Origin of the sequence: Streptomyces sp. NPDC053069 (genome assembly GCF_044546895.1) — a bacterium.
In the GTDB taxonomy this organism is placed as follows: domain Bacteria; phylum Actinomycetota; class Actinomycetes; order Streptomycetales; family Streptomycetaceae; genus Streptomyces.
The window spans coordinates 56,727-169,738 of record NZ_JBITZN010000009.1 but is presented as its reverse complement, the minus strand read 5'-3'; the positions used below and the strand labels follow the sequence as shown (position 1 = coordinate 169,738).

General features: G+C 70.9%; 100 protein-coding genes and 5 tRNA genes (2 of these 105 cut by a window edge). 34 read left to right on the top strand and 71 right to left on the bottom strand.

What is annotated here, in order from left to right:
• The 6 genes from rplS to ACIGXP_RS22430 all read right to left on the bottom strand — a co-directional run.
• Positions 1-164, bottom strand: partial view of a 50S ribosomal protein L19 gene (gene rplS, locus ACIGXP_RS22455; protein WP_055704359.1) — the 5' end (the start) only. It extends 187 nt beyond the left edge of the window; 164 of the gene's 351 nt are visible here — the first part of the coding sequence; the start codon lies at positions 162-164; the stop codon falls past the left edge of the window.
• A 135-nt stretch (positions 165-299) separates the two neighbouring features.
• The gene (trmD, locus tag ACIGXP_RS22450; protein WP_399770790.1) at positions 300-1,133 is read right to left on the bottom strand and encodes a tRNA (guanosine(37)-N1)-methyltransferase TrmD; all 834 of its coding nucleotides are present in this window, start codon (positions 1,131-1,133) and stop codon (positions 300-302) included.
• Positions 1,133-1,687 carry a ribosome maturation factor RimM gene (rimM, locus tag ACIGXP_RS22445; RefSeq protein ID WP_363218173.1) on the bottom strand — a complete coding sequence of 185 codons (555 nt, stop codon included), beginning with the start codon at positions 1,685-1,687 and terminating at the stop codon, positions 1,133-1,135. Before rimM ends, trmD begins: the two co-directional genes overlap by 1 nt.
• Positions 1,688-1,789: 102 nt before the next feature.
• Complete coding sequence (locus ACIGXP_RS22440) at positions 1,790-2,029, bottom strand: RNA-binding protein (protein WP_003973401.1); 240 nt, start codon at positions 2,027-2,029, stop codon at positions 1,790-1,792.
• Between the two features lie 5 nt (positions 2,030-2,034).
• Complete coding sequence (gene rpsP / locus ACIGXP_RS22435; protein ID WP_030785131.1) at positions 2,035-2,454, bottom strand: 30S ribosomal protein S16; 420 nt, start codon at positions 2,452-2,454, stop codon at positions 2,035-2,037.
• Between the two features lie 299 nt (positions 2,455-2,753).
• Positions 2,754-3,350 carry a hypothetical protein gene (locus ACIGXP_RS22430; protein ID WP_363218174.1) on the bottom strand — a complete coding sequence of 199 codons (597 nt, stop codon included), beginning with the start codon at positions 3,348-3,350 and terminating at the stop codon, positions 2,754-2,756.
• A gap of 523 nt (positions 3,351-3,873) precedes the next feature.
• On the opposite strand from ACIGXP_RS22430, the gene ACIGXP_RS22425 reads away from it, so the two are divergent.
• On the top strand, positions 3,874-4,791 hold the full coding sequence (locus tag ACIGXP_RS22425) for an SAM-dependent methyltransferase (protein ID WP_363218175.1): 918 nt from the start codon (positions 3,874-3,876) through the stop codon (positions 4,789-4,791).
• Here the strand turns inward: ACIGXP_RS22425 and ftsH are convergent.
• The 6 genes from ftsH to ACIGXP_RS22395 all read right to left on the bottom strand — a co-directional run bounded on the left by ftsH (position 4,788) and on the right by ACIGXP_RS22395 (position 14,438).
• Positions 4,788-6,731, bottom strand: a complete 1,944-nt coding sequence (gene ftsH / locus ACIGXP_RS22420; protein ID WP_399770785.1) for an ATP-dependent zinc metalloprotease FtsH — start codon at positions 6,729-6,731, stop codon at positions 4,788-4,790. The two genes, ACIGXP_RS22425 and ftsH, sit on opposite strands and share 4 nt — an antisense overlap.
• A gap of 61 nt (positions 6,732-6,792) precedes the next feature.
• Entirely contained in the window at positions 6,793-8,343 is a 1,551-nt protein-coding gene (gene ffh, locus ACIGXP_RS22415; RefSeq protein WP_399770783.1) for a signal recognition particle protein, read from the bottom strand.
• Between the two features lie 123 nt (positions 8,344-8,466).
• A complete protein-coding gene (locus ACIGXP_RS22410; RefSeq protein WP_399770781.1) occupies positions 8,467-10,911 on the bottom strand; it encodes a [protein-PII] uridylyltransferase in 2,445 nt (814 codons plus the stop codon).
• 28 nt (positions 10,912-10,939) lie between these two features.
• Positions 10,940-11,278 carry a P-II family nitrogen regulator gene (locus ACIGXP_RS22405; RefSeq protein WP_030990174.1) on the bottom strand — a complete coding sequence of 113 codons (339 nt, stop codon included), beginning with the start codon at positions 11,276-11,278 and terminating at the stop codon, positions 10,940-10,942.
• A complete protein-coding gene (locus ACIGXP_RS22400) occupies positions 11,275-12,618 on the bottom strand; it encodes an ammonium transporter (protein ID WP_399770777.1) in 1,344 nt (447 codons plus the stop codon). Before ACIGXP_RS22400 ends, ACIGXP_RS22405 begins: the two co-directional genes overlap by 4 nt.
• A 341-nt stretch (positions 12,619-12,959) precedes the next feature.
• Positions 12,960-14,438 (bottom strand): hypothetical protein, encoded by a 1,479-nt coding sequence (locus ACIGXP_RS22395; RefSeq protein ID WP_399770775.1) that lies wholly within the window; start codon positions 14,436-14,438, stop codon positions 12,960-12,962.
• A gap of 491 nt (positions 14,439-14,929) precedes the next feature.
• Here ACIGXP_RS22395 and ACIGXP_RS22390 point away from each other — a divergent pair, with 491 nt between their 5' ends.
• The gene (locus ACIGXP_RS22390; protein WP_363215785.1) at positions 14,930-15,592 is read left to right on the top strand and encodes a bifunctional DNA primase/polymerase; all 663 of its coding nucleotides are present in this window, start codon (positions 14,930-14,932) and stop codon (positions 15,590-15,592) included.
• 81 nt (positions 15,593-15,673) lie between these two features.
• On the opposite strand, the gene ftsY is transcribed toward ACIGXP_RS22390, so the two are convergent.
• Positions 15,674-16,888 carry a signal recognition particle-docking protein FtsY gene (ftsY, locus tag ACIGXP_RS22385; RefSeq protein ID WP_399770771.1) on the bottom strand — a complete coding sequence of 405 codons (1,215 nt, stop codon included), beginning with the start codon at positions 16,886-16,888 and terminating at the stop codon, positions 15,674-15,676.
• A gap of 169 nt (positions 16,889-17,057) precedes the next feature.
• Here ftsY and ACIGXP_RS22380 point away from each other — a divergent pair, with 169 nt between their 5' ends.
• Both ACIGXP_RS22380 and ACIGXP_RS22375 read left to right on the top strand, forming a co-directional pair.
• Positions 17,058-18,509, top strand: coding sequence for a cytosine permease (locus ACIGXP_RS22380; protein ID WP_399770767.1), 1,452 nt, complete (start codon positions 17,058-17,060; stop codon positions 18,507-18,509).
• Positions 18,510-18,608: 99 nt separating this feature from the next.
• Positions 18,609-19,580 (top strand): LLM class flavin-dependent oxidoreductase, encoded by a 972-nt coding sequence (locus ACIGXP_RS22375; protein WP_399770765.1) that lies wholly within the window; start codon positions 18,609-18,611, stop codon positions 19,578-19,580.
• 295 nt (positions 19,581-19,875) lie between these two features.
• On the opposite strand, the gene ACIGXP_RS22370 is transcribed toward ACIGXP_RS22375, so the two are convergent.
• From ACIGXP_RS22370 to ACIGXP_RS22355, 4 genes are all read right to left on the bottom strand, one after another.
• Complete coding sequence (locus ACIGXP_RS22370; RefSeq protein WP_399770764.1) at positions 19,876-21,294, bottom strand: sugar porter family MFS transporter; 1,419 nt, start codon at positions 21,292-21,294, stop codon at positions 19,876-19,878.
• A 201-nt stretch (positions 21,295-21,495) separates the two neighbouring features.
• Entirely contained in the window at positions 21,496-25,221 is a 3,726-nt protein-coding gene (locus ACIGXP_RS22365) for an AAA family ATPase (protein WP_399770761.1), read from the bottom strand.
• 245 nt (positions 25,222-25,466) lie between these two features.
• On the bottom strand, positions 25,467-25,670 hold the full coding sequence (locus ACIGXP_RS22360; RefSeq protein ID WP_392319897.1) for a hypothetical protein: 204 nt from the start codon (positions 25,668-25,670) through the stop codon (positions 25,467-25,469).
• A 384-nt stretch (positions 25,671-26,054) separates the two neighbouring features.
• Entirely contained in the window at positions 26,055-26,336 is a 282-nt protein-coding gene (locus tag ACIGXP_RS22355) for an acylphosphatase (protein WP_363215778.1), read from the bottom strand.
• Between the two features lie 201 nt (positions 26,337-26,537).
• Between ACIGXP_RS22355 and ACIGXP_RS22350 the strand changes: the two genes are divergently transcribed.
• The gene (locus ACIGXP_RS22350) at positions 26,538-27,707 is read left to right on the top strand and encodes a CAP domain-containing protein (protein ID WP_399770758.1); all 1,170 of its coding nucleotides are present in this window, start codon (positions 26,538-26,540) and stop codon (positions 27,705-27,707) included.
• Between the two features lie 537 nt (positions 27,708-28,244).
• Here the strand turns inward: ACIGXP_RS22350 and ACIGXP_RS22345 are convergent.
• Positions 28,245-28,829, bottom strand: coding sequence for a flavodoxin family protein (locus ACIGXP_RS22345; RefSeq protein ID WP_363215775.1), 585 nt, complete (start codon positions 28,827-28,829; stop codon positions 28,245-28,247).
• Between the two features lie 118 nt (positions 28,830-28,947).
• Between ACIGXP_RS22345 and ACIGXP_RS22340 the strand changes: the two genes are divergently transcribed.
• Entirely contained in the window at positions 28,948-29,358 is a 411-nt protein-coding gene (locus ACIGXP_RS22340) for a winged helix-turn-helix transcriptional regulator (protein ID WP_399770756.1), read from the top strand.
• On the opposite strand, the gene mutM is transcribed toward ACIGXP_RS22340, so the two are convergent.
• The 8 genes from mutM to recG form a co-directional block, all read right to left on the bottom strand.
• Positions 29,331-30,191, bottom strand: a complete 861-nt coding sequence (gene mutM / locus ACIGXP_RS22335; RefSeq protein ID WP_363215772.1) for a bifunctional DNA-formamidopyrimidine glycosylase/DNA-(apurinic or apyrimidinic site) lyase — start codon at positions 30,189-30,191, stop codon at positions 29,331-29,333. The two genes, ACIGXP_RS22340 and mutM, sit on opposite strands and share 28 nt — an antisense overlap.
• Before the next feature lie 82 nt (positions 30,192-30,273).
• Positions 30,274-31,131 (bottom strand): ribonuclease III, encoded by an 858-nt coding sequence (gene rnc / locus ACIGXP_RS22330; protein WP_363215771.1) that lies wholly within the window; start codon positions 31,129-31,131, stop codon positions 30,274-30,276.
• Between the two features lie 8 nt (positions 31,132-31,139).
• Positions 31,140-31,313 carry a 50S ribosomal protein L32 gene (gene rpmF, locus ACIGXP_RS22325; RefSeq protein ID WP_003951102.1) on the bottom strand — a complete coding sequence of 58 codons (174 nt, stop codon included), beginning with the start codon at positions 31,311-31,313 and terminating at the stop codon, positions 31,140-31,142.
• A gap of 2 nt (positions 31,314-31,315) precedes the next feature.
• Positions 31,316-31,969: a YceD family protein gene (locus tag ACIGXP_RS22320; protein WP_363215769.1), complete on the bottom strand. Its 654-nt coding sequence runs from the start codon at positions 31,967-31,969 to the stop codon at positions 31,316-31,318.
• A 128-nt stretch (positions 31,970-32,097) separates the two neighbouring features.
• Entirely contained in the window at positions 32,098-33,171 is a 1,074-nt protein-coding gene (locus ACIGXP_RS22315) for a cell division initiation protein (protein ID WP_399770753.1), read from the bottom strand.
• Positions 33,172-33,228: 57 nt separating this feature from the next.
• Entirely contained in the window at positions 33,229-33,708 is a 480-nt protein-coding gene (coaD, locus tag ACIGXP_RS22310) for a pantetheine-phosphate adenylyltransferase (RefSeq protein WP_067041222.1), read from the bottom strand.
• A 26-nt stretch (positions 33,709-33,734) separates the two neighbouring features.
• A complete protein-coding gene (gene rsmD / locus ACIGXP_RS22305; protein ID WP_363215767.1) occupies positions 33,735-34,322 on the bottom strand; it encodes a 16S rRNA (guanine(966)-N(2))-methyltransferase RsmD in 588 nt (195 codons plus the stop codon).
• Between the two features lie 82 nt (positions 34,323-34,404).
• Positions 34,405-36,630 carry an ATP-dependent DNA helicase RecG gene (recG, locus tag ACIGXP_RS22300; RefSeq protein WP_399770750.1) on the bottom strand — a complete coding sequence of 742 codons (2,226 nt, stop codon included), beginning with the start codon at positions 36,628-36,630 and terminating at the stop codon, positions 34,405-34,407.
• A 167-nt stretch (positions 36,631-36,797) separates the two neighbouring features.
• Between recG and ACIGXP_RS22295 the strand changes: the two genes are divergently transcribed.
• Together ACIGXP_RS22295 and ACIGXP_RS22290 are read left to right on the top strand one after the other, a co-directional pair.
• Positions 36,798-38,645 carry an HSP90 family protein gene (locus tag ACIGXP_RS22295; RefSeq protein WP_399770747.1) on the top strand — a complete coding sequence of 616 codons (1,848 nt, stop codon included), beginning with the start codon at positions 36,798-36,800 and terminating at the stop codon, positions 38,643-38,645.
• Entirely contained in the window at positions 38,638-41,799 is a 3,162-nt protein-coding gene (locus ACIGXP_RS22290) for a tetratricopeptide repeat protein (protein ID WP_399770745.1), read from the top strand. Before ACIGXP_RS22295 ends, ACIGXP_RS22290 begins: the two co-directional genes overlap by 8 nt.
• Before the next feature lie 7 nt (positions 41,800-41,806).
• On the opposite strand, the gene ACIGXP_RS22285 is transcribed toward ACIGXP_RS22290, so the two are convergent.
• Complete coding sequence (locus ACIGXP_RS22285; RefSeq protein ID WP_399770742.1) at positions 41,807-43,585, bottom strand: DAK2 domain-containing protein; 1,779 nt, start codon at positions 43,583-43,585, stop codon at positions 41,807-41,809.
• A gap of 254 nt (positions 43,586-43,839) precedes the next feature.
• Here ACIGXP_RS22285 and rpmB point away from each other — a divergent pair, with 254 nt between their 5' ends.
• Entirely contained in the window at positions 43,840-44,025 is a 186-nt protein-coding gene (rpmB, locus tag ACIGXP_RS22280) for a 50S ribosomal protein L28 (protein WP_009190838.1), read from the top strand.
• A gap of 94 nt (positions 44,026-44,119) precedes the next feature.
• On the opposite strand, the gene thiD is transcribed toward rpmB, so the two are convergent.
• Both thiD and ACIGXP_RS22270 read right to left on the bottom strand, forming a co-directional pair.
• On the bottom strand, positions 44,120-44,908 hold the full coding sequence (gene thiD / locus ACIGXP_RS22275) for a bifunctional hydroxymethylpyrimidine kinase/phosphomethylpyrimidine kinase (RefSeq protein WP_399770740.1): 789 nt from the start codon (positions 44,906-44,908) through the stop codon (positions 44,120-44,122).
• Positions 44,905-45,870 carry a thiamine-phosphate kinase gene (locus ACIGXP_RS22270; protein ID WP_360091099.1) on the bottom strand — a complete coding sequence of 322 codons (966 nt, stop codon included), beginning with the start codon at positions 45,868-45,870 and terminating at the stop codon, positions 44,905-44,907. Before ACIGXP_RS22270 ends, thiD begins: the two co-directional genes overlap by 4 nt.
• 246 nt (positions 45,871-46,116) lie before the next feature.
• Between ACIGXP_RS22270 and ACIGXP_RS22265 the strand changes: the two genes are divergently transcribed.
• Positions 46,117-46,350: an Lrp/AsnC family transcriptional regulator gene (locus ACIGXP_RS22265; RefSeq protein WP_003993216.1), complete on the top strand. Its 234-nt coding sequence runs from the start codon at positions 46,117-46,119 to the stop codon at positions 46,348-46,350.
• Positions 46,351-46,370: 20 nt separating this feature from the next.
• A complete protein-coding gene (locus tag ACIGXP_RS22260; protein WP_399770736.1) occupies positions 46,371-46,889 on the top strand; it encodes a DUF3515 domain-containing protein in 519 nt (172 codons plus the stop codon).
• A 12-nt stretch (positions 46,890-46,901) separates the two neighbouring features.
• Here ACIGXP_RS22260 and ACIGXP_RS22255 read toward each other — a convergent pair whose 3' ends face one another.
• From ACIGXP_RS22255 to ACIGXP_RS22245, 3 genes are all read right to left on the bottom strand, one after another.
• Entirely contained in the window at positions 46,902-48,059 is a 1,158-nt protein-coding gene (locus ACIGXP_RS22255) for a D-alanine--D-alanine ligase family protein (protein ID WP_363215759.1), read from the bottom strand.
• 81 nt (positions 48,060-48,140) lie between these two features.
• A complete protein-coding gene (locus ACIGXP_RS22250; protein ID WP_363215757.1) occupies positions 48,141-49,151 on the bottom strand; it encodes an NAD(P)H-dependent glycerol-3-phosphate dehydrogenase in 1,011 nt (336 codons plus the stop codon).
• A complete protein-coding gene (locus ACIGXP_RS22245; protein WP_363215756.1) occupies positions 49,148-49,918 on the bottom strand; it encodes a lysophospholipid acyltransferase family protein in 771 nt (256 codons plus the stop codon). Before ACIGXP_RS22245 ends, ACIGXP_RS22250 begins: the two co-directional genes overlap by 4 nt.
• 154 nt (positions 49,919-50,072) lie before the next feature.
• Here ACIGXP_RS22245 and cofC point away from each other — a divergent pair, with 154 nt between their 5' ends.
• Positions 50,073-50,711: a 2-phospho-L-lactate guanylyltransferase gene (cofC, locus tag ACIGXP_RS22240; protein ID WP_399770731.1), complete on the top strand. Its 639-nt coding sequence runs from the start codon at positions 50,073-50,075 to the stop codon at positions 50,709-50,711.
• Between the two features lie 145 nt (positions 50,712-50,856).
• Positions 50,857-51,060 carry a hypothetical protein gene (locus ACIGXP_RS22235; RefSeq protein ID WP_399770728.1) on the top strand — a complete coding sequence of 68 codons (204 nt, stop codon included), beginning with the start codon at positions 50,857-50,859 and terminating at the stop codon, positions 51,058-51,060.
• An 82-nt stretch (positions 51,061-51,142) separates the two neighbouring features.
• On the opposite strand, the gene ACIGXP_RS22230 is transcribed toward ACIGXP_RS22235, so the two are convergent.
• The 4 genes from ACIGXP_RS22230 to leuC all read right to left on the bottom strand — a co-directional run bounded on the left by ACIGXP_RS22230 (position 51,143) and on the right by leuC (position 54,462).
• Entirely contained in the window at positions 51,143-51,793 is a 651-nt protein-coding gene (locus ACIGXP_RS22230) for an HU family DNA-binding protein (protein ID WP_363215753.1), read from the bottom strand.
• A gap of 136 nt (positions 51,794-51,929) precedes the next feature.
• Positions 51,930-52,160, bottom strand: a complete 231-nt coding sequence (locus ACIGXP_RS22225; RefSeq protein ID WP_363215752.1) for a hypothetical protein — start codon at positions 52,158-52,160, stop codon at positions 51,930-51,932.
• A 271-nt stretch (positions 52,161-52,431) separates the two neighbouring features.
• Positions 52,432-53,025 carry a 3-isopropylmalate dehydratase small subunit gene (gene leuD / locus ACIGXP_RS22220; protein ID WP_399770725.1) on the bottom strand — a complete coding sequence of 198 codons (594 nt, stop codon included), beginning with the start codon at positions 53,023-53,025 and terminating at the stop codon, positions 52,432-52,434.
• A 6-nt stretch (positions 53,026-53,031) separates the two neighbouring features.
• Positions 53,032-54,462, bottom strand: coding sequence for a 3-isopropylmalate dehydratase large subunit (gene leuC, locus ACIGXP_RS22215; RefSeq protein ID WP_363215751.1), 1,431 nt, complete (start codon positions 54,460-54,462; stop codon positions 53,032-53,034).
• A 196-nt stretch (positions 54,463-54,658) separates the two neighbouring features.
• On the opposite strand from leuC, the gene ndgR reads away from it, so the two are divergent.
• Complete coding sequence (gene ndgR, locus ACIGXP_RS22210) at positions 54,659-55,375, top strand: IclR family transcriptional regulator NdgR (protein ID WP_023546516.1); 717 nt, start codon at positions 54,659-54,661, stop codon at positions 55,373-55,375.
• Between the two features lie 78 nt (positions 55,376-55,453).
• On the opposite strand, the gene ACIGXP_RS22205 is transcribed toward ndgR, so the two are convergent.
• Entirely contained in the window at positions 55,454-55,963 is a 510-nt protein-coding gene (locus tag ACIGXP_RS22205) for a DUF4188 domain-containing protein (RefSeq protein ID WP_363215750.1), read from the bottom strand.
• Between the two features lie 82 nt (positions 55,964-56,045).
• Here ACIGXP_RS22205 and ACIGXP_RS22200 point away from each other — a divergent pair, with 82 nt between their 5' ends.
• Positions 56,046-56,690 (top strand): MerR family transcriptional regulator, encoded by a 645-nt coding sequence (locus tag ACIGXP_RS22200; RefSeq protein ID WP_399770720.1) that lies wholly within the window; start codon positions 56,046-56,048, stop codon positions 56,688-56,690.
• Positions 56,691-56,742: 52 nt separating this feature from the next.
• Here ACIGXP_RS22200 and ACIGXP_RS22195 read toward each other — a convergent pair.
• From ACIGXP_RS22195 to ACIGXP_RS22170, 6 genes are all read right to left on the bottom strand, one after another.
• Positions 56,743-56,815 (bottom strand) — tRNA-Glu (locus ACIGXP_RS22195).
• 28 nt (positions 56,816-56,843) lie between these two features.
• A tRNA-Gln gene (locus ACIGXP_RS22190) sits at positions 56,844-56,915 on the bottom strand.
• Between the two features lie 21 nt (positions 56,916-56,936).
• A tRNA-Glu gene (locus ACIGXP_RS22185) sits at positions 56,937-57,009 on the bottom strand.
• Between the two features lie 30 nt (positions 57,010-57,039).
• A tRNA-Glu gene (locus tag ACIGXP_RS22180) sits at positions 57,040-57,112 on the bottom strand.
• A gap of 21 nt (positions 57,113-57,133) precedes the next feature.
• Positions 57,134-57,205, bottom strand: a tRNA-Gln gene (locus ACIGXP_RS22175).
• A 90-nt stretch (positions 57,206-57,295) separates the two neighbouring features.
• On the bottom strand, positions 57,296-58,027 hold the full coding sequence (locus ACIGXP_RS22170) for an HAD family hydrolase (protein WP_399770717.1): 732 nt from the start codon (positions 58,025-58,027) through the stop codon (positions 57,296-57,298).
• Positions 58,028-58,068: 41 nt separating this feature from the next.
• Here ACIGXP_RS22170 and ACIGXP_RS22165 point away from each other — a divergent pair, with 41 nt between their 5' ends.
• Complete coding sequence (locus tag ACIGXP_RS22165) at positions 58,069-58,353, top strand: hypothetical protein (RefSeq protein WP_363215747.1); 285 nt, start codon at positions 58,069-58,071, stop codon at positions 58,351-58,353.
• 60 nt (positions 58,354-58,413) lie between these two features.
• Here ACIGXP_RS22165 and gltX read toward each other — a convergent pair whose 3' ends face one another.
• From gltX to ACIGXP_RS22150, 3 genes are all read right to left on the bottom strand, one after another.
• A complete protein-coding gene (gltX, locus tag ACIGXP_RS22160; protein WP_399770714.1) occupies positions 58,414-59,898 on the bottom strand; it encodes a glutamate--tRNA ligase in 1,485 nt (494 codons plus the stop codon).
• Positions 59,891-60,676 carry a fumarylacetoacetate hydrolase family protein gene (locus ACIGXP_RS22155; protein ID WP_363215745.1) on the bottom strand — a complete coding sequence of 262 codons (786 nt, stop codon included), beginning with the start codon at positions 60,674-60,676 and terminating at the stop codon, positions 59,891-59,893. Before ACIGXP_RS22155 ends, gltX begins: the two co-directional genes overlap by 8 nt.
• A 211-nt stretch (positions 60,677-60,887) precedes the next feature.
• Positions 60,888-61,082 (bottom strand): hypothetical protein, encoded by a 195-nt coding sequence (locus ACIGXP_RS22150; protein ID WP_363215744.1) that lies wholly within the window; start codon positions 61,080-61,082, stop codon positions 60,888-60,890.
• A gap of 570 nt (positions 61,083-61,652) precedes the next feature.
• Here ACIGXP_RS22150 and ACIGXP_RS22145 point away from each other — a divergent pair.
• From ACIGXP_RS22145 to ACIGXP_RS22100, 10 genes are all read left to right on the top strand, one after another.
• The gene (locus ACIGXP_RS22145) at positions 61,653-65,456 is read left to right on the top strand and encodes a nitrate- and nitrite sensing domain-containing protein (protein ID WP_399770711.1); all 3,804 of its coding nucleotides are present in this window, start codon (positions 61,653-61,655) and stop codon (positions 65,454-65,456) included.
• 9 nt (positions 65,457-65,465) lie between these two features.
• Positions 65,466-65,879: a roadblock/LC7 domain-containing protein gene (locus ACIGXP_RS22140; protein ID WP_037654657.1), complete on the top strand. Its 414-nt coding sequence runs from the start codon at positions 65,466-65,468 to the stop codon at positions 65,877-65,879.
• 111 nt (positions 65,880-65,990) lie between these two features.
• The gene (locus ACIGXP_RS22135; protein WP_009190816.1) at positions 65,991-66,389 is read left to right on the top strand and encodes a DUF742 domain-containing protein; all 399 of its coding nucleotides are present in this window, start codon (positions 65,991-65,993) and stop codon (positions 66,387-66,389) included.
• Complete coding sequence (locus ACIGXP_RS22130) at positions 66,370-66,945, top strand: ATP/GTP-binding protein (RefSeq protein WP_184970470.1); 576 nt, start codon at positions 66,370-66,372, stop codon at positions 66,943-66,945. Before ACIGXP_RS22135 ends, ACIGXP_RS22130 begins: the two co-directional genes overlap by 20 nt.
• Positions 66,946-67,338: 393 nt before the next feature.
• Positions 67,339-70,560 carry a nitrate- and nitrite sensing domain-containing protein gene (locus tag ACIGXP_RS22125; RefSeq protein WP_399770708.1) on the top strand — a complete coding sequence of 1,074 codons (3,222 nt, stop codon included), beginning with the start codon at positions 67,339-67,341 and terminating at the stop codon, positions 70,558-70,560.
• A 10-nt stretch (positions 70,561-70,570) separates the two neighbouring features.
• Entirely contained in the window at positions 70,571-70,984 is a 414-nt protein-coding gene (locus tag ACIGXP_RS22120; RefSeq protein ID WP_004983065.1) for a roadblock/LC7 domain-containing protein, read from the top strand.
• 97 nt (positions 70,985-71,081) lie between these two features.
• The gene (locus ACIGXP_RS22115; protein WP_351240156.1) at positions 71,082-71,657 is read left to right on the top strand and encodes a DUF742 domain-containing protein; all 576 of its coding nucleotides are present in this window, start codon (positions 71,082-71,084) and stop codon (positions 71,655-71,657) included.
• Positions 71,638-72,219 (top strand): ATP/GTP-binding protein, encoded by a 582-nt coding sequence (locus ACIGXP_RS22110; protein ID WP_031224757.1) that lies wholly within the window; start codon positions 71,638-71,640, stop codon positions 72,217-72,219. Before ACIGXP_RS22115 ends, ACIGXP_RS22110 begins: the two co-directional genes overlap by 20 nt.
• 82 nt (positions 72,220-72,301) lie before the next feature.
• Positions 72,302-72,688, top strand: a complete 387-nt coding sequence (locus ACIGXP_RS22105) for a hypothetical protein (RefSeq protein ID WP_399770703.1) — start codon at positions 72,302-72,304, stop codon at positions 72,686-72,688.
• A 43-nt stretch (positions 72,689-72,731) separates the two neighbouring features.
• Positions 72,732-75,818 (top strand): NACHT domain-containing protein, encoded by a 3,087-nt coding sequence (locus tag ACIGXP_RS22100; RefSeq protein ID WP_399770700.1) that lies wholly within the window; start codon positions 72,732-72,734, stop codon positions 75,816-75,818.
• Positions 75,819-75,876: 58 nt separating this feature from the next.
• Here ACIGXP_RS22100 and ACIGXP_RS22095 read toward each other — a convergent pair whose 3' ends face one another.
• Positions 75,877-76,068 (bottom strand): acyl-CoA carboxylase subunit epsilon, encoded by a 192-nt coding sequence (locus ACIGXP_RS22095; protein ID WP_363218427.1) that lies wholly within the window; start codon positions 76,066-76,068, stop codon positions 75,877-75,879.
• Between the two features lie 57 nt (positions 76,069-76,125).
• On the bottom strand, positions 76,126-77,721 hold the full coding sequence (locus tag ACIGXP_RS22090) for an acyl-CoA carboxylase subunit beta (protein WP_399770696.1): 1,596 nt from the start codon (positions 77,719-77,721) through the stop codon (positions 76,126-76,128).
• 354 nt (positions 77,722-78,075) lie between these two features.
• Between ACIGXP_RS22090 and ACIGXP_RS22085 the strand changes: the two genes are divergently transcribed.
• Entirely contained in the window at positions 78,076-78,684 is a 609-nt protein-coding gene (locus tag ACIGXP_RS22085) for a YceI family protein (protein ID WP_399770694.1), read from the top strand.
• Between the two features lie 259 nt (positions 78,685-78,943).
• Positions 78,944-79,219 (top strand): hypothetical protein, encoded by a 276-nt coding sequence (locus ACIGXP_RS22080; RefSeq protein ID WP_363218424.1) that lies wholly within the window; start codon positions 78,944-78,946, stop codon positions 79,217-79,219.
• Between the two features lie 264 nt (positions 79,220-79,483).
• Here the strand turns inward: ACIGXP_RS22080 and ACIGXP_RS22075 are convergent, their stop codons facing one another.
• The gene (locus ACIGXP_RS22075) at positions 79,484-79,813 is read right to left on the bottom strand and encodes an ATP-binding protein (RefSeq protein WP_399770691.1); all 330 of its coding nucleotides are present in this window, start codon (positions 79,811-79,813) and stop codon (positions 79,484-79,486) included.
• A 7-nt stretch (positions 79,814-79,820) separates the two neighbouring features.
• Between ACIGXP_RS22075 and ACIGXP_RS22070 the strand changes: the two genes are divergently transcribed.
• On the top strand, positions 79,821-79,988 hold the full coding sequence (locus tag ACIGXP_RS22070; RefSeq protein ID WP_399770688.1) for a DUF397 domain-containing protein: 168 nt from the start codon (positions 79,821-79,823) through the stop codon (positions 79,986-79,988).
• Between the two features lie 185 nt (positions 79,989-80,173).
• On the opposite strand, the gene ACIGXP_RS22065 is transcribed toward ACIGXP_RS22070, so the two are convergent.
• Both ACIGXP_RS22065 and ACIGXP_RS22060 read right to left on the bottom strand, forming a co-directional pair.
• Positions 80,174-81,532: a hypothetical protein gene (locus ACIGXP_RS22065; RefSeq protein WP_399770686.1), complete on the bottom strand. Its 1,359-nt coding sequence runs from the start codon at positions 81,530-81,532 to the stop codon at positions 80,174-80,176.
• 47 nt (positions 81,533-81,579) lie between these two features.
• Positions 81,580-84,594 (bottom strand): glycoside hydrolase family 3 protein, encoded by a 3,015-nt coding sequence (locus ACIGXP_RS22060; protein WP_399770683.1) that lies wholly within the window; start codon positions 84,592-84,594, stop codon positions 81,580-81,582.
• 159 nt (positions 84,595-84,753) lie between these two features.
• Here ACIGXP_RS22060 and ACIGXP_RS22055 point away from each other — a divergent pair, with 159 nt between their 5' ends.
• The gene (locus ACIGXP_RS22055; protein ID WP_399770680.1) at positions 84,754-85,356 is read left to right on the top strand and encodes a GPP34 family phosphoprotein; all 603 of its coding nucleotides are present in this window, start codon (positions 84,754-84,756) and stop codon (positions 85,354-85,356) included.
• A gap of 82 nt (positions 85,357-85,438) precedes the next feature.
• On the opposite strand, the gene ACIGXP_RS22050 is transcribed toward ACIGXP_RS22055, so the two are convergent.
• The 7 genes from ACIGXP_RS22050 to ureA form a co-directional block, all read right to left on the bottom strand.
• Entirely contained in the window at positions 85,439-85,864 is a 426-nt protein-coding gene (locus tag ACIGXP_RS22050; protein ID WP_399770677.1) for a VOC family protein, read from the bottom strand.
• Positions 85,865-85,877: 13 nt separating this feature from the next.
• Positions 85,878-87,488 carry a citramalate synthase gene (gene cimA, locus ACIGXP_RS22045; RefSeq protein ID WP_363218416.1) on the bottom strand — a complete coding sequence of 537 codons (1,611 nt, stop codon included), beginning with the start codon at positions 87,486-87,488 and terminating at the stop codon, positions 85,878-85,880.
• Positions 87,489-87,773: 285 nt separating this feature from the next.
• Positions 87,774-89,075: an MFS transporter gene (locus tag ACIGXP_RS22040; RefSeq protein WP_363218415.1), complete on the bottom strand. Its 1,302-nt coding sequence runs from the start codon at positions 89,073-89,075 to the stop codon at positions 87,774-87,776.
• A 38-nt stretch (positions 89,076-89,113) separates the two neighbouring features.
• A complete protein-coding gene (locus ACIGXP_RS22035) occupies positions 89,114-89,725 on the bottom strand; it encodes a TetR/AcrR family transcriptional regulator (protein WP_399770675.1) in 612 nt (203 codons plus the stop codon).
• Positions 89,726-89,744: 19 nt separating this feature from the next.
• Positions 89,745-90,782, bottom strand: coding sequence for an agmatine/peptidylarginine deiminase (locus ACIGXP_RS22030; RefSeq protein ID WP_399770673.1), 1,038 nt, complete (start codon positions 90,780-90,782; stop codon positions 89,745-89,747).
• An 8-nt stretch (positions 90,783-90,790) separates the two neighbouring features.
• On the bottom strand, positions 90,791-92,515 hold the full coding sequence (locus ACIGXP_RS22025; RefSeq protein WP_399770671.1) for an urease subunit alpha: 1,725 nt from the start codon (positions 92,513-92,515) through the stop codon (positions 90,791-90,793).
• On the bottom strand, positions 92,512-93,210 hold the full coding sequence (ureA, locus tag ACIGXP_RS22020; protein ID WP_399770668.1) for an urease subunit gamma: 699 nt from the start codon (positions 93,208-93,210) through the stop codon (positions 92,512-92,514). The genes ACIGXP_RS22025 and ureA overlap by 4 nt, the downstream gene beginning before the upstream one ends.
• Positions 93,211-93,353: 143 nt before the next feature.
• Here ureA and ACIGXP_RS22015 point away from each other — a divergent pair, with 143 nt between their 5' ends.
• Positions 93,354-94,850, top strand: coding sequence for a cytosine permease (locus ACIGXP_RS22015; RefSeq protein ID WP_399770666.1), 1,497 nt, complete (start codon positions 93,354-93,356; stop codon positions 94,848-94,850).
• Here ACIGXP_RS22015 and ACIGXP_RS22010 read toward each other — a convergent pair.
• The 4 genes from ACIGXP_RS22010 to ACIGXP_RS21995 all read right to left on the bottom strand — a co-directional run bounded on the left by ACIGXP_RS22010 (position 94,847) and on the right by ACIGXP_RS21995 (position 98,579).
• Positions 94,847-95,935: a branched-chain amino acid aminotransferase gene (locus ACIGXP_RS22010; RefSeq protein WP_399770664.1), complete on the bottom strand. Its 1,089-nt coding sequence runs from the start codon at positions 95,933-95,935 to the stop codon at positions 94,847-94,849. The genes ACIGXP_RS22015 and ACIGXP_RS22010 overlap by 4 nt on opposite strands.
• Before the next feature lie 241 nt (positions 95,936-96,176).
• Entirely contained in the window at positions 96,177-97,220 is a 1,044-nt protein-coding gene (locus tag ACIGXP_RS22005; protein ID WP_399770662.1) for a 3-isopropylmalate dehydrogenase, read from the bottom strand.
• A gap of 97 nt (positions 97,221-97,317) precedes the next feature.
• Positions 97,318-97,449 carry a hypothetical protein gene (locus ACIGXP_RS22000; protein ID WP_107100810.1) on the bottom strand — a complete coding sequence of 44 codons (132 nt, stop codon included), beginning with the start codon at positions 97,447-97,449 and terminating at the stop codon, positions 97,318-97,320.
• Between the two features lie 221 nt (positions 97,450-97,670).
• Positions 97,671-98,579 (bottom strand): LysR family transcriptional regulator, encoded by a 909-nt coding sequence (locus ACIGXP_RS21995; RefSeq protein WP_399770659.1) that lies wholly within the window; start codon positions 98,577-98,579, stop codon positions 97,671-97,673.
• A gap of 102 nt (positions 98,580-98,681) precedes the next feature.
• Here ACIGXP_RS21995 and ACIGXP_RS21990 point away from each other — a divergent pair, with 102 nt between their 5' ends.
• On the top strand, positions 98,682-99,674 hold the full coding sequence (locus ACIGXP_RS21990) for a zinc-binding dehydrogenase (protein WP_399770656.1): 993 nt from the start codon (positions 98,682-98,684) through the stop codon (positions 99,672-99,674).
• A gap of 7 nt (positions 99,675-99,681) precedes the next feature.
• Here the strand turns inward: ACIGXP_RS21990 and ACIGXP_RS21985 are convergent, their stop codons facing one another.
• From ACIGXP_RS21985 to ACIGXP_RS21975, 3 genes are all read right to left on the bottom strand, one after another.
• Positions 99,682-100,224, bottom strand: coding sequence for a GNAT family N-acetyltransferase (locus ACIGXP_RS21985; RefSeq protein ID WP_399770654.1), 543 nt, complete (start codon positions 100,222-100,224; stop codon positions 99,682-99,684).
• 101 nt (positions 100,225-100,325) lie between these two features.
• A complete protein-coding gene (gene pruA, locus ACIGXP_RS21980; RefSeq protein ID WP_363218404.1) occupies positions 100,326-101,957 on the bottom strand; it encodes an L-glutamate gamma-semialdehyde dehydrogenase in 1,632 nt (543 codons plus the stop codon).
• 48 nt (positions 101,958-102,005) lie between these two features.
• Positions 102,006-102,932: a proline dehydrogenase family protein gene (locus ACIGXP_RS21975; RefSeq protein ID WP_399770650.1), complete on the bottom strand. Its 927-nt coding sequence runs from the start codon at positions 102,930-102,932 to the stop codon at positions 102,006-102,008.
• A 164-nt stretch (positions 102,933-103,096) separates the two neighbouring features.
• On the opposite strand from ACIGXP_RS21975, the gene ACIGXP_RS21970 reads away from it, so the two are divergent.
• A complete protein-coding gene (locus tag ACIGXP_RS21970) occupies positions 103,097-104,329 on the top strand; it encodes a PucR family transcriptional regulator (protein WP_399770648.1) in 1,233 nt (410 codons plus the stop codon).
• Between the two features lie 30 nt (positions 104,330-104,359).
• On the opposite strand, the gene ACIGXP_RS21965 is transcribed toward ACIGXP_RS21970, so the two are convergent.
• Both ACIGXP_RS21965 and ACIGXP_RS21960 read right to left on the bottom strand, forming a co-directional pair.
• A complete protein-coding gene (locus ACIGXP_RS21965; RefSeq protein WP_399770645.1) occupies positions 104,360-106,033 on the bottom strand; it encodes an FAD-dependent monooxygenase in 1,674 nt (557 codons plus the stop codon).
• Positions 106,034-106,190: 157 nt separating this feature from the next.
• On the bottom strand, positions 106,191-106,775 hold the full coding sequence (locus ACIGXP_RS21960) for a TetR/AcrR family transcriptional regulator (RefSeq protein ID WP_399770642.1): 585 nt from the start codon (positions 106,773-106,775) through the stop codon (positions 106,191-106,193).
• A 97-nt stretch (positions 106,776-106,872) separates the two neighbouring features.
• On the opposite strand from ACIGXP_RS21960, the gene ACIGXP_RS21955 reads away from it, so the two are divergent.
• On the top strand, positions 106,873-108,411 hold the full coding sequence (locus ACIGXP_RS21955; protein ID WP_399770640.1) for an MFS transporter: 1,539 nt from the start codon (positions 106,873-106,875) through the stop codon (positions 108,409-108,411).
• Positions 108,412-108,472: 61 nt separating this feature from the next.
• Here ACIGXP_RS21955 and serA read toward each other — a convergent pair whose 3' ends face one another.
• The 4 genes from serA to ACIGXP_RS21935 all read right to left on the bottom strand — a co-directional run.
• The gene (gene serA / locus ACIGXP_RS21950; protein ID WP_363220290.1) at positions 108,473-110,062 is read right to left on the bottom strand and encodes a phosphoglycerate dehydrogenase; all 1,590 of its coding nucleotides are present in this window, start codon (positions 110,060-110,062) and stop codon (positions 108,473-108,475) included.
• 252 nt (positions 110,063-110,314) lie between these two features.
• A complete protein-coding gene (gene ilvC / locus ACIGXP_RS21945; protein WP_363220291.1) occupies positions 110,315-111,313 on the bottom strand; it encodes a ketol-acid reductoisomerase in 999 nt (332 codons plus the stop codon).
• A 110-nt stretch (positions 111,314-111,423) separates the two neighbouring features.
• Complete coding sequence (gene ilvN, locus ACIGXP_RS21940; RefSeq protein ID WP_225837846.1) at positions 111,424-111,948, bottom strand: acetolactate synthase small subunit; 525 nt, start codon at positions 111,946-111,948, stop codon at positions 111,424-111,426.
• Between the two features lie 21 nt (positions 111,949-111,969).
• Positions 111,970-113,012 carry the 3' portion of an acetolactate synthase large subunit gene (locus ACIGXP_RS21935; RefSeq protein WP_399770635.1) on the bottom strand. The gene runs 805 nt beyond the window's last position, so 1,043 of the gene's 1,848 nt are visible here — the last part of the coding sequence; its start codon lies beyond the right edge, outside the window; its stop codon occupies positions 111,970-111,972.

Genomic DNA, 113,012 nt, shown 5'->3' with positions numbered 1-113,012 from the left:
ACACCGGAGCCCTGGCGACGGATCACAACGCCCTTGAACTGCTGCACACGGGAGCGGTTGCCCTCGATGACGCGGACGTGGACGTTGACGGTGTCACCCGGGCGGAAGGCCGGGATGTCGCTGCGCAGCGACGCGGCGTCGACGGAGTCGAGCAGGTGAGACATTTCGTCTGCTTTCTTCGCTGATGCCACAGGTCATCAACGGAAACTAGGTGTACAGGAAGTCTGCCGTGCGGGTCGGGGCGGGCGTCGTCTCCCCCTGTGGCAGGGGCGCACGCCGGACGGGCGCACAACAGCGGTCTATTCTTCCACGCCCTCGGCCCGGCGCCAAAATCGGCCGTACGGCTCCCCGTCCGGGTCGGGCTCCCAGCCCAGGATGGAGAGCATCTCGCGGTCCTTCTTGTCGAAGGCCTTCGGGTCGCAGCGTTCGATCAGGTCGGGCCGGTTGGCGGTCGTACGCCGCAGCGCCTCGTCGCGGCGCCAGCGGGCGATCTTCCCGTGGTGGCCGCTGAGCAGCACGTCCGGGATGTCCCGGCCGCGCCAGACGGGCGGCTTGGTGTAGACGGGGCCTTCCAGGAGGCTCGCCATCGCGCCGGGCGCGAACGAGTCGTCGCGGTGGGACTCGGCGTTGCCGAGGACCCCGGGCAGCAGCCGGGCGACGGCTTCCGTGATGACGAGGACGGCCGCCTCGCCACCGGCGAGCACGTAGTCACCGATGGAGACCTCGTGCACGGGCATGCGGGTCGCGTACTCATCGATCACGCGCCGGTCGATTCCCTCGTAGCGGGCCGGCGTGAAGATCAGCCAGGGGCGCTCGGCGAGTTCGACGGCCAGTTCCTGGGTGAAGGGGCGCCCGCTGGGGGTGGGGACGATCAGCGCGGGGGCGCGGTCGCCGGAGTCGTAGCCGTCGGCGAGGACCGTGTCCAGGGCGTCGCCCCAGGGGTCGGTCTTCATGACCATGCCGGGTCCGCCGCCGTACGGGGTGTCGTCCACCGTGTTGTGGCGGTCGTACGTCCAGTTCCGCAGGTCGTGCACGTGGACGTTCAGCTGCCCACGCGCGCGTGCCTTGCCGACGAGGGAGACGTTCAGGGGTTCCAGGTACTCGGGGAAGATCGTGACGACGTCGAGGCGCATTACGACTCTTCTCCGGAGGCTTCCCGGGCGGACGCGATCTCGGCGCGGTCGTCGATCAGGCCCGGCGGCGGGGCGACTACGGCCTTCTGCTCGTCCAGGTCGATCTCGGTGACGATCTCCTCCACGAAGGGGATCATGACCTCGGACCCGTCCGGGCGCTCCACGATGAACAGGTCCTGCGAGGGCAGGTGCGAGATCTCGGTGATCCGGCCGACCTCCACGCCGTCCTCGGTGACCACGTCGAGGTCGATGAGCTGGTGGTCGTAGTACTCGTCCTCGCCCTCGGGCAGCTCCTCCGGGTCGACCTCGGCGATCAGGAGGGTGTTGCGCAGGGCCTCGGCCGCGGTGCGGTCGGCGACGCCCTCGAAGCGCAGGAGGAGACGGCCGCTGTGGACACGTCCCGTCTCGATGGTCAGCGGTCCCGCGGAGGCGGGATCCGTGGCGAGTACGGCGCCGGGCGCGAGCCTGAGTTCCGGCTCGTCGGTACGTACCTCGACGGTGACCTCGCCCTTGATGCCATGGGCACGGCCGATCCGTGCGACTACCAGCTGCACGTGTCCAATTCTCCTGTCATCTCCTGCCGGCGTCCTCTCATACGACTGCGGGCCGGGGACGGCCAGTGGCCCTCCCCGGCCCGAGCCGGTTGCGATGAAGCGTCAGCGGACGTGATCCACGTCGACCAGGTCGACGCGGACACCGCGACCGCCGATGGCGCCCACGACGGTGCGCAGGGCGCGCGCGGTGCGGCCGTTGCGGCCGATCACCTTGCCGAGGTCGTCCGGGTGTACCCGGACCTCCAGCACGCGCCCGCGGCGCAGGTTGCGCGAGGCGACCTGCACATCGTCAGGGTTGTCGACGATGCCCTTCACGAGGTGCTCAAGCGCCTCTTCGAGCATGCTGCTCAGGCCTCGGTCGACTCGGACTCGGCAGCGGCCTCGTCCTTCTTCTCAGCCTTCTTCTTCTGGGTGATCGCCTCACCCTTGCCCTCGTCGTCACCGCCGAGAGCCTCGAACGACGGACGGGCCGGCTTCGGCTCGGCGACGAGCAGCGGCGCGGGAGCCGGCTCGCCCTTGAACTTCTGCCAGTCGCCGGTCTTCTTCAGGATGGCGAGCACGGGCTCGGTCGGCTGCGCGCCGACACCCAGCCAGTACGCCACGCGCTCGGCGTCCACCTCGATGACCGACGGGTTGTAGGTCGGGTGGTACTTGCCGATCTCCTCGATGGCCCGGCCGTCACGGCGGGTACGGGAGTCGGCGACGACGATGCGGTAGTGAGGCGAACGGATCTTGCCCAGACGCTTCAGCTTGATCTTGACTGCCACGGGAGTGGGTTCTCCTGGATTTGACGTGGTTGGGCACGGCGAGCTGCCGCGTGGGGTTGCGGTACCCGAATGCCCGATGGACGCGTCAGCCGGAGGAGAGAGGGGTCCTGTGCGGCTGTCGAGTACAGCTAGCCATTGTGCCACACCCTGTGGGTCGCTTCGGGCCGAGGGTGAGTGAGTGCGCGTGGGCATGCCGGAGAGGCACCCGGCGTGGAGGTGAGGTCACGTCGGGTGCGCTGCCCGGTCGCAGGCGGGACCACTTCCGGCACCCACGAGATGCCGGTATGCGCGGCCCGCGATCATGCCGCCCCCGCGACCTCCGGGATTCTGAACGGCTTGCCGCAGCCGCCGCAGACGATGGGGGCCTGGGCCAGGACCGAGGGGACCACGCGGACGTTGCGGCCGCAGTCGCAGACCGCCTTGACGCGGACGCCGCCGCCGGAGGAGCCGTGCCGGGCGGCCGGACCGCGGAAGGTGCGGGAGGTGTCCGAGGAGGTGGCCGCCGTGTGGGCCCGCAGCGCGCGTTGCAGCCGCTCGATGGTCGGGCGGTAGCGCCGCTTGGCCTCGGGGTTGAGCGTGACCAGGGAGAAGCCGCTGCTCGGGTGCGGCTCCTCGGGGTGGTCGAGGCCCATTTCCTCGGCGATCGCGAGGAAACGGCGGTTGTGGTAGCGGCCGGCGCGGGAGGTGTCGCGGATCCCACGGGCGGCTGCGATGCCGTGGACTGCCTCATGAAGCAGTCGCTCGAAGGAGAGTTCGTGACCGCACGCGGACGACGACTCCCCGATCAGGGACTCTGGCGCGGCGAGGTCCGGCAGCTCGGGGTGGTACCGCTGAATGTCGGCCCACGCCTGTGCCAGCTCTGCGGCGAGAACAGGTGGTGTCTGTGTCGTGCTCACGTAATGACAACGAGCGGGAGCTCGAATGTGTTCCTATTCCGGGTCATCTCAAATAATTTGCACGTACCCGTCAGTTGGCACTGATGCGTCCGGACGAGGGCGGGTGCGCAGATCTGCGGAGAAGCCGCACAGCTCCTACCAAGCTGGTGCGTAGTCCGCCGTACGACCCGGCATGTACGGCCCGGTGCCGCTGTGGTCGGCGGTTGCGCAAGAGACGTTTCGGCCGCTCTCCTCGCGATGCCTCACTTCGGTCAGCGTCTGTGACGGCCGTGACGTTACCGCTCGCCGTCCGGCGCCCCGGCACCGGTCGGTACCCCGGAAGCGGACACCGTATGGCCTTGCGGATGACGGGGATGTGAAATCTCGCCACACCCGCGTCCGGAGTCCAAGCGGGAGCCCACGCCCCCTGGACGGGTCGGCGAGCCGGGAGTTACCTGACATACGTGGGAAGTGCGCGCGCACGGCACGGGGGCCACGCAACCGGGCACAGCGGCGAACTGTCGGCGGATTGGGGCGCTTACCTATGACACCTACGCTCGTGCGGCAGCACGCGTTGCACGCGGATTCCGCACCCCGCGTGGATCTGTGCGCACGCGCGCGTGACTGGTCCGAGATCCAGGAGCGGATGCTGGTGCCGCTCTACGAAGCCGTCTACGAACGACTCGAAGTGGGTCCCGCCACCCGGCTGCTGGGCCTGCGCTGCGGTTCCGGGCTCGCGCTGCTGCTGGCGGCGGGCAGAGCTGCCACGGTCACGGGGGTCGACACCTCCTCCCCCGAACGGCTCGCCCTCGCCCGCGAACGGCTGCTGCCGCAAGCCCCGCGGGACGGCAACGGCGACATGGCCGTGCACGGCGGAAGCAGCCGCCCACGCGCGCGTACGCAGGCGCGGCTCGTCGACGGCCCGCCCCGTGACGCGGCCGGCGCTCAGACGGCCACGTACGGCCTGGTGACCGTCTTCGAGCCGATCGGCTGTCTCGCCGGCGACTCCGAGGGGCTCGGCGAGCTGCTCGCAGAGGCGCTGCCGCTGGCCGCGCCCGGCGCCGCCGTGGTGCTGACCGGGTGGGGCCCTCCGGAGCGCTGCGCCACCTCCTCGGTGCTGCGGGTGGCGACGAAACTGGCCGATCCGCTGCGCAGCGCGCGCAGCTGGCGGCCCGCCCGGCGGGACGACCTGGAGGAGGTCGCCCAGCGGGCGGGGCTGAAGCCCGACGGCTCGGGGCGGGTGGCCTGCCCGTTCGGGTACGCCGACGTCGACAGCGCGGTACGCGGGCTGCTGTCGACCGGCCTGTTCGACGCGGCGATCGCGGCCACCGACGCCAAGCAGGTCGACAAGGAGCTGACGGAGGCCCTGCATCCGCACCGGCGCCCGGACGGGACCGTCTGGATGCCGAACGTCTTCCGCTACCTCGTCGCCCGGGTGCCCCAGGACGCCCGGGTGCCCTAGGGGGTGTCGCTCTCCTTGGCCAGGCGCGGGATCCCCGCGATCCGGTACGCGTCCGCCTCCTCCAGCGTCTCGCTCGCCAGCAGCGCCTCGGCGAGAGCGTCCAACTGGCCGCGGTGGTCGCGGAGCTTGCGGCAGGCCTCCTCGTAGCACTCGTCGACGATCCGGCGCATCTCGGCGTCGATCACGTCGAGGGTCTGCGGGGCGGCGGCGAGGCCGTAGGCCTGCTGGGCGTCGTTGGGAAGGGCGGAGAGGCGGCCGACCTCCCGGCTCATGCCCCAGCGGGACACCATCCCGCGCGCGATGTTGGTGACCTGTTCCAGGTCGCTCTCGGAACCTGTGGTGATCACGCCGTAGACGACCTGCTCGGCCGCCATGCCGCCGAGGGCGCCGATGATCCGGCCGCGCAGATACTCCTCGGTGTACGCGTACTTGTCGGCGTCCGGTGTGGAGAGGGTGACGCCGAGCGCGCGGCCGCGGGGCACGATGGTGATCTTGCGGACCGGGTCGGCGCCCGGCTGGAGCATGCCGAGCAGGGCGTGCCCGCTCTCGTGGTAGGCGGTGCGCCGGCGTTCCTCCTCGGGCATCACCAGCGGGCGTTCCGCGCCGAGCTGGACCTTCTCCAGTGCGTCGGAGAGGTCGGACTGGGTCACGTGCGCCTGTTTCCGCTTCACCGCGAGCAGCGCGGCCTCGTTGGCGAGGTTGGCCAGATCGGCGCCGGTCATGCCCGGGGTCGTACGGGCGACCTGGGCGAGGTCGACGTTCCCGGCGAGCGGGATGTCACGGGTGTGGATCTCCAGGATGGCCTCGCGGCCGCCGCGGTCCGGGGGCGAGACCTGGACCACCCGGTCGAAGCGGCCGGGGCGGGTCAGCGCCGGGTCGAGGATGTCGGCGCGGTTGGTGGCGGCGATGACGATGACGCCCTCCGAGCCGGAGAAGCCGTCCATCTCGGTGAGGATCTGGTTGAGGGTCTGCTCGCGCTCGTCGTGCCCGCCCATCGAGGCGCCGCCGCCGCGGGCCCGCCCGATGGTGTCGATCTCGTCGATGAAGATGATCGACGGGGCGACCTTGCGGGCCTCCGCGAACAGCTCCCGCACACGCGAGGCGCCCACGCCCACGATCATCTCGATGAACTCGGACGCGGACGCGGAGAAGAACGGCACACCCGCCTCGCCGGCCACCGCCCGCGCGAGCAGTGTCTTGCCGGTGCCGGGCGGGCCGGCCAGCAGCACCCCGCGGGGCATCTTGGCGCCCATACGGCGGTAGGCGTCGGGGTTCTTCAGGAAGTCGACGACGTCGTTCAGCTCGCCCTCGACCTCGTCGATGCCGGCCACGTCCTCGAAGGTGGTGCGCTTCTCGCCCGGCACCAGCTCGACCGGCTTCGGCGGTGCCTTGCGGCCCAGCATGCCGCCCGCGCCGCCGAGGCCCGCACTCATCCGCCGCGCGATGAAGATCCACAGGGCGACGATCACCAGCATCGGCGCCAGCGAGATCAGCAGGTTGGACAGGAAGCTGCGGTGCTGGACGACCGGCTCGGCGGTGACCGTCACCTTGTGCTTGGTCAGGTTCGCCCAGAGGTCGTCGTGCGCGAACGACGGGCGCTCGGTGTTGAACTTGGTGTAGTTCCCGCCGCCCTCGGGCTTCTTCTGCTGCTTGCGCAGCTGGCCCTGGATCGAGTCGCCCTTGGCGTAGATCTTGGCGACATTGCCGTCGTTGACCTGCTTGCTGAACTCGGTGTACGAGATCGTCGGCTCGTTGGCCTGGTCGAAGTAGGACAACACCAGGTTGGCGATCAGGTACACGACCAGCGCGGTGACGACCAGCCGCCACCAGCCCCCGCGCATCCGGCGCCCGCCGGGCGGCTGCTGCGGCGGCTCGTCCGGGGCGCCCTCGGTACGCCAGGGCTGGTCGGGTGACTTGCGTGGCGGCGCGGGGTTGGTCATATGCGGACGGTACGGCACTGACCAGACCCCGGCACGCGCAGAGGTGAACTCAGGGGCGGAGTCAGCCCATGAACTTCTTGAACTCGTCCGGCAGCTCGAAGTCCTGGCCGCCCTGCTGCGGCAGCCCGAAGGCGTTGCCGCCCTCCGCCGCGGCGGCCCGGCGGGCGGCCTCCTCCAGCTCCTGCTGCTTGCGCTTCATCGGGTTGCCGGAGCGCTGCTTGCCCTTGGCCTTCTTCTGCTGCTTCTTCTGCCGGCCCGGGCCGCCGCCCATGCCCGGGATCCCCGGCATGCCCGGCATGCCGCCGCCCTGGGCCATGCGCGACATCATCTTGCGGGCGTCGAAGAACCGCTCGACCAGGTTCTTCACCGCGCTGACCTCGACACCGGAACCCTTGGCGATACGGGCGCGGCGGGAGCCGTTGATGATCGTCGGGTCCTGGCGCTCGGCCGGGGTCATCGACTTGATGATCGCGCCCACGCGGTCGACTTCCCGCTCGTCGATGTTCTGGATCTGGTCCTTGATCTGGCCCATGCCCGGGAGCATGCCGAGCAGCTTGGAGATGGAGCCCATCTTGCGGACCTGCTCCATCTGGGCCAGGAAGTCGTCCAGGGTGAAGTCCTGGCCCTTCTTGGACGCCAGCTTCGAGGCCATCTTGGCGGCCTCTTCCTGGCTGAAGGTCTTCTCCGCCTGCTCGATCAGGGTGAGCAGGTCACCCAGGTCGAGGATGCGGGAGGCCATCCGGTCCGGGTGGAAGGCGTCGAAGTCGTCCAGCTTCTCGCCGTTCGACGCGAACATGATCGGCTTGCCGGTGATCTGCCGGATCGACAGGGCGGCACCACCGCGGGCGTCACCGTCGAGCTTGGAGAGCACCACGCCGTCGAAGCCGACGCCGTCGCGGAAGGCCTCGGCGGTGTTGACGGCGTCCTGACCGATCATCGCGTCGACGACGAACAGGATCTCGTCCGGGGAGACCGCGTCGCGGATGTCCGCGGCCTGCTGCATCATCTCGGCGTCGATACCGAGGCGGCCGGCGGTGTCCACGATCACGATGTCGTGGACCTTGGACTTCGCGAAGTCGATGGACTCCTTGGCGACCTTCACCGGGTCGCCGACGCCGTTGCCCGGCTCGGGCGCGTAGACGGCGACGCCCGCGCGCTCGGCGACGACGCTGAGCTGGTTGACGGCGTTCGGGCGCTGGAGGTCGGCGGCGACCAGCAGCGGGGAGTGGCCCTGCTCCTTCAGCCAGCGGCCGAGCTTGCCCGCGAGGGTGGTCTTACCGGCACCCTGCAGACCCGCCAGCATGATCACGGTGGGGGGCTGCTTGGCGAAGCGGAGACGCCGGGTCTCGCCGCCGAGGATGGTCACCAGCTCGTCGTTGACGATCTTCAGGACCTGCTGGGCCGGGTTCAGCGCGCGCGAGACCTCGGCGCCGAGTGCACGCTCCTTGACGTTCTTGATGAACGTCCGGACGACAGGAAGGGCGACGTCCGCTTCCAGGAGCGCGATGCGGATCTCGCGTGCGGTGGCGTCGATGTCCGCCTCGCTCAAACGCCCCTTGCCGCGCAGATTCTTGAAGGTCGCTGAGAGGCGGTCGGAGAGAGTATCGAACACGGCGGCGTCGGTCCTCGGAGTCGGGGGCAGTCTGAGCGTCTTCCAGGGTATCCGGCCCCGCAAGCTCTTCGTCCTCGCGCGCCCGCATCGAGTGAGTGCGCGGGGACAACCGACCCTACGGGGTCACGCCCGCAGGGTCTCCTCCAGCACTCTCGCCGTCGACGCCGCGTCCTCCGCCGGCAGTGGCGCACCCGTGCCGGTGGTGACGTAGAACGCATCGACGGCGTTGGAGCCCAGCGTGCTCACATGCATGCTCCGCACCCGTACCCCCGCCTTCTCCAACGCCATGCCGATGCGGTGCAGCAGCCCCGGGGCGTCCTGGGCGCGGACCTCGATCACCGTGGCGTGGCGGGAGGCGGCCGGGGCCACCGTCACGCGGGGCGGCGGGGCGACCCAGCCGCGCCGACGGGGGTAGGCCGCGTCCCGTTCGGCGAGGCGGCCGGCGATGTCCAGGGTGCCGTCGAGGGCGCGGACGAGGTCGGCGCGCAGCCGGGTGGCCTGCGGCAGTGAGCCGTACTCGGCGGCGACCCGCCAGTTGAGCAGCAGGACCGAGCCGTCTTCGACGTCGTCGGGCAGCCTCACGGCGCGGAGTTCCGCCGTACGGACCGTGAGGCGGTGGACCGCGAGGACGCCGGCGACCGCCGGGAGCACGGCGGGCTGGTCGGGTACGGCGATGAGCAGCTCGACGCCGAGGGGCTCGCCGGAGCCGCCCTCCTCAGCGACCGGTTCCGGCTGGGCGCGCAGCGCGAGGACCGGGCCTCCCGTGCGGTACGCCTCGATCGCCAGCCGCTCCTGCTCGACCGTGGGCGCGGCGGGCTCCGGCTCGTCGGGGGCGTCCCCGGCGAGCACGGCACCGACGCGGCGGACCAGGTCGGCGACGAGGGAGCCGCGCCAGGAGGACCAGGCCGCCGGTCCGGTGGCGAGGGCGTCGGCCTCCGTCAGCGCGTGCAGCAGCTCCAGGGTGCTCTGGGTGCCGACCGCCTCGGCGACCGAGCGGACCGTCGCCGGGTCGTCCAGGTCGCGGCGGGTGGCCGTCTCGATCAGCAGCAGGTGGTGGCGGACCAGGAGGGACAGCACGGCCACGTCCGCGCGGTCGAAGCCGATCCGTGCGGCCACGTCCTTGGCGATGATCTCGCCGGCCACCGAATGGTCGCCCGGCCAGCCCTTGCCGATGTCGTGCAGCAGGGCGGCGACCAGGAGCAGGTCGGGGCGGCTGACGCGGCGGGTCAGTTCCGAGGCGCGGACGGCCGTTTCGATCAGGTGCCGGTCGACCGTCCAGATGTGGACGGCATTGCGCTGCGGGCGGAAGCGGACCCGCTCCCAGTCCGGCAGCAGGCGGCTGATCAGGCCCTCCGCCTCCAGCGCCTCCCAGACGTCCACCGTCGGGCGTCCGGAGCCGAGCAGCGTCACCAGCTGCTCGCGGGCCTCGGCGGGCCAGGGCGTCGGCAGGGGGCGCGCGGTGGCGGCCATGCGTCGTACGGCGTGCAGGGAGAGCGGGAGGCCGGCCTGCGCGGCGGCGGCCGCGGCGCGCAGGGGGAGCACGGGATCGCGCTCCGGGCGCGCGGCACGGGCGAGCACCACCTCGCCGTCCTGCTCCACCACGCCCTCGGCCAGCGGGGAGCGCTCCGCGACCGGCTTGCCGCCGCCCAGCATGGCGCGCAGGCGCGGGCGGACGGCGCGTGAACGCAACACGCGCCCGACCTCGCGCCAGGTGACGTCACTGGCGTACGAGATGACCCCCGCCGCCTCGTAGACCTGCCGCAGCAGCGTGTCCGCGTCCAGCAGCCCCAGCTCGGCCGCCACCTGGTCCTGCTCCTGCAGCGCGAGCCGGTCGGTCGCGCGCCCGGTGGCCAGATGCAGCGCGTCCCGTACGTCGAGCAGGCGCCGGCGGGCGTCCGCGAGGCCCTCGCGCGGGGCGTCGGCGAGCCAGGAGGCGGCGACGGCACGCAGCGCGGTGGCGTCCCTCAGGCCGCCGCGGGCCTCCTTGAGGTCGGGTTCGAGCAGGTACCGCAGCTCGCCCTGGCGTTCGGCGCGCTCGGCGCACAGTTCCCGGAGTTCGGGGAGGCGTTTGGGGGCCTGGTTGCGCCAGTCGGCGAGGACGGCCGTACGCAGCCCGGCGGTGAGGCCGGCGTCGCCGGCGAGATGACGGGCGTCCAGGAGGCCCAGTTGGACCTTCACGTCCTCGCCCGCGGTCTTGCGGGCCTCCGCGGGGGTGCGCACGGAGTGGTCGAGGGCGAGGCCGAGGTCCCAGACGGGGTACCAGAGGCGGTCGGCCAGGGCGGCGACCGCGCCCGGGTCGGAGCCGTCGTGCAGCAGCAGGAGGTCGAGGTCGCTGCGCGGGGACAGCTCGCCGCGGCCATAGCCGCCCACGGCGACGAGGGAGACCCCGTGCACCCCGTCCGCCGCCGCGGCGAACAGCCCGGCGAGCCAGTCGTCGGTCAGCCCCGCGAGGGCGGCACGGCGCGGCGGCCCGGACCGCGCCCCCTCGGTGAGGAGGCGCAGCCGGGCCGCCGCGTAACCGCTGGGTCCCGAGTCCTCTGCTTCAGTTCGCACGTCCGTTCCCGTCACCCAGCGACTCCGTTTCTCAGAGGTGTCCTCAGAGCGCGTCCGGACCGCGCTCGCCGGTGCGGACCCGTACGGCGGTCTCGACCGGCAGCGACCAGACCTTGCCGTCACCGATCTTGCCGGTGCGGGCCGCCTTGACGATGACCTCGATCAGCTGTTCGGCGTCGTCGTCCTCGGCCAGCACCTCGATGCGGATCTTGGGGACCAGGTCGACGGTGTACTCGGCACCGCGGTAGACCTCGGTGTGGCCCCGCTGACGACCGTAACCGCTGGCCTCGGTGACCGTCAGGCCGTGGACGCCGAAGGCCTGAAGGGCTTCCTTGATCTCGTCGAGCCGGTGGGGCTTGACGACGGCGGTGATGAGCTTCATGCGTCCACCTTCTTGGTCTGCGCGGCGGCCAGGGCCGGGGAGTGGGCGGCGGAGCCGATGACACCGCCGCCGGCGCCGCTGAAGTCGTAGGCGGTCTCGGCGTGCTCGGCCTGGTCGATGCCGGAGATCTCCTCGTCCTCGGTGACCCGCATGCCGATCGTCTTGTCCAGCAGGAAGGCGAGGACCGCGGAGACGATCAGGGAGTAGGCGAGGACCGCGCCGACACCGGCGCACTGCTTCCACAGCTGGGTCCAGGTGTGGTCGCCGTAGAAGACACCCGTGGCGGTGGACTGGCCCTTGCCGGTGGCGAAGAAGCCGATGAGCAGGGAGCCGATGATGCCGCCGACCATGTGGACGCCGACGACGTCGAGGGAGTCGTCGTAGCCGAACTTGAACTTCAGGCCCACCGCCGCGGCGCAGGCGACACCGGCGATGGCGCCGACGGCGATCGCGCCGAGCGGGGAGACCGCGCCACCGGACGGGGTGATCGCGACCAGACCGGCGACCGCGCCGGAGGCGGCGCCCAGCGTGGTGAACGCGCCGTGCCGGATCTTCTCGTAGGCGAGCCAGGCCAGCATGGCGGCGCCGGTGGCGACCTGCGTGTTGACGAACATCAGCGCGCCGACGCCGTCGTCGTTGCCGAGCCAGGAGCCCGCGTTGAAGCCGAACCAGCCGAACCACAGCAGGCCCGCGCCGAGCATGACCAGCGGGAGGCTGTGCGGGCGCATCGGGTCCTTCTTGAAGCCGACGCGCTTGCCGATGACGAGGATGACACCGAGGGCGGCAGCACCCGCGTTGATGTGGACCGCCGTACCACCCGCGAAGTCGATCACGCCGAGCTTGAAGGCCCAGCCGTCGGCGCCCCAGACCCAGTGGGCGACCGGGACGTAGACGATCGTGGCCCACAGGGCGATGAACAGCGACCAGGCCGAGAACTTCACCCGGTCCGCGAGGGCGCCGCTTATCAGGGCCGGGGTGATGATGGCGAACATCATCTGGAAGACCATGAAGACGAACACCGGGATGGTGTAGCCGGGCCACAGCTCCGTCAGCCCGATGTTGCCGAGGCCGAACCAGTCGGAGTTCCAGCCGATGAGGCTGTTGTGCTCCCCGAAGGCGAGGGAGAAGCCGTAGAGCACCCAGAGAATGGTGACGATGCCCATGCTGATGAAGCTCATCATCAGCATGTTGAGGGTGCTCTTGACGCGGACCATGCCTCCGTAGAAGAAGGCCAGGCCCGGGGTCATGACCAGCACCAGGGCGGAACAGATGAGCATGAAGCCTGTGTTCGCGGCAGACAGCTTGGGTGCCTCCGCGGCAAGCGTGATGGCTGGGGCCATCGGCGTCTCCTCGTCGGTTGGTACGGCCCCGTGCGGGCGGTGCCTGAGCGGTCCGGCGGGTCGGGGGGTGTAGGCCGGTTATGCGCCAAGAGATTGGCGCAGCGCGGTTTCGGTGGAAGCCCCTCGTTGTTTCGCCGGGGTGACAAGGGCGCCCTGCTTGTTACGCCTGGATGAACCGCCGGATTCCGGGCTCGTCGATCGTTATCGTGGCGCAACCTCCCGGAGGATCCTGCCGGAGACGCAAGCCGGCCGCGGCGGGCCTCTCCGATGACCTGGCGCGGGGGAGCCGAGTCGGGCAGTTCGGGAGGACCGGCCGCGGCCGGGGCACGGTGCCGGAGGTGTCAGACCGCTTCGGCGGTCTCCGGCAGGTCGACGGCGAGCTGGTCGGTGAGGTCGACGACGGCGGCGAGATCGCCGTAGTCCTGTACGGCCGTGTCGACCGTCTTTCGGATACGAGTGTTCACACGCTCGGAGCGGACCTTCTTGGCGATCTCCATGGCTCGGGAGGCATAGGCCGTGCTCTGTTCCGGTTCGCGCTGGAGCAGGTGCACGGTGGCCATGCCGATCAGGTTGAGCGCATACGACCGCTGGTGCTCGCTGTCCTTGGCGAACAGTTCCACCGCGCGCTGCATGAGCGGCTCGGCCAGGGAGGCGTAGGCGGGGCTGCGCCCGGCGACGTAGGCGAGGTCGCGGAAGGAGTGGGAGTTCTCGCCGTACAGCTCGGCCTCGGAGAAGAAGCGGATCCAGTCGGGGTCCGGCTCGTCCCACTCGTCGGTCTCGGCGAAGGTGTCCTGGGCCATGCGGACCGCGCGCTTGGTCTTGCCGGGCTGGCCCATGTTGGCGTAGGCGCGGGCCTCCATCGCATACAGCATGGACTGGGTGCGCGGGCTCGCGCAGTCCCGGCTGCCGTACTGGGCGAGGTGGATCAGCTCCAGGGCGTCGTCGGGCCGGCCGAGATGGATCATCTGGCGGCTCATGCTGGAGAGGATGTACGAGCCGAGCGGCTTGTCGCCGGCCTCCTTGGCCGCGTGCAGGGCGAGGACGAAGTACTTCTGCGCGGTGGGCTGGAGCCCGACGTCGTACGACATCCAGCCGGCCAGCTCGGCCAGCTCGGCGGCGACCTTGAAGAGCCTGCGGGTGGTGGCCTCCGGCTGGGGTTCCTGGAGCAGGTCGGTGACCTCGTGCAGCTGGCCGACGACCGCCTTGCGGCGCAGGCCGCCGCCGCACTGGGCGTCCCACTGGCGGAACATCCGCGTGGTGGACTCCAGCAGGTCCAGCTCGGGCTTGGAGAGCCGGCCGGGCCTGCGGGAGTCGAGGACCGGCTCCGGCTCGGGCGGGACCGCGGAGGCGGGCGTGGGCACGAGCCAGCGCTGCATGGGCTCGATGAGGGACGGGCCGGCGGACAGCGCGAGCGAGGTGCCGAGGAAGCCGCGCCGGGCCAGCATCAGGTCGCTGCGCGAGAACTCGCTGAGCAGCGCGACCGTCTGCGGGGCGGTCCAGGGCAGGTCGACTCCGGACACGGAGGGTGACTGGCGGGCGGCGCGCAGGCCGAGGTCCTCGATGGAGACCACACAGCCGAAGCGCTCCGAGAACAGCTCCGAGAGGATGCGCGGGATCGGCTCCCGCGGATTCTCCCCGTCCAGCCAGCGGCGTACCCGAGAGGTGTCCGTGGAGATGTGGTTGGCGCCCAGCTGGCGGGCCCGGCGGTTCACCTGGCGGGCCAGCTCGCCCTTGGACCAGCCGCTGCGCACGAACCACGAGCCGAGCAGCTCGTTGGGGCGCTTGTCAGCGTTCGCCCCGCTACCGCCGTTGCCGCTCACTGGAACGCCCCCATCCCTGGAAACACTTGTCGTCGTTGCGACCCTCGGTCGCCCCGCAGGGAGACCGCCGCGCGCCAAGCCCTATCAGAATGCCGGTAAATACGGCTTCCCGCCCGGAGGTTCTCACCCTTCGAACGAGCTGACGACTCGCCTCCGGCATACCCATCGGTGCATATGCCTCCCGGACTCGCACACTCACAGTAATCCTACGATCACCCGCTCAGCCACGTGGATCCCGGAAACGCCACCATTCGCCACCCCTTCGAATGAACTCACGGACGCTCGCACAGGATTCACTTGACATAGGACGGCCGGAAGTGGGCGGAGTGAAGCACGAGGGGGCGCGTAGCGCTCCATGTGCCACCCCGTTGCGCTTCAAGGCGCCGCCTTGGCCTGGCGTCGGCGCGGGCAGGCGGAGCCGTAGCGTTACGTTCCGCTTCCGTCTCGTTCCGTGTCGTAACCACCGGCGCGCAGGACCCGTTGGAGGGGGCATGGGCTTCACGATCGGCGGCATTCGCGAGATCCGCTCCGGCACACGCCGGCGCGGCCGTTCGTCGGAGTGCACCACCGTCGCCGAGTTCACCGGTCTGTGGGGCTGGGACGTCGTGCCCGGCGCGCGGGCCGCGGCGGGCGCCTGCTCGTGCGGGAACGCCGACTGCCCCGCACCCGGCGCCCATCCGCTGGACTTCGCACCGCAGGTGCCGGCCGGGGCCACGCTGGACGAGGTGAGCAAGGCCTGGTCCGAGTTCCCGGGCGCCGCGGTGATGCTGCCGGTGGGCCGGGCGTTCGACACCATCGAGGTCTCCGAGGCCGCCGGCCGCCGCGCCCTGGTCCGCCTGGAGCGCATGGGCCTGCCCCTCGGCCCGGTGACCGCGACCCCGGACGGCCGCGCCCACTTCTTCGTCGCGCCGGGCGCCGCCGCCGAGCTCCCCCGGCTGCTCTACCGCATGGGCTGGGACGACCCCTCCGCCCTGGACCTGCGCGGCCTCGGCCCCGGTGCGTACCTCACGGCGCCGCCCTCCGACCGGGGCGGCCTCGGCCCGGTGCGCTGGCTGCGCCCGCCCGCGCTGGACTGCGCGACACGGCCTCCGGCGGCGCGGTTGCTGCTGGGGACGCTGGCGTATGTGGCACATCGGTCTCGGGCGCGGGCGTGACCCACTCCGGTACGGCGAAGCGCCCGTCCCCGGATGTGCCGGGGCGGGCGCTTCTCGTCGGCTACCGGATTCCGTAACCGCTCAGTCACCGATCAGCGCGTCGACGAACGCCTCCGGCTCGAACGGCGCCAGATCGTCCGCTCCCTCGCCGAGTCCGACCAGCTTGACCGGCACACCCAGCTCACGCTGGACCGCGACGACGATGCCGCCCTTGGCCGTACCGTCCAGCTTGGTCAGCACGATGCCGGTGATGTCCACGACCTCGGCGAAGACGCGGGCCTGCACCAGGCCGTTCTGCCCCGTGGTGGCGTCCAGGACCAGCAGCACCTCGTCGAGCGGTGCGTGCTTCTCCACGACCCGCTTGACCTTGCCGAGCTCGTCCATGAGCCCGGTCTTGGTGTGAAGCCGCCCGGCGGTGTCGATGAGGACCACGTCGACCCCCATCTCCTTGCCTTCCTTGACCGCGTCGAAGGCGACGGAGGCGGGGTCTCCGGCCTCGGGCCCGCGCACGGTGTAGGCGCCGACCCGCTCGCCCCAGGTCTGCAGCTGGTCGGCGGCGGCGGCCCGGAAGGTGTCGGCGGCGCCGAGCACGACGGTGCGGCCGTCGGCGACGAGCACGCGCGCGAGCTTGCCGGTCGTGGTGGTCTTGCCGGTGCCGTTGACGCCGACGACCATCACGATGCCGGGCTTGCGGTCCTCCGGCTCGGTCTTCACGGTGCGGTCGACATCGGTGCCGACCAGCTTGAGCAGCTCCTCGCGCAGCAGGCCGCGCAGCTCCTCGGGCGTGCGGGTGCCGAGCACCTTCACGCGCTCGCGCAGTCCCTCGACCAGTTCCTGGGTGGGCTGCACGCCGACGTCGGCGGTGAGCAGCGTGTCCTCGATCTCCTCCCAGGTCTCCTCGTCCAGGTGCTCGCGCGAGAGCAGCGTGAGCAGGCCCTTGCCGAGGGCGTTCTGGGAGCGGGACAGGCGGGCACGCAGCCGTACCAGCCGGCCCGCGGTGGGCTCCGGGATCTCGATCGCGGGAGCCTCTTCGACCGGAGCCTCTTCAACGGGGGGCTCCTCGACGGCGACCGCGGGGCCGCCCGGGAGATCCACCTCCTCGATCGTCCGGCGCGGTTCGTCGCGCGGCGTCTCGGCCTCGTCGCCGACATGCGGCTCGGCCGGGGGCGCGGTGATGTCGGGCGTCTTCGGGGGCGGCGGAGGCAGCGGCTTCCGGCGCCGGCTGCCCACGACCAGCCCGCCGAGCGCGACGAGCACGACCACGGCGATGACTACAGCAAGGATGACGGTTTCCATAACTCGTCCAGTATCAGTCATGGGGTACGACGAGAGGCTGTTTGTGGCTTCCTCTGAGAGACAAACGCCACTTAAAGCAAGGAGTCGGAGCAAAGTACGATGGTGGCGACTCGGTTGACGCGCGTAGAGTCCCGATCGTCACTGTCCCCCCACGTCTGGCCCCTTTTTCATGAGCAAAACCGTCGAGACCGAAGGCGCTCTCGAGACCCGTGGCATCGAGCAGGTCCCGGATCACGAGCGCACCGCGAAGACCCGTGAGCTGTTCCCCACCTGGGTGGGCGCCAACATCAGCGTGCTGCTGCTGACCATGGGCGCGAGCCTCGTCGTGGCGTACCACCTGAACATCTGGCAGGCGCTCGTCGTCGCGGTGACCGCGCCGGCCGTGTCGTACGGCCTGGTCGGGCTGATCGGCATCGCCGGCAAGCGGGGCGGCGCGCCGGGCATGGCGCTGTCGCGCGCGGTCTTCGGGCAGCGCGGCAATCTGCTGCCCGGTTCGCTGATCTGGGTGGCCCGCTGGGGCTGGGAGACGATCAACGCGGTGACCGGCGCCTACGCGATGCTCACCATTCTGGACATGCTGTTCGGCCTGAAGGCGAACAGCGTGCTCGACATGGTGATGCTGCTGGCGTTCGTCATCGCGACCTTCGCGATCTCCGGGCTCGGCATCAACGCCGTGCAGAAGTGCAACAAGTACGCGACCTATTTCTTCGGCGTCTTCTCGGTGCTGGTCCTGGTCTATCTGGCCGTGAACACCGACTGGTCGAAGGTGATGCACCACGGCGCCGGCTCGACGGCCGCCGTGATCACCGGTGTCGGCATGATCGCGGCCGGCGGTGTCAGCTGGATCCCGTCCGCGCCGGACTTCACCCGCTACCTGCCGCGCACGGCGTCCTCGAAGGCGATCGTGGGCACGGCGGTCGGCGGCGCGGGAGTCGTCGTACTGCCGATGGTCCTCATGGGCGCGGTGATGGCGGTCTCCACGCCGGACCTGGCCTCGGCCACCGACCCGGTGTCCTTCCTCGGCGAGATCCTGCCGACGTGGATCGCGGTGCCGTACCTGTTCATCGCGCTGATCGGCATGCTGCTGATCAACTCCATGTCGATGTACTCGGCGGGCTTCACCGCGCAGACCCTGGGCTTCAAGGTGCCGCGGCACTGGGCGGTCTCGGTGAACGCGGTGATCTCGCTGATCTTCGGCGGGGTGCTGATGCTGGTGGCGACGAGCTTCATGGGCTCGTTCATCGCCTTCCTGTCGCTGCTGGCGGTCGCCTTCTCGGCCTGGGTCGGCGTGTTCGGCGCGGACATGCTGCGCCGCACGGAGTACGACGGCGAGGCGATGACCGACACCACCCGCACCAGCGCCTACTGGTACCGGGGCGGTTTCTCCCCCGCGGCCGTGGCCGCCTGGGCGATCGGCCTGGTCTCGGGCCTGATGTTCACGACCTCGGACTGGTTCACCGGCCCGCTCGCGAAGAACAACGTCATCGGCGAGTACGGCCTCGGCTGGGTCGCCACGGTCGTGATCTCGGGCGTGCTGTACCTGGTGCTGCCGAAGCCGGCGGTGACCGAGCCGGCGGCAGCCACCGAGCCGGCGGACGAGCCGACGACGGTCACCGTCTGACGGCTCCCGGCCGGCCGGACGCCATGGCCATCTGACGCTACGTCAGCTACCGTCCCCCTCCACCGCACCGCACCGCGCCGCACCGGAGGGGGACTTCCCATGCCCGTCACGGTCGTCCGTTTCAATCTCGTCGCTCCCGGCGCCGCTCCCGCCGCCCTCTCCGCCCGCTACCGGGCCGCCCTGGAGATGGCCGCGTACGCGGACGAGCACGGCATCAGCACCGTGCAGACGGAAGAGCACCACGGCGCGGAGAACAACTGGCTGCCGTCGCCGTTCGCCTTCGCGGGCGCGGTGTTCGGGGCGACCCGGAGCATCGCGGTGACGGTGTCGGCGGTGATCGGCCCGCTGCACGAGCCTCTGCGGCTGGCCGAGGAGATCGCCGTACTGGACCTGCTGAGCGGCGGTCGGCTGGTCACGGTGGCCGGGATCGGCTACCGGCCCGAGGAGTACGCCCTGTTCGACGTCGACTGGGGGCGCCGGGGCCGGCTCCAGGACGAGCTGCTGGAGACGCTGCTGAAGGCGTGGAGCGGCGAGGAGTTCGGGTACCGGGGCCGTACGGTACGGCTCACCCCGCGCCCGTTCACCGACCCGCACCCCTTGCTCCTGGTCGGCGGCTCCTCGAAGGCCGCCGCCCGCCGGGCGGCCCGGCTCGGCCTGCCGTTCTTCCCCAGCGCGTATCTGCCGGAGCTGGAGGCGTACTACAAGGAGAGGCTCACCGAGTACGGCACCGAGGGCTGGGTCATGATGCCGGCCGCCGAGACTCCCCTGCTGCACATCGCCGAGGACCCGGACCGGGCGTGGGCGCACTACGGCGAGCACTTCCTGCACGAGGCCCGGACGTACGCCTCCTGGCAGTCGGGCCGGATCCGCTCGGCGGTGAGGTCGGCGGCCACGACGGTGGACGAGCTGCGGGCGGAGGGCGTGTACCGCGTCCTCACCCCGGAACAGTGCGTGGCGCTGGGCGCCGACAGCCTGGTCCTGCATCCGCTGGTGGGCGGGATGCCGGTGGAGGAGGGCTGGCGCAGCCTGCGGTTGTTCGCCGAGCGGGTGCTGCCGGAGGTGGGCGGCTGAGGCGGGTGGTTGGGGTGGGTGGTTGAGGCGGGCCGGCTGAGGGGGACCGCTGAGGCGGGTGGCTGAGGCGAGCCGCTGAGACGAGCCGGTGAGGCGGGCCGCTGGGATGGCGAGGCGGACATGGGGCGTTCGGTGGCGTGGAACGGATCTGCCGGTCGCCCCGCCCCGGCGGGGCCCGCGCAGGCCACCGCCCCCGGACCGGGCAGTGGCCGGTGCGGGGGCGGCGGGGGGTACGAGGAGAGGGGCAGCGGGGTCTTGGGCCCCTGCTCCTCGGTCTGGGGGCTGTCCGTGCGGGTCAGCCCATCTCCTCCAGCGCCTTGCCCTTCGTCTCCTTGACGAACTTCAGGACGAACGGGACGGAGAGCGCGGCGCAGACCGTGTAGACCACGTAGGTGCCGGAGAGGCTCCAGTCGGCCAGCGACGGGAAGCTCGCGGTGATGGCCCAGTTGGCGATCCACTGCGCGGAGGCGGCGACGCCCAGGGCGGCGGCGCGGATCTTGTTCGGGAACATCTCGCCGAGGAAGACCCAGACCACCACACCCCAGGACAGGGCGAAGAAGAGGACGAAGAGGTGCGCGGCGATCAGGGCGGTCCAGCCCTGCGTGCTCGGGAGCTTGCCGTCGACCAGGTGGTAGCTGAACGCCCAGGCCTCCAGCGCGAGACCGACGACCATGCCGACCGAGCCGATGAGCGCGAGCGGCTTGCGGCCGACGCGGTCCACGAAGATCATCGCGATCACGGTGCCGATGATGTTGATGATCGACGTCGTGAAGGAGTAGAAGAACGAGTCCGTCGGGTCGACACCGACCGACTGCCACAGCGTCGAGGAGTAGTAGAACGCGACGTTGATACCGACGAACTGCTGGAAGACCGACAGGCCGATGCCGATCCAGACGATCGGCTTGAAGAAGAAGCCGCCGCCGAGCAGGTCCTTGAAAGTGGACTTGTGCTCGCTCTTCATCGCGTGCTCGATCTCGGCGACGCGCGCGTCCAGGTCGACGCCCGTGCCCTCGACCTCGCCGAGGATCTCCTTGGCGCGCTCACGCTTGCCGACGGAGAGCAGGAAGCGCGGGGACTCGGGGATCGCGAAGGAGAGCATGCCGTACAGGACGGCCGGGACGACCATGACGCCGAGCATGACCTGCCAGGCCTCCAGGCCCATCAGGTGACCGCGCTGGTTGCCGCCGGCGGCGTTCAGCAGGCCCCAGTTGACCAGCTGCGAGACGGCGATGCCGACGACGATCGCGGCCTGCTGGAAGGATCCGAGCCGACCGCGGTAGGCGGGCGGGGCGACCTCGGCGATGTAGGCCGGGCCGATGACGGAGGCCATACCGATGGCGAAGCCGCCGACGATGCGCCAGAGGGCGAGGTCCCACAGGGCGAAGGGCAGGGCCGAACCGACGGCGCTGATCGTGAAGAGGACCGCGGCGATCTGCATGCAGCGGATGCGGCCGATGCGGTCGGCTATCCGGCCGGCCGTCGCGGCGCCGATGGCGCAGCCGATCAGGGCGACGGCGATGACCTGGGCGAGGGCGGCGGAGCCGATGTCGTACTTGCCGCGGATGGCCTCGACCGCGCCGTTGATCACGGAGCTGTCGTAGCCGAAGAGGAATCCGCCCATGGCGGCGGCCGCCGCGATGAAGATGACGTGCCCGAGATGTTCGGGATGAGCCGTCCTGGCTCCTGACTGAGGTGCCTGCGCTGTGCTGGTCACGTGAATCTCCTCGGGCCGCGGCAACGCTGCCGGGGTGGGGGACGAGCCCTTACAGGTGAGACCTGAAGGTAAAAGCAACGTTGCAGAGACTATGCCTTCAAGTTTCGAAGTCAAACTTCAACGGCTGTGAGTTTTTCGATAGGCCACGTCGCTCCGTGTTCACTTCTTGAACACCGACTCAGTTGATCTTGAATAGCTGCGCTAACGAAGGCGCTGAGAGATGACCTTCGAGACGCCGTCGCCCTGCATGGACACGCCATAGAGCGCGTCGGCGACCTCCATCGTGCGCTTCTGGTGCGTGATCACGATCAGCTGCGAGGCCTCCTGCAGCTCCTGCATGATCCGGATCAGCCGCTGGAGGTTGGTGTCGTCCAGCGCCGCCTCGACCTCGTCCATGACGTAAAAGGGGCTGGGGCGCGCCTTGAAGATCGACACCAGCAGGGCTACGGCCGTCAGCGAGCGCTCACCACCCGACAGCAGGGACAGCCGCTTGACCTTCTTGCCCGGCGGGCGCGCCTCGACGTCCACGCCCGTGGTGAGCATGTTGTCGGGGTCGGTGAGCACGAGCCGTCCCTCACCGCCCGGGAAGAGCCGGCTGAAGACGCCCTCGAACTCGCGGGCCGTGTCCCGGTAGGCCTCGGTGAAGACCTGCTCGACGCGCTCGTCGACCTCCTTCACCACCTGCAGCAGATCGGCACGGGTCTTCTTCAGGTCCTCCAGCTGCTCGCTGAGGAACTTGTGCCGCTCCTCCAGCGCCGCGAACTCCTCCAGCGCCAGCGGGTTGACCTTGCCCAGCTGCTGGTACGCCCGCTCGGCGGCCTTGAGCCGCCGCTCCTGTTCGGCACGGTGGAAGGGCTTCGGCTGGTTGCGCGGGTGCCCGGGGTCGTCCGGCAGCACCTCGCCCTCGGCGGGGGGCGAGGGCGGCACGGGCTGGTGCGGACCGTACTCCGCCACCAGTCCCGCCGGCTCGACACCCAGCTCCTCCAGCGCCTTGGTCTCCAGCTGCTCGATCCGCAGCCGTTTCTCGGCGCCGAGTACCTCGCCGCGGTGCACTGAATCGGTCAACTTGTCGAGCTCGGACTTGAGTTCGCGTCCGGCGGTGCGCGCGGCGGTCAGCTCCTGCTCCCGCTGGGCCTTGGCGGCCTCGGCGGCGGTCCGGTCCCGTTCGGCGCGGGTGAGGGACACCTCGATGTGCGCGAGCAGCTGCCGGGCACCGGAGGCGACGGCCTCCGCCACCGCGGCCTCGTGCCGCAGACGGGCGCGGCGCTGCTCGGCACGCGCGCGTGCCTCGCGTTCCGCGCGGGCCGCCCGGTCGAGGGAGTCCGCCCGTCCGGCGAGCCCCTTGACCCGTTCCTCGTGGGTACGGACCTGGAGGCGGGCCTCCATCTCGGTCTGGCGGGCGTTCGCGCCGTCGGCGGCGAGCCGGTCCCGGACGGAGGTGTCCGGCTCCTCCTCGACCGGCATCTCCTCGGCGACGGCCAGCCGCTCGGCCAGTTCCTCGGCCTCCAGTACGGCCTTCTCCAGCGCCTCCTGTGCGCGTGCCGCCGCCGCGGCCGACCGCTCGGCCTCCCCGGCGGCACCGCGCGCCTGTCCGGCGAGCCGGCCCAGTTGCTGGGCCACGGCCGACTTCTCCCGGTCGGCGGCCCGGCGCCGCTCTGCGAGTTCTTCCACGAGGGCGGCGGCCTCGGTACGCCGCTCGGCTGTCGCCCGCTGCTCCCGGGCCAGCTCCGCACACCGCACCGCCAGCTCGGCGAGCTCGGCTGCGGCCTCGTCCACGGAGGCCTGCACCTCCAGCAGGCTGGGCGCTCCGGCCGAGCCGCCATGGGCGAAATGGGCGCCCAGCAGGTCGCCCTCCGCGGTGACGGCGGTGAGTTCCGGATGCGCGTGGACGAGGTCTTCGGCGTCCTCAAGGGTGCCGACGACCACGATGCCGTGCAGGAGGCGGCGGACTGCGGGGAGGAGGTGGGCGGGGCCACGGACCAGATCTGCGGCGAAGCGTCCGCCGGGGGGTGCCGTGGGAGGCAGTGGGGCGGCTGCGGGTGCGTCGTGGCTGGTCGCCTCCGCACGGCGGCAGCCGCACGCCGGACACAGCCCCCCGTCCCTTCCGGACGCCGCCGCGCCATGGTCTTCCGCGGGATCGCCGTGGCCCGTCGCGCCCGCACGGCGGCAACCGCACGCCGGACACAGCCCCTGGTCCCTTCCGGGCGCGTTCCCTGCCAGCAGCAGTGCCGCGCGGCCGCCGTCCTGCTTGCGGAGCATGCGGATCGCCTCGGCTGCCGCTGCCGGGCTCGACACGGCGATCGCGTCCGCTGCCGCGCCGAATGCCGCGGCCAGCGGGACCTCGTAGCCCGGGGTGACCGTGAGCAGCTCCGCCGCCGGGCCGAGGACTCCGGTGAGGCGGTCGCGGGCGCCGAGGAGTATTCCGGTGCCGTCCTTGCGGCGCAGGCCCAGGGCCAGGGCCTCGTGCCGGGCCTGGGTCGCGGCGCGGGCGCGTTCCGCCGCGGTGGACGCCTCCCGGGCCGCGCTCAGGGCGGCTTCGGCCTGCGTCAGCTGCCGCTTGGCCGCATCGTGCTGTTCGGCCAGGTCCGCGTCGTCCGCGTCCAGGCCGTCGACCTCCGCCTTGAGCGCCTCGTACTCCTCCTGGGCGCGGACGGCACGTTCCTGCGCCTCGTCGCGGGCCGTGGCCAGGCGGTCGATCTCGGCCTGGGCCGAGGCCGCGCGGGAGCGGGCCGCATTGACCTGGCCGGAGAGGCGGGCCAGACCCTCGCGGCGGTCGGCGATGGCACGGGCGACGTCCTTCAGGCGGCGTTCCTCGACGGCCAGCTCCCGCTCCAGCTCGGCCCGGTGCGCGACGGTGTCGTCGAGGGCGTGCTGGGCCGCCTCCAGGGCCGCCTCCAGCTCGGCCTCCTGCTCGCGGATGCGGGCGGCCTCGCGCTCCAGGTCCTCGGGGTCACGGCCGCGCCGCTCCTCCGGGGGCGCGGAGGTGGCGCTCTTCACCCGGGCGTCGGCCAGCGAGATCGTGCCGCGGACGCGTTCGGCCAGCTGGGACAGCTCGTACCAGGTCTGCTGGGCGCGTTGCAGGCGCGGCGTGAGCTGCCGTACCTCGTCCTCCAGCAGGGCCTCGCGGTGCAGGGCCTTCTTCAGCTCCTGCTCGGCCGTCTCCTTGCGCTCCTTCAGGGCCGCCTCGTCGGCGATCTCGGCCTTGAGGGCTTCGCGCAGGCGTACGAGGTCGTCGGCGAGCAGGCGCAGGCGGGCGTCGCGCAGGTCCGCCTGGATGACGGCGGCCCGGCGGGCCACCGCCGCCTGGCGGCCCAGGGGCTTGAGCTGGCGGCGGAGTTCGTCCGTCAGGTCCTGCACGCGCGCGAGGTTGGCCTGCATCGCGTCCAGCTTGCGCAGCGCCTTCTCCTTGCGCTTGCGGTGCTTGAGGACGCCGGCCGCCTCTTCGATGAAGGCGCGGCGGCCCATCGGGTCCGCGTGCAGGACGGAGTCGAGCTGGCCCTGGCCGACGATGACGTGCATCTCCCGGCCGATGCCGGAGTCGGAGAGGAGTTCCTGGATGTCCAGGAGGCGGCAGGTGTCGCCGTTGATCTGGTACTCGCTGCCGCCGTTGCGGAACATGATCCGCGTGATGGTGACCTCGGCGTACTCGATGGGCAGCGCGCCGTCGGAGTTGTCGATGGTCAGGGACACCTCGGCGCGGCCCAGCGGCGGACGGCCGGTGGTGCCGGCGAAGATGACGTCCTCCATCTTGCCGCCGCGCAGCGACTTGGCGCCCTGTTCGCCCATGACCCAGCTGAGCGCGTCCACGACGTTGGACTTGCCCGAGCCGTTCGGTCCGACGACACACGTGATGCCCGGTTCGAACCGGAGCGTGGTCGCCGAGGCGAACGACTTGAACCCGCGGAGGGTCAGGGCCTTGAGGTGCACGCCGCTGGACTCTACCGGGCGCCGCTATCTCACTCCATGAACCTTCGCAACCGCGCGGTTTCGCCATTGAACATGCAGGGCACACCGTACGTTAAAGACAGTGAAAGGATGCGCGGGGCAGAAAAGAAGGGACGCCGAAGCGTCCCTTGCAACTCTGACGGCCGGGTTGCGGTCGCCTGAATCAACTGAGCGGTTGATACGGCAGCCCGATCGCTGCGACTGCTGTTGTGGAGCTGATGCAGTGATCAGGTGAGCGCAGGCTCCGCCTGGTGTGCGTCGATGCTCTCCATGATCCTGTCCTGAGAGGCGGCAGCCGACAGCTCTTCGTTCTCCGCCTGAATCCGTACCAGCTCGGACTCCAGGTCCTGGACGCGCTGCTGCAGCCGTCGCATCTCGGCGAGGAGTCGAGGGTCGGAGCCGCCGACGTAACCGAGAAGCGCCTTTGCCATGATGGATGGTCCTCCACACTGAGTGACCGACCGATGCGGTGTGGGTCGTGAGGGATTCGCACCCGCGGTGCTTGGCACATCCGGGTGTTGCTCTGCTGTTGCTCCATGCCAAACAGCTAAGGTGCGCGGGGCTTTCAGCGTCTCACCAAAAAGTTTGACGGTCAACACGATCACGCCCTGTATTGGGGGCCGAACCGGGGATGCACGGCCGGGAAAGCGGCGGCGCTGCGACTCATCCGGGGCCCGCAGGGCGTGACGATCAGAAGTACCAGCCGGAGCCTGCCATGTCGGCGCGTTCTTGGCAACCACCAGGTCGTTTCCGCTCCGGGCAGGTGCTCCGGGCAGCCCGCCGCGCGCCCGCCCGCGCGCCGTTGCAGCACCGGCTCAGCGGATGGCGAAGCCGTCGTAGCCGCCGCGAGGTGTGTCCCAGATCTCGGTGACTCCGTCGACCCGCCCGGGCGTGTCGTCCCCCTGGAGCCAGTCCAGCAGCCCCTCGCAGCCCTCGCGGGCGCCCTCCGCGACCACCTGGACGCGACCGTCGGCCAAATTGAGAGCAAAACCACTCAGGCCGCCGATCTCCAGCGCCTTGGCACGCGTGAACCAGCGAAAACCCACACCTTGGACCTGTCCACGCACCCAGGCGACCAGTCGCACTTCCTCGCTCATGGGTGCAACCTAACCGGCCGGTGTCGGCCGGGACACATCGCGCCCCGGTGGCATGGGGTACCGTCCCGACCCAATGCATCTCATATGAAACTCACTCGATCGAGTGAGTCGGGTCGGCCAGAGGGAGTCACTCGCCGCAGCAGGGAGTCACTCGCCGCGCAGGCGCCGGTCGACCGCGAGGACGAGGAAGAGGGCAAGGACATGGGACGCCACCGACGCATCGCCGCCGGCCGCGCCGCCACGGGCCGCGCCACGGGGGGCATACGCACGGAGCGCTCCGGCGCCGGAAGCGGCGGTCCGGCTAACTCGTACGCGGGTGAGGCGCCCAGGGGCATCGCGCCGTATCTGAACCCGGAGGCCTACGCCGAGGCGACCGCCAAGGCGCACGCCTATCTGTTCGCGGCGGACGACGAGGGCGCGGCGCCGGCCGGCGCCGGCTTCACTCCGGGCGGCGACCCCTCTCACGACCACCGGCGCAGGAAGAAGGCCGGGAAGCCGGTGCGCGCGGGCCTGCTCGGGGTGTCCGCGGCCGTCGCCCTCGGTACGGCCGCGGTGGCCACGGGCGTGGTGCCGGGGCTGCAGAACTACAAGCTCGGCGGCGCCACGGACACCACGGGTGGTGAGCGGGTGCAGGCGGTGGCCACGCCGAGCAACACGGCCGCCGAGCAGGGTGGCACCTCGGGCAGCGCCGACAGCCGCGGGAGCGGGACCGGCACCGGCACCGGCACCGGCCGGAACACGGCGCGCCCGGAGTCCCCGAGCCCGTCCGTCTCCGCGTCGGCGTCGCAGTCGGTCTCGCCCACGCCCACCCCGTCGAGGACGGCGTCCGGCAGGCCGACGCCGGCACCCACGCCGTCGAAGCCGCACAGCACGAGCAGCCCCTCGCGTACGGCGTCCAGGACGCCCACCGCACCCAGGACACCCACGGCTCCGAGGACGCCCACCGCACCCGAGGCGCCCGCGGCGAGTTCCCCACCGGTGACGGTGTCGGCGCGGGCCGCCGCCGAGGCGGAGGTGCTCAGGCTGGTCAACCAGGAGCGGTCGAAGGCCGGATGCAGCCCGCTGGCGGCGAACTCCTCGCTGACCCGGCTGGCCGAGGCGTTCAGCGACGACATGGCGGCGCGGGACTTCTTCGACCACACCGATCCCAACGGCAAGACGCCCTGGGACCGGGCCGCGGCGGCCGGTATCACCGACCTCGGCGGCGAGAACATAGCCCGCGGCCAGGCCGACGCGGCGGCCGTGATGAACGCCTGGATGAACAGCCCCGGCCACCGCGCCAACATCCTGAACTGCGACTTCAAGACCCTGGGCGTCGGCGTCCACTTCGGCCCGGGCGGGCCTTGGTGGACGCAGGACTTCGGGTACTGAGACAACCGCAGGTCAGACGGCCAAGCACTCTCCTGGGCCGGGTCCGGGCCGTCAATCATGGGTTCGTCGTCGGCGAAGACACGATCCACGGCGGCCCGGGTCCGGGTCCCGCTCGACGGCATCAGGTGCGTGCAGGTCCGCAGCGTGAAGCCGGGGTCGTGGTGGCCCAGGCTGACCTCCGGGACGCCTGTGGCCGGCTGGGGCGGTCGGCTCCACGTGGAACGGTACACGTTCGCGAAGTTCCTGCTGTTCGCATGCGCGGGGATCGCCTCGGAGGGGCTCATGGTGGTCTTCTACAAGATCCACGCGTGATCGCTGGTGCCGGCGTGCCGTTCATGAGCCGCATGCTGCCTGGATCGATCGGATCCGGGGCCGTCGCTGGGCCGTCCGAGGACGCTCGACGGCAACCAACGCTGACAACCACCGACAGCCAAGTCGCAGGTCGCAGCGTTGGTCGATTGCACGGCCGCAGGTCAGAGACCCGGCCCTTCACTTCTTCGGCTACTGACGCCGTCGCGGTCCGCCGTCCGACGGGTCTCAGGCGGCGGCGCGTCCGCGGGCGAACAGCTGTGCCGTCTCGGTGATCCGGCGCCCCAGGTGTTCGGCCGTGGCGATGTCCGCCTTGTGGACGGCCTCGGGGCCCTCGTCGCTGTTGGTCTGGGCGGCGGCGCCGGCGAAGAAGCCGAGGCGGTTGAGGTCGTTCTCGGAGGCGGTGCTGGCGTTCCAGCCGGGCAGCAGGCCGAGGTTGACCCAGGTCATGCCGTGCTGGGCGGCGAGCGTCTGGAAGAACTGCAGGGTGTGCAGCTTGTCGCCGCTCTTCGAGGCCGAGTTCGTGAAGCCGGCGGCCAGCTTGTCCTGCCAGGCGCGGGTGTACCAGCGGTTCGAGGTGCCCTCGGCGAAGACGTGGAAGGCGCCGGAGGCGGTGCCCATGTAGGTGGGCGAGCCGAAGACGATCGCGTCGGAGCGGTCCAGCGTCTCCCACTGCTCGTCGGTGATCTCGTCGACCTTGATCAGATGCACCTCGGCGCCCGCGTCGGCGGCGCCCGCGCGGACGGCCTCGGCGAGGACGGCGGTGTGGCCGAAGCCGGAGTGGTAGGCGATGGAGACGACAGGGGTGGTCACAAGGGACTCCTCGAACGGTGGCTCGGATGGGCAGCTCAAGAGCAGTGACCCCAGGAAAGCACTTACTTTCAGTTAGTGCAACCTGGTGGTTAGCGCTGCGTGCGCGTACCCTGGCGCCATGACCGCCACCACCCAGGACCACGACGACCGGGCGTACGACGACCTGGCCTACAACGTCTTCGCCAAGGCCTGCCCCTCCCGCGGCACGCTGGAGCACGTCACGGGACGCTGGGGCGGGCTGACGCTCGGCGCGCTGTACGAGGGCTCGCTGCGCTTCAACGAGCTGCGCCGCCGCGTGGACGGGGTGAGCGAGAAGATGCTGTCCCAGACCCTGCACGCCCTGGAGCGCGACGGCCTGGTGCACCGCGAGGCACAGCCGACGAACCCGCCGCGCGTGGACTACGAACTGACTCCCCTGGGCCGCCAGGTGGCCGAGCGGCTGCTGGCGCTCATCCACTGTGTGGAGGGCGCCATGGACGACGTCCTCGCGGCCCGCGCGCGTTACGACGAGACGCGCGGCGCCCTCTGACACCTCGGGCAGAAGTAGCTGGACCGGTTCATCCACGGGCGGCGGCGGATCGGCGTACCGCAGCGCCTGCACGGCTCGCCCTCGCGGCCGTACGCGTCCAGGGACCGGTCGAAGTAGCCCGACTCGCCGTTGACGTTGACGTAGAGGCTGTCGAAGCTGGTGCCGCCGACGGACAGGGCCGCGTTCATCACGTCCCGGATGTGGCCGAGGAGGGCCGTGGTGACGGGGCGGGTGAAGTTCGCGGTCGGGCGCTCGTAGTGGATGCGGGCGCGCCACAGCGCCTCGTCCGCGTAGATGTTGCCGACCCCGCTGATCAGCGACTGGTCCAGCAGGGCCCGCTTGATGGTGGTCCGCTTGCGGCGCAGCGCCTGATGGAAGGCCTCGTCGTCGAACAGCGGATCGAGGGGGTCGCGGGCGATGTGTGCGATGACGTCGGGCAGGCCGTCGAGGGTGTTGTCGTGCAGCGACAGCCCGCCGAAGGTGCGCTGGTCGACGAAGCGGAGTTCGGTGCCGAGGGAGTCGGCGAACCGGATCCGGATGCGCAGGTGCTTCTCGTCCGGCGTCTCGTGCGGCTGCACCAGCAGCTGGCCGCTCATCCCGAGGTGGGCGAGGACGGACTGATTGGTCTCCTCCAGCGGCAGCCACAGGTACTTGCCGCGGCGGCTGGGGGTGCCGATGTGGTGGCCCTTGAGGCGGTGCGCGAAGTCGTCCGCGCCCGCGATGTGCCGGCGTACGGCACGCGGGTGCAGCACCTCGACCTCGGCGACGGTGCGGTGGGCGACCCAGCGCGCGAGGCCGCGCCGGACGACCTCGACCTCGGGCAACTCGGGCATGGAACCCCCCGTACGAAGCGGTGGACGAGCTGAGCGCCCGCCCCGCCGTGAGGGCGGGGCGGGCGCTCGGTACTGCCGCGGGTCAGGCGGGAGCGGACGACGACTCGTCGTCCTTGACGGCTTCCTTGGCCGCCTCGTCGGCCCGCTGGGCCTCCTTGGCCGCCTTGGCGCGCTCGTCCGCCGAGGCCTTGATGGCCCGCCAGGCGGACTCGGCGGCCTGCTGCTCCGCCTCCTTCTTGCTGCGGCCGGTGCCGGTGCCGTACGAGACGCCTCCGACGCGGGCGGCAGCAGTGAAGGTCTTCTCGTGGTCGGGGCCGGTCTCCGTGACCAGGTACTCGGGCACGCCGAGTCCTTCGGTCGCGGTCAGCTCCTGGAGGGAGGTCTTCCAGTCCAGGCCGGCACCGAGGTTCGAGGACTTCTCGATCAGCGGGTCGAAGAGCCGGTGCACCAGCTCGGACGCCGCATCGAGGCCCTGATCGAGATAGACCGCGCCGATCACCGCTTCCAGGGTGTCGGCGAGGATGGACGCCTTGTCCCGGCCGCCCGTGCCCTCTTCACCGCGGCCGAGCCGGATGAAGGAACCCAGGTCGAGGCCACGGCCGACCTCCGCCAGCGCACGAGAGTTGACCACCGCGGCCCGCAGCTTGGCCAGCTGGCCCTCGGGCAGGTCGGGGTGGGTGCGGTACAGCGTGTCCGTGACGACGAGACCGAGGACGGAGTCACCGAGGAACTCCAGCCGCTCGTTCGTCGGCAGACCGCCGTTCTCGTACGCGTAGGAACGGTGGGTCAGCGCGCGCACCAGAAGGGCGGACTCGACCTGGTAGCCGAGCCGCCCTTCCAGAAGCGTGTGGGACGAGGCCGTGTTGTCCGCCTTCTTCTTGGCGGGTGCGTCCGCCTTGGCGTCTTCCGCCTTCTTGGGACTGGACACAGTGCCTCTCACCAGCCCGCTCAGACTTCGAGGACCTGGCGCTTGTTGTAGGTGCCGCAAGACGGGCACGCGATGTGCTGCTGCTTGGGCTCGTGGCAGCGCTCGCACGCAACCAGGGTGGGGACCGCAGCCTTCCACTGCGACCGGCGGTGGCGCGTGTTGCTGCGCGACATCTTCCGCTTCGGAACAGCCACGGCTACTTCTCCTGCTTCTCGTCGGCGCGTGCTGACTGAGGCGCGCCGCCGCTCATCTCGTCCTTCTCGCCGTCTTCGAGTGAACCGGCGAGTCCCTGCAAAGCCGCCCAACGGATGTCGACGGCATCGTGGTGGTGGTCCGGGTCGTCCGCGAGCCGCGCTCCGCACTCGGAGCACAGGCCCGGGCAGTCTTCCTGGCACACCGGCTGCATCGGCAGTGCGAGCACCACCGAGTCACGCAGCAGAGGTTCGAGGTCGAAGAGTCCGTCCTCGAGGAAGAACCTGTCCTCGTCGTCCTCGGCGTCGTCGCCCGGTTCCGCGATCACACGGCCCCGGTCGTCGGCGTCAGGGTACGAGAACAGTTCCTGGAAGTCCGCTTCGAGCTCCAGCTCGACCGGCTCCAGACACCTTACGCACTCCCCCTCGGCCTGTGCACGGGCGGTGCCTGTGACGAGCACCCCTTCCATGACCGACTCGAGCCGGAGTTCGAGCTCCACCGGGGCGCCTTCCGGCACTCCGATGACTCCCTGGATGCCGAGATCGGCGGGAGCGTCGATCGTGCGGGTCAGGCGCTGCAGCGCGCCAGGACGCCGACCCAGCTCGTGTGTGTCGAACACGAGGGGGTTGCGGTGGTCGAGGCGGGCGTTGGAAGCCATTCCTGCTTTCGATCTTCAAACTCGGAGGGCCGCCGCCCGTCGGTGTTCCGGGCAGCGGAGATCGCGGACGTACACGCGACCGAAGAGCCAGGATACTGGAGCTTTCGCTCAGGGCCCAATCCGGTACGTCACTGCAGCCCGCGCCCCTGCTCGTACGCCCGCAGCTGCTCCGCGCTGATCATGCTGGTGTCGAAAAGGCTGGTCTCGTCCAGCGCGTAGCCCTGCTGCTGGTGCTGGTGGGGCTGCTGGGCCTGCTGGGGGTCGTAGGCGGCCTGCTGGGGGTCGTAGGAGCCCTGGTAGGCGTAGGGGTCGGCCTGCTGGTAGCCGTAGGGGTCCTGCCGGCCGTAGGCGGGCTGCTGCTGCGGGAATCCGCCGTAGGGGTCCGGCTGCTGCTGGTCGTACGAGTACGCCGGCTGCGGCTCGTACGACGGCTGCTGCGGCGGCTGGGCCGGCCGCTCCTGGCGCTCGGCGGCGGTGTCCTGGTCCGCGAGGGCGGCGAGGTCGGCGAGGTAGTCGGCGTCGCTGGAGTGCTGGAAGGTCGAGGTGTCGTCGGCGAGGGCGCCGAGGTCGTCCGTGGCGATCCGGCCGTGCAGCTTCTGCCGGCCGCGGCCGACGGCGTCCAGGGTCTTGGCGAGGACCGCCTCGAAGGCGCCCAGCTTGGCGTCGACGTACTGGTCGGCGTTGTGGCGCAGGGTCTCCGGGTCGTGGCTGCGCTCGGGCGCGTCCTCGTCCTCGTAGCCGTTCTCGTCCAGGCCGGGGCCGGTGCCGAGCAGCTTCTCGCGGCCGCGGCCGACCGAGCCGAGCGTCTTGGTGAGGACGACCTCGAAGTTGGCGAGCTTGGAGTCGACGTAGTCGTCGGCCTCGGCGCGGATCTCCTCGGCCTCCTTGCGGGCCTCGGCGAGGATCCGGTCGGCCTCGGCCTGGGAGCGGCGGGCGATCTCGGTGTCGGAGATCAGCGAGCCGCGCTCGGCGTGCGCGTTCTCGATGATCCGCTCGGCCTCCATGCGGGCCTGCTCGACCATCTGCTCACGGTCGCCGATCAGCTCCTGCGCCTGCGCGAGGGAGCCGGGCAGCGCCTGGCGCACCTCTTCGAGCATCGCGAGCAGCTCGGCGCGGTTGACCACGCACGACGCCGACATGGGCATGGACCGGGCGCCCGAGACCGCGGAGACGATCTCGTCGAGCTTCTTCTGCACGTCCACCTGTGCTCGCCACTCTCTACAGCCGGGTTGGAGACGGACGGGACGACTGTAGCCCCATCAGTCCTTGCGCAGACGCTTGTTCAAGGCCTCCAGGACCGGGGCGGGCACCAGGTGGGAGACGTCGCCGCCCCAGGCGGCGACCTCCTTGACCAGGGAGGAGGAGAGGAAGCTGTACGTGGGGTTGGTGGGCACGAACAGCGTTTCGACACCGGTGAGGCCGATGTTCATCTGGGCCATCTGCAGTTCGTAGTCGAAGTCGCTGACGGCGCGCAGGCCCTTGACGATGGCGGGGATGTCGCGCTGCTTGCAGAAGTCGACGAGGAGGCCGTGGAAGGCCTCGACCCGGACGTTCGCGTACTCGGCGGTGACCTCGCGGATCAGCTCGATCCGCTCCTCGATCTCGAACAGACCCTTCTTGGACTTGTTGATCATCACCGCGACGTACACCTCGTCGTACAGACGGGAGGCGCGGGCGATGATGTCGAGATGTCCGTTGGTGATCGGGTCGAACGACCCGGGACAGACGGCGCGGCGCACTTGTGATCCCTCGCTCTCCGGTCCGGTCATCGTGCGTCTTCGCACGTAGAGGCGGCGCGACCGTACCAAAACGTTCCCTCGCCGTAGCGACGGGACCGGATCGCCTCGAAGCCGTCCGGCCAGCGGAATTCGCCGCCTCTGGTGCTGCGCTCCACGGTGACGAGCGCTTGCTCAGCGAGCCAGCGTTCCGAGCGGAGTGTGAGCAGAATCTCGCGAAGATCGTCATCCGTGACGGCGTACGGGGGGTCGAGAAAGACCAGGTCGTACGGTGCCGCCGGGGCCGGCGACTTGATGATCTGTTCCGCTTTGCCCGTTCTGACCTCGGCGCCGGGAAGGCCCAGGTTCTTGACGTTCTCGCGGACGGTCCTGGCTGCGCGGGCGTCGGCCTCGACCAGGAGGGTGTGGCTCGCGCCCCGGGACAGGGCCTCCAGGCCTACGGCGCCTGAACCGGCGTAGAGGTCAAGGACCCGTTCGCCGTCGATCGGACCGCCGAGGAGGGACTGCCAAGTGGAGAAGAGACCTTCGCGGGCACGGTCCGACGTCGGCCGGGTTCCGGTGCCAGGGGGTACTGAGAGGCGCCGTCCGCCGGCCCGGCCGGCGATCACGCGGGTCATGTGGGGTCCTTCTTCGTGGGCGGCTTTACGTTCATTGTGGCTGGTCGCGCAGTTCCCCGCGCCCCTTCGGGGCGCTTCCGCCTCAGCCCTTTTCCAAGTACTGCTCCCTCTCCTCGTCCAAGAGGGCGTCCAGAGCCGTACGCAGACCCGGGAGCCGCTCCAGCTCCGGATCGGCCGCCACCACCGCCGTCGCCTCCTCCCTCGCCTCCGCGATGACCTCCTCGTCCTCGATGACCGCCAGGACGCGCAGGCTGGTGCGGGCGCCGGACTGTGCCTGGCCGAGGACGTCGCCCTCGCGGCGTTGTTCGAGGTCGATGCGGGAGAGTTCGAAGCCGTCGAGGGTGGAGGCGACGGCGTTCAGGCGCTGGCGGGCGGCGGCGGCCTCGGGCATCTCGGTGACCAGGAGGCACAGACCGGGGGCCGAGCCCCGGCCCACCCGGCCGCGCAGCTGGTGGAGCTGGGAGACGCCGAAGCGGTCGGCGTCCATGATGACCATCACCGTGGCGTTGGGGACGTTCACGCCGACCTCGATGACCGTGGTGGCGATCAGGACGTCGGTCTCGCCGGCCGCGAAGCGGCGCATCACCGCGTCCTTGTCGTCCGGGGGCATACGGCCGTGGAGGACCTCGACCTTCAGGCCCTGCAGGGGGCCGCGGCTCAGCTGGTCCGCCATGTCCAGGACGGCGAGCGGCGGGCGCTTGTCCGCCTCGTCCTCGGCGGACTTCTGCCTGGCCTTCCGGGGATCGGCCGCCTCGTCGGCGTCGTCGCCGATGCGGGGGCAGACGACGTACGCCTGGTGGCCGTTCGCCACCTCCTCGCGGACGCGTTCCCAGGCGCGGGCGAGGAAGTGGGGTTTGTCGGCGGCCGGGACCACATGGCTGGCGATCGGGGAGCGGCCGGCGGGGAGCTGGTCGAGGACGGAGGTCTCCAGGTCGCCGAAGACCGTCATGGCGACCGTGCGCGGGATCGGGGTGGCCGTCATCACCAGCAGATGCGGGGGCTGTTTGCCCTTGCCGCGCAGGGCGTCGCGCTGCTCGACGCCGAAGCGGTGCTGTTCGTCGACCACGACCAGGCCGAGGTCGTGGAACTGGATCCTGTCCTCGATCAGGGCGTGGGTGCCGATGACGACGCCGGCCTCGCCGGTGACCAGGTCCAGCAGGGCCTGGCGGCGGGCGGCCGCACCCATGGAGCCGGTGAGCAGGACGACCTTGGTGGCGTGCTCGGCGCCGCCCAGCATGCCGCCTTCGGCCAGCTCGCCCATCATCTCGGTGATCGAGCGGTGGTGCTGCTGGGCGAGGACCTCGGTGGGCGCGAGCATGGCGGCCTGACCGCCCGCGTCGACCACGGCGAGCATGGCGCGCAGGGCCACCAGGGTCTTCCCACTGCCGACCTCTCCCTGGAGCAGGCGGTGCATCGGGTGTTCCGTGGCGAGGTCGTCGAAGATCTCCTTGGAGACCTTCTGCTGGCCCTCGGTGAGGGTGAAGGGAAGGCGGTCGTCGAACGCCGTGAGGATGCCGTCCGGCTTGGGGGTGCGGGGGACGGCGGGGAGTTGGGCGTCCGCGTGGCGGCGGCGGGCCAGGGCGACCTGCAGGACGAAGGCCTCGTCCCACTTCAGGCGGGCGCGGGCGCCCGCGATGTCGGCCTTGGTGTGCGGACGGTGGATCTTGAGGAGCGCCTCGGGGAGCGGGAGCAGACCGCGGCCCTCACGCAGGGCGGGCGGCAGCGGGTCGAGGGCTTCCTGGGCGGCGGGCAGCACCGTCTGGATCGCCTTGCCGATCTTCCAGGACTCCAGTTTGGCCGTGGCCGGGTAGATGGGGATCAGGGCGCCGGCCCAGGTCTCGACCGTCTCCTCGCCGTCGCCGCGCAGCAATTCGTAGGCGGGATGGGCCAGTTGGAGGCGGCGGTTGAAGACCGAGACCTTGCCGGCGAACATCGCGCGGGTGCCCGGCAGCAGTTCCTTGTGGGGCTTGTGGACGCCGTTGCCGAAGAAGACCAGCTGGAGCCGGCCGCTGCCGTCGGTGATCGTGACCTCCAGGCGCTGGCCCTTGCCGCGGGGGGCCTTGGCGGAGGCGAAGCTGTGCAGCCGGGCGTCGGCGACCTGGGCGACCACCGTGACGTGCTCGTCCATGGGGAGGTCGGCGAGGTGGGTGAGCTGGCCGCGCTCCTCGTATCTGCGCGGGTAGTGGTGGAGGAGGTCGCCGACGGTGTGCAGGCCGAGGTGCTCGGCCATCACCTTCGCGGTGGCGGGGCCGAGCACTGACTTCAGTGGCTGCTTCAGTGGTTCTTCCAGTGCGGGCACGAGATCCATTGCACACCACGGCACTGACAATGCCGTATACGCTTCGGGAAAGTCCTGGTCACACGGTTCGTTCGGGCTCTAGGATGGCGCGCCCCGGCCATCCCTTCCGCGGTCACCGCCCCACCGGACCGCCCGACCCCGCGCCGTGCGAGTCCCCCGCCCGCGGCGCCGTGACGATGGACTCCCAGACTTCGCAGTCATCCCAGGCATCCCGGTCACCTGCACCTCAATCGCCTCATTTGTTCCAGGTCGACCTGCGCGGTCTGGTGGACCTGCTCTCGCATCACCTCTACTCCGGTCCCAAGGTCTATCTGCGCGAGCTGCTGCAGAACGCCGTGGACGCGGTCACCGCCCGGCGGGCGGTGCAGCCGGACGCGCCGGCACTGGTCCGGCTGCACGCGACGGACGGCACCCTGCGCGTGGAGGACAGCGGTATCGGGCTCACCGAGGCGGATGTGCACGACCTGCTGGCCACCATCGGGCGCAGCTCCAAGCGGGCCGAGGACCTGCAGGAGGCCCGCTCGGACTTCCTCGGCCGGTTCGGCATCGGCCTGCTCGCCTGCTTCCTGGTCGCCGAGCGGATCCGGGTGGTCAGCCGCAGCGCCCGTACGCCCGGCGCGCCGCCGGTGGAGTGGACGGCGAGCGACGACGGGTCGTACACCGTGCGCACGCTGCCCGGCCCGGCGCGTCCCGAGCCGGGCACGACGGTGTACCTGACCGCGCGGGGCGGGGCGGCCGAGTGGCTGTCGCCTCAGCGGGTCCTGAGGCTGGCCCGGGACTTCGGCTCGCTGCTGCCGTACGACGTGCGGGTGGGCGAGGAGCCGGTCACCGGTCTGCCCGCGCCCTGGGACCGGCCGTATCCGAGTCCCGCGGCGCGCCGGGGTGCGCTGGCCCGGCACTGCCGGGAGCTGTTCGGGTTCGCGCCGCTGGACTCGATCGACCTGGATGTGCCGCTGGCGGGGGTCCGCGGGGTGGCGTACGTGCTGCCGTCCGCGGTGAGCCCCGCGCAGCGGGCGAGCCACCGGGTGCATCTGAAGGGCATGCTGCTGACCGAGCGGGCCGAACAGGTGCTCCCCGACTGGGCGTTCTTCGTGCGCTGTGTGCTGGACACCGACAGCCTGCGGCCGACGGCCTCGCGCGAGTCGCTGTACGAGGACGAGATGCTGGCCGCCGTGCGGGAGGCGCTCGGCGAGAGGATCCGCTCGTGGCTCACCGGGCTCGCCGCCGGTGATCCGGAGCGGCTGGCGGCGTTCCTCGCCGTGCACCACCTGGGGGTGAAGTCCCTCGCCCGGCACGACCGCGGCATGCTGCGCACGATGCTGCCCTGGCTGCCGTTCGAGACGACCGACGGCCGGTTGTCCCTGGAGGAGTTCGCGCAGCGGCACCCGGTGGTGCACTTCACGCGGACCGTCGAGGAGTACCGGCAGGTCGCGCCGATCGCCTCCGCGCAGGGCGTCGGTGTGGTCAACGGGGGCTACACGTACGACAGCGAGCTGGTCGAGGCGCTGCCGTCGGTGCGGCCGGGGACGGTGGTCGCCGAGCTGGACGCGGACACCGTGACCGCCCATCTGGACGCGGTCGACCCGGGCGAGGAGCGGGCCCTGTCGGGCTTCTTGGCGGCGGCGCGGGCGAAGCTGGACCCGCTGGGCTGTGACGTGGTCCTCCGTGCCTTCCACCCGCTGTCGGTGCCCGCGCTGCACCTGGACGACCGGGCGGGCCGGCACGAGCAGGCGCGGGCGGCGGCCGAGGAACAGGCCGACGACCTGTGGGCGGGCATCCTCGGCTCGCTGCGCGGCAGCGCACCGCGCGGGCGTCTGGTGCTCAACCACCTCAACCCGCTGGTGCGCAGGATCGGTTCGCTCAAGGATCCGGAGCTGATCGGTACGGCGGCCGAGTCGCTGTACGGGCAGGCCCTGCTGAGGGCGCAGCGCCCACTGAGGCCCGCCGACTCGGCGCTGCTCAACCGGGCGTTCATCGATCTGCTGGCGTGGGCGACCCACGGGGAGGGTGAGGGCGATGAGTGAGATCACGGACTTCGACGCGCTGCGCCGGGCGATGGCGGAGAACTCCGAGCAGCAGGAGGGCCCGGCCCGCAACGCGCGCGCGGAGCAGCTGCTCGCCGAGGCCGAGCGGCTGGACGTCCCGCTCGCCGTGATCGAGGCGCTCGGACACCAGCTGCAGGTCTACAACTACAGCTCCGAGAAGGACAAGATGTTCGTCCCGTTCGCGCGGCTGCTGCGCATGTGGGACGAACGGCCCGAGGACTTCGACGCGTACGAGACGCACTCGCTGCACTGGGTCTTCAAGTGGATGTCGGCGGGCATGCTGGACCAACCGCACATCCCGCTCGCCTCGATCGAGCAGTGGCTGGGCGAGATGGAGCACCGCTACCGGCTCGCCGGGTACTCCGAACGGGCCGTGCGCCGTGCCGAGTTCAGCGTGGCCGCGCACATCGGGGACCTGGCGCGCGCGGAGCGGGCGTACGCGGCGTGGCTCGCCGCGGACCGCGACCGGATGGCCGACTGTCCCGCGTGCGAGCTGCGCGGGCAGGGGGTCTGGCAGGTCGAGCGGGGCCGCGACGCGGAGGCGCTCGGGCTGTGGCGGCCGGTGCTGGAGGGCGAGTTCGCGTGCGCGCACGAACCGCACACCGTGCTGGCCTCCTCACTGGCCCCGCTGCTGCGTCTGGGCCGCGTGGACGAGGCCCGCGCGCACCACCTGCGGGGCCTTCGCCTCGTACGCCCGATGGAGTCGATGCGCGGCGCGTACGCCGACCATGTGGAGTTCTGTGCGCTGACCGGCAACGAGGCGCGCGGTCTGGAGCTGCTCGCCGAACGGCCGGCGTACTTCACGGACACCGGGCATCCGCGCAGCCGGCTGGACTTCCTGGCGGTGGTGGCGCTGCTGATGGACCGGCTGGCCGAACTGGGGTCGGCCGGGCAGCGGGTGCCGGGGCCGGCCGGGCGGGCGTGGACCGCGGGGGAACTCGCCGCCCACGCGCGCGTGGAGGCGCTGGACCTGGCCGAGCGGTTCGACCGGCGCAACGGCACGTCGTACGTCGGCGACCGGACACGCGCGCGTATGGCCGGGCGGCCGCTGGTGGACCGCCTGCCGCTGGGCGTGCGCACGGTACTCCGGACGCCGGTGACCGTGGCGCTGCCCGAGGTCACAGAGACGCCCGGCCTGGGGACTCTGCTTGCCGAGGCCCGACGGCTGTCGGACACACTGCAGCCGCATGCCCTGGAGGCCTGGGCGGCGGTCGCGCGGGCCGCGGGCGACGCGGAGCTGGGGCCACGCGACCGCGCCGAGATCGCCGACCACGAGGCGATGGCCCGTGGTCCCGAGGGCATCGAGCTGTTCGCACGGGCGGCTGAGCTGTACGCGGAGGCGGGCGACCCCGGCGAGGCCCTGGCGGCACGCGCGCGTGGAGCGTACGTCCGCGCCCTGAGGGGCGAGGTGGACGCGGCAGTGCACACGGTCACCGCTCTGTACGACGAGGTACTCGCCCTGTACGCCACGGAGGACACCGGCCTGCGGCAGACGGCATCGGTGCTGATGAGCCGGGCCCGGATCCTGATGCGACGACTGCACGAGGGGACGGTGTACGAGACCCCGACGGGCGGGGGGACGGCACCAGGCGCCTGCGCGGCGGACGGGTCCGTGGGGGAAGGGACCGTTCCGGGTGAGCCGGGGACGGGCGGGCGGGACGCAGTCGGGGAAACCGATTGCGTCCGGCCGGGCGCCGGTGGGGCGGTGACCGGGGCGCCTGCGGACGAGGCGCTGCTGCCGGACGGGGCTGTGCCGGAAGCGTCCGCCTCGGGTGAGGGCGGGGCCGGGGCGGGTGGGGTCGGTCCGGAGGGTGCGGGGGTTCAGGGGGATGCCGGGGCGTGTGCCGAGCAGGCTGTGCGGGAGGTGCTCGCGCTGGTCGGGGGGCGGATCGGGGACGATGTGCGGCTGGCCGCTCGGGCCGCGGAGGCGCGGGCCATGCTCGCCGAGCTGGCCGGGCACGCCGGGGACGCCGAGCGGTCCGCGGAGCTGTTCCGGCGGGCCGCCGCCGACTACGTGGCCGCCGGGCTCCCGTGGTTCGCGGTCGAGTACGAGGTGCAGGTCGCCGCACTGGCCCACCAGGCCGGTGACCTCGCCGAGGCCGAGCGGGCGCTGCGGTCCGCCCTGGAGCACGGCGGGGACTGCGTGGAGCCGGTCGGCCGGGCCCAGCTGCATCTGCAGCTCGCCGAGGTGATCGGCGGGCGGGGTGAGACCGCCGCAGCCGCCGAGCACGCGCTGGAGGCCGCGCACTGGGCCGACGAGGCGGGCGAGAGCCGCACGCTGGGCGCCTGCGCGCGACAGCAGCTGGGCGGTCTCCTGCTCCGTCAGGGCCGTTGGGCGGAGGCCGCCGAGGTGCTGGAGTCGGCGCTGGCCGACCTGTCCGCCGAGACGCACGGCGACGGCGCCGTCGTACAGGCGCAGTGGTGGCTCGGTGACTGCCTGAGCGAGCTGGGCGACCACCGCGCGGCCGCGGAACGCCGGCTGCGGGCGGCCGAAATCGCCCGGCACTGGCCCGAGCAGCAGGACCACGCCACGCTCGCCCATCTCGCTGCCGAGTCCCTGAGCAACGCCGGTCTGACGGCGGAGGCGGACCAGGCCTATGCGCGCGCGGGCGACCTGTGGCGCGCGTTGGGCAATGCGCCCTTCCTCGTCCGGTCGCTGCGCGCCCGCGGCTGGCTGGCGCTGAGCGGCGAGGGCGGAGCGGAGGGCGCCCGCGCGCTGATGGCGGAGGCGGTGCGGGAGTGCGAGCGGGCGCTGGAGGCCGCTGCCGACCCGGTGTCCCTGGAACAGCTCACCGAGGAACTGGCCGGTACCCACCGCCAGTTCGGCGATCTGCTGGCCCGCTCGGCGTCCGAGGAGGCGGCGGACGGCACCATCCGGGCGGCGTTCGAGGCGGCGCTGGTCCAGATGGAGCGGGCGGCCTCGCTGTTCGGCACGCTGGGCACGGACGGACTGCACAGCCGTACCGGCGCCGAACTCGCCGCGGGCTGGCTGGAAGCCGACCTGGGCCGTCCCGCCGGGGCGGCGGCACGCGCACGTGCCGTACTCGCGGCCTACGAGGATGCCGACGACGAGGACGAGACCGTCCGCGCACGGCGGGCGGAGGCCGCCCAGATGCTCGACCCGGACGCGTGAGGGCGGGTCACTCCACGCCGATCAGGAGCAGGGTGCCCTGGCGTCCGCCCCGGTACACCACCGTGTCCACGGCGAGGTAGGACTCCCGTACGCGCATGTCGAGGTGTTCGGCGATGTTCTCGGGGGCCTCGTCGCCGACGACGAGGGTGACCAGCTCGCCGCCGGCCTGGAGCATGCGGTCCAGGACGGTCGCGGCGGTGGCGGTGACGTCCGGGCCGATCACCGCCACGTCGCCGTCGATCAGCCCGAGCACGTCCCCGGCCTGGCAGATCCCGGCCGTCGTCCAGGACTGGCGCTCGGCGACGACGACCTCGGCGTACCGGGTGGCGCCCGCCGCCGCGGTCATCTGGACGACGTCCTCGTCGAACCGGCGCTCCGGTTCGTGCACGGCCAGCGCGGCGATGCCCTGGACCGCCGAGCGGGTCGGGATCAGGGCCACGCGGATGCCCTCGGTACGGACCTGCTCGGCGGCCGCCGCGGCCGTGTGGCGCAGCTCGGCGTCGTTGGGCAGCAGAACGACCTCGCGCGCGTGGGCACGTCGTACCGCCTGCACCAGTTCCCCGCTGGCGGGCGGCTCGCCCGGGCGCGCGAGGACGGTGGTCGCGCCCGCCTCGGTGTACAGCCCGGCCAGGCCCTCGCCGGGTACGACGGCGACGACGGCCCGCTGGACCCGCTCGCGCGGGTGCCGCTCGCCGCCGGTGTGCACGTCCCCGATGGCGAAGTGGGTGATCCGGATCCGGTACGGCCGCCCGGCCTCCACGCCCGCCTCCACGGCGGCGCCCGCGTCGTCGACGTGCACATGGACGTTCCACAGCCCGTCGCCGCCGACCACCACCAGGGAGTCACCGAGTGCGTCGAGGCGTTCCCGGAGCCGGGCCACGGCCGTGTCGTCGGCCTCCAGGAGATAGATCACCTCGTAGGAGGGCCCGGCGGTCCCGGAGCCGTCGGCGCACGGCCCGGCGGACGGGCCGGCATCGGAAACGGCCGCCACGCACGCGTGCGCCTCGCGGGCGCCGCCGTCCGCGGTCCCGGCGCCGTCCACGGCCCCGCCGGCGTGCGGGGCCCCCGGGGTCTCCCCCGCCGCGGGGCCGTCCGCCACCACCGACAGGGCCGGCGCCTCGCGCACCGTCTCCCCCGTGAACGCCTCCACCAGCGCCCCCAGCACCGCCACGAGGCCGCGCCCGCCCGCGTCGACCACTCCGGCCCGGCCGAGCACGGGCAGCTGGCCCGGCGTTGCCGCCAGGGCGGTGCGCGCACCGTCGTAGGCCGCCCGCGCGACCGTGCCGCAGTCGCCCTCGGCTCCCTCGGCGGCTTCGGCGGCGGCCGAGGCGACCGTCAGGACCGTGCCCTCGACGGGGTGGGCCACGGCCTGCCGGGCGGAGTCGGCGGCCCGCCGCAGGGCCAGCCGCAGTCCCGCGCCGCCGACGTGGGACGTCTCGCTCCCGGGGGCGTCCGCGAGCACCTGTGCCATGCCGCGCAGCAGCTGCGCCAGGATCGTCCCGGAATTGCCGCGGGCCCCGATGAGCGCCCCGTGGGCCATCGCGTGCACGGCGTCGGCCAGGGAGGGCTCCCCGGTGCCCGTCCCGTAGCCGGCGAACACCGCCTCCACGGCCGTGGCCGCCGATTCCAGGGTCAGGTAGAGATTCGTCCCGGTGTCGCCGTCGGCCACCGGATAGACGTTGATCGCGTCGATCTCCTCGCGGGCACGGCCCAGTGCCCGGAGCGCCAGACCGCACCAGGTGCGCACCGCGAGAGCATCGAAGAATGTCTGCGGCACCTGCGCCACCTGCGCCTCCCTGAGCTGGACGTGGGACGCAGCGTAGACCCCGGGACCGTGTGCACCGGAAGAGGGCCGGGAGCGGGGCCCTGAGCTGCCATGGTAGTTTCGTTGTACGGACGCAGTCGTTGTATGCTGCTCCGGTTGCCCGATCCTGATCGGGCTGTTCCCCTGGCAACGCCACTCAGATCTCAGGTCGTACGATCTCGATCCCGGCATGCCGGGATTAACCGTAAGTGCATCTGAAGTCTTTGGAGTGACCCGTGGCTGCCAACTGCGACGTCTGCGGCAAGGGGCCGGGCTTCGGCAACAACATCTCGTTTTCGCACCGCCGTACGTCCCGCCGCTGGAACCCGAACATCCAGCGTGTGCGTACCGTGGTCGGCGGGACGCCGAAGCGCGTGAACGCTTGCACCTCGTGCATCAAGGCCGGCAAGGTCTCGCGCTGACGCTACAGCTGAGCGCGCGGCCACTGCCTGGTTCGCTGCACTGAGCCGGTCCACCGAAGGGTGGGCCGGCTTTTTGCCGTACCCGCGCGGGAGGTCAGCTCCTGAACCGCCATCCGTGATCCACCGGCCCGATGCCCGCCCCCAGGGCGAACCCTCGGGCGATCGCGCCCGTGACGTACTCCTTGGCCTCGGTGACCGCCTCCGGCACGCTCAGGCCCTTCGCCAGCCCCGAGGCGATCGCGGAGGCCAGTGTGCAGCCCGTGCCGTGCGTGTGCCGGTTGTCGTGGCGCGGCGCCCGCAGCCAGTGTTCCGCCGAGCCGTCGGTCAGCAGATCGACCGCATCGCCGGCAAGGTGCCCGCCCTTGATCAGCACCCATCGCGGCCCGTGGGCCAGCACGGCGGCGGCCGCCCGTCGCAGATCGTCCTCCGACTCGACCCGCACCCCGGTGAGTTGTGCCACCTCGTCGAGGTTCGGGGTCGCCACGGTGGCCGCCGGGAGCAGCTTCGTCCGTACGGAGTCCAGCGCGGTGGCGGCCAGCAGGGGATCGCCGTGCTTGGAGACGCCCACCGGGTCCACCACGGCCGGGGCGTCCGTGCCGGAGATCAAATCGGCGACCGTCTCGACCAGTTCCGCCGAGGCCAGCATGCCGGTCTTCACGGCCTGTACGCCGATGTCGTCCACGACACTGCGGTACTGCGCCCGTACCGCCTCCGCGGGCAGCTCCCACGCGCCCTGCACGCCCACGGAGTTCTGCGCGGTGACGGCCGTGATCACGCTCATCCCGTGCACGCCGAGCGCGAGCATCGTCTTCAGGTCGGCCTGGATGCCGGCGCCGCCGCCGGAGTCCGAACCGGCCACCGTCAGGACCCTGGGCAGGCTCATGACTCGATGTCCCCGAAGTGGTCCCAGCCGCCCTTGCTGGTCCAGGGGGCCCCGTCGACGGTCACCTGGGGCAGCGCGGAGGGGTTGAGGACCTCGCCGATGACCTTCCAGCGGGCCGGGAGCTTGGCGTCCGGCGGGAAGGTCGCCACGATCGCGTGGTCCTCTCCCCCGGTCAGCACCCACTGCATCGGATCCACGCCGACGGCCTGACCGATGTCGTTCATCTGGGTCGGGATGTCGATCGCGCCGGAGCGGATGTCGATGCGGACCTTGCTGGCCTCGGCGATGTGCCCGAGGTCGGCGATCAGCCCGTCGCTCACGTCGCACATCGCGGTCGCGCCGAGCGCGGCGGCCGCCGGGCCCGCGTGGTACGGCGGCTCCGGGCGCCGGTGGGCCTCCACGAAGGCGCGCGGGGAGCGGAAACCCCGGGAGAGGACCGCGTAGCCGGCCGCGGACCAGCCCAGCCAGCCCGTGACGGCCACCAGGTCGCCGGGCTGGGCTCCCGCGCGTGTGACGGGCTCCTGGTTGCGCAGATCGCCGAGCGCGGTGATCGACACCATGATCGTGTCGCCGCGTACGACGTCCCCGCCGACCACGGAGGCGCCCGCGACCTGGCACTCGTCGCGCAGGCCGTCCATCAGCTCGCTCGGCCAGGTCACCGGGAGTTCGGCCGGTACGACCAGGCCGAGCAGCAGGGCGGTCGGTACGGCGCCCATCGCGGCGATGTCGGCGAGGTTCTGTGCCGCCGCCTTGCGTCCGACGTCGTAGGCCGTGGACCAGTCGCGGCGGAAGTGCCGTCCCTCCAGCAGGATGTCGGTGCTCGCCACCACCCTCCGGTCGGGCGCGGCGACCACCGCGGCGTCGTCGCCGGGGCCGATCCGGACCGCCGGGGTGGTGGTGAGACGGGAGGTGAGCTCCCTGATGAGCCCGAACTCCCCGAGCTCACCAACAGTGCCCTTCATTGCTCTTGCTCCCCTTCTCTGCCATGCCGTGCCCACTCGCGCGTCATCAGTGTCCCCGATACGGTCGAGGTGACCGTCGACACGGTCGGAACGACCGTCGATACGGTCAGGTGACCGTCAACTTCCGTCGTGCCTGCACCCTGGCGCGCAAGCCTGGTTCCCGCAGGTCTCCCCGCGGGGAGCGGCGACGCGATACCGTGGCGTTCCTTTTCCCCACATGATCCTCGTGGCCGCCCTGGAGGTTCCGTGGTACAGGCGTACATCCTGATCCAGACGGAGGTCGGCAAGGCGTCGACCGTCGCCGAGACGATCAGCAAGATCCCTGGAGTGCTCCAGGCCGAGGACGTGACGGGCCCGTACGACGTCATCGTGCGCGCCCAGGCCGACACCGTCGACGACCTCGGTCGCATGGTGGTCGCCAAGGTCCAGCAGGTGGACGGCATCACCCGCACCCTGACCTGTCCGGTCGTGCATCTGTAGCCCCCGTCTACCCTTGGCCGGTGAATATTTTCCGTCACCGGCCCTTCGGCCTGCTCGCGCCCGCGCTGCTGATCGCGGTCGCGGGCTGCTCATCGGCAGACGACGGCGCCACGGTGGCGGTTCCCAGCCCCGACGCGAAGACGGCGAAGGTGTGCCGGGATCTGCACCGGGTGCTGCCGCAGAAGCTCGACGGGCGGAGCCGCAACGACCCCGAACCCCGGTCCGCCTACACGGCGGGCTGGGGAAACCCGGCGATCATACTGCGCTGCGGTGTCGTACGGCCGCCGAAGATGGTCGATCCCGAGGTGGCCGAGGGCGGTGACCCCGACGCCGTCGCGGGCGGGGTGAACGGCGTCGACTGGCTGATGGAGAAGCAGGGCGACGGCACCTGGCGGTTCACGACGGCGAACCGCGTGGCTTATGTGCAGGTGAGCCTGCCCGAGGGGATGTCCGCGCAGGAGGAGGGCACGGCCGTGCTCACCGACCTCGCGACGGCCGTGAAGAAGGCGATCCCCCAGGGGATCGCCTCCATGCGGTGAGGGTTCCGCGGGTCAGCGCAAGCCGGTCGAGCGGCGCAGCGCCGCCTGGACCAGGCGGTCGATCAGCTCCGGGTAGCTGATGCCGCTGGCCTGCCACATCTGCGGGTACATCGAGATCGGCGTGAAACCGGGCAGGGTGTTGACCTCGTTGATCACGAACTCGCCCTCCTCGGTGAGGAAGAAGTCCGCGCGGACCAGGCCCTCGCAGGAGACCGCCTCGAACGCCTGCACCGCGAGCTCCTGCACCTCGGCGGTCTGCTCCTCGGTGAGCGGCGCCGGGACGACACCGGGCGTGGAGTCGATGTACTTGGCCTCGAAGTCGTAGTACGCGTGCGCGTCCGGCGGCGGGATCTCGGCCGGTACGGAGGCGCGCGGCCCGTCCTCGAACTCCAGCACGCCGCACTCGATCTCGCGGCCCCGCACGGCGGCCTCGATGAGGATCTTCGGGTCGTGGGCCTGCGCGGTGGCGATCGCCTCGTCCAGGCCGGACAGGTCGTCGACCTTGGTGATGCCGATCGACGAACCCGCGCGGGCGGGCTTCACGAACAGCGGCCAGCCGTGCTCGCCGGCGAAGTCGACGATCTTCTTGCGGGCGGCGGACTCGTCCTGCTCCCACTCACGCGGCCGGATCACCACGTACGGGCCGACCTTGAGCCCGTAGGAGGTGAAGATCCGCTTCATGTACTCCTTGTCCTGGCCGACGGCCGAGGCGAGCACACCGGCACCCACGTACGGCACTCCGGACAGTTCCAGCAGGCCCTGCAGGGTGCCGTCCTCGCCATAGGGACCGTGCAGCACCGGGAAGACCACGTCGACCTCGCCGAGCGCCTTGGGCACCGAGCCGGGCTCGCTGTAGACGACCTCGCGGTTCGAGGGGTCGACGGGGAGCACCACGCCGCCCTCGTGCGACTCGGCGAGGTCCTCGACCTCGGGGGTGCGGCGGTCGGTGATGGCCATCCGCTCCGGCTCGTCGGCCGTCAGCGCCCAGCGGCCGTCCCGGGTGATGCCGATCGGCAGGACGTCGTACTTGGTCCGGTCGATGGCCTTGAGGACGGCGCCGGCGGTGACCACGGAGATCCCGTGTTCGGAGCTGCGCCCGCCGAACACGACGGCCACACGCGGCTTGCGCGACGGCTGCTCAGGGCTCTGGGGAAGGTTCTCGGTGCTCATATCGCGTTGAGAGTACCCGTTGGTATCGGCCGAGTCAGCGCCCGCTGGGCCACCGTGACGCAGCGTCCCTCCAACGGTCGCTCAGCGTCGTTCCGGCTTCGCGCTGCGCGCCATCAGCTCCTTGAGGGCGACCACCGGCGGCTTGCCCTCGTGCACGATGTCCACGACCGTCTCGGTGATGGGCATCTCCACACCGTGCCGGCGGGCCAGATCCGCCACCGACTCGCAGGACTTGACGCCCTCGGCGGTCTGCTTGGTGACCGCGATGGTCTCCTGGAGCGTCATGCCCTTGCCGAGGTTGGTGCCGAAGGTGTGGTTGCGGGACAGCGGCGAGGAGCAGGTGGCCACCAGGTCGCCGAGGCCCGCGAGTCCGGAGAAGGTCAGCGGGTCGGCGCCGAGCGCCATGCCGAGCCGGGTGGTCTCGGCGAGACCGCGGGTGATGAGCGAGCCCTTGGCGTTGTCGCCGAGCCCCATGCCGTCGGCGATGCCGACCGCGAGGCCGATGACGTTCTTGACCGCTCCGCCCAGTTCGCAGCCGACGACGTCGGTGTTGGTGTACGGCCGGAAGTACGGCGTGTGGCAGGCGGCCTGGAGGCGCTGGGCGACTGCCTCGTCGGTACAGGCGACGACGGCCGCGGCGGGCATGCGGGCGGCGATCTCGCGGGCCAGGTTGGGCCCGGTGACGACCGCGATGCGGTCGGAGCCGACCTTGGCGACGTCGTCGACGACCTCGCTCATGCGCATGGTGGAGCCGAGTTCGACGCCCTTCATCAGGGAGACGAGCACGGTGTCCGGGGCGAGCAGCGGGGTCCACTCGGCGAGGTTGGCGCGCAGGGTCTGGGAGGGGACGGCGAGGACGGTGAAGTCCGCGTCCCGCAGCGCCTCGGCCGGATCGGAGGTCGCGGCGAGGTTCTCCGGGAGTTCGACGCCGGGCAGGTAGTCGGGGTTGGTCCGGGTGGAGTTGACCGCCTCGGCCAGCTCGGGGCGGCGCGCCCACAGGGTCACTTCGCAGCCCGCATCGGCGAGGACCATACCGAAGGCGGTACCCCATGAGCCGGTGCCCATGACCGCCGCCTTGACCGCCTTGCTCACTTGCCCTGCCCTTCCGGTTCCTTGCGCTGCGTCTGCGCCTGGGTGCGGCGTCGCTGTTCGATCCGCTCGCGGCGCGGGTCGTAGGGCGTCTCGGGCGCCTTCTCGCCGCGGATCTGCTCCAGCTGGCGGGTGATGGCCGCCATGATGACCTCGGTGGCCTCCTTCAGCAGGTCCGGGGTCATCTCCTTGTCGTAGAAGCGCGACAGGTCCACGGGCGGGCCCGCCAGCACGTGATGGGTCTTGCGCGGGAAGAGGTTGGGCTTCTTGGCGTACGGCGGCAGCAGCTCGTTGACGCCCCACTGCGCGACCGGGACGACCGGGCACCTGGTCTGCAGGGCGACGCGGGCGGCACCCGTCTTGCCGGTCATGGGCCAGCCGTTCGGGTCGCGGGTGAGGGTGCCCTCGGGGTAGAAGGCGACGCACTCGCCGCGCTCCACGGCGTCGATCGCGGCGCGGAAGGCGCTGAGCGCGTCCGTGGACTCGCGGTAGACGGGGATCTGCCCGGTGCCGCGCATGGCGGCGCCGACGAATCCCTTCTTGAAAAGTCCGCTCTTCGCCAGGAATCGCGGAACCCGTCCGGTGTTGTACTGATAGTGCGCGTACGCGAAGGGGTCCACGTGGGAATTGTGGTTCACCACGGTGATAAATCCACCCTCGGCCGGAATGTGCTCCATTCCACGCCAGTCCCGCTTGATCAGAACCACCAGCGGCGGTTTGCAGATCACCGCGGCGAAGCGGTACCAGAAGCCGATTCTGCGGCGGGGCACAAGGACACCTTCCTCTAGGGGGCTGCCACCCCGGCGGGGGCCGCACAAGTGTCGCCCCGGGCCGCCGGTCTGTCGAGAACACCGTACGCCCCGAGGGGCAGGCCGCCAGAAGCCCCGGGGACAATGATCGCGACAAGAGAGGGGCGGTACGCCGGTGCAGTGGAGCTTGGTGATCCCGCTGAAGCCCTTGGCACGGGCCAAGAGCAGGTTGGCGGACACCGCCGCCGACGCAGTGCGGCCGGGGCTGGCCCTCGCGTTCGCACAGGACACGGTGGCCGCCGCGCTGGCGTGTCCGGCCGTGGCGGATGTGGCAGTCGTCACGGACGACGAGCTGGCCGCACGCGAGCTGGCCGCGCTGGGCGCGCGCATCGTCCCGGACGCACCGGCAAGCGGCCTGAACACCGCTCTCACGCATGGCGCCACCGCCGTACGCGAAATACGCCCGCGCACACCTGTCGCGGCACTGAACGCCGATCTGCCGGCACTGCGGCCGACGGAACTGGCCGTCGTCCTGGGCGCGGCGGCGGAGTTTTCCCGGGCCTTTCTCGCGGATGCGGCTCGGCTGGGCACGACGTTGCTGGCCGCGGGGCCGGACCGGGAATTGCGGCCGGAGTTCGGCATTGATTCCCGTGCCCGGCACCGCGAGTCGGGGGCGGAAGAACTCCGGCTCGCGGGGGTGGATTCGGTACGACAGGATGTGGACACCGGGGACGACTTGCGGGCGGCGCTGGCCCTGGGGGTCGGGCCGTATACGGCAGCCGTTTCGGCGGGACTGCTGATCCCCGGGTCGTGAGGCGCCCGGTGCGGGGCCGGGCGAGGGGTTCGAGGCGGTGCTCGCCGAGAGGTGCCTCCCCCTAGGGGACATCCCCTCGCAGTCCGCAGCCGGCCTGCACCCCCGCGGCGAAACCCGGAACGAGGGCAACCACTAGGCTGCTGCCATGCAGGCCACCGCATACACCTACGACCCGGCAACCCGAAGCGGGCAGGTGCTCCTCGACGACGGCACCCCGGTCCCCTTCGACGCGTCGGCGTTCGACAAGGGCGGCCTGCGGCTGCTCCGCCCCGGTCAGCGGGTGCGGATCGAGACCGAGGGACAGGGCGACGCCCTGCGCATCACCCTCGTAACCCTCCAAACCCTGTAACTGCCCTTACAAACGCCGCGGGCCGGGCTCCCGAGGGAGTCCGGCCCGGCGCGTGAGTGCCCTGGCGTGGTGCCCTGGCGGCTTACGACGTCGCCTTGCGGGCGGTGGCCTTCTTCGCGGTGGTCTTGCGTGCCGTCGACTTCTTGGCCGGGGCCTTCTTCGCGGTGACCTTCTTCGCCGGGGCCTTCTTGGCGGTGGCCTTCTTGGCGGTGGTCTTCTTCGCGGCGGTGGTCTTGGCGGCCGCCGTGGTCTTCTTGGCGGGAGCCTTCTTCGCCGTGGTCTTCTTCGCGGCGGCCGTGGTCTTCTTCGCGGTCGTCTTCTTCGCCGTGGTCTTCTTCGCGGCGGCGGCCTTGGTGGTCTTCTTCGCGGCGGCCTTCTTGACCGTCGCCGCGGCGCCGCCGGTCAGGCTGCCCTTGGGCGCCTTCTTGACCGAGACCTCGCCACCGCGCGGCAGCTTCTTCGAGCCGCTCACCAGGTCCTTGAAGCCCTGACCGGCACGGAAGCGCGGCACGGAGGTCTTCTTGACCCGAACCCGCTCACCGGTCTGAGGGTTGCGGGCGTAACGGGCGGGGCGGTCCACCTTCTCGAAGGACCCGAAGCCGGTGACCGAGACCCGCTCGCCCGCGACGACCGCGCGGACGATGGCGTCCAGGACATGATCGACAGCGTCGGCGGCCTGCTGGCGGCCACCCACCTTGTCGGCAATCGCTTCTACGAGCTGCGCCTTGTTCACGTCTTCCCCTTCGGAGACATCGCCAGAACGAAAGTGTTCAAGCTTTTTCGCACGTTAGGCAGATATATACCGCAAATCAAACACGAAACGGGCTAATCACCCTTGTGCCGCAACGGACTCGGTGGTCTCGGGCTGTTCAGTCGTCCTCTTCGGGGATCCGACCCTCGTCGAGGTCCGCGTTGAACCGCTCGAGCCGCCTTGCCGCAGCGGCGAGATCGTGCTTGGCCGCGGCCGTAATGACCAGCAGCTTCCGGGTCAGCGCCATCCGTACGCCCTCCGGGACTTGCAGTGCGCGCACTTTTGCGTGCGCTTCCTTGAGTTGGTTCGCGACCGCCGTATAGAGCTGGAGTTGGCCGTCGTGTCCCATGCACAGATTGTGCCATCTGGGGCGAGTTGTCGCCTGCCCAGGGGGTAACTGCCGCCTCAAATGGCCTTCCAGGCACTTGCGGAGGACGCGATCCCAGCACTCACGTACCCGCGCAACACCCTTCGTAACGTGGGAAGTTGAGAGGCGGGCAAGAAGCGTGCGGGACGATTCGGGCCCGGACATGGCCGTACCCCCGATCGTGGCGATCGGGGGTACGGAGGGGGTGTTGGGTGGCCGGATCCGACCGCTCTGGCCCTGCGGCCGGAGCCGATCAGACCTGGAGCGTCCTCGGCTTGTACGGCGGCCGCTTGGCCTCGTAAGCGGCGATGTCGGCCTCGTTCTGCAGCGTGATGGAGATGTCGTCCAGGCCGTTCAGCAGCCGCCAGCGGGAGTTCTCGTCCAGCTCGAAGGAGGCCGTGATGCCCTCGGCGCGCACCTCACGAGCCTCAAGGTCCACAGTGACCTCAGCAGTGGGGTCCTGTTCCGTCAGCTCCCACAGCGCGTCCACGATCTTCTGCTCAAGCACGACCGTGAGCAGGCCGTTCTTCAGCGAGTTGCCCCGGAAGATATCCGCGAAACGGGAGGAGATCACGGCCTTGAAGCCGTAGTTCTGCAGCGCCCAGACGGCGTGCTCGCGGGAGGAGCCGGTGCCGAAGTCGGGGCCGGCGACCAGGACCGTGGCGCCCTGCCGCTCCGGGCGGTTGAGCACGAACTCCGGGTCCTTGCGCCAGGCCTCGAACAGCCCGTCCTCGAAGCCGTCCCGGGTCACCTTCTTGAGCCAGTGAGCAGGGATGATCTGGTCGGTGTCGACGTTGCTGCGGCGCAGCGGGACGGCCCGGCCGGTGTGCGTGGTGAATGCTTCCATGACTGATCAGACTCCAGCGGGCGTACGGGTCTCGGCGTCGGACAGGTCGGCGGGCGAGGCCAGGTGGCCCAGGACGGCGGTGGCCGCCGCGACCTGCGGCGACACCAGGTGCGTACGACCGCCCTTGCCCTGCCGGCCCTCGAAGTTGCGGTTGGAGGTGGACGCGGAGCGCTCACCCGGGGCCAGCTGGTCGGGGTTCATGCCGAGGCACATCGAGCAGCCCGCGTGCCGCCATTCGGCGCCGGCCTCCTTGAAGACCACGTCCAGACCCTCGGAGACGGCCTGCAGACCCACGCGCGCGGAGCCCGGGACGACCAGCATCCGTACGCCGTCGGCGACTTTGCGGCCCCGCAGCAGGTCCGCGGCTGCGCGCAGGTCCTCGATGCGGCCGTTGGTGCAGGAACCTACGAAGACGGTGTCCACCTTGATGGAGCGCAGCGGCTGGCCGGCCTCCAACCCCATGTATTCCAGGGCCTTTTCGGCGGCGAGGCGCTCCGAAGCGTCTTCGTACGAAGCCGGGTCGGGGACGTTCGCCGAAAGCGGCGCGCCCTGGCCGGGGTTGGTGCCCCAGGTGACGAACGGGGACAGCTCGTCGGCGTTGATCACGACCTCGGCGTCGAACTCGGCGTCGTCGTCGGTGCGCAGCGTCTTCCAGTACTCGACGGCCGCGTCCCAGTCGGCGCCCTCGGGGGCGTGCGGGCGGCCCTTGAGGTACGCGAAGGTGGTCTCGTCGGGGGCGATCATGCCCGCGCGGGCACCGGCCTCGATCGACATGTTGCAGATGGTCATCCGGGCCTCCATCGAGAGCTTCTCGATGGCGGAGCCGCGGTACTCCAGGATGTAGCCCTGGCCGCCGCCCGTACCGATCTTCGCGATGATCGCCAGGATCAGGTCCTTGGCCGTGACGCCCTCGGGCAGCTCGCCCTCGACGGTGATCGCCATGGTCTTCGGGCGGGCCAGCGGCAGCGTCTGGGTGGCCAGCACATGCTCGACCTGGGAGGTGCCGATGCCGAACGCCAGGGCGCCGAACGCGCCGTGCGTGGAGGTGTGCGAGTCACCGCAGACCACGGTCGTACCGGGCTGGGTCAGACCCAGCTGCGGGCCGACGACGTGCACGACGCCCTGCTCGACGTCGCCCAGCGGGTGCAGCCGCACGCCGAACTCGGCGCAGTTCTTGCGCAGGGTCTCCAGCTGGGCCCGGGAGACCGGGTCGGCGATGGGCTTGTCGATGTCGAGGGTCGGGGTGTTGTGGTCCTCGGTGGCGATGGTGAGGTCGAGGCGACGCACCGTCCGGCCGCTCTTGCGCAGACCGTCGAAGGCCTGGGGGCTGGTCACCTCGTGCAGCAGGTGCAGATCGATGTAGAGGAGGTCGGGCTCGCCCTCGGCGCGCCGGACGACGTGGTCGTCCCAGACCTTCTCCGCGAGTGTCCTACCCATCGCTTTCCCTCCGGCCGGCAAAGGTGCACCGGCCCAACTAGAGATCTTGAGGAAGCGGCCGCCGCACCCTGATGTCGTGATTCCGGGCGTCCACCGCCAGGCCCGTTGGTCTGCGGGCCGCTGTGTGATTCCAGGGTGGCGCGTTCCACGGAAAATTGAACTTGCGTTTCACAGAGTGAGACGTGAGTATCGTTGCATGGACAACAGTAGCGGCGTCGGCGTTCTGGACAAGGCGGCCCTCGTCCTGAGCGCTCTGGAGTCCGGTCCGGCCACCCTCGCGGGTCTGGTCGGTGCCACCGGACTGGCACGACCCACGGCTCACCGCCTGGCCGTGGCTTTGGAACACCACCGCATGGTGGCACGCGACATGCAGGGCCGTTTCATTCTCGGCCCGCGCCTCGCGGAGCTCGCGGCGGCGGCGGGCGAGGACCGCCTGCTCGCGACGGCGGGCCCCGTGCTCACCCACCTCCGCGATGTCACCGGCGAGAGCGCACAGCTCTACCGGCGCCAGGGTGACATGCGCATCTGTGTGGCCGCGGCGGAGCGCCTGTCCGGCCTGCGGGACACCGTCCCGGTCGGCTCCACGCTCACGATGAAGGCCGGCTCCTCGGCGCAGATCCTGCTCGCCTGGGAGGAGCCCGAGCGCCTGCACCGCGGCCTGCAGGGCGCCCGCTTCACGGCGACGGCCCTGTCGGGCGTACGGCGGCGCGGCTGGGCCCAGTCCATCGGCGAGCGCGAGCCGGGCGTCGCATCCGTCTCCGCGCCCGTACGCGGCCCCTCCAACCGCGTCGTGGCCGCCGTCTCGGTCTCCGGCCCCATCGAGCGTCTGACCCGCCACCCGGGCCGTATGCACGCCCAGGCGGTCATCGACGCGGCGGCCCGTCTGTCGGAGGCCCTGCGCCGCTCGGGCTGAGCCCCCCGCCGTGCGGGAACGCGAGGAGGGCCTGCCTCAACGCCGCGGCAGGCCCTCCTCGTCCCCCGTCCCCCCTGTTCAGCCGGCCTTTTCCGCCACCGGGGCCTGTCGCGAGCGGTAGGAGAGCCGGTCCTTCGCATAGCGCCCGCGCTTCTCCAACGGGATCTGCCCGTGCGCCGCGGCGAGGCCGAACGCGGGCATGTCGCCGTAGATCGCCTCGTACGACCCCTCCGGCACGACATACGTCTCGTGCCAGATGCCGACCTGCCCGCGCAGCTTCCCGGTCCGCTCCTTGCGGTTGAGCTTCGCCCAGGCCTTGTGGTGGAAGGCGTCGGGAGCCGTCGCGTAGCCGTACAGCTTCTCCTTGGACTCCCAGTACTGGACGATGTAGTACGTGCGCGGCGAAGCCGTCAGCATGACGCGGCTGCGCAGGCCCCGTGCCGGGTCCTTCTCCAGTTCCCGCAGCATCCGGAACATCGCGAGCATCACCGGGAGCCACAGATGCACGGCCCAGAAGCGGTTGATGCGCATGCCGATCAGCAGGACGACGACCTCGCCCTTGGCATCGGCGGTCGTACGGGAAACCATGACTACTCCCCCTCGTTGGCGAGCGACGCTATCCAACTTCCGATGCTTGGATAGTGCCGTTATCCAAGAAGGAGCGCAAGACATGCGGCTCGCCGAATTGAGCAGACGCAGCGGTGTGTCCACCGCGACGATCAAGTACTACCTGCGTGAAGGCCTGTTGCCGCCGGGCCGCCAGGTCAACCCCACGACGGCGGAGTACGACGACGGGCACCTGCGCCGGCTGCGGCTGGTGCGCGCGATGATCCAGGTCGGCGGGATCCCGGTGGCCACGGTCCGGGAGGTGCTGGGCCACGTCGACGACTACGCCCTGGGCCGCACGATCCGGCTGGGCGCGGCCCTGTGGGCGCTGCCGCAGGTGCCGGAGCCGGACGAGGAGGACGCCTTCGTACAGGCGGCCCACCGGGAGGTGGACGAGCTGCTCGACCGCCTGGGCTGGTCCAACGCGAAGCTGCTGACGACGATCTCCCCCTCGTACCGCTCGCTGGTGGTGGCGGTGGCCGCGTTCCGCCGGCTCGGTTACGACTGGGGCTCCGAACTGCTCGCGTCCTACGGCAGGTTGATGCACGAGGTGGCCAAACTCGACCTGGACTTCGTGGAGACGCATCCGTCGGAGGCGGAGAAGGTGGAAACGGCGGTGCTCGGCGCGGTGCTGACCGAGCCGATGCTGCAGGCCCTGCGCCGGCTGGCCCAGGAGGAGGAGTCGGGGCGCCGCTACGGTTTCGAGTAGCGCCCGGGTACGGCGAAGGCCCCCCACCGAAGTGGGGGGCCTTCCCTGTGCGTACCCCCGACCGGATTCGAACCGGCGCTACCGCCTTGAGAGGGCGGCGTGCTAGGCCGCTACACAACGGGGGCGTGGACTCTGCGTTTCCGCAGGTCCGAGCTGGTCTACCTGGACTCGAACCAAGACTAACTGAACCAGAATCAGTCGTGCTGCCAATTACACCATAGACCAATGATGGTTTAGACCAGTCAGTACCCCCGACCGGATTCGAACCGGCGCTACCGCCTTGAGAGGGCGGCGTGCTAGGCCGCTACACAACGGGGGCCCTAGCGATCCCGACCGAGATCAGGATCAGTACCCCCGACCGGATTCGAACCGGCGCTACTGCCTTGAGAGGGCAGCGTGCTAGGCCGCTACACAACGGGGGCTTTGCAGATAAGCTCTGCGAGCTGGCCTACCTGGACTCGAACCAAGACTAACTGAACCAGAATCAGTCGTGCTGCCAATTACACCATAGGCCACTGGAACTCAAGCCCCTGCGGGGTTCTCGTTCTAGCTTGCTCCGTGGGGCTCCGGCCTTCCGGCCCGCTCCCCTCGGCGCAGGAAGAACATTACCCGAAGGTGGACGGGGCTCCAAAACGGGTATCCGCGCGGACGAGCGCCGGGAGTTCGGCGAGGGTCGAGATCCGGTGCGCGACGACGTCCCCGGCGGCCTGTGCGTACGCCGTCCCGCGGTCGATCCACACGGACAGCAGCCCCGCCTCGGCGGCACCCCGCCCGTCGATCTCCGGGTGATCGCCGACGTACGCCACCTCGTGCGGAGGCAGTCCCAGCACCTCGCAGGCGGCCAGGAAGGCGCCGGGCTCCGGCTTGGAGACGCCCAGCTCGGCGGCGCACAGCACGGCCTCGAAGCGGTCGAGGAGGCCGAGGGTGCGCAGCTTGTGCTCCTGGACCGTGATGCTGGAGTTGGACAGCACCGCGTGCCGGTGGCTGGCGGAGAGTGCCTCCAGGGCGGGCAGGACGTCCGGGAAGAGGCTCCAGGCGGCCTCGTAGTGCCCTATGTACCGCTGGAACCAGGCGTCGCACTCGGCATCGGTCAGTTCCGTGTCGAGGAACACACGCACGCGGTCGCGCCGCTGGTCCTGGAAGGAGCACTCCCCCGCCGCGTACCGCGCCCACTGCCGGTCGGTGATCTCCCGCCACCGCAGGAGGGCCTCCTCGGGCGTCGCGTACCCGACGAGCAGCCCCTCCACCGCCAGATGCGCCCGCATGCCCTCACGGTCTGCGGTCGTGTAGTCGAACAGCGTGTCGTCCACGTCCCAGACCACGGCTCTGATCGTCATGACACCGACGGTACCGCCGGACGGCTGGCACACTGAGGGCCATGAGCGAGTACCGCGTCCAATTCACCGTCGAGGCCCGTGCGACGTACGACGCCCTGCCCGCAGAGCGCCGAGCGCAGTTGGACAAGGCCGTGCGGATACTGGCCCGTGACCCGTTCCGGAAGACCTCGACCGCGCCGCTGGGCCCGGACGACAACCTGCGCAAGGCCTATGTCGCCCCCGGTGTGGTGCTGGAGTACATGGTGGCCGGAGCGATCATGGTCATCGTCGTGCTGGAGATCTTCGACGAGAGTGCCTACTTGATCGACGAAGCCGAAGCCCAGTGACCGACGCAACAGGGGCGGCACCCGGAACACTCCGGATGCCGCCCCTGACGCATGTGCCGGCTAGGCGGTCAGCTTCGCCAGCGCCGCGTCGATCCTCGCCAGCGTCTTCTCCTTGCCCAGGACCTCCAGGGACTCGAAGAGCGGCAGTCCGACGGTGCGGCCGGTGACGGCGACGCGGACCGGGGCCTGGGCCTTGCCGAGCTTGAGGCCGTGGGCCTCGCCGGCGGCCAGGACGGCCTCCTTGAGGGACTCGGGCGACGTCCAGTCGGCCGACTCCAGCTTCTCGCGGGCGGTGCGCAGGAGGGCGTCGCTGCCCTCCTTCATCGCCTTGGTCCACGAGGCCTCGTCGAAGACGGGCTCGGCGAGGAACAGGAAGTCGACGTTGTCGGTGATCTCGGAGAGGACCTTGAGGCGGGTCTGGGCGTGCGGGGCGATCGCCTGCCACTTGGCCTCGTCGAAGTCCTCCGGCGCCCACGGGGCGAACGGGGCCTTCAGCCACGGGCGGCAGCGCTCGGTGAACTCCTTCACATCCAGCATGCGGATGTGGTCGCCGTTGATCGCCTCGCACTTCTTCAGGTCGAAGCGCGCCGGGTTCGGGTTGACGTCGGAGATGTCGAAGGCCGCGACCATCTCGTCGATCGTGAAGATGTCCTGGTCCGCGGAGAGGGACCAGCCCAGCAGGGACAGGTAGTTGAGCAGGCCCTCGGGCAGGAAGCCCTGCTCGCGGTAGAGGTTCAGGCTCGCCTGCGGGTCGCGCTTGGAGAGCTTCTTGTTGCCCTCGCCCATGACGTAGGGGAGGTGGCCGAACTGCGGGGTCCGCTTCGCGATGCCCAGCTCGGTCAGGGCCTTGTAGAGCGCGATCTGGCGGGGGGTGGAGGAGAGCAGGTCCTCGCCGCGCAGGACGTGGGTGATCTCCATCAGCGCGTCGTCGACCGGGTTGACCAGCGTGTACAGCGGGGCGCCGTTCGCACGGACGATGCCGTAGTCCGGCACGTTCTCCGGCGTGAAGGTCAGCTCGCCGCGGACCAGGTCGGTGAAGGTGATCGTCTCGTCCGGCATCCGGAAGCGGACGATCGGGGTGCGGCCCTGGGCCTGGTACTCCTCGACCTGCTCGGCACTCAGGTCGCGGCAGTGGCCGTCGTAGCCGGAGGGCTTGCCGGCGGCGCGGGCGGCCTCGCGGCGGGTGTCCAGCTCCTCCTGGGAGCAGTAGCAGTGGTAGGCGTGGCCGGCGTCCAGGAGCTTCTGCGCGACGTCGGCGTAGATGTCCATGCGCTGCGACTGGCGGTACGGCGCGTGCGGGCCGCCGACCTCGGGGCCCTCGTCCCAGTCGAAGCCGAGCCAGCGCATCGCGTCGAGCAGCTGGTTGTACGACTCCTCGGAGTCGCGGGCCGCGTCGGTGTCCTCGATGCGGAAGACCAGGGTGCCCTGGTGGTGCCGGGCGAACGCCCAGTTGAACAGGGCGGTGCGGACCAGGCCCACGTGCGGGTTACCGGTGGGCGAGGGGCAGAAACGGACGCGTACGGGAGAGCCGGGTGCGCTAGCCACGCTTGACAACCTTGTTGGTGAGAGTGCCGATGCCTTCGATGGTGACGGCGACCTCGTCGCCGACGTTCAGGGGGCCGACCCCTGCCGGGGTGCCGGTGAGGATGACGTCGCCGGGGAGCAGGGTCATCGCCTCGGAGATGTTGACGACCAGGTCCTCGATGGGGTGGATCATCTCGCTGGTACGGCCCAGCTGGCGCTGCTGGCCGTTGACCGTGAGCTGGATGGTCAGGTCGTTCGCGCGCTCCAGGTCCAGGTCCGTCTCCACCCAGGGGCCGAGCGGGCAGGAGCTGTCGAAGCCCTTGGCGCGCGCCCACTGCTTCTCGCGGCGCTGGACGTCACGGGCGGTGACGTCGTTGGCGCAGGTGTAGCCGAAGATCACGTCCTTGACGCGTTCGCGCGGCACCTCGCGGCACATACGGCCAATGACGACGGCCAGCTCGGCCTCGTGGTGCAGTTCCTCGGAGAACGGCGGGTACTGGATGTCGTCACCGGGACCGATCACCGAGGTGGAGGGCTTGAAGAAGGCGAACGGGTCGTCCGGCACCTCGTTGCTCAGCTCGCGCGCGTGCTCGGCGTAGTTGCGGCCGAAGGCCACGACCTTGTTGGGGAGCACCGGCGGGAGCAGTCTGACCTTGTTCAGCGGCACCTTCGTACCGGACAGCTCGTGGTCCGCGAACGGGATGCCCTTGATGATGTCGAGGACGAGTTCGTCCTGCTTGTCGCCCTCGACCGCGCCGAAGGCGACGTTCCCGTCGATGGAGAACCTGGCGATGCGCACGGGATCCTTGCGCCCCTCACTGAGAACCGGCGTACTGACGCCTCAGGTTAACCGGTCGGACCACCGGAATTCCGAGTCCGCGGGGCCGGGCGCGCGGGGAAGCAGCCGGTCCCCGGCCGTACGGCGCGGGGACCGGGGGTGGGAGCGCGGGGTGTGGGAGGGGAAACGGCGGGCCAGGAGCCGGGCCGGCGGTGGCCGGCAGCGCGTCGCGCTACTCTCCGGCCGCGGCCGCCGCGCCGACGGGGACGTCCACCAGGACCGTGCGTCGCGGGTTGGCGGTCTGGGCGGGGAGGTCGACGGAGTGCTCCTGCAGCTCGGGCGTCTGCAGGTCGCCGGTGTCCTTCAGATGCGCCAGGGTGGTGCGTCGCGGGTTGGCGATCTTGTGGAGCATCATCGTCGTCTTCACGGTTGTACGAGTCCTAGTCCTGTGTCGGCGTACAGAAGCGTCGCTCTTGTAAAGCGTCAGGCTAAACATCCAATTCCCTGCCGCAGGCGCCAACCGCCCAGGACGTTCATGTGAGTTTGCTCACGACCTCGCGGACAAACCGGTCAAACCTCACCCGCAACGCGCCCCAGCGAAACGGACATTGGGCCCCTGAAGCCATCATTCCGCTCCTGATCATGGCGACTGGGACACCGAGCGATGAGCGACAACTCGCAGAGAAACGCCCGTTTCGTCCCGGATCAGCCTCCACGACTGGTAACTCGGCACTCACAGCCCGTCACGGAGGTCACAGCTCGGGACACGCACCTTGTTGGAGATCCGGCACTGTGCTGGAATTCCACGGACCGCCGCGGGGATCGAGCCGGCGCACATGGGGCGCAACGCAGCGCCAAGCGGCGGCGAGATCAGGGGGGAGCCAGCGCCGGTCACTCAAGACCACCCGGAGGGCGTTTTCAGGGCGCTCTCCAGAACGCCGACACCGTGTCCCTCCGTTCACGCGGAGGGGTGCCTGGTCCAGAGGTTGCGACGCTAGTGCAGGGACGTTTCAAGAGGGATGGCAGCGCTTCGGCGGAGCCGGAGTCGCACGACGGGACTGGCCCCATGAAGGGCAGCTCCTCGCCCCAGCACGCCCAGAACCCGGGCCAGGCCCCGTCCGGGGACAGCGGCGAGCGCAGCGGACGCCCCGGCGTGTCGGCCTCGTCGGCCGCCACGGGCGGCGGCTCCGGTGCGGCCCCCGCGCCGGCCGTGAAGCCCCCGAAGGGCCCCACCGGCCCCGGCTCACGCATGGCCCTGCGCAACTGGCGCATCTCCACGCGTCTGGTGTCGCTGCTGGCGCTGCCCGTCATCGCGGCGACCTCGCTGGGCGCACTGCGCATCAGCGACAACATGGACGACATCCAGCAGCTCGACAACATGAAGCTGCTGACGGACATGACCAAGCAGGCCACCGAGCTGGCCATGGCCCTCCAGGACGAGCGCGACCAGTCCGCCGGTCCCCTGGCGCACGGCCTGTCGCAGAGCGACTACACGGTCAAGGGCTTCGAAGAGAAGACCGACCTGGCCCGCGAGAACTTCCTCAACTCCTCCGAGCAGATCGACGCGGCCAGCAAGGACGGCAACCTCCAGGGCGTCCGCGACGCGCTCGTCGGCCTCGCCAACCAGCTCGACGACCTCGCCAAGATCCGCAAGACCGCCTACAAGTCGCAGGGCAACTCGACCCAGACGGTGGAGTCGTACCACCGGCTGATCACCCAGCTGATCAGCCTGTCCCAGGACATGGCCGAGGCCTCCAGCAACCCGGAGATGATCTCGCGCACGCGCGCCCTGGCGGCCTTCTCCACCGCCAAGGAGTACGCCTCCGTACAGCGCGCCACGATCGCCGCCGCGCTGCCCGCGACCACGGACAGGAAGGGCGACCTCTCCGAGAACGACCGCCTGTACGGCCAGTCGGCGTACGCGAGCGAGAACTCGGAAATCGCGATCTTCCGCAAGATCTACGCCAACAACAACGCCGAGGAACTCCTCAAGCCGATCGACGAGGGCAACCCGACGATCGAGTCCGCGGACACCTATGCCAAGCGTGTCTTCGACTCCCCCAACGGCATCCAGAGCATGAACAACCGGTCCTACAAGGACTGGGTGGACGACAGCTCGACCAAGATCGACCAGATGAAGAAGATCGAGCACACGCTGCTCGAGCAGATGGAGCAGAAGGCCCGCGAGCTGAAGAGCGCCACCCAGCAGGACGCCATCATCTCCGGTGCGCTGATCCTGATCGTGCTCGGCGTGTCGCTGGTCGGCGCGTTCGTCGTGGCCCGCTCGATGATCCGCTCGCTGCGCCGGCTGCAGGAGACCGCGACCAAGGTCGCCCAGGAACGCCTGCCCGAGCTGGTCAAGCAGCTGTCGGAGTCCGACCCGCAGGACGTCGACACCTCGGTGGAGTCGGTCGGTGTGCACTCCCGGGACGAGATCGGCCAGGTGGCCGCGGCCTTCGACGACGTGCACCGCGAGGCGGTCCGCCTCGCCGCCGAGCAGGCCCTTCTGCGGGGCAACGTCAACGCGATGTTCACCAACCTCTCGCGCCGCTCGCAGGGTCTCATCCAGCGCCAGCTGTCGCTGATCTCCGAACTGGAGTCCCGCGAGGCCGACCCGGACCAGCTGTCCTCGCTGTTCAAGCTGGACCACCTCGCCACGCGTATGCGCCGTAACGGTGAGAACCTCCTCGTTCTCGCGGGTGAAGAGCCCGGCCGCCGGTGGACCCGTCCGGTCCCGCTGGTCGACGTGCTCCGCGCCGCCGCGTCCGAGGTGGAGCAGTACGAGCGCATCGAGCTGGCCGCCGTCCCGACCACCGAGGTCGCCGGCCGGGTCGTCAACGACCTCGTGCACCTGCTCGCCGAGCTGCTGGAGAACGCGACCTCGTTCTCCTCGCCGCAGACCAAGGTCAAGGTCACCGGTCACGCGCTGCCCGACGGCCGCGTCCTGATCGAGATCCACGACACCGGTATCGGCCTCTCCCCCGAGGACCTCGCGGCGATCAACGAGCGGCTCGCCTCGCCGCCCACCGTGGACGTCTCGGTCTCCCGCCGCATGGGTCTGTTCGTGGTCGGCCGGCTGTCGCAGCGGCACGGCATCCGCATCCAGCTGCGCCCGTCCGACTCCGGTGGCACGACCGCGCTGGTCATGCTGCCCGTGGACGTCGCCCAGGGCGGCAAGAAGCCCGCTCCGGGCAAGCCGGGCGCGCCCGTCGGCTCCGGTGGTCCGGCCGCCGCGCAGGCGGCCGCCGGTGCGGCCGCGGCGCGCCGCGCGAACGCCAACAACGGCCAGGGCGGTGCCCTGGGTGGCGGCCCGGCCGGTGGCGGTCTGCTCGGTGGCGGTCCCGGCCAGCGCGGCCAGGTCGGCGCCGGCCAGGGTCCCCGGCCCGCGCTGCCCGGCACGGGCCAGGGCGGCCGTCCCGGTGCGCCGGGCGGTGCGCGTGGTCCCCAGGGCGGTCCCGGTGGTCCCAGTGGTCTCGGTGGTCTGCAGCAGGGCCGGCCGGCGCCCGCGGGGGCCGGTGCGGGCGGCTTCGGTGCTCAGGCGCCCGGCGCCCCGCAGGGTCTGCAGGCCGCGAACCCGGGCGGCCAGCAGCAGGACGCCTTCGGCGGCCGTGGCCCGCAGCGGCCCGGTGCCGCCTCCGACCAGGGCCGCCAGCCCCAGCTGCCGCCGCGCGGCGGCCCGCGGGCCGAGCTGCCCGGCGGTGACCAGCAGCGCACCCCGGACTGGAGCGACACCCGGGCTCCGCTCTCGCGGGCCTCGCTGGACGCGCCGCGCGGCCACGACGAGCAGGACCCGGCGCACGCCGCGCGCAGGCCGCGCGTCGACGACCGGCAGGGCCCGGGTTCGACCGCGGAGATGCCCCGGATCGACGCGCAGGGCCCGTCCGCCACGGGCGAGTTCGCGCGTCCGGAGCTGCCCGGCCTGGGCGGCCCCCAGCACACGGGTCAGTACGCCCGCCCGGAGAACCCGCAGCAGACCGGCCAGTTCGCGCGCCCCGACAACCCGCAGCAGACCGGCCAGTTCGACGGTGCCGGTGGCAGCCAGGGCGCCGATCCGTACGTCCGCTCCGACGTCTTCGGCACGCCGGCGCCGCGGCGGGACGACACCGCGCAGAACGCCGGTCAGAACACGGGCCAGAACACCGGCCAGTTCGCGGCCCCGCAGGGCTTCGACGGCGGCTACGACGGCAGTTCCACCGGCAGGCACGCCCTGCCCGGCCGCCAGAACCCGGCCCACACGGGTCAGTTCGAGCGCCCGCAGCCGGCCGGCCGGGACGACTTGGGCGCCCCGCGTCAGCAGGCCCCCCAGCAGCGTCCGGTGCACCGTGAGCCGGAGGCTCTGCCGCCGGCCACCGGCCCGGGTGACGGCCGTACCCCGCTGTACGACACGCTGGAGACCAACTGGTTCCACGGCGGTCCGCAGGCGGAGGGCGCCCCCGCGCCGCAGCAGCAGCCGCAGGCACCCGCCCCGGCCCCGCAGCGCCCCGCGAACGGCAACGGCTCCACCACCGGTTCCTGGCGCACCTCGCCGAACGACGAACTCGTCCGGCAGGCCGAGCGCGTCCGGCAGCCCGCCGCGGGCGGAGTCACCACCTCCGGCCTGCCGCGCCGGGTGCCCCGGGCCAACCTCGTCCCGGGCACCGCCCAGCAGCAACAGCACCAAGCCGGTCCGCAGGTCTCGCGTGCGCCTGACGACGTACGCGGACGGCTGACCAATCTCCGTCGGGGCATCGCTCAGGGCCGTCAGGCCGGCAGCGGCCAGACCGGCAGCTACCCGAGCCCCACTCACCAGCAGGAGCGTTAGTTGAGTCCGATGAGCCAGGCGGCACAGAACCTGAACTGGTTGATCACCAACTTCGTGGACAACACCCCCGGGGTGTCGCACACGGTGGTGGTCTCCGCCGACGGCCTTCTGCTGGCGATGTCCGAAGGCTTCCCGCGGGACCGCGCCGACCAGCTGGCGGCCGTCGCGTCCGGGCTGACCTCGCTGACGGCCGGGGCGTCCCGGATCTTCGAGGGCGGCACCGTGGCACAGACGGTCGTCGAGATGGAGCGCGGGTTCCTTTTCCTGATGTCCATCTCGGACGGGTCGTCCCTCGCGGTACTGGCCCACCCCGAGTGCGACATCGGTCTCGTCGGCTACGAGATGGCACTGCTCGTCGACCGCGCAGGGGCGGTACTCACCCCGGACCTGCGCGCCGAACTCCAGGGCAGTCTGCTTCACTGACCGCCCCCGGCACCACCCACCTCACGAAAACACCGTCCGGCCGCCACAATCCCCCCACCGGCCCCGTCAGACGGCTTGACTGACCGACTTGCTGTCCCGCCCGGAGGATTCATGACCCCGCCCACCGCCCATCACGATCCGTATGCGGAGCCGTACGGGGACGAGGGCGACCAGCCGCTGGTCCGTCCGTACGCGATGACCGGCGGCCGGACCAGGCCGCGCTATCAGCTCGCGATAGAGGCACTCATCAGTACGACGGCGGACCCGGCTGCGCTCATGGGGCTGCTCCCCGAGCACCAGCGGATCTGCCATCTGTGCCGTGAGGTCAAGTCGGTCGCGGAGGTCTCCGCCCTGCTGGCCATGCCGCTCGGGGTGGCCCGGATCCTGGTGGCCGACCTCGCCGAGGCCGGCCTGGTCGCCATCCACCAGCCGGGTGGCGACGAGAACAACGGCGGCGCACCGGATGTGACGCTGCTCGAAAGGGTGCTCAGTGGACTTCGCAAGCTCTGACGCGGGCCGGGCCACCACCTCGGCGAAGATCGTGGTGGCGGGCGGCTTCGGCGTGGGCAAGACCACGTTCGTCGGCGCCGTCTCGGAGATCAACCCGCTGCGCACAGAGGCCGTCATGACGTCCGCTTCGGCCGGCATCGACGACCTCACCCACACCGGGGACAAGACGACGACCACCGTCGCCATGGACTTCGGCCGTATCACCCTGGACCAGGACCTGATCCTGTACCTGTTCGGTACGCCGGGCCAGGACCGCTTCTGGTTCATGTGGGACGACCTGGTGCGCGGTGCGATCGGCGCGGTGGTGCTCGTGGACACCCGGCGCCTGGCCGACTGCTTCCCCGCGGTCGACTACTTCGAGAACTCCGGCCTGCCGTTCGTCGTCGCGCTCAACGGCTTCGACGGCCAGCAGCCCTACGCCCCCGAAGAAGTACGGGAAGCGCTGCAGATAGGACCGGACACCCCGATCATCACGACCGACGCCCGGCACCGCGCCGACGCCAAGAGTGCGCTGATCACCCTGGTCGAGCACGCCCTGATGGCACGTCTCAAGTAGCGCCCGCGCACGTACTCAAGTACGACGGCGTATACGGCAGTTACGGTAAACGCTACGGAGCCGACTGTGGCCTATGACACGGTCGGCTCCGACGTTCATAACAGTTCGGCAGAGGAATCACCCAGCTTCACCACGCGACGCGTTCGCGTAGTGCCGCTGTGCGCACAAACGCCCCGCCTTTTGGCGGGGCTCGCTCTTTATGACCGTTTTATCTGGGGCTTACAAGAGCGTTGCTCCGAGGTTTCCGCTGTTTGGAAGAGCGCTGGTCCACGTGCTGGAATGCCTGAACTGCCCAATAGTCAAAGACGTACCCACCAAGGGGTCGATGACGAACCGGGCTCTGAGAGACTGCGGCACGACGTAGGTGCCGACCGCCGAGAGGTTGTTGGTCGAGTGAGGCGAAGCAAGAACGGTCCCGAGCCGTCGGCGCGGGGCAACTTCACCCCGCCGCCGCGCGCTGCGGCGCCCACCCCTGTGCCCGGCGCGGAACCGACGGCGGCCCCCGCGCCGAGCGGCGGCCGTTTCTCGCCGCGCAACTGGCGTGTGCCGACCAGGCTGAACGCGATCCTGCTGATACCCGTGGCGGTCGGCCTCGTCATGGGTGGCTTCCAGGTGAAGAGCTCGATCGACACCTGGCAGCAGGCACGCGACGCCGAGAACACCGCCCGCCTGGTGCGTGCCGCCCTCAGCTACGCCGACGCCCTCGAAAACGAGCGTGACGTCACCGCGGCGCCCTTGCTGCTGAAGAAGACCGACAGCAAGAGCAAGGCGACCATCGATGCCGCCCGCAAGGCCACGGACGACGCCGCCGACGCCTTCGACCAGGCCGCGCAGAACATGCCGCAGAAGTCGGGCCTGGTGCGCCGGCTGAAGCTGTTCCGCGAGGCCGAACCCAAGCTCGCGCAGCTGCGGCAGGTCGCGTACACCTCCAAGGTGACCGGCGTACAGACCGAAGAGGGCTACGTCGACGTCTCCCACCCGCTGATGGAGTTCGCCAACGAGCTCGGTCTGGGCACCGGCAACATCACCTCCTACGGCCGTACCGTCTACGCCATCTCGCTGACCAAGGCGGCGCTGTCGCTGGAGCGGTCGATCGGCACGCATCTGCTGGTCAAGCCCGGTCCGGACGCACCCAACCTGGCGACCCAGCGGGTGTCCCTCTCCTCGTACGCCTACCTCGAGCGCATCGCCGTGGAGGAGTACAAGGGCGGTGGCACCGAGGCCGACGCGCAGAAGCTGAAGGACAAGCAGACACAGATCGAGTCGCAGGGCGCCGCGATGGCCGCGGCGGCCAAGCAGCAGAACCCGAACTACGTCCCGCCGCCCTCCGACCCGACCAAGATGGTGGCGCTGCTGGCCACCATGAAGGACACCAGCGTCCTGACCCGTCAGACCCTCGCGGCCGGCGGCATCACCGCCGACAACTGGTTCGCGGTCAACTCGCTGAAGTACAAGGCTTACCGGCAGATCGAGTCGGACATGGCCGACAGGGCCGTGAACGAGGCCTCCGACATCGCCGATGACGCCAAGACCTCGGCGTTCATCACCGGTGGCGTCGTCGTGGTCGCCCTGCTGCTCGCCTTCATCCTGGCCGGTGCCGTGGCCCGCCAGATGAGCCGCTCGATGCGCCAGCTGCGCAACGCCGCCTTCGGCATCGCCGAGCAGCGCCTGCCGATGCTGGTCGACCAGCTCTCGCGCACCGACCCCGGCCGGGTCGACACCCGGGTCGCCCCGATTCCGATCACCACCAAGGACGAGATCGGCGAGGTCGCCCGCGCCTTCGACCAGGTCCACCGCGAGGCGGTCCGGCTCGCCTCCGAGCAGGCGCTGCTGCGGGGCAACATCAACGCGATCTTCACCAACCTCTCGCGCCGCAACCAGTCGCTGATCGAGGGCCAGCTGACCCTGATCACCGACCTGGAGAACAACGAGGCCGACCCCGACCAGCTGGAGAACCTCTTCAAGCTGGACCACCTGGCCACCCGTATGCGCCGCAACGGCGAGAACCTCCTGGTCCTCGCGGGCGAGGAGCCCGGCCGCCGCTGGGACCAGCCGGTCCCGCTGGTCGACGTGCTGCGCGCCGCCTCCTCCGAGGTGGAGCAGTACGAGCGCATCGAGCTCTCCGGCGTCCCGGAGGCCGAGATCCACGGCCGCGCGGTCACCGACCTCGTGCACCTGCTGGCCGAGCTGCTGGAGAACGCCACCACGTTCTCCTCGCCGCAGACCAAGGTCCGCGTCACCGCGACCCGGCTGCCCGACGGCCGCATCATGATCGAGATCCACGACAAGGGCATCGGCCTGACCGCCGAGGACTTCGCGGACATCAACCACAAGCTGGCCAACCCGCCGACCGTGGACGCCGCGATCTCCCAGCGCATGGGCCTGTTCGTGGTCGGCCGGCTGTCCGACCGGCACGGCATCCGCGTCCAGCTGCGGCCCTCGGGCGAGCAGGCCGGTACGACCTCCCTGGTCATGCTGCCGGACGCGATCACGCACGGCGGTGGCGGCGAGACGCCGCTGGACCGCGAGGAGTTCACGGTCTCGCAGATCATCCCGGAGCAGCAGTTCCAGGGCGAGAACTTCAACCAGATGCAGCCGATGCGCACCGCCGCCGAGCTGGGCTTCGACGACAGCCGGTACACGGAGGTCCCCGACGACATCCGCGAGCTGGACCCTGTCGGCCGCTCCCTGATGCGCGAGGAGCGCCGGGCGGCCCTGGAGGCCCAGACGCACGGCCAGCAGACCGCCGAGCCGCAGCCGGAGACGGGCGGGACTCCCGGGTACGAGGACCCGCTCTTCGACGGGCGCCAGGCCTATCAGGAGCAGCAGCCGTCGTACCAGGAGCAGGCCTACCAGGAGCAGCCGCAGCAGACGTACGAGGAGCAGACGTACGCCGAGCCGCAGCAGGCCTCCTTCGACGAGCAGTCGTACGACAAGTCGTACGAGGAGCAGTACTACGCGCCGAACGGCGGCTATCCGGACCCCGCGTATGCGGAGCCGGCGCAGGCCCCGTCCTACCAGGACGACTGGCCTCAGCAGCCGCAGCAACCGCAGCAGCCGCAGAACGGCTACCGGAACGGGTATCCGGACCAGTACGCTCCGGAAACGGAATCCTCGCAGGCCGCTGACGCAAGTGAGCGGAACCGCGTAGGCTTCGACCGTCCGGGACCGGGCTCTCCCGCCGCCCACGAGCTGACCGACGCCGGGCTGCCCCGCCGCGGATCCGTCGCGAGCGGTTCCAACGGCTCGGGTACCGCGGGTGGCACGGCGCGCGCGCAGCAGGAAGCCACGGCGCCGGACAACACTCCGGGGGCGGGCGACGACAGCTGGCGTTCGGCCAACGACGAGCGCTGGCAGCAGGCGGCGCAGCTCCGGAAGCCCAAGGCAGGCGGGGTCACCGCCTCGGGCCTGCCGCGGCGGGTACCCAAGGCCAACCTGGTCCAGGGTTCCGCCGAAACCACCCCCCAGGGGGGCCCACAGGTCTCCCGCGCCCCGGAGGACGTCCGGGGCAGGCTGAGCAACCTGCGTCGGGGCGTCCAGCGCGGACGCAGCGCAGGCAGTGAAACGAACGGCCAGGGCTTCGGTCCTGACAGCACCTACAACCAGGAGCGTTAGTGTGAGCCCGATGAGCCAGGCGGCACAGAACCTGAACTGGTTGATCACCAACTTCGTGGACAACACCCCGGGGGTGTCCCACACGGTGGTGGTCTCCGCCGACGGACTCCTTCTGGCGATGTCCGAAGGCTTCCCCCGCGACCGCGCCGACCAGCTCGCGGCCGTCGCCTCCGGTCTGACGTCTCTGACGGCAGGCGCCTCCCGCATCTTCGAGGGCGGCAGCGTGAACCAGACGGTTGTGGAGATGGAGCGGGGATTCCTCTTCATCATGTCCATCTCCGACGGTTCGTCGCTCGCCGTGCTGGCCCATCCGGAAGCGGACATCGGCCTCATCGGGTACGAGATGGCCCTTCTGGTGGACCGCGCGGGCACGGTCCTCACCCCGGATCTGCGTGCAGAACTCCAGGGAAGCCTTCTCAACTAGCAGGCGAACGGTGCGTATACGCGTCCCGGGGCCGTAAGGTTTCGGGACGCGGCTCCACACGGATGGGTGCCCGGCACAGTCGGAGGAGGAGAAGAGAGTGGCAACACCCCCAGGCGGTTCGAATTCGGGCAACTGGTCGTACGGCCCTGCCCAGGGCCGCGGCGACGGTTCGCAGAACCCGAACCGTTACAACTTCCCCTCCGCCCCTGGCCACCGGCAGCCGTACGCCCCGCAGGGCCCCGGCCCCTCGCCGTACGACCAGCCGCCGGCCCCGCGCATCCAGCCGGTGCAGCCGCAGCGCCGCCCCGAGCCGGCGCCCGCGACGGCGTCGAACAACCCCTTGGTGCGTCCGTACGCCATGACCGGCGGACGGACCCGCCCGCGCTACCAGCTCGCCATCGAGGCGCTGGTGCACACCACCGCCGCTCCGCACCAGATGCAGGGTCAGCTGCCCGAGCATCAGCGGATCTGCAACCTCTGCCGTGAGATCAAGTCGGTAGCCGAAATCTCCGCGCTCCTGACAATCCCCCTCGGCGTGGCCAGGATCCTCGTCGCCGACTTGGCGGAGGCGGGCCTGGTCGCCATCCATCAGCCCGGCGGCGACGAGAACGCCGGTGGCCAGCCAGACGTGACACTGCTCGAAAGGGTGCTCAGTGGACTTCGCAAGCTCTAGCGGCGGTCCTTCCCGCTCCACCACCTCCGCGAAGATCGTGGTGGCGGGCGGCTTCGGCGTGGGCAAGACCACGTTCGTCGGCGCCGTCTCGGAGATCAACCCGCTGCGCACAGAGGCCGTCATGACGTCCGCTTCGGCCGGCATCGACGACCTCACCCACACCGGAGACAAGACGACGACCACCGTCGCCATGGACTTCGGCCGTATCACCCTGGACCAGGACCTCATCCTGTACCTGTTCGGCACGCCCGGCCAGGACCGCTTCTGGTTCATGTGGGACGACCTGGTGCGCGGTGCGATCGGCGCGGTGGTGCTCGTGGACACCCGGCGCCTGGCCGACTGCTTCCCCGCGGTCGACTACTTCGAGAACTCCGGCCTGCCGTTCGTCATCGCCCTCAACGGCTTCGACGGCAACCAGCCGTACAACCCCGACGAGGTCCGCGAGGCCCTGCAGATCGGCCCCGACACCCCGATCATCACGACCGACGCCCGCCACCGCGCGGACGCCAAGTCGACGCTGATCACCCTGGTCGAGCACGCCCTGATGGCGCGCCTGCGGTAGCGCTGCCGCTCGGGGCAACCGACTCCGGCCTCTGTCTCTCTTCCTGGGGGACAGAGGCTTTTGTCGTTCCACGGGGATGTTCGTGAGCAAGTTTGTGGTGGGCGCCGTACTGGTCCTGCTGGGCGCCGTACCGGCGGTCCTGTTCCTGCTGCTGGTGGTGCTGGGGACGGTGGCCGCCTTTCCGGGCCTGATCGAGATCGACGGCCTGGGCGCGGTGTTCTGGGCGGTGCTGCTGGCCCTGCCGTGTGCCGCGCTGGCCTCGGCGGTGCTGTACCCCCTCCGGCTCGTGGGCCTGCGCAACCGCTATGTCCTGGGCTGGCTGTCCATGTTCCTGACGGCTGTCCTGGTCATGGCCTGGACACCCGGCCTGCACACGTCGTCACTGTGGCCGGCGGTGTGTCTGGCGACCCTGGAGATACCGCTGGGGTGGTGGCTGCACAAGCGGGACGAGCGGCGGCGCACCGGGTGAGAATGCCCCTCGTCGCATTGCGTTTTCGTGGAGGGGGCAGGCGATGAGCGGTGCCGAGACGGCGGCGTTACGGCTGGGGACGACCGTGGCGAAGGCCGCGGCCCAGACCTGGCTCGGGGGGAGGCGGCGGGAGCAGGAACGCCGGATGGACATGGCCGAGCTGATCCGGCTGCGGGTGTCCGGGCTCCGGTTCCAGCGGGGCGTACAGCGTCAGTTCGAGGAGATCGCGGACGCGGTGTACGACCGGCTGGCGCCTTTCCTGGAAAGGGAGTTCCCGGGGCTGGAGGAGAGCAGTCGGCAGGCCCTGATCGACGCGGTGTGCGACACGTTCACGGCGGCGGACCTGTCGGACGGGGCGATCCTGGCTGCGGACGCGAAACCGGCGCAGGTCGTACGGCGGGTGACGGGAGCGGTACGGCCACCGGTCGGCCTCAGTGAGGCGGAGTCCCGGCTGTACGAGCTGCTGTTCACAGAGTGCGTCGAGTATTACGTCCGCATCGTGCAGGGGTTGCCGGTCTTCGAGGAACGGGTGCTGAGCGAACTGCTGGCGCGTACGACGTCCTTGGGCACGGAGATCGCCCGGGTGCTGGAGCGGCTGCCCGACCGGTCGCTGTTCGCACCGGAGGGGACCGACCGGGACGGCGAATTCCGGCACCGTTACCTGGAGTTGGTCAGCACCAGCCTGGACGAGGTGGAGCTCTTCCGGCGGACGTCGGACCGGGCAGGGGCTCAAGTGCGGCTGTCGGTGGCGTACGTGAGTCTGCGCGCGACGGGTGACGACGGGAGCCGACGTCGCCCCGCCCGCTCGCTGCCCGTGCTCCGGCCCGGCATGAGCGACTGGGAGGAGCCCGGCGAGAGCGCCGGGATGCGGGTGGAAGCGGCCCTGGGCGGATCGACCCGGGTGCTGTTGCGGGGCGAGGCGGGCTCGGGCAAGACGACCCTGTTGCGCTGGCTGGCGATCACGGCGGCGCGGGGCGCCTTCACCGGCGAGCTGGCCGAATGGAACGGCCTGACACCGGTGTTCGTGAAGCTGCGCGAGTACAGCGGGCGCCCTCTGCCGATGCCGGAGGCGATGCTCGACTCGGTGGCCGGGCAGATCACCGGTGTGATGCCGAAGGCGTGGGTGGAACGCCAACTCGCCGACGGTAACGCCCTGCTGCTGATCGACGGCGTGGACGAGCTGCTGGACGGGGAGCGGCGGGGCGTACGGGAGTGGCTGCGCCGGTTGCTGGCCGCGTACGGCGACGTCCGGGTCGTCGTCACCTCGCGCCCTGCCGCAGCGGGGGCGGACTGGTTGCGGCGTGAACGGTTCACAGCCCTGCAACTCGACCGCATGTCGCCCCCGGACCTCACGACCTTCGTCCGGCAGTGGCATCAGGCGGTCCGGGAACTCGGCGACGAACTGCCCTGCGCGGTGGACGACCTGCCCCGCTACGAACAGTCGTTGCTGAGCAGCCTCAAGGACCGCCCGCATCTGCAGTCGCTGGCCGGTACCCCACTCCTCGCGGCAATGCTGTGCGCGATGCACCTGAACCAGGGCAGTCGGCTCCCGCGTGACCGGATGGAGTTGTACCGCAACGCCCTGCACGCTCTGGTCCATGAACGGGACGCGGACCGTAACGTGCCGAGCGCGGTGGACAGCCGGCTGAGTCTGAGCGACAAGCTGGTGCTGCTCCGAGACCTGGCGTGGAGGCTGTCCGACAACAACCGCAGTGATATCACGCTGGACCAGGCGGCGACGCACACGGCCAAAAAGCTCGCGGGGATGCGGCATCTGGAGGAGCAGAACGGGGCCAGGGTCCTGGAGCAGCTCCGGGACCGCTCGGGGATCCTCCGCTCCCCCGCCGAGGGCCGACTGGACTTCGTCCACCGGACCTTCCAGGAGTACCTGGCCGCCGAAGAGGCCACGCAGGAGGACCGCATCGGCAACCTCGTCGAGCGGGCCCATCTGGACCTGTGGCGCGAGACAATCATCATGACGGCGGGCCATGCAAACCGGCCGCAGCGGGAGGAGCTGCTGGGCGGCATCCTGAACCGGGCGCGGGAAGAAGTCCGGCACAGGCGGAAGCTACGGCTGCTGGCAGCGGCCTGCCAGGAGACGGTGCCGGAGGTCTCCGTCGGTCTCGCCGGACAGCTGGAGGAGGCCGTGTCCGCGCTACTGCCGGCACGCCGACAGACGGACCCGCCCGCGCTGGCCGCGGTCGGGCCGAGTCTGCTGCGGAGGTTGCCCCGGTCGCTGGGAGAACTGTCGTCCAAAGCGGCCGTACAGACGGTGCGGACCGTGGCGCTGATCGGCGGAGAGCAGGCCCTGGCGGTACTGGAGGGGTACGCACAGGACAGGCGTCGTGATGTGGTCGACGCGCTCATCGATGCCTGGGGGTACTTTGACGCGGACGCTTACGCCGATCGGGTGATGGGCGAGCTTCCGTTGGACAAGCACCGGGTGGACGTGACGCACTCGGCCCAGGTACGGGCCACGGTACGACTGCGGTCGCTGACCTCGCTGTGGATCAAGTTCGGTCTGCAGGACCTGTCTCTGCTCGGCGAACTCGCTCCGCTCCAGGAACTGACGTGCACCGTGCAGGGCACGGCTGACCTGTCCCTGCTGAAGGGGCATCCAGGGCTCAACGGCTTTCAGCTGCTCGGTGCTGCGTCGCTGCGCAGTCCCCACGTCTTGGCAGAACTGCCCGCACTGCGTCTGTTGCAGGTGCCGCTCACCACCGCGGACGGCATCAAGGGTCTCCCGGTCTTGCCGAAGCTCAACACGCTGGTCTGCTCGGGCGTTACAGCGGAGACCAGACTGGGGTTCCTGGGCTCGCTCAGCGGCGTCGAGAACCTGTACCTCGTCGGTGCTCGCCGCAACCCGCTACCCGGGCTGGCCGCCTTGTCCGAGCTGACCCGTCTGCGCAGTCTGAAGCTCTACTACTTCGACGCCCGCACTCTGCCCTGGCAACTGGCGCCGGTCTGCCAGCTCACTGGTGTCGGTTTACACAGCTGTCTCCTGCCCGACGGCCTTGAGGGCCTGCGGCCGTGGACCCGACTGAGGTGGCTGGAGCTCAGCAACTGCGAGACCCGCGAAGGACCCGTCTCCGGACTGGAGCTCCCGGGCGTCCACGTCACCGTCAGCTGAGCGCACCGCAGCCCCGCCTCCCGAAGGGAGAAGCGGGGCTGCGGTCACGCGCAAAGACTCAGTGCCAGCTGTGCGGCGCCCGGAATCCCGGCTCGCGCTCCAGGCGGCGCCAGCCGGCTTTGGCGCGGCCTCGGTGGGTCTTGACCGAAGGCGTCTGCGCGGCCGCGCGGGCCAGGAGGACGGCCGTGATGGCGGCGACCTCCTCGGGCTCGGCGTGGCCCTTCTCGACGCGGATGTCGGGAGTGCTCATGGGTGTCAGTCTCCGTGAGAGAGAGGTCCGCGGGGTTGCCGCGGCGGGTCCGCTCGGTTACTGCGGGGGGTTGCCGTGCTTGCGGGAGGGCAGGTCGGCATGCTTGGACTGCAGCATCGCCAGGGACTTCACCAGGACTTCGCGGGTCTCGGCCGGGTCGATGACGTCGTCCACCAGGCCGCGCTCGGCCGCGTAGTACGGGTGCATCAGCTCGGACTTGTACTCCTTGACCATGCGCGCCCGCATGGCCTCGGGGTCCTCCGCTCCGGCGATCTGGCGGCGGAAGATCACGTTGGCCGCGCCCTCGGCGCCCATGACGGCGATCTCGTTCGTCGGCCAGGCGTAGGTGAGGTCGGCACCGATCGACTGGGAGTCCATGACGATGTAGGCACCTCCGTACGCCTTGCGCAGGATCAGCGAGATCCTCGGCACGGTCGCGTTGCAGTAGGCGTACAGCAGCTTCGCGCCGTGACGGATGATTCCGCCGTGCTCCTGGTCGACACCGGGGAGGAACCCCGGCACGTCCAGGAAGGTGACGATCGGGATATTGAAAGCGTCACACATCTGGACAAAGCGCGCAGCTTTTTCACTCGCCTCGATGTCCAGGACGCCCGCCAGCACCTGCGGCTGGTTGGCGATGATGCCGACCACCTGGCCGTCCAGGCGGGCCAGCGCGCAGATGATGTTCCGCGCCCAGCGCTCGTGGACCTCCAGGTACTCGCCGTCGTCGACGATCTCCTCGATGACCTTGGCCATGTCGTACGGCCGGTTGCCGTCGGCCGGGACCAGGTCGAGCAGGACGTCGGACCGGCGGTCCACCGGGTCGCCCGACTCCGCCCGGGGCGGGTTCTCGCGGTTGTTCTGCGGCAGCAGCGACAGCAGGTACCGCACCTCGGCGATGCAGGTCTCCTCGTCGTCGTAGGCGAAGTGACAGACGCCCGAGGTCTCCGCGTGGACGTCGGCGCCGCCGAGGCCGTTCTGGGTGATCTCCTCGCCGGTGACCGCCTTGACCACGTCCGGGCCGGTGATGAACATCTGCGAGGTCTCGCGGACCATGAAGACGAAGTCGGTGAGGGCGGGGCTGTAGGCCGCGCCGCCCGCGCACGGGCCCAGCATCACCGAGATCTGCGGGATGACACCCGACGCCTTGGTGTTGCGCTGGAAGATGCCGCCGTAGCCGGCGAGCGCGCTGACGCCCTCCTGGATACGGGCGCCGGCGCCGTCGTTCAGCGACACCAGCGGCGCACCGGCCGCGATGGCCATGTCCATGATCTTGTGGATCTTCGTCGCATGGGCCTCGCCCAGCGCACCGCCGAAGATGCGGAAGTCGTGCGCGTAGACGAAGACCGTACGGCCCTCGACCGTGCCCCACCCGGTGATGACACCGTCGGTGTACGGCTTCTTGGCCTCCAGGCCGAAGCCGGTCGCGCGGTGCCGGCGCAGCTGCTCGACCTCCTGGAAGGACCCCGGGTCCAGGAGCAGTTCGATCCGCTCCCGTGCGGTCAGCTTGCCCTTGGCGTGCTGTGCCTCGGTCGCCTTCTCGCTCGGACCCGCCACAGCCTGGGCACGAATCTCGTGCAGCTCGGCGACCCGTCCGCGTGCGTCCGTCGGCTCGCCGGTCGGCTCACCCGTCGTCTCTTCCAAAACGGTCATGTAGCGACCTTACGAAGGATGCCAAGGAAAGCGAGCCGTCGACTCCGTACAGTCTCCGGCCCGTTTTCCTGGTACGAGTGAACAGAACCATGGGCGCGTGCAGCCTTTCCGACTGCTCACAGGGCATGGGTGTTGTAGGGAGAGCACAAAGACGAGACCCGAGAGGCGCCCCACATTCACTGGGCGCAGATGCCATCTCCAGAGTGACACGGACCCTCGGGCGGCGGTCCGCGAACACACAGCACGGATGAGGTTGAAAGTCGAACTAAATGGGTCTACCGTCGAAGGCGAGCGGTTTGTTCAACGTTCAACATCCCCTTCGATATCCCATTCCGACACTTCCTGGAGCACGACATGGGCTTCTTCAGCCGCAAGGACAGCACCCCCGCGACCACCGCCGCGCCGGCCGCCGCGGGCCCCGACCTCACCGCGCTGACCGGTGACTACGCGATCGACCCGACCCACACCACGATCGGTTTCGTCGCCCGGCATGCCATGGTCACCAACGTCAAGGGCAGCTTCCACGACGTCACCGGCACACTGCACCTGGACGGGGCGGACCCCAGCAGGTCCACCGCCACGCTCGACATCACGATGGACAGCATCGACACCGGCAACGCCGACCGCGACGGACACCTGAAGTCGTCCGACTTCTTCAAGACCGACGAGTTCCCGGTGATGTCCTTCCGCTCCACCAAGGCGGAGGCTCTGGGCGGCGACGACTACCGCATCACCGGCGACCTCTCCCTGCTCGGCGTGACCAAGCCGCTCACCATCGACCTGGAGTTCAACGGCTCCGCCCAGGACCCCTTCGGCAACGAGCGCGTCGGCTTCGAGGGCAAGGCCGAGATCCTGCGCTCCGAGTGGGGCCTGACCTGGAACGCGGCCCTGGAGACCGGCGGCGTCCTGGTCTCCGACAAGATCAAGCTGGTCTTCGACATCTCGGCCGTCAAGCAGGCGTGAGACGCGGGGAACGGGGAGCGCACCAGGGTTCCCCAGCGCCCCCCGGGTGCCCAGGACGGGCGGAGAAAAGGATGCGACGCTGGAGTGAGGGGCCCGCGAGTGGAGGGCCGAGCGCGTGCCGTCCGGTCCGGCCCCCTCTCCTTCGGCCTGGCGACGATGTCCCGCGTGCGGTCGGTCCGTGAGCCCGCCGGCGGGGGCACCACTCACCGAGCGTCGCCAGGCGGCCGTGTCGCGCCAACCTGGAAGGCAGGTGCCTCCCGTGCGCACCTCGACCCGTATCGCCGGTGCCCTCACCGGTCTGACCCTCACCCTCGGCGGTGCGGTCCTCGCCGCGCCCGCGGTCCGGGCGGACATCCCCGCCTGCACACAGATGGCCCAACTGGCCGGTGCCACCGATTCCGACGCCGTCACAGCGGCCTGCGGCCGTGGCGTGGTCGGTGACCTGCAAGGCTGTGTGACCGGGCTGACCGGGGCCGGAGTGGCGGGCGGCGCCGCGACCGGCGCCTGCCGAGCGGCGGCCCACGAACCGCGCTAGCGGTGCCCGGCCTCGTCTCGCGGGCCCCCTGCGGAGCGCCCATGCTGAGGAGGAGGGCGCCGTCGTCCTGAGACCTGTCCTTCCCGGAAGCCGAACGAAGGCGCCCGGGAGGAGGAAGTCATGCGCGTGCGAAGGATCCTGGGCCTCGCCCTGGCCGCGGTGACCCTTGCCGGCGTGAGCGCCGTCGGGGCTGTCAGCGCCGGGGCCGCGTCGTCCCCGAACATCTCCAGAGACGACTGCACGGCCGCCGGCGGACAGATCGTTTCACGCCCCTACGCCGGCGAGGCCTGCGCGCTCCCCGACGGGACGATGCCGGCGATCACCTGACCGGTCCGCGCGGCCGGGCAACGAGTGGAACTCACACCACACGACCTTGCCCGGGTTCCGCTCCCCCACCCCCCACTTGTCCGCCAACGCCGCGACGAGCAGCAGGCCCCGGCCGTGTTCCGCGTCCGGGGACGTCTCCGGGGTGCGGACCTCGCCCGGGCCGCTGTCGTGCACCTCCACGCGGTGGACGCCGTCGTCGTGCAGGGTCAGCCCGAGGAGGAAGCCGCGGCCGGCGGGGGCGCCGTGGACGAGGGCGTTGCCCTGCACCGCAGCAATGGCATGGTTCAAGTCCAGCTGCAGCAGCAACGAGGGCGGCGACTGCCTCGAAGTGGCCGCCTCCGCCTCCCCCGTCCACATCCGCGACTCCAAGATTCCCACCGGCCCCACCCTCACCCTCTCCCCCGCCACCTGGAGCGAGTTCCTTGACGGCATCGCCCGCTGAAACGGAATGGGTCCCCATCGCCTCGTACGAGAACGTGCCGGGGCAGCCGAACCCCGTGCGGAGCCTGCTCGGTCGACTGCGTGAGCGCGGTGTGGTCGGGGCCTCGCCGCCGGGCTGGTGGCATGCCGCCGGGGAGCGGTACGCCACCCGGCGGAAGATCGTCCGGCGTCACGCGAGGTGACCGCTCAGAAGCCGCCGCCGAAGTCCCCTCCCCCGTCGCCCCCGCCGTCGAAGCCGCCTCCGTCACCGAAGCCGCCGCCGAAGTCGCCGGGGTCGAAGTCGGTGCCGGAGACGTCGCCGCCCTCGTATCCGCCGCCGCCGAAGTCGCCGTACCCGGTGCCGTAGTCGGCGGCGTACGAGGGTGTGGCCATCATGCTGCCGAGCAGGGTGCCGACGAGGAGGCCCGGGAGGAGGCCGCCGCCGAAGTAACCGCCGGCCCAGGGGCCGTAGGCGGGGCCCGCGTCCCAGTAGGGGCGGCGGCCGTAGTCGGTGTCGACCTCGCGGATGACGGGGTCGCGGCCGTCGGCCAGGCGGGTGGCGTCGGCGGCGCAGACGGGGACCTGGCGCGGGGCGCCGCCGGGCGGGGTCCAGGTGGCGTCGGTGACCGAGGGGCCGTGCCGGGGGTCGAAGAAGCAGGGCGGGCGGCGCTCGGGCAGGGGGCGGCCCTCGCGGCGGGCGGCCAGCCGGGCCAGGGAGAAGCGGCCGTCCTCCAGGGCCTCGGTGACCGCGCGGACGTCCTCCGGGCGGCTCGCCTGCGCCATGCGTTGTTTGGCGGTGTCGTAGGCATCGAGGGCGTGCTCGTAGTCGGCGCGCATCGCGTCGTCGGCGCCGGGCTCGGCCGGCTGGAAGTCGAGGCGGTCCAGTTCCTCGCCGAAGGCGGTGATGTCCTCGTCCACCACCACCCGGAGACGGTCGAGGGCGGCCCGCTGTTCTTCCTCACGGCGTCGGCGGTTACGGCGGACCAGCGCGTACGCGCCCGCACCGCCCGCCACCACCACCGCGGCGACGCCGATCAGGACCGCGCCCGACGCACCGCCGCCTCCGCCGCCCGAGCCGCCCCAGCTCTTCGGGGCGTGGCCGCCCATGTTGGCCAGGGCTCGGTCGGTGAAGTCGGTGAGCTGGGTCTTGGCCGGCTCGCCCTGGACGCTCGTCACCAGGTTCTGCCGGGCCGTCGCAGACATGACCGAGGCGTCGGCGCGGGCGTCGAAGCGGTCGCCGAGGCGGATGCCGTACAGGCCGGTGATGCCGGTGGCCGTGCGGAGCCGGGAGAACAGGTTCGCCGTCGGGTAGTCGGCGGGGAGCACCGCGATGAACAGCGGTTTGTTCGCGTCCTTGATGCGTTTCGCGAGCGCGTCGGCGTCCGCCTTCGACAGCTGGGCGGAGGCGGCCGGATCGACGTAGACCGGGCCCTTGCGCAGGGCCTGGGCGATCGTGGAGACGCCGGTCTGCGCGCTCGCCGCGGGCGCGAACAGCGTCGCCATGATCAGGGCGAGGGCGGCCAGCAACAGTGCCGGGAGGCTTCGGGTCCGCAGGACGGCCTTCATGCTTCGAAGCTACCCGAAGCCTCCCATAACCGGACACAGGTGCGCCGTCACGCGGCCCGGTATGCCTCCGTCAGCTTCTCCACCGCCTTTCCGTACCGGCCGGTCAGCAGCAGGTGGTCGGCGTCGGCGAAGGGCCCCGACACCGCCTGCGTGAGGTGGCCGCCCGTCTTCTGCTGGACGAGCAGCCGGGCCCGGGTGACCAGCGCGCGTCCGGTCCGGTCGTCGCCGTGCCGCTCGGCCGCCGCGGCCCGGGCGGCGAGGTCGCGCAGGGTGGCCGTGCCGCCCTTCGGGACCGGGGTGAGGGTGGTCAGGCCCCAGCCGTAGGGGAACTGCGGGTCGTACGACGCATCGCCCACGTTGATCGGCAGCTGGTCCTCCGAGCGGGGCCAGGTGACCGGCAGCTGTCCGGTGAAGGGGCGCTTGCCGTAGAGGACGTCGGCGACGCCCTCGCCCTCGGTGCCGGGCAGCCAGGAGGCGACCAGGGCGTCGATCTCGTCCAGCCGGTCGCCGACGAGCTGCGGGCGTCCGGAGACGATCAGCACCGCGCACTTCATGGCCGCGCAGACCTTGTCGACGGCGGCCCGGTCGGCGGCGGAGAGCCGGAGATCGTGGCCGTTGCCGACGTCGCCGACGCCCTCGGCGTAAGGGGTCTCGCCGACGACGACCACGCCCACGTCGTAGCCGTCCGTCGGAGCGGAGGCGTCCTTCGAGTAGGTGACGTTCCCGCCCGCCCCGCGCAGGCCCTGGAGAACGGTCGTGCCGGGGACGGTGTTCCCGGAGGCGCCCTGCCAGGTGAGGGTCCAGCCGCCGGTCTGGTTGCCGATGTCGTCGGCGTTGGACCCGGCGACGTACACCTTCTCGCTCTTCTTCAGCGGCAGCAGCCCGCCCCCGTTCTTCAGCAGCACCTGCGACTCGGCGGCGGCCCGGCGGGCGACCTCCCGGTGGGCCCGGGAGCCGATGGCGGCGGCGCCGCTGGTGTCGGCGTACGGGTGCTCGAAGAGGCCGAGCTCGAACTTCTCGGTGAGGATGCGGGAGACGGCGTCGTCGATCCGCTTCTCGCTGATCCGTCCGGCCCTCACCTCGTCGGCGAGCGTGGTGCTGAAGTCCTTGTAGGAGTACGGCACCATCATCATGTCGACGCCCGCGTTCACGGCGGTGCGGACGTGGGTCGGGTAGTCGCCGGGCAGCTGGTCGATGGCGTTCCAGTCGCTGATGACGAAGCCGGCGAAGCCCATCCGGTCCTTGAGCACCCCGTTGATCATGTCGCCGCGGGCGTGCATCTTCACCGGGCCCCGGCCGTCTCCTGCGATGTCGAGGGAGGAGTACGACGGCATGACCGTGCCGATGCCCCGCTCCACGGCGGTACTGTACGGCGCCAGGTGGATGTCCTCCAGCTGCTGCCGGGTGACGGTGGTGACGCCCTGGTCGATCGTGTAGGTGCCGGTGGTGGAGGAGCCGTATGCGGTGCCGCCGTCGCCGGCGAAGTGCTTGGCGGTGGCGAGCACCTTGTCGTTCCGGCTCAGGTCGCGTCCGTCGGCGCGGCCCTGGAGGCCCTGGACGATGGTCTCCATGGACTGCACGAGGGCCGGGTCCTCGCCGAAGGACTCGTAGGCGCGCCCCCAGCGTTCGTCACGGCTCACGCACAGGCAGGGCGCGAAGTCCCAGGGGACGCCGGTGGCGCGGACCTCGGCGGCCGTCACCTCGCCCGTCCTTTCGGCGAGCTGGGGGTCCCGGGTGGCGCCGAGACCGATGTTGTGCGGCATGATCGTGGCGCCGGTCAGGTTGTTGTGGCCGTGGACCGCGTCGACGCCGTAGATCAGCGGGACCTGGAAGCGTGTCGCCCGGGCCCGGAGCTGGAAGCCGTCGATCATCCGGGCCCAGGCCTCGGGGGTGTTGGGCGTGGGTGTGGAGCCGCCGCCGGAGAGCAGCGAGCCGAGGGCGTACGTCGCGATGTCGCCACCGCCGCCGACGGCCCCGCGCTCGGCCTGTGTCATCTGCCCGGCCTTCTCCTCCAGGGACATCCGGGAGAGCAGATCGGCGACGCGCTTGCGCACGGGCAACGTGGCGTCCAGGTACGGCAGTCCGTGCGCGTCGATGACGATCTGCGGGGTCTCGGCGGGGGCTTCGGCGCCGGTGACCGTGAGCTTCAGCGGGACGGTCTCGGCGGGTTCGGCGGCCCGGTCCCTGCGGGTGGACACCTCGATGGTCCGTGCCGTGCCCGAGGCGGTGCCGGCCGGGAAGGTGAGGGTGCCGGAGACCGGGGTGTAGTCCTGGCCGGCGGTGGCGGTGCCGCCCTGTGTGGTGTACGCGACCGTCACGGGGGCGTCGACGGGTCGGTCGCCGGTCGTGGTCAGGGTGACCTTCACCTGGGCGGTGCCGCCCTCCTCGACCGGGTGGACGGGCGCGTCGGTGCCGACAAAGGCGCGCAGCGACTGGTCGGCCCTGCCGTACACCTCCACCTCGTCCATGGCGAAGTCGCCCTTGGTGCCGGGCGGGAGTGTGACGGCGTACCCCCACATACGGGTCAGGCCGAGCACGTGGTCGATGCCGCCGACGGGCTGGTAGTCGGTGCGGTACTGGAAATCGGTGAAGGGGATCTCGATCCGCTTCCAGCCGGTGAAGTCGTCGGTGAAAGAGGTCGTCCAGAGTTCCGAGGCCTCGCCGTTCGCGCCGCCGTCCTTGATCTCGAAGGCGATCTTCCTGCCGTTGCCGTGGCCGTCCCACCAGAAGCGGATGCCCTGGTACGGGGACCAGTCGTGGGCGGGCCGGTCGGCGGCGAAGTCGTGCGTGAAGCCGCCGTAGCCGCTGATGTCGTAGGTGCCGGTGAGGACCTTGGCGCCTTCGGGGGCGTCGGCGCGGTCGGTGAGGTGGAGGGCGGGCGGGTCGTCGGCGTCGCTCCCCCAGGTGAAGATGCCGTCGGCGGGCTGGGAGGCGAAGGGGACTTCGCCCTCGAAGCGGTCGACGGGGACCGGGGCGGGGTCGTCGGCGGCGTGGGCGACGGCGGACAGGGGCAACAGGGCGGCGAGCAAGGCCCCGGAGACGAGCAGGGCGGTTCTCGGCATAGACCTTCCCTCGGCTCTCGCGGTTCACTCATGGCTTAGATCACGCCGTGAGTTAACTAAGGGCCCACAGAGCCGTCAAGACGCCACGTCAGACATCCCGTGGCCGAAAAAGGCGGTCGCCGTGCTGCGCTTCCGGGCTCCGCGGCCCATGGTAGGGCTATGACCACACCGCAGGATCTGTTCCTCGTCAGTCTCGACGTGCCCGGCGAGCAGCCCGTCGAGCAGGGTGATCTGTCGCTGGCGCTCGCGGGGGCCGAGCTGATCGATCTGCTCGGCGCGCGGGCTCTCGTCCTGGACGGTGAGCGCATCGTGCCCGGTCCGGTGCTGACCACGGGGGACCGGATGCTGGACGAGGCCGGGGCGGCGCTGGTGCGCGGGGAGCCGTACGAGACGGTCGAGGACTGGCTGTGGCGCCGGGGGGAGGGGCTGGCCGTGGCCTATCGCGACGTGCTGGAGTCCGAGGGGCAGCTCACCGGGAAACGCCGGCGCCGGCTCGCACTGCGCGACCGGGACGACCCGCAGGCCGACACCCCTGCCCGCCGGCACGCGGCCGACCGGTGGTGGTCCCACGAACCCGTCCTGGCCGGGCTCGCCTCCACCCTGGGCATCCAGGGCGGGCGCCCGCCCGAGGAGGAGCCCGGCGACGAGGCGGTCGTCGCCGTCCTGGTGGCGGTCGGCGACGCGGTGACCGAGCTGGAGGCCGTGCGTGAACGGCGCCGCATCGAGAACGTGGCCTTCGACAACATCTGGCGGGCGCCCTGAGCCTCGGAAGAAGAGGGGCTGGACCTCAAGAACGGTGGAGCCTCGGAAGACCGGCTGAGCCCCACAAGGCACCGGTTGAGCCTCAGAAGACCGGCTGGCCGATGCCCATCAGGTTGCCCTCGCTGTCCCGGAACCAGGCGGCCCGCTCCCCGCGCGCACCCTTGCTCGGGTAGTTGCCCTCGATCTCGGCGATGCCGTCCCGGGTGCGGAAGCCGGGCGCGTCCACGTCCTCGAACACGACCCCGCGCCGCCGCAGCTCCGCCACGACCGCCTCCAGGTCGTCCACCTCGAAGGCCATCTGGGTGAAGGTGCCGGGCGCGGCTCCGGTGGAACGGAACACCACGAAGTCGATCCCGCCGCACCGGTACAGCAGCCCGCCGGGGCGTTCGTCGACGGGTTCGAGGCCGAGCTTGTCGGCGTAGAAGCGCCGGGCCCGCTCCAGGTCCCCGGCGGGCAGCCGGGTGGCCACGCGGGCCCGGGACAGCACATCGGCGTTGTCTGCGGTCATGCCTCCACTGTGACTACTCCGCCGGCTCCACGCCCGCCCGCAGCAGCCCGTACGTGTACGCGTCCTCCAGGGCCTGCCAGGAGGCGGCGATGACGTTCTCGCCCACGCCGACCGTGGACCACTCGCCGGAGCCGTCCGAGGTGGAGATCAGCACACGGGTCGTGGAGGAGGTGCCGTGCTTGCCCTCCAGGATGCGGACCTTGTAGTCGACCAGGTCCAGCTTGGCGAGCTGCGGATAGATCTTCTCCAGGGCCACGCGCAGCGCGCGGTCGAGGGCGTTGACGGGGCCGTTGCCCTCCGCCGTGGCGACGATCCGCTCGCTCTTGGCCCACAGCTTCACCGTGGCCTCGTTGGCGTGGGTGCCGTCGGGGCGGTCCTCGACGATGGCCCGCCAGGACTCCACGTCGAAGTACTTCAGCGGGCGGCCCTCGACCTCGGCCCGCAGCAGCAGCTCGAAGCTCGCGTCCGCCGCCTCGTAGGTGTAGCCCTTGAGCTCGCGCTCCTTCACGCGCTCGACCACCCGGCCGACCAGCGCCCGGTCGCCGCCCAGGTCGATGCCGAGCTCCTTGCCCTTCAGCTCGATCGAGGCGCGGCCGGCCATGTCGGAGACCAGCATGCGCATGGTGTTGCCGACCAGCTCGGGGTCGATGTGCTGGTACAGGTCCGGATCGACCTTGATCGCGGAGGCGTGCAGGCCGGCCTTGTGGGCGAAGGCGGAGACCCCGACGTACGGCTGGTGGGTGGACGGCGTGAGGTTGACGACCTCGGCGATGGCGTGCGAGATCCGGGTGGTCTCGCGGAGCTTGCCGTCGGGCAGCACCTTCTTGCCGTACTTCAGCTCCAGGGCGGCGACGACCGGGAAGAGGTTGGCGTTGCCGACGCGCTCGCCGTAGCCGTTGGCCGTGCACTGCACGTGGGTGGCGCCCGCGTCGACGGCGGCGAGGGTGTTGGCGACCGCGCAGCCGGTGTCGTCCTGGGCGTGGATGCCGAGCCGGGCGCCGGTGTCGGCGAGGACGGTGGAGACGACGGCGTGGATCTGGGCGGGGAGCATGCCGCCGTTGGTGTCGCAGAGGATGACGACGTCGGCGCCGGCCTCGGCGGCCGCACGGACGACGGCCTTGGCGTACTCGGGGTTGGCGCGGTAGCCGTCGAAGAAGTGCTCGCAGTCCACGAACACCCGGCGGCCCTGGTCCTTCAGGTACGACACGGTGTCGCGGACCATGTCCAGGTTCTCGTCCAGGGTGGTGCGCAGCGCCAGCTCCACGTGCCGGTCGTGCGACTTGGCGACCAGGGTGATCACCGGGGCGCCGGACTCCAGCAGGGCCTTGACCTGCGGGTCGTCGGCGGCTTTGGCGCCGGCGCGGCGGGTGGCGCCGAAGGCGACCAGCTGGGCGTGCTTGAAGTCGATCTCCGCCTGTGCCCGGGCGAAGAACTCGGTGTCGCGCGGGTTCGCGCCGGGCCAGCCGCCCTCGATGAAGCCCACGCCGAAGTCGTCCAGGTGCCGTGCGATGGCGAGCTTGTCCGCGACGGTGAGGTTGATGCCCTCGCGCTGCGCGCCGTCGCGCAGCGTGGTGTCGAAGACGTGGAACGAGTCGTCGAGCTCGCTGGTTGCCGTCTCGGTCATGGTCTCAAGGCTCCTGTTGTGAATCTTCGGTCTTACCGGAATGACCGGCTCCACCGTCCCCCCAATGGTCCCTCGCGCTGCGCTCCCGGCTGAAGGTGGGCCGGAAAACGAAAAAACCCCTCGCGGGTGCGAGAGGTCTGCGCGCGGGTCGAGGACGACGGTGGCCACCCGCACCTGGTCGTACGAGGTGGTCACTGCGGACCGGCGCGCCTGCTGCCCATAATCATGGCGAGCGAGAGCACGGGGGCAGTCTGGCACAGCACCGCCCCCGGCTCACCGAGCGTCTCAGGATGCGGTCGTCAGACTGGAATCCGCACGGTCCCTCGCCCGGGCGAGGTCGAGGTCCTTGGTCTCGCGCATGGTGACGTACACCACCAGCGACACGGCGGCGCAACCCGCCACGTACCAGTAGAAGCCGGACTCGATCCCGGCCTTCTTGAACCACAGGGCGATGTATTCCGCGGTGCCGCCGAAGAGGGCGTTGGCGACGGCGTACGGCAGGGCCACGCCGAGTGCGCGGACACCGGTCGGGAACAGCTCGGCCTTCACACAGGCGTTGATCGAGGTGTAGCCGGTGACGACGACCAGTGCGAGCAGGGCCAGCCCGAGGGCCGGCCAGAAGCTGCCCGCGTGCTTGAGCAGGGTCATGATCGGCACGGTGAGGAGGGTGGAGCCGACCGCGAAGGTGATCAGCAGCGGGCGCCGGCCGATCCGGTCGGAGAGGGCGCCGGCGAGGGGCTGGAGCGCGGCGAAGACGATCAGCGCGGTGAAGGAGACCAGCGTGGCGGTCTGCTTGGACAGTCCGGCGGAGTTGGAGAGGTACTTGGTCAGATAGGTGGTGTACGTGTAGTAGGCGACCGTGCCGCCCATGGTGAGGGCGATGACCAGGAACGCCTCCCGCTTGTGCGCCCACAGCGCGCGCAGCGTGCCGCGCTCCTCGGCACCCGAGTCGTCCGCCTCGTACACCTCGGTCTCCAGCATGCTGCGCCGCAGATAGAAGATGACGGCGGCGCCGAGCGCACCGACGACGAACGGGATGCGCCAGCCGTAGCTGTGCAGGGCGCTGTCGGACATGGTCCGCTGCAGGACGATCTGCAGGCCGAGGCCGACGATCTGGCCGGCGGTCATGGACACGTACTGGAAGCTGGAGGCGAATCCGCGCCGCTTCGGGTCCGAGGCCTCCGTCAGATAGGTGGCGCTGGCCGCGTACTCGCCGCCCACCGACAGGCCCTGCAGCAGGCGGGCGACGAGCAGCACGAACGCGCCCCCGTAGCCGGCGACCGCGTAGGTGGGGGCGACGGCGATGAGGATCGCCGACGCCGACATCAGCGTGACGGTCAGCGTCAGCGCCGCCTTGCGGCCCTTGCGGTCGCCGACCCTGCCGAGCAGCCAGCCGCCCACGGGCCGCATGAAGAATCCGACGGCGAAGATGCCGGCGGTGTTCATGAGTTGGGCGGTGGGGTTGCCGCTCGGGAAGAACGCGCCGGCGAAGTAGGTGGCGAAGCTCGCGTACACGAACCAGTCGAACCACTCGACCATGTTGCCCGCCGAACCGACCCAGATCTTCTTCCAGTGTTGTCGTCCCATGGGCCGTTACTTGCCCGGCGACGGAGGAAAGGATTCCTTTACCCGGCGGGCATCAACAGGGAGTCGGCGATGAAATCCCGTACGTGCGCCAGCACTTGGTCACGGTCGGTGCCGCGCAGCCCGATGGCGACATGGATGGAGAACCCGTCGAGCAGCGCACGCAACCGCGCCGCGAAGCGGTCCGCGTCCACCCGCCGGAACTCTCCCCGCGAGATCCCCTCGGCGATCAGCGCGACCAGGTCGCGGTGCCAGGCGCCCTCGATCGCGGCCTGCCGGGCACGCGCGTCGTCGTCGGCGTTCTGCGAACGGTTCCAGACCTCCAGCCACAGGGTCCAGTGCGGGTCCCGGTGGCCGTCGGGGACGTACAGGTCGACGTAGGCGGACAGGCGCTCCCGGGCGGTTGCGGGGCCGGTGAGGAGGCGGCCCCGTGCCGCGCCCAGCCGGCCCTCGCTCCACTCCAGGGTCTGCAGCAGCAGCTCGTCCTTGGAGCGGAAGTAGTACAGGAGATGGCCGCTGCTCATCCCGACCTCACGGCCGAGGGCCGCCATGGTGAGCTTCTCCAGACCGCGCTCGGCGATCATGTCCATCGCGGCGGCGAGAACCTCCTCGCGCGGCGGCGCGTTCTTCCGCGCCCGCGCCGCACCGGCCATCCCTGACTCTCCTCCGTGCTCAGACCTTCGGCTGCTGCTGGGTGATGCAGTGGATGCCGCCCCCACCCGCAAAGATCGTACGCGCGTCCACCAGGGTGACCGTCCGCTCGGGGAACAGGCGGCGGAAGATCCCGGCCGCGATCTCGTCGCGCGGGTCGTCGAAGCCGCACAGCACGACGCCGCCGTTGCAGATGTAGTGGTTGATGTAGGAGTAGTCGGCCCAGTGGCCGTCGGCCTCCAGGACGGTCGGGGCGGGGACCTCGACGACCTCCAGGCGGCGGCCGCGCGCGTCGGTCGCCGACTTCAGGAGGCCGATGACCTCCTTGGTGACCTCGTGGTCGGGGTGGGCGGGGTCCGGCTGGTGGTGGGCGACCACCACGCCGGGGCGGGCGAAAGCGGCGACGATGTCCACGTGGCCGAGGGTGCCGAAGCCGTACGGCGGATAGTCACCCGTCAGACCGCGCGGCAGCCAGATCGCCTTGCTGGTGCCGAGGTGGGCGTGGATCTCCGCCTCGACCTGTTCCTTCGTCCAGTGCGGGTTGCGCTCGGGCCCCAGCTGGACCGTCTCCGTCAGCAGGACCGTGCCCTCGCCGTCGACGTGGATCGCGCCGCCCTCGTTGACCAGCTTCGAGGCGTACGTCTTGGCGCCCGCGAGATCGGAGACATACGCGGCGATCTTGGAGTCGTGCTCCCAGCGGGCCCAGTCCTGTGCGCCCCAGCCGTTGAACGTCCAGTCCACGGCGGCCAGTTCGCCCTTGCCGTTGGTGAGGAAGGTGGGCCCGATGTCCCGCATCCAGGCGTCGTCCAGGTCCCGCTCGACGGTGTCGATGTCCGGGCCGAGCAGCGCCTGCGCCTCGGCCGACTGGCCGGAACCGCAGACCACGGTCACGGGCTCGAAGCGGCGGATCGCGCGGGCCACCGAGGCCCAGGCGGCGCGGGAGGCGGCCAGGTCGTCCGGGTCGTCGAAGGTGGGGTTGGGGCCCGGCCACGCCATCCAGGTGCGCTCGTGCGGGGTCCACTCGGCGGGCATGCGGAAGCCGTCGGCGGCAGCAGACATGGTGATCCTTAGAGGAAGTACAGGCGGTTGAGGGAGACGGAGTCGGCGGGCTCGGAGCGCAGCGGGTCGCCGTCGAGGGTGACCAGACCGGTGCGCCGGTCGACGTCGACGGCTCCGATACGGGCGTTCAGCCGCAGGTCGGCGGGGCCGATGCCCCGGGTGCCGCGCACGGCGACCCGGCGCCGCCGGGTGGGCATCGTGTCGCCCCCCTGGTCGACGGCCGCCTGGGCGACGAACGCGACGGAGATGTCGGCGGCCGTTGCGCCGTACGAGCCGAACTGCGGGCCCAGCACCAGGGGTTCGCAGGTGTCGGTGGCCGCGTTGGGGTCGCCGACCACGCCGTAGGCCGGGAAGCCGGACTTGAGGACGAGCTGCGGCTTGGCGCCGAAGTACTCGGGCCGCCACAGCACGATGTCGGCGAGCTTGCCGACCTCGATCGAGCCGACCTCGTGCGAAAGGCCGTGGGCGATGGCCGGGTTGATGGTCAGCTTGGCCAGGTAGCGCAGGACGCGGGCGTTGTCGTCGCCCTCGCCGTCGCCCTCCAGCGGGCCCAGCTCGGCCTTCATCTTGCCGGCCATGGCGAACGTACGGCGGACCGTCTCGCCGGCGCGGCCCATGCCCTGGGCGTCGGAGGAGGTGATGCCGATCGCGCCCAGGTCGTGCAGCACGTCCTCGGCGCCCATCGTGCCGGCCCGGATGCGGTCGCGGGCCATGGCGGCGTCGCCGGGCAGGTCGGGCTTGAGGTCGTGGACGGAGACGATCATGCCGTAGTGCTCGGCGACCGCGTCCCGGCCGAAGGGCAGGGTCGGGTTGGTGGAGGAGCCGATGACGTTCGGGACGCCGGCCATCTTGAGCACGTTGGGCACATGTCCGCCGCCGCAGCCCTCGATGTGGAAGGCGTGGATGGTGCGGCCCTCCAGCACCTTCAGGGTGTCCTCGACCGACAGGCACTCGTTCAGGCCGTCGCTGTGCAGGGCGACCTGGACGTCGTGCTCCTCGGCGACCCGCAGCGCGGTGTCCAGTGCGCGGGTGTGGGCGCCCATGTCCTCGTGCACCTTGAAGCCGGAGGCGCCCCCTTCGGCCAGCGCCTCGATCAGGGGCGCGTCCTGGGAAGACGAACCCCGGCCCAGGAAGCCGATGTTGACCGGCCAGGCGTCGAAGGCGTTGAAGGCGTGGCGCAGCGCCCAGGGCGAGTTGACGCCGACGCCCCACACCGGGCCGAACTCCTGCCCGATGATCGTGGTGACGCCGGAGGCGAGGGAGGCCTCCATGATGCGCGGCGACAGCAGATGGACGTGCGTGTCGACGGCCCCCGCGGTGGCGATGAGCCCCTCGCCGGACACGATGGAGGTGCCGGTGCCGACGACCACGTCGACGCCGTCGAGGGTGTCGGGGTTGCCGGCGCGTCCGATGGCGCAGATCCGGCCTTCCCGGATGCCGATGGAGACCTTCCGGATGCCCTGCGCCGCGTCGATCACGACGACGTTGCTGATCACGACGTCACAGGTCGCGCGGACGGCGGCGGCCTTGAGGTGCAGTCCGTCACGGGCGGTCTTGCCGAAGCCGGCCAGGAACTCGTCGCCGTAGCGCTGGGAGTCGGACTCGACGCGGACGGTCAGGCCCGAGTCGCCGAGGCGGATGCGGTCTCCGGCGCGGGGCCCGTGGGTGGCTGCGTAGGCGTGCGGGTCGATGTGGATCGCCCGGCTCACCTCTCGTCCCTTCGAGCGGCTCATCGCTTCTCGCCTCCGTCCGTCGTCACTCCGAGGTATCCACATGCGGCGGCCCTGCGCAGGGCCTCGTCCTTCGCGCCGGGCGCGTCCAGCGGCCCGTCGACCAGTCCGGCGAAGCCGATCGCGATCCGGTCGCCGCCGATGGGGACGAGACCGACCTCCTCGCTCTCGCCCGGCCCGAACCGCACGGACGAGCCGGCGGGTACGGCGAGCCGCATGCCGTAGGCGGCGGCGCGGTCGAAGTCCAGGCGCGGGTTGGCCTCGAAGAAGTGGAAGTGGGAGGTGACGGAGACCGGCACGGTCGCGGTGTTGGTGACCGTGAGCCGGACGGCCGGCGCGGGGTCGGCGTGCTGGGGTCCGGGCAGCAGCGCGCCCGGCGCCCGCTCGCCGAGACCGCCGCCGATGGGGTCGGAGACCACCGCGAGCCGGGAGCCGTCGTCGAAGACGGCCTCGACCATCACCTCGGTGACGACGTCGGCGACGCCCGGCAGCACGTCCTCGGGCCCGAGCACGGACCGGGCCGCCTCGATGGCCTCGGCGAGCCGCCTGCCGTCCCGGGCCGCCTCGCAGACGGTGTCCGCGATCAGCGCGGTCGCCTCCGGCACGTTCAGCCTGAGGCCGCGCGCCCGGCGGGCCCGGGCGAGCTCGGCGGCTCCGAAGAGCAGCAGCCGGTCACGTTCCGTGGGAGTGAGTCTCACGTCGCGGCACCTCCTTGCCATCACCAGATTAGAGCACCACTCTAAACACAGACTTCTTGAAACAGAAGCATTGACTGACGGCGAGGCTTCACGGACATTGAACGTCGCTCTAACTCTCTGGCGGTAGTCGAAGGAGACCGGCCATGCCCATAGAACAGCGCGGAGTCGACACCATCCCGGACGAGGAGCGGACCAGCGGTCCGCGCGACCTCGTCTCGATCCTGCTCGGCTCCAACCTCTGCCTCGGGGTGATCATCTTCGGGTGGCTGCCGCCGTCCTTCGGGCTCGGCTGGTGGGCGTCGGTGAGCGCGATCGTGGCGGGAACGGTGGTCGGTACGGCCGTCACCGCCCCGCTCGCCCTCATCTCCCTGCGCACCGCCACCAACCTGTCCACCTCCTCCGGCGCGCAGTTCGGCGTCCGGGGCCGGCTGGTCGGCTCGGTGGTCGGTCTGCTGCTCGCCCTCGGCTACACCGCGCTGACCGTGTGGATCGGCGGCGATGTGATGCTGAGCGTGCTCGGCCGGCTGTTCGGGGTGCCGGCGGACGGGGTGTCGTACGCCCTCGTCTACGCGGTGCTCGCGGCGGCGACCGTCGCGGGCGCGGTGTACGGCTACCGGGTGCTGCTCGCCATGTCCCGCGTCCTCGCCGTCGGCATGACCGCCCTGCTGGTCCTCGGGATCGTCGCCTACGCCCCGCACTTCACCACCGCGGCGCTGCCCGACGCGGGCGGCTGTCTGCTCGGCTCGTTCTGGCCGACCTGGTTCCTGGCGGCGGTGGCCGCGGGCCTGTCCGGTCCCATCGCCTTCATCACCCTGCTCGGCGACTACACCCGCTACATCTCGCCGCGGCGGCACTCCAGCCGCCGGGTGCTGCACGCCACCTGGCTCGGGCTGGTCCTCGGCCTGCTGGTGCCGCAGCTGTTCGGCACCTTCACGGCGTACGCGGCCCACGCGGCCACCGACTACGCGGGACCGCTGGTGGTGGCCTCCCCCACCTGGTATCTGATCCCGCTGCTGCTGTCGGCGTCCGCCGGCTCGGTCGGCAACGCCGGTCTGATGCTGTACTCCATGGGCCTGGACCTGGACGCGATCCTGCCGAAGGCCTCCCGCGCCCGCGCCACCTACACGGTCGCCGTGGTCGCCACCGTCTGTGTCTTCGCCGGCCACTACGCCTGGAACGCGCAGTCCGCGATGACGTCCTTCGTGCTGCTGCTCACCGCCCTCGGCACCCCGTGGGCCGTCATCACCCTCATCGGCTTCGCCCGCTGTCGCGGTGTGTACGACGCCGACGCCCTGCAGGTCTTCAACCGCCGTTCGCGCGGCGGGATCTACTGGTTCCGGGCGGGCTGGAACGTACGCGCGACCGTCTCCTGGGTCCTGGGCGCCGGGACCGGTCTGCTGGCGGTGTCCCTGCCGACGTACCAGGGCCCGCTGCTGCGCCTGACCGGCGGGGTGGACTGCAGCTTCCTGCTGTCGGGCGCGGTAGGAGGAGCGGTGTACTTGCTGCTGACGCCGGCTGAGCAGCGCCCCGAAGGGGCGCGGGGCCGCATCAATGTGCGGCTCCGCCGCGGGGGGCGATCAACCACGACCGACCCGCAGACGCCCGACGCCCCTTCGCAGCCGTACGAATCGCGCGCTTAACCGATCCGGTGCATCCACCCGTGCTTGTCCTCCGTCATACCCCGCTGGATGCCCAGCAGGGCCTCACGAAGGCGGACGGTGACGGGACCAGGCGTGCCGTCGCCGTGGCTCCAGGAGTCCGTCTTGGTCTTGACGTGACCGATGGGCGTGACCACGGCGGCGGTGCCGCAGGCGAAGACCTCGGTGAGCGCGCCGGAGGCCGCGTCCTCGCGCCACTGCTGGAGGGTGACCACGCCCTCCTCGGCGGTGTAGCCGAGGTCGCGGGCGACCTGGAGCAGGGAGTCGCGGGTGATGCCCTCCAGGATCGAGCCGGTCAGCTCAGGGGTGACGATCCGGTCGCCGTAGACGAAGGCGACGTTCATGCTGCCGCTCTCCTCGACCTTGGTGCGGGTGACCGCGTCGAGGTAGACGACCTGGTCGCAGCCGTGCGCGGCGGCCTCGGCCTGCGGGAGCAGCGAGGCGGCGTAGTTGCCGCCGGTCTTGGCGTCACCGGTGCCGCCGGGGACGGCACGGACGTGGTCCTCGGAGACCCAGATGGTGACCGGCTTGACGCCACCGGCGAAGTAGGCGCCGGAGGGCGAGGCGATGAGCATGAACAGGTACTCGTTCGCCGGGTGCACGCCGAGCGCGGCCTCCGTGGCGAACATGAACGGGCGCAGGTACAGGGACTGCTCGCCGCCGTGCGGCGGGACCCAGTCGGCGTCCTGGCTGAGCAGCGCGTCCAGCGCGGCGATGAACAGGTCCTCGGGCAGCTCGGCCATGGCCATGCGGCGGGCGGAGTTGCGGAAGCGGCGGGCGTTCGCCTCGGGGCGGAACAACGCGATCGAGCCGTCGGGCTGGCGGTAGGCCTTCAGTCCCTCGAAGATCTCCTGGCCGTAGTGCAGGACGTGGGTGGAGGGGTCGAGGGAGATCGGGCCGTACGGGACGAGCTGGGCGTCGTGCCAGCCCCGCCCCTCGGTCCACTTGATCGTCACCATGTGGTCGGTGAAGTGGCGGCCGAACCCGGGGTCGGCCAGGATCGCCTCGCGCTCGGCGGCGGCGAGGGGGCTGGCGGAGGGCTTGAGCTCGATCGTGGGCGTCGTCATGTGTTGTCCTTCACCGGTTGTAGTGACGGGCCGCTTATACGCCCCGTACACGGCCGGTGGCCAGTTCTAGGACGTCCGAGCATTCCCTCATACCGCGGCTCCGCGTTCGATTATCGCGCGGGGGCTGCGGCCGACGGAATGGGGGTGAAAGCGACCCAAGGGTTGATGGTGGCACCCGGCGAGGCACACGAAAAGCCGCCGGGTGCGGATGCGACCCGGCGGCTTCGAGGAGTGGCGCGGGTCAGCCGGCTACTCGTACGGCCAGCGCGTCGCCGATCTGCGAGGTGCTGCGGGCAGCCAGCCCGGCGCGCTCGGTGAGGTCGGCGGCGACGGCGGCGTCGATGCGGTCCGCCTCGGAGTCGTAGCCGAGGTGGCGCAGCAGCAGGGCGACGGACAGCACCGTGGCGGTGGGGTCGGCCTTGCCCTGGCCGGCGATGTCCGGGGCCGAGCCGTGCACGGGCTCGAACATCGAGGGGAACTCGCCGGACGGGTTGATGTTCCCGCTGGCGGCCACGCCGATGCCGCCGGAGACGGCCGCGGCGAGGTCGGTGATGATGTCGCCGAAGAGGTTGTCGGTGACGATGACGTCGAACCGGCCCGGGTCGGTGACCAGGAAGATCGTGGCCGCGTCGACGTGGAGGTAGTCGGTGGTGACCTCGGGGAACTCCTGGGCCACCTTGTTGAAGATGTCCGTCCACAGATGCCCGGCGAAGGTCAGCACGTTGTTCTTGTGGACCAGCGTGAGCTTCTTGCGCGGACGGGCCTGGGCGCGGGCGAAGGCGTCGCGGACCACCCGCTCGACACCGAAGGCCGTGTTGACGGACACCTCGGTGGCGACCTCGTGCTCGGTGCCCTTGCGGATGGTGCCGCCGTTGCCGGTGTACGGGCCCTCGGTGCCCTCGCGGACGACGACGAAGTCGATCTCCGGCTGGCCGGCGAGCGGGGTGGCGACGCCGGGCAGGAGCTTCGACGGCCGCAGGTTGACGTGGTGGTCGAAGGCGAAGCGGAGCTTGAGCAGGAAGCCGCGCTCCAGGACGCCGGACGGCACCGACGGGTCGCCGATGGCGCCGAGCAGGATGGCGTCGTGCTGCTTCAGCGCGTCGAGGTCGGCGTCGGTGAGGGTCTCACCGGTGGCGTGGTAGCGCTGGGCGCCGAAGTCGTACTCCTTGGTCTCCAGCTTCACATCCTGCGGCAGGACGGCGGAGAGGACCTTGAGACCTTCGGACACGACCTCCTGGCCGATGCCGTCACCCGGGATCACTGCGAGATTGATGCTGCGAGACATGCGGGCACCCTACTCCTCGTCCCAGGTACTGACATGACCCTTCCACCATGCGGACACTCGGACGGGTGTGTTCCGCGGTGGAACCGGGGGGCGGGACTCAGTGGCCCGTCTCGCCGCCGTTGTCGCGGCGGTCGAGGGCGCGCTGGAGGGCGGCGGCGGCGTTCTTGCGGTCGGACTCGCTCGCGCGGGACACGTGGCGGACTCGGCGGCGGACGGTCGTCTCGGCCATGGGAAATCGTCTCCTTCGGCAAACGTGGAGGACGCACAGGGACAGGGAGACGCCGGAGAGGCGGGGAGCGACGGCCACAGGGGTTGCCTGTACGGGGTCCGGCTCACGACCGCCATTCGCTGGATCGAGCGAGACGTTCGGCTCCTACAAAATTAAGGGAGCGGCCCGTTCCTGTCTGCACAATTACTCGGACTTCCTACTATCTGAGACGGTGGACCGGCTCACACCGCTCTGAGCTGGGCCTTCCCGCGTTCGGGTGACGCCGCGCCGAGGGCTCGAAGGGTGCGGATCAGGGCCCGTACGGCGGTGGTGCCGGCCAGTTCCCGCGTCGTGACGTAGCCGACGCAGCGGTGGGGCCGGTCCGGCCCCAGGTCGGTGATCTCCACGGCGGGCGGCGCCCCGGTGAGGGAGAGCGCGGGCATGATCGCCATGCCGAGCCCGCTGCCCACCATGGACAGCACCGCGCCGTCGTCCTCGGCGTTGACGGTCGCCGCCGGGATCCAGTCCTGGGCGGCCCACCAGGCACGGGTGTAGGAGCCGCAGTTCTCCGCCCAGTCGACGAGCGGCAGCGCGCGAGGATCCGGATGCCCGGCCGGATGGACCAGGGAGTACGGCTCCCGAAGCAGCACCCCGCCGACCAGTCCGGCCGGCGGCGGCCCGCTCAGGGTGGCGATCCCGAGATCGGCCCGTCCGGCGGCGACCTCGCCCGCCGTGCCGGCGCCCAGTTCACGGACGACGGTGACGGTCACCTCGATGCCGGGGTGCTGCGCGGTGAGCCGTTCCAGGGCGGGCGGCAGCAGATGCAGGGCCGCGCTGCGGAAGGCGGCGATCCGCAGCGGCCCGCAGACCTCGCCGGTGCCCGCGTCGCGGACGTCCGCGGCCAGCACCTGGAGCATGCGCAGCACCCGCCGCGCATGGGCCGCGGCCCGCTCCCCCGCCGGCGTCGGCCGCGCGCCGAACCGCCCGCGCTCGAACAGCACCGCGCCCAGCTTCCGCTCGATCCCCCGCACGGCGTGGGAGACGGCGGACTGAGTGGCCCCGAGGCGGGCGGCGGCGGCGGAGAACCCGCCCTCGTCGGCCACGGCGACCAGGATCCTCAGCTCCTGCGGGGCAAGGTCGACTGATGTCACTCGGGGCTCCCACCTGCACATATGAGGCCGACTCATGGATCGGCGCGTTCCATGAGCCCAACCCTCTGCCCACCCCCGGCATTCCTCCCTACCGTCCCCTCCATGACCGAGATCGCGCTCACCGTGCAGCAGACCGCCCGCCCCACCGGCTTCCCGACCGCGGACCACTTCCGCTTCGCCGAGTCCCCGGTGCCCGAACCGGCGCCCGGTACGGCGCTTGTGGAGAACCTCTACTGGTCGGTGGACCCGTACCACCGCGAGATGATGGACGGCGACTTCACGCTGCACGCCCCGCTGGAGGGCCGCGCACTGGGCCGGGTGGTGGCCTCCCGCACCCCGGCCCTGCCGGAGGGCGAGATCCTCTTCCACCGCCAGGGCTGGCGCACCCACGCCGTGGTGAGCCCCGAGGAGGTCCGCCGGCTCCCGCACCACCCGGGCGTGCCGCTGTCGGCGTACCTGAGCGTGCTGGGCGGCACCGGCCTGACGGCGTACATCGCCCTGACCCGGATCGCCCGGCTGCGCGAGGGGGAGGACGTGTTCGTCTCCGGGGCGGCGGGCGGGGTCGGCACGGCGGCCGGCCGCTTCGCCCGGCTGCTCGGCGCCGGCCGCGTGATCGGCAGCGCGGGCAGCCCGGAGAAGGTGGCGTACCTGACGGAACAGGTCGGTTACGACACCGCCTTCGACTACCGCACGGCACCGGTCCGCGAGCTGCTCGCCGAAGCCGCCCCCACGGGCATCGACGTCTTCGTGGACAACGTGGGCGGCGACCACCTCGGCGCGGCGATCGGCGCGCTGCGCAGGCGGGGCCGGGTGGTGCGGGTCGGCACGATCAGCCAGTACAACACCCCCGATGCCCCGCCCGTCCTCTTCGACCACGCGGACGTGGTGGAGAAGAGCCTGCGCATCGAGGGCTTTCTGGTGAGCGACCACCGGGACGCGCAGGAGGAGTTGTACGACTTCGCCGTACCGCATCTGCGCAGCGGGGCGCTGGCGCCGGACGAGACGGTCGTGGACGGGTTCGAACGGATCGTGGAGGCGTTCCTGCTGATGCTGCGCGGCGGCAACACGGGCAAGATCCTTGTCCGCGCGGCATGACGATCCGTCAGGTCACGTCGCCGTCGCGCCAGTCGAAGACCAGCTCGGCACCGGACTCGACCGGCCCGGCGAGCCCGGGCCACAGATGGACGGCCCCTTCCTCCTCCGGCAGCCGTACGATCCCGCCATCCGGCGAGAGGGCGTGCACCTGCCCGCCCCACCGCTGCCAGCCCCGCGCCGCGTACAGCAGGGCTCCCTCGTCGCTCGCGGCGAGCGCACCGAGGTCGTAGGCCCGGCCGATCACCCGCTCCAGCTCCCCCATCACCCGCCCGCCGAGCCCGGTGCGCCGCACGTCCGGCCGTACGGCGACGGCCTCGACGTACCCGGTACGCAGCCAGCGTCCCCGATGCCGGATGCGCCGCATCACGACGGATCCGTGCGCGGCGAGCCCGGTGTCGTCGTGGACGAGCGCATGCAGGCCGCCGCACCCGTGATCCCAGTCCTCGTCGGAGAGGTCCCCGTCGAACGCCTCGTCCAACAGGGCACGGACGGCGGCGAGTTCGGCGGCTCCGAGATCGGCGGTGTGGACGAGACGCTGTCGGACGGCCATGACCCGCATTATCGCTCGGCCGGTGTGAGCGCCGGGATGGAAACGGGCCGGGAAGTCTGCTCGGTGGCAGGCTTCCCGGCCCGTGGTCAGGGGGCTGAGGGTCAGCCCATGTGCGGGTAGGCGTAGTCGGTCGGCGGGACCAGGGTCTCCTTGATGGCGCGGGTCAGGGTCCAGCGCAGGAGGTTCTGCGGGGCGCCGGCCTTGTCGTTGGTGCCGGAGGCGCGGCCGCCGCCGAAGGGCTGCTGGCCGACGACGGCGCCGGTCGACTTGTCGTTGATGTAGAAGTTGCCCGCGGCGAAGCGGAGCTTCTCCATCGTGTAGGCAGCGGCGGCGCGGTCGTTGGAGATCACCGAGCCGGTCAGGGCGTAGTCCGACACCGACTCCATCTGCTCCAGCATCTCGTCGTACTTGTCGTCCTCGTAGACGTAGACGCCGAGGACCGGGCCGAAGTACTCCGTGCGGAAGACCTCGTTCTCCGGGTCGGTGGAGACGATCACCGTCGGGCGGACGAAGTAGCCGACCGAGTCGTCGTAGCTGCCGCCCGCGATGATCTCGCAGGTCGGGTCGGACTTCGCGCGGTCGATCGCGGCCTTGTTCTTGGCGAAGGCACGGTCGTCGATCACGGCGCCGATGAAGTTCGACAGGTCGGTGACGTCACCCATGGTCAGGTAGTCGACCTCGGCCGCGAACTCCTCCCGGAAGCCGGAGTTCCAGATCGACGCCGGGATGTACGCCCGGGAGGTGGCGCTGCACTTCTGGCCCTGGTACTCGAAGGCACCGCGGGTCAGGGCGGTCTTCAGGACCGCGCGGTCGGCGCTCGGGTGGGCGACCAGGAAGTCCTTGCCGCCGGTCTCGCCGACCAGACGCGGGTAGGAGCGGTACTTCTCGATGTTGGTGCCGACCGTCTTCCACAGGTACTGGAAGGTCTTGGTCGAGCCGGTGAAGTGGATGCCGGCCAGGTCGCGGTGCTCAAGAGCGACCTTGGAGACCTCGATGCCGTCACCGGTGACGAGGTTGATGACGCCCTTGGGCAGGCCCGCCTCCTCCAGCAGCTGCATGAGCAGGACGGCGGCGTGGGTCTGGGTCGGGGACGGCTTCCAGACGACGACGTTGCCCATCAGCGCGGGGGCCGTCGGCAGGTTGCCCGCGATGGCGCTGAAGTTGAACGGCGTGATCGCGTAGACGAAGCCCTCCAGCGGGCGGTGGTCCAGGCGGTTCCACACGCCCGGGGAGTTCGCCGGGGGCTGCTCGGCGATGATCTGGCGGGCGTAGTGGACGTTGAACCGCCAGAAGTCGACCAGCTCGCAGGGCGTGTCGATCTCGGCCTGCTGGGCGGTCTTCGACTGGCCCAGCATGGTGGAGGCGGCGATCGTCTCGCGCCACGGGCCGGCCAGCAGCTCGGCGGCGCGCAGGATGATCGCGGCACGGTCGTCGAAGGACATCGCGCGCCAGGCCGGCGCGGCGGCGAGGGCCGCGTCGATGGCGTCCTTCGCGTCCTGCTGGGTGGCGTGCCGCAGGGTGCCGATGACGGCCTTGTGGTTGTGCGGCTGCACCACCTGGAACGGCTCACCGCCGCCCATCCGCTTCTCCCCGCCGATGGTCATCGGCAGGTCGATCGGGTTCTCGGCCAGCTCCTTGAGCTTGGCCTCCAGCCGGGCGCGCTCGGGCGAGCCGGGGGCGTAGCCGTGCACCGGCTCGTTGACGGGGGTGGGGACCTGGGTCACAGCGTCCATGAGATCCGGACTCCTTGTACGTGAGCGGGTGTCGGGGCGTAGGGGGGCTCAGCCCTTGCTGACCATCGAGCGGAGGAAGAACCGCAGGTTGGCGGGCTTCTCCGCGAGACGGCGCATGAAGTAGCCGTACCAGTCGGTGCCGTAGGCGGTGTAGACGCGCATGCGGTGGCCCTCGGCGGCCAGCCGCAGGTGCTCCTCACTGCGGATGCCGTACAGCATCTGGAACTCGTACTCGTCGAGCTTGCGGCCAGCCTTGTGGGCCAGCTCCTGGGCGATGGCGATCAGACGCGGGTCGTGCGACCCGATCATCGGGTAGCCCTCGCCCTCCATCAGCGTCTTCAGGATACGGACGTAGGCCTTGTCGATCTCGTGCTTCTGCTGGTAAGCGACCTCGGCAGGCTCCTTGTAGGCGCCCTTGACCAGGCGGACGCGGCTGCCGGCGGCGGCGAGACGGCGGCCGTCGGCCTCGGTGCGGAACAGGTAGGCCTGGATGACGCAGCCGGTCTGCGGGAAGTCCTTCCGCAGCTCCTCGTGGATGGCGAACATCGAGTCGAGGGTGGTGTGGTCCTCGGCGTCGAGGGTCACGGTCGTCCCGATGGCGGCGGCGGCCTCGACGACCGGACGGACGTTCGCGAGGGCCAGCTCGTGGCCACCCTCCAGCGCCTGGCCGAACATGGACAGCTTGACCGACATCTCGACCTTCTCGCCGAGCTCCAGCTCCTTGAGGTGGTCGATCAGCGCCAGGTAGGCATCGCGGGCGTGGGTGGCCTGCTCGGGGGTGGTGATGTCCTCGCCGACGACGTCCATCGTCAGCTCCAGGCCCTTGGCCGTCAGGTCCTTGATGATCGGCACGATGTCGTCGACGGTCTCGCCGGGGATGAAGCGGTCGACGACCTGCTTGGTCACCGGGGCCGCCGAGATCAGGCGTCGCATCCGGTCGCTGCGCGACGCGGCGAGAATCACGGGACCCAGCACGGGGCACCTCCACAGACAAGCACCAATACGGCCATCACCCGACGATTCGGGTACGGCGCGGAGAACCACCGTGAAACCTAAGGATCTCTCCGATCGTCGGCCATCGACAGCTGTCACGCATCCGTGCACTGGATCTCAGACAGATGTATGAAGGCAGCCGGAAAATGAGGGAGAATGCCCGAGTGGCGGCGGATTTCAAGGCTTTCAAGGGTGACTACCAGGAGCTGGTGGACGAGATCTCGGAGCTGCTGGGCGTCCCGGCGACCCTGGAGAACCGCGACTTCGAGCTGATCGCCTTCGGCGCGTACGACAGTGAGGGCGAGCTGGATCCCTCCGCGCTGGACCCCGTGCGCACCCGTTCGATCCTGACCCGGCGCTCCACGGCGACGGTCCGGACATGGTTCGAGGGCTTCGGCATCACCCGCGCGACCGGCCCCGTACGGATCCCGGCGAGCCCGGAGGCCGGGGTGTACCGCGGCCGGATCTGCCTCCCCGTACGCCATCGGGGTGTCGTCCTCGGCTACGTGTGGCTGCTGGAGATCGAACCGGGACCGACGGACGCGCAGCTGGCCGCGGCGATGCAGGTGGCGGGCCGGATCGGCGCGCTGCTCGCGGACGAGGCGGAGGCCGGGGCCGGGCTGAGCCGGGAGCTGCGGGCGGTGCTCACCGCGGAAAGCGGCTGGCAGCGGGACATGGCGGTGGCCGAGTTGCGCACCGCACTCGGCGCCCGCGCGGACGGCCCCGTCACCCTGGCGTGCATCGCCCCCTGGCCGTCGGCCGACCCGGACGACGCCCCGGCCGCCCGTACGATCCCGCACACCACGGCACTGTGCACGCTGCCGTGGGGGGCGTCGGAGCAGAGCCTGGCGCTGCTGGTGCGACTGCGGACCACGGGGACGGCCACGCCCGCGCTGGCGGCTGCCACGCGGGTGCTGAAGGAGGCCGGGGAGGCTCACGGGGCGTCGGGCGGCGCGGCGCGCGGGGCCGGGTGTGCCGCCGGGGTCGGTGAGCCCCGCGTGGGTCTCACCGACCTGGGGACGGTGTGGCAGGAGGCCGCCGCCGCGGCGCGCGCCGCGCTGGCCGAGCCGCGGTTCGGACCCGTCGCCCAGTGGGCGCACATCGGGCCGTACCGGCTGCTGACCGCGCTGCCGCCCGAGGCCGCGCACGACGTCGTGGTCGGCCCGTTGCTCTCGGCCGCCCACCGCGAGCTGGCCCGCACCGCGGAGGTCTATCTCGACTGCGCGGGCCAGGCCGGCCGCACGGCCGCCGAACTGGGCATCCACCGGCAGACCCTCTACTACCGCCTGTCCCGGATCGAGCAGCTGACCGGCCTGGACCTGGACGACGGCGAGGACCGGCTGCTGCTGCACATGGCGCTGAAGCGGGCGCGGCTGTAGCCGGCCGGGGCGTCCCGGGCGTCCCGGGCGTCAGGGGCGGCCGTTGAGAGCGGCGAGGGCCTCGAAGAGGGTGGCCGGGGCCGACGGGCCGTCCGTCCACCGGGCGGCGATGTGACCGTCCGGCCGGACGAGCAGAGCGCCGCCCGGACCGAGCCCGAGGCCCTCCGCGGACCCCTGCGGCAGGGCCTCGACACGCAGCGGCCAGGGCGCGGCGGCGCGCGGAGCCCAGGCCGCCGTGTCGGGGGTGAACAGGGTGAACCACTCACCGAGGGCGTCGAGTGTGGAACGGCCGGGGGTGAGCGGTAGATGGGGCATGCGGTGACCTGGCTGCGGGGTGGGCACGTAATCCGTGGCGGGGAGGGCCTCCATGCCGGGAACGGCCTCCGCGTCGGAGCGGGGATTCGTGGCGGGGTGGGCGTCCGTGGCCAAATCGGCATCCGCCCGCGAAGAGGCGTGCACGCGTGGATCGACAGGTGGCTCGGGACGGGTGTGGTCGTCGGTGAGGACGGCTGTGGAGCGGTAGGTGACGCCGAGCACCAGGCCGAGTTGTGCGAAGTACCGGTCGGACCAGGGCAGTTCGACCCGGTGCGCCGCCTTGCCCCCCGCCTGCAGCTGCTCCCGCCGCCGGCTTTGCGCGGTACTCAGCAGCTGGGCGTTGGCCACCGCTTGGCGGAGCGTCAGTCGGGCGACGGGCTGCCGTTCCGTCTCGTAGGTGTCCAGCAGGCTCGGTCCGGCCCACCCCTGCAGCACGCCGGCGAGTTTCCAGCACAGGTTGTGCACATCGGCCAGGCCGGCGTTCATGCCCAGGCCGCCGATGACGGGGACCGCGTGCACGGCGTCGCCGGCCAGCAGGACCCGGCCGTGCCGCAGGCGTTCGGCGACGAAGGCGTTCATCACCCAGTGCTGGACCCGCAGCACCGTGTGCCGTACGTCGGCACCGGGGCCGAGGGCCCGCGCGACGAGCTCGTGCCAGTCGGTGTGCGCGCCGTCCTCGGGGGTGGGACCGAACCAGGCCCAGCCGCCCTCGGGATACAGCGGCATGAACGACCCGTGCGCGGTGAAGTAGACCCCGGCGGGCTGCCCGGCACACCAGCGGTCGAGGTCGGCGTCGAACACGACGGTGGTGACCTTTCCCAGCGCGCCGGGTCCGGTGGTGCCGATGCCCAGCAGCTGCCGCACGGTGGAGTTCGCTCCGTCGGCGGCGAGGACGTAGGGGACCCGGACCCGCGTCTCCTGCCCGGAGCGGCGGTCGGCGAGGCGGGCGACGACCGTGCTGTCCTCTTCGGCCAGGCCGACCAGTTCGACCCCGAACCGCACCGGCGTGTCCGCCGCGCCGAGCAGCACGGGTTCCAGCCGGTCCTGGGAGGTGACCACGCCGGTCACGGGGCTCTCGGGCACCGGCGCGTGCACCCCGGCCATCGCCGCCGCGGCGAAGTCGCGGTCGCGCAGGGTGTCCCGGAAGCGGACGCGGCCGTACTCCGGCGGGAAAGCCCTGGCCGTGATCTGCCCGGCGAGGCCGAGACTGCGGAAGATCTCCATCGACCGCACATTGACCAGCCTGGACCGGGGAAACGGCGACAGCTCGCCATGCCGCTCGACCAGCAGCGTGCGGACGCCCCAGCGTGCCAGCAGCGCCCGGGCGGTGAGGCCCACGGGCCCCCCGCCGACGATCAGTACGGTCTCCTCGGCCTCGGCCACGCTCATGTCGGCCCGGGTTCCGGGAGCGGGATCCGGCACATGAGGCCAATCTCGCCCACTCGTGGGGCCACCGCAATCCGTGCATCGGCGCGCATCCGCAGCTGCGCCTTCGCACGCCGACCGGCCGCTGACGCCGGGCGCCCCCTGCGGAGCGGCGGGTGGATCAGCCCTTGTCGATGCCGGCGATCACCCGCCGCAGCCCCTCCGTCAGCTGTTCGGCAGTGGTCGCCGAGTCCGGGTCGAAGAGCCACTGGACCATGAGGCCGTTGAGCAGCGTCTGGTAGAGGCGGCCCTCGGTGTCCACCGCCTTCTGGTCGAGGTCGGCCTCCGGGATACCGCTGAACAGGGACACGAGCCCCGAGCGACCCTCCTCCTGCGCCTCGGCCAGCAGCTTGCGCACTTCCGGGATCCGGTCGCCCTGGGCGATGAGTTCGTAGCTCAGCATCCAGATGGCCCGCGACTGGGGGACGCCCCGGATGACGTTCGCCCACACCTCCTGGAAGCGTTCCAGCGAACCCGGCGGCTGCGTCACCTTTCCGCCCATGGCGGGATCGAAGCTTTCACCCACCTCCTCGATCAGCGACACATAGGCCTGCACCAGCAGCGCGTCCTTCGACCCGTAGTGGTAGCCGATCGACGCCAGGTTGGTGCCCGACTCCTTGACGATGTCCCGCGCGGTCGTGCGCAGGAACCCCTTCTCCAGCAGGCAGCGCTTGGCGCCTTCGAGCAGATCCTCACGGTGTCCCATGCGCACCACCCTACCGCCGATCCATACAGCCGTCCTAGACGGATGACTTATACACCTGTTCTAGACAATCGTTTAAGACGCTCGTACAGTCACTGCCATGACGAACTCGACGAGCACCACCACCCCCGTCGGTGGCCCCGCCATCGCCCCCGCCCGCGCCGGCCGACGCGAGTGGACCGCTCTCCTCGTGCTGATGCTGCCGCTGCTGCTGGTCTCCATGGACGTCTCGGTCCTGTACTTCGCGACCCCCGCCATCAGCGCCGACCTGCACCCGAGCGGCACCCAGCAGCTGTGGATCTTCGACGTCTACGGCTTCGTCCTGGCCGGCCTGCTGATGACGATGGGCTCCCTCGGCGACCGCATCGGCCGCCGCAAGCTCCTTCTCACGGGCGCCGCCGCCTTCGGCGCCGCCTCGCTCCTCGCGGCCTACGCGAACAGCGCCGAGACCCTGATCGCGGCCCGCGCGGTCCTCGGCATCGGCGGCGCGACACTGATGCCGTCCACGATGGCGCTGGTGCGCACGATGTTCACCGACCCCGGCCAGCGGGCCAAGGCGATCGGCATGTGGTCCGGCGTGATGACCGGCGGTATCGCCCTCGGCTCGGTGATGAGCGGCATCCTCGTCGAGCACTTCTGGTGGGGCTCGGTCTTCCTGGTCAACCTGCCCGCGATGGTGCTGCTCCTGCTCCTCGGACCGGTGCTCCTGCCGGAGTCCAAGGACCCGAACCCCGGGCGTTTCGACTGGCTGAGCGTCCCGCTGTCGATGGCCGCCGTGCTCCCCGTGATCTACGGCCTGAAGGAGATCCCGTCCGAGGGCTGGCACCCGCTGTACGTGGTCTCCATCGCCGTCGGCCTGCTCTTCGCGGCCCTGTTCGTCCACCGGCAGCGCACGGCCGCCTCGCCGCTGATCCCGCCGGCCCTGCTGAAGGGCCGCGGCTTCGCCCCGGCGCTGGTCCTGAACCTCGTCGCCGCCCTCGCCATGATGGGCTCGGCCATTTTCACCACGCAGTACCTGCAGGCGGTCCTCGGCAAGAGCCCGCTGGCGGCGGCCCTGTGGAGCCTGCTGCCCTCGGTGTTCATCGGACTCGCCGGCCCGGTCACCGCTCAGCTCGTCCAGCGGGGCGTCAACCGGGCGTACGTCGTCGCCGGCGGCTTCGCGGCCATGGCGGCCGGATACTCGATGATGGCCTTCATCGGCACCGACTCGCTGTGGCTGGTGCTGGCCGGGGCCGGCGTCCTCGCCTGCGGGATGGTCGCGATCACGTCCCAGCTGGTCGACCTGGCCATGAGCAGCGCGCCCGTGGAGCGGGCGGGCTCGGTCTCCTCCCTGCTGGAGACCGGTACCGAGTTCGGCGGCGCGCTCGGCATGGCGGTCCTCGGCTCCATCGGTACGGCGGTCTACCGCCACGAGATGCCGTCCACCGCTCCGGCAGGTGCCCGCGAGACCCTCGGGGACGCCCTCGCCACGGCCGCCCACCTGCCCGGCCGGGCAGGTGAGTCCCTCCTCACCACGGCCCGCGAGGCGTTCACCAGCGGGATGCAGGGTGCGGCGATCGCCGGTGCGCTGGTGGTGGCGCTGGCGGCGGTCGGGGCGGCGGTGAGCCTGCGGAGGATCGGGGCCGGGGAGGAGAAGTAGGGCATGGAAAAACGCCGGGCGGGCTGACGGAAGTCAGCCCGCCCGGCGTTTCGCTGCTGCGTCAGACCAGGTTCACCGAGCGGGCGGACGTCGCACCGATCTCGGAAGCCACCTCGGCCAGCACACCGGCGGAGACCGTGTCGTCGACGGTGAGCACCGCCAGGGCCTCGCCGCCCACCGCCGCACGGGCGACCTGCATGCCGGCGATGTTGATGCCCGCCTCGCCGAGGATGCGGCCGACGGTGCCGACGACACCGGGACGGTCCTCGTAGCGCAGGACGACCATGTGGTCGGCGAGCGCGAGGTCGACGTCGTAGTCGCCGACCGCGACGATCTTCTGGACGTGCTTCGGTCCGGCCAGCGTGCCGGAGACCGAGACCTCCTCGCCGTCCGCGAGCGTGCCGCGCACGGTGACCACGTTGCGGTGCTCGGCCGACTCGGAGCTGGTGGTCAGCCGGACCTCGACACCCCGCTCCTGCGCGAACAGCGGCGCGTTGACGTACGACACGGTCTCGTCGACGACGTCCTCGAAGACACCCTTGAGCGCGGACAGCTCCAGCACCTTCACGTCGTGCTGGGTGATCTCGCCGTAGACCTCGACGTCGAGGCGGACCGCGACCTCGCCGGCCAGCGCGGTGAAGATACGGCCGAGGCGTTCGGCGAGCGGCAGGCCGGGCTTGACGTCCTCGGCGATGACACCGCCCTGGACGTTGACCGCGTCCGGCACCAGCTCGCCGGCGAGGGCGAGGCGGACGGACTTGGCAACCGCGATGCCCGCCTTCTCCTGGGCCTCGTCGGTGGAGGCGCCGAGGTGCGGGGTGCAGACGACCTGGTCCAGCTCGAACAGCGGGGAGTCGGTGCACGGCTCCTTGGCGTACACGTCGAGGCCGGCGCCGGCGACCCGGCCCTCCTTCAGCGCCGCGAACAGCGCCGCCTCGTCGACGATGCCGCCCCGCGCGGCGTTGACGATGCGCACGCTCGGCTTGACCTTGCGCAGCGCCTCGTCACCGATGAGGCCGAGGGTCTCGGGGGTCTTGGGCAGGTGGACGGTGATGAAGTCGGAGACCTCCAGCAGCTCGTCCAGGGACAGCACCTTGACACCCATCTGCGCGGCCCGCGCGGGCTGCACGTAGGGGTCGTAGGCGACGACCTTCATGCCGAAGGCGGACATGCGCTGGGCGACCAGGGCGCCGATGCGGCCGAGGCCGACGACACCGAGGGTCTTCTCGGCCAGCTCGACGCCCGTGTACTTGCTGCGCTTCCACTCGCCGTTCTTCAGCGCGGCGTTGGCCTGCGGGATGTTGCGGGCGGAGGCGAGGATCAGACCGCAGGCCAGCTCGGCGGCGGTCACGATGTTGGAGGTCGGGGCGTTGACGACCATCACGCCGGCCTTGGTGGCGGCGGAGACGTCGACGTTGTCCAGGCCGACGCCGGCGCGCGCGACGACCTTGAGCTTCTTCGCCGCGGCGATGGCCTCGGCGTCGACCTTGGTGGCGGAGCGGATCAGAATCGCGTCGACATCGGCGATGGCGGGGAGCAGTTCGGCTCGGTCGGCTCCGTTGGTGTGCCGGATCTCGAAGTCCGGGCCGAGTGCGTCCACGGTCGCGGGCGACAGCTCTTCAGCGATGAGTACGACAGGTTTCGAGCTCACGTGAGGTCCTCACAAGTCCAGAGCATGCGGACGGCCGTCCCGACGGCCGCAGGCGGAGGAGGGGCTAGCCGCGGAAGACGCACGACGCTGTGGGCCTGACGCGTATGTTGTGCAGCAGTGTAGTGGCGCCGCGGTCGCTGTTTTGCGCCACCGCGGAAGTATCACCCGGACGGGAAACTCCATTTTGTAGCCCTGCCGGCGGTTGTGGAACAGGGGGCCGGAGCAGCATGCCCCGACCCCCTGACATGAGGCTTACGCCTCTTCGTTCACCCAGCTCATCAGCTTGCGCAGCTGCTTGCCGGTGGTCTCCAGCAGGTGCTCGGAGTCCTGCTGCTTGTACTCGTTGTACTTCTTCAGGCCACCGTGGTACTCGTCCATCCAGTTGGTGGCGAAGGTGCCGTCCTGGATCTCGGCGAGGACCTTCTTCATCTCGGCCTTGGTGGCGTCGGTGATGATGCGCGGGCCGGTGACGTAGTCGCCCCACTCGGCGGTCTCGGAGATGGACCAGCGCATCTTCTCCAGGCCGCCCTCGTACATGAGGTCCACGATCAGCTTCAGCTCGTGCAGGCACTCGAAGTAGGCGATCTCCGGCTGGTAGCCCGCCTCGGTCAGGGTCTCGAAGCCCGCCTTGACCAGCGCGGCCGTACCACCGCAGAGGACGGCCTGCTCACCGAACAGGTCGGTCTCGGTCTCCTCGGTGAAGGTCGTCTTGATGACGCCGGCGCGGGTGCCGCCGATGCCCTTGGCGTAGGACAGGGCCAGCGCGAAGGCGTTGCCGGAGGCGTCCTGCTCGACAGCGGCGATGCACGGAACGCCGCGGCCCTCCTCGTACTGACGGCGGACCAGGTGGCCCGGGCCCTTGGGGGCGACCATGCAGACGTCCACGCCGGCCGGGGGCTTGATGAAGCCGAAGCGGATGTTGAAGCCATGGCCGAAGAACAGCGCGTCGCCGTCCTTCAGGTTCGGCGCGATGGACTCCTCGTAGACCTGGGCCTGGATCGGGTCCGGGACGAGGATCATGATGACGTCGGCCTCGGCGGCGGCCTCCGCGGGCGTCACCACGCGCAGCCCCTGCTCCTCGGCCTTGGCCTTGGACTTCGAGCCCTCGTGCAGACCGACACGCACGTCGACACCGGAGTCACGCAGCGACAGCGCGTGGGCGTGGCCCTGGCTGCCGTAGCCGATGACCGCGACCTTGCGGCCCTGGATGATGGACAGGTCGGCGTCAGCGTCGTAGAACAGCTCGGCCACTTTGGGTTCTCTCCTTGGTGTGCAGGTTGTGCGTCCCACCGTATGCCGGTGAGGGGAAGGGAAGTTTCGGAATCTCGGCATACGGGCGGAAGGACCGCCCGTATTCAGCCTTACGCGGTTCGGTCGAGCGCGCGAAGCGAGCGGTCGGTGATCGAACGGGCGCCACGGCCGATCGCGATGGTGCCGGACTGCACCAGCTCCTTGATGCCGAACGGCTCCAGCATCTTGAGCATGGCGGACAGCTTGTCACTCGATCCGGTGGCCTCGATCGTGACGGCCTCCGGGGAGACGTCGACGGTCTTGGCGCGGAACAGCTGGACGATCTCCACGATCTGGGAGCGGGTCTCGTTGTCGGCGCGGACCTTCACCAGGACGAGTTCGCGCTGGACGGCCTGTCCGGGCTCCAGCTCCACGATCTTCAGCACGTTGACGAGCTTGTTGAGCTGCTTGGTCACCTGCTCCAGCGGCAGGTCCTCGACGTTCACCACGATGGTGATGCGGGAGATGTCGGGGTGCTCGGTGACGCCGACCGCGAGCGAGTCGATGTTGAAGCCGCGCCGCGAGAACAGGGCGGCGATGCGGGCGAGGATGCCCGGGGTGTTCTCCACCAGGACGGAGAGCGTGTGCTTGGACATGGTCTTTTACGTCTCTCTCGCTCAGTCGTCTTCGTTGTCGCCGAAGTCGGGGCGGACGTCCCGGGCGGCCATGATCTCGTCGTTGGAGGTGCCGGCGGCGACCATCGGCCACACCATCGCGTCCTCGTGGACGATGAAGTCGACGACGACCGGGCGGTCGTTGATGGAGTTCGCCTCTTCGATGACCTTGTCCAGGTCCTCGGGGCGCTCGCAGCGCAGGCCCACGCAGCCCATCGCCTCGGACAGCTTCACGAAGTCCGGCACGCGGGTGCCCTTGGCCTCCGGGTTGATGTCGTCGGGGCCGCTGTGCAGCACGGTGTTGGAGTAGCGCTGGTTGTAGAAGAGGGTCTGCCACTGGCGGACCATGCCGAGGGCGCCGTTGTTGATGACGGCGACCTTGATCGGGATGTTGTTCAGCGCGCAGGTGGTCAGTTCCTGGTTGGTCATCTGGAAGCAGCCGTCGCCGTCGATCGCCCAGACGGTCCGCTCCGGCCGGCCGGCCTTGGCGCCCATGGCGGCCGGGACGGCGTAGCCCATGGTTCCGGCGCCGCCGGAGTTCAGCCAGGTGGCCGGCTTCTCGTACTGGATGAAGTGCGCGGACCACATCTGGTGCTGGCCGACGCCCGCCGCGTAGATCGTGCCCTCCGGGGCGAGCTGTCCGATGCGCTCGATGACCTGCTGCGGGGACAGCGAGCCGTCCTCGGGCTGGTCGTAGCCGAGCGGGTAGGTCTCGCGCCAGCGGCTGAGGTCGCTCCACCAGGCGGTGTAGTCGCCCTTGTGGCCCTCGCTGTGCTCCTTCTGCACCGCCTGGACCAGGTCGGCGATGACCTCGCGGGCGTCCCCGACGATCGGCACGTCCGCGGCGCGGTTCTTGCCGATCTCCGCCGGGTCGATGTCGGCGTGGACGATCTTGGCGTACGGGGCGAAGCTGTCCAGCTTGCCGGTGACGCGGTCGTCGAAGCGGGCGCCGAGGGCGACGATCAGGTCGGCCTTCTGCAGCGCGGTGACGGCGGCGACCGCACCGTGCATGCCCGGCATTCCCACATGCAGCGGATGGCTGTCGG

What these genes read in the sequence shown, in the direction of transcription:
- ilvN (WP_225837846.1), bottom strand. Translation starts at nt 111,948, where the DNA reads ATGTCCAAGCACACGCTCTCCGTCCTGGTGGAGAACACCCCGGGCATC.
- ACIGXP_RS22320 (WP_363215769.1), bottom strand. Translation starts at nt 31,969, where the DNA reads ATGGCTTCCAACGCCCGCCTCGACCACCGCAACCCCCTCGTGTTCGAC.
- ACIGXP_RS22065 (WP_399770686.1), bottom strand. Translation starts at nt 81,532, where the DNA reads ATGAAGGCCGTCCTGCGGACCCGAAGCCTCCCGGCACTGTTGCTGGCC.
- ACIGXP_RS22025 (WP_399770671.1), bottom strand. Translation starts at nt 92,515, where the DNA reads ATGAGCCGCTCGAAGGGACGAGAGGTGAGCCGGGCGATCCACATCGAC.
- ACIGXP_RS22015 (WP_399770666.1), top strand. Translation starts at nt 93,354, where the DNA reads ATGCCCATAGAACAGCGCGGAGTCGACACCATCCCGGACGAGGAGCGG.
- ACIGXP_RS22040 (WP_363218415.1), bottom strand. Translation starts at nt 89,075, where the DNA reads ATGGGACGACAACACTGGAAGAAGATCTGGGTCGGTTCGGCGGGCAAC.
- ACIGXP_RS22390 (WP_363215785.1), top strand. Translation starts at nt 14,930, where the DNA reads ATGGGCTTCACGATCGGCGGCATTCGCGAGATCCGCTCCGGCACACGC.
- rsmD (WP_363215767.1), bottom strand. Translation starts at nt 34,322, where the DNA reads ATGACCCGCGTGATCGCCGGCCGGGCCGGCGGACGGCGCCTCTCAGTA.
- ACIGXP_RS21960 (WP_399770642.1), bottom strand. Translation starts at nt 106,775, where the DNA reads ATGGGACACCGTGAGGATCTGCTCGAAGGCGCCAAGCGCTGCCTGCTG.
- ftsH (WP_399770785.1), bottom strand. Translation starts at nt 6,731, where the DNA reads ATGACCAACCCCGCGCCGCCACGCAAGTCACCCGACCAGCCCTGGCGT.
- mutM (WP_363215772.1), bottom strand. Translation starts at nt 30,191, where the DNA reads ATGCCCGAGTTGCCCGAGGTCGAGGTCGTCCGGCGCGGCCTCGCGCGC.
- ACIGXP_RS22070 (WP_399770688.1), top strand. Translation starts at nt 79,821, where the DNA reads ATGGCATGGTTCAAGTCCAGCTGCAGCAGCAACGAGGGCGGCGACTGC.
- ACIGXP_RS22375 (WP_399770765.1), top strand. Translation starts at nt 18,609, where the DNA reads ATGCCCGTCACGGTCGTCCGTTTCAATCTCGTCGCTCCCGGCGCCGCT.
- recG (WP_399770750.1), bottom strand. Translation starts at nt 36,630, where the DNA reads ATGGATCTCGTGCCCGCACTGGAAGAACCACTGAAGCAGCCACTGAAG.
- ACIGXP_RS22340 (WP_399770756.1), top strand. Translation starts at nt 28,948, where the DNA reads ATGACCGCCACCACCCAGGACCACGACGACCGGGCGTACGACGACCTG.
- ACIGXP_RS21970 (WP_399770648.1), top strand. Translation starts at nt 103,097, where the DNA reads ATGAGGGAGAATGCCCGAGTGGCGGCGGATTTCAAGGCTTTCAAGGGT.
- ACIGXP_RS22225 (WP_363215752.1), bottom strand. Translation starts at nt 52,160, where the DNA reads ATGGGACACGACGGCCAACTCCAGCTCTATACGGCGGTCGCGAACCAA.
- leuC (WP_363215751.1), bottom strand. Translation starts at nt 54,462, where the DNA reads ATGGGTAGGACACTCGCGGAGAAGGTCTGGGACGACCACGTCGTCCGG.
- ACIGXP_RS22010 (WP_399770664.1), bottom strand. Translation starts at nt 95,935, where the DNA reads ATGACGACGCCCACGATCGAGCTCAAGCCCTCCGCCAGCCCCCTCGCC.
- ACIGXP_RS22405 (WP_030990174.1), bottom strand. Translation starts at nt 11,278, where the DNA reads ATGAAGCTCATCACCGCCGTCGTCAAGCCCCACCGGCTCGACGAGATC.
- ACIGXP_RS22140 (WP_037654657.1), top strand. Translation starts at nt 65,466, where the DNA reads ATGAGCCAGGCGGCACAGAACCTGAACTGGTTGATCACCAACTTCGTG.
- trmD (WP_399770790.1), bottom strand. Translation starts at nt 1,133, where the DNA reads ATGCGCCTCGACGTCGTCACGATCTTCCCCGAGTACCTGGAACCCCTG.
- ACIGXP_RS22035 (WP_399770675.1), bottom strand. Translation starts at nt 89,725, where the DNA reads ATGGCCGGTGCGGCGCGGGCGCGGAAGAACGCGCCGCCGCGCGAGGAG.
- ACIGXP_RS22255 (WP_363215759.1), bottom strand. Translation starts at nt 48,059, where the DNA reads ATGAGCACCGAGAACCTTCCCCAGAGCCCTGAGCAGCCGTCGCGCAAG.
- ACIGXP_RS22350 (WP_399770758.1), top strand. Translation starts at nt 26,538, where the DNA reads ATGGGACGCCACCGACGCATCGCCGCCGGCCGCGCCGCCACGGGCCGC.
- ACIGXP_RS21985 (WP_399770654.1), bottom strand. Translation starts at nt 100,224, where the DNA reads ATGGCCGTCCGACAGCGTCTCGTCCACACCGCCGATCTCGGAGCCGCC.
- cimA (WP_363218416.1), bottom strand. Translation starts at nt 87,488, where the DNA reads ATGACCGAGACGGCAACCAGCGAGCTCGACGACTCGTTCCACGTCTTC.
- ACIGXP_RS22055 (WP_399770680.1), top strand. Translation starts at nt 84,754, where the DNA reads ATGACCACACCGCAGGATCTGTTCCTCGTCAGTCTCGACGTGCCCGGC.
- ACIGXP_RS22380 (WP_399770767.1), top strand. Translation starts at nt 17,058, where the DNA reads ATGAGCAAAACCGTCGAGACCGAAGGCGCTCTCGAGACCCGTGGCATC.
- ACIGXP_RS22200 (WP_399770720.1), top strand. Translation starts at nt 56,046, where the DNA reads ATGCGGCTCGCCGAATTGAGCAGACGCAGCGGTGTGTCCACCGCGACG.
- ACIGXP_RS22120 (WP_004983065.1), top strand. Translation starts at nt 70,571, where the DNA reads ATGAGCCAGGCGGCACAGAACCTGAACTGGTTGATCACCAACTTCGTG.
- ACIGXP_RS22295 (WP_399770747.1), top strand. Translation starts at nt 36,798, where the DNA reads ATGGACTCCCAGACTTCGCAGTCATCCCAGGCATCCCGGTCACCTGCA.
- ACIGXP_RS22205 (WP_363215750.1), bottom strand. Translation starts at nt 55,963, where the DNA reads ATGGTTTCCCGTACGACCGCCGATGCCAAGGGCGAGGTCGTCGTCCTG.
- ACIGXP_RS22030 (WP_399770673.1), bottom strand. Translation starts at nt 90,782, where the DNA reads ATGTCTGCTGCCGCCGACGGCTTCCGCATGCCCGCCGAGTGGACCCCG.
- leuD (WP_399770725.1), bottom strand. Translation starts at nt 53,025, where the DNA reads ATGGAAGCATTCACCACGCACACCGGCCGGGCCGTCCCGCTGCGCCGC.
- ndgR (WP_023546516.1), top strand. Translation starts at nt 54,659, where the DNA reads ATGGACAACAGTAGCGGCGTCGGCGTTCTGGACAAGGCGGCCCTCGTC.
- ACIGXP_RS22100 (WP_399770700.1), top strand. Translation starts at nt 72,732, where the DNA reads ATGAGCGGTGCCGAGACGGCGGCGTTACGGCTGGGGACGACCGTGGCG.
- ACIGXP_RS22165 (WP_363215747.1), top strand. Translation starts at nt 58,069, where the DNA reads ATGAGCGAGTACCGCGTCCAATTCACCGTCGAGGCCCGTGCGACGTAC.
- ACIGXP_RS21990 (WP_399770656.1), top strand. Translation starts at nt 98,682, where the DNA reads ATGACCGAGATCGCGCTCACCGTGCAGCAGACCGCCCGCCCCACCGGC.
- ACIGXP_RS22360 (WP_392319897.1), bottom strand. Translation starts at nt 25,670, where the DNA reads ATGGCAAAGGCGCTTCTCGGTTACGTCGGCGGCTCCGACCCTCGACTC.
- ftsY (WP_399770771.1), bottom strand. Translation starts at nt 16,888, where the DNA reads ATGGAAACCGTCATCCTTGCTGTAGTCATCGCCGTGGTCGTGCTCGTC.
- pruA (WP_363218404.1), bottom strand. Translation starts at nt 101,957, where the DNA reads ATGGACGCTGTGACCCAGGTCCCCACCCCCGTCAACGAGCCGGTGCAC.
- ACIGXP_RS22060 (WP_399770683.1), bottom strand. Translation starts at nt 84,594, where the DNA reads ATGCCGAGAACCGCCCTGCTCGTCTCCGGGGCCTTGCTCGCCGCCCTG.
- ACIGXP_RS22090 (WP_399770696.1), bottom strand. Translation starts at nt 77,721, where the DNA reads ATGACCGTTTTGGAAGAGACGACGGGTGAGCCGACCGGCGAGCCGACG.
- ACIGXP_RS21965 (WP_399770645.1), bottom strand. Translation starts at nt 106,033, where the DNA reads ATGAGCGTGGCCGAGGCCGAGGAGACCGTACTGATCGTCGGCGGGGGG.
- ACIGXP_RS22400 (WP_399770777.1), bottom strand. Translation starts at nt 12,618, where the DNA reads ATGGCCCCAGCCATCACGCTTGCCGCGGAGGCACCCAAGCTGTCTGCC.
- ACIGXP_RS22170 (WP_399770717.1), bottom strand. Translation starts at nt 58,027, where the DNA reads ATGACGATCAGAGCCGTGGTCTGGGACGTGGACGACACGCTGTTCGAC.
- ACIGXP_RS22050 (WP_399770677.1), bottom strand. Translation starts at nt 85,864, where the DNA reads ATGACCGCAGACAACGCCGATGTGCTGTCCCGGGCCCGCGTGGCCACC.
- thiD (WP_399770740.1), bottom strand. Translation starts at nt 44,908, where the DNA reads ATGAGCCTGCCCAGGGTCCTGACGGTGGCCGGTTCGGACTCCGGCGGC.
- ACIGXP_RS22235 (WP_399770728.1), top strand. Translation starts at nt 50,857, where the DNA reads ATGCAGGCCACCGCATACACCTACGACCCGGCAACCCGAAGCGGGCAG.
- ACIGXP_RS21955 (WP_399770640.1), top strand. Translation starts at nt 106,873, where the DNA reads ATGACGAACTCGACGAGCACCACCACCCCCGTCGGTGGCCCCGCCATC.
- ACIGXP_RS22270 (WP_360091099.1), bottom strand. Translation starts at nt 45,870, where the DNA reads ATGAAGGGCACTGTTGGTGAGCTCGGGGAGTTCGGGCTCATCAGGGAG.
- ACIGXP_RS22095 (WP_363218427.1), bottom strand. Translation starts at nt 76,068, where the DNA reads ATGAGCACTCCCGACATCCGCGTCGAGAAGGGCCACGCCGAGCCCGAG.
- ACIGXP_RS22355 (WP_363215778.1), bottom strand. Translation starts at nt 26,336, where the DNA reads ATGAGCGAGGAAGTGCGACTGGTCGCCTGGGTGCGTGGACAGGTCCAA.
- ACIGXP_RS22085 (WP_399770694.1), top strand. Translation starts at nt 78,076, where the DNA reads ATGGGCTTCTTCAGCCGCAAGGACAGCACCCCCGCGACCACCGCCGCG.
- ACIGXP_RS22290 (WP_399770745.1), top strand. Translation starts at nt 38,638, where the DNA reads ATGAGTGAGATCACGGACTTCGACGCGCTGCGCCGGGCGATGGCGGAG.
- ACIGXP_RS22135 (WP_009190816.1), top strand. Translation starts at nt 65,991, where the DNA reads ATGACCCCGCCCACCGCCCATCACGATCCGTATGCGGAGCCGTACGGG.
- ACIGXP_RS22005 (WP_399770662.1), bottom strand. Translation starts at nt 97,220, where the DNA reads ATGTCTCGCAGCATCAATCTCGCAGTGATCCCGGGTGACGGCATCGGC.
- ACIGXP_RS22000 (WP_107100810.1), bottom strand. Translation starts at nt 97,449, where the DNA reads ATGGCCGAGACGACCGTCCGCCGCCGAGTCCGCCACGTGTCCCGCGCG.
- ACIGXP_RS22425 (WP_363218175.1), top strand. Translation starts at nt 3,874, where the DNA reads ATGACACCTACGCTCGTGCGGCAGCACGCGTTGCACGCGGATTCCGCA.
- ACIGXP_RS22440 (WP_003973401.1), bottom strand. Translation starts at nt 2,029, where the DNA reads ATGCTCGAAGAGGCGCTTGAGCACCTCGTGAAGGGCATCGTCGACAAC.